Origin of the sequence: Roseovarius sp., assembly GCF_030373445.1 — a bacterium.
Classification (GTDB): Bacteria; Pseudomonadota; Alphaproteobacteria; order Rhodobacterales; family Rhodobacteraceae; genus Roseovarius.
Genome location: NZ_JAUCYU010000003.1, coordinates 57,672 through 172,061 on the forward strand (window position 1 = coordinate 57,672; position 114,390 = coordinate 172,061).

Sequence of the window (114,390 nt, forward strand, 5' to 3'; positions counted from 1 at the left end):
CGCCATCCGGACGCTCCTTGATCAGCACCTGCACGGGGCTGAAACCTCCGCCGTTGACACCCGGGCTCCCCTCAAGCGTCCGCGACGTCTCGATCGACAGCTCGCCGCCCTCGATGAACCGGAACCGGAACCGCGCCCCAAGGCCGCCCCGGTTCTCGCCGGGCCCGCCACTGTCGCTGCGCAGATCAAAGGCCTCGACCTCGATGGGATACAGCAGCTCGGCCGCTTCCGCCGGCATGTTGGTGCAATTGCCCAACGGGTCCAAAGTGACGTTGAGGCCATCATTGTAAGGCGTGCCGCCCCAGCCTCCGGCCGGGATGTCCGAGAACACGTCGATCCGGCCATCCTTGCCCCTGACCGCCGCCACGAACCAGTTGGCGTCCGCGCATGTGGGCGCAATGGCAAGGTCGGGAAGGGCCTTTGCTACGGCCTGCCAGATCGCGCTTTGCACCTTGCCCGACGTGATCGTGGTGCAGCCGACGACGGGCGCCGGCCATTTCGCGTTCAACCAGCAATCCTCGGGCAGGGAAAAGGAAATCGGCGCGAACATCCCTGCATTCGGCGGCGCGTCCGGTGCCAGGAAGAACTGCAACGCGGTATAGATTGCGGCTGCCGTGTTGGCGTAGGGAGAGTTGATCGCACCCGCGCATTGCGGATCCGAGCCATCGAAATCGACGTGGATGGCGTCACCATTCACGGTCAGCTTCAGCCGCACCCAGATCTTGTCATCGGAAATGCCGTCGCTGTCAGCGTAGTCCGCACCTTCATACGTCCCGTCGGGAATGGCCTCTATGGCGGCGCGAACGATGCGCTCGGTATAGCCAATCATCTGCGACATGCCGTTGAGCAGAACATCCTTGCCATACTTTCCGGCCGTGGTCTGCAGTTCTTCCTCGGCTGCCAGAAGGGCTCCCATATGTGCCTGAAGATCGCCCTTGATGTAGTGGGGCGTACGGGTATTCCGCAGCAGGATCTCCAGAAGGTCGGCATTGACTTCGTAATTCTCGTAAAGCTTCATCGGCGGAAGCCGCAGCCCTTCACCGGCCACGTGGGTTCCGAAGCCTTGACCGCCCGGACCACCCCCGCCGAGATCCATCCAGTGCCCCCGGCTTACGGCGAAACCGATCAGCTCTTCGTCGTAGAACACCGGCATGGTCAGCGTGACATCGTTCAGGTGGGTTCCGCCCTCATACGGGTCGTTCAGAACGACGACATCACCGGGCTTGAGCGTCTCTATTCCGAACTTCCTGTCGACGGCCTGAACGCTGAAATGCATGGCCGCAAGATGAACGGGGCAGTTCGCAGTCTGGCCGATCAACCGAAGTTCGGGATCGTAGATGGCGTTCGAGAAGTCCAGGTTCTCCGACAGGATCGGCGAAAACGAGGATTTTTGCAGAATGACGGTCATCCGCCGGCACACGTACTCGAACGTGTTACGCAGCACTTCGAAGGTCACCGGGTCGAGATCACCGAACTGTTGGTCCATGCTGCCGCTCATGCCTGCTCCTCCATGATGATGTTGCGAAAGTCGTCAGCCCGCGCCGTCCAACCGGGCGGCAGGATGATGCAGCTATGTGCATCCTCCACGACCGCAGGCCCGGCGATTGTCTGCCCGGGCAGAATGGTATTCGGCCCGTAGACAAGGGCCTTCGACCAATCGCCGGCGAAATAGACATCCCGCTCCGACGGGTCGCCCTGTCCTTCGGGCCAAGGTGCCGCGCTGTTTTCCGCTGCATCGACAATCGGAGCCTCGGCCGTCACGCCCAGCGCAACGATCTCGATCGGGAAATCCTCTGACCGAACGCCGAATTCCTGTTTGTGGGTCTGGTGGAACGCCTCGGCGATCGCACCAAGCTCCTTGGCGGTGACCGTCTGCTCCGCAACGCTTACATCCACTTCGAAGGTTTGCCCGGCGTAGCGCATGCGCATCACATGACTGATCGACACATCCCGGTTCGTCGCACCCTGGTCCAGCAACGCGGTCGATGCTCTTGCCTTCAGGTGTTCGAACTGCCTGGCAACCTGATCAAGGGCGGCCTCGTTCAGAACCGTGAAGTAGAACATCTCTTCATCGTGCTTGAGGTTCAGATACGTCGCGCCATGCGCCGAAGCGACGCCGGAATAATGCGGCACAACCACCTTTGGCGTCTGCAAGGCCGAGGCGACCGCACAGGCGTGCATCGGTCCGGCACCGCCGAAACTGGCCAGGGCATAGTCTCGTGGATCGCGCCCGCGAGAGGCCAGCACGATCTTGACCGCCTGTGCCATCGCCTCCGTCGCAATACGCACCATGCCTTCGGCACAGTCTTCGATCGAAATGCCCAGTTGTTCGGCGATCGTCCCAACGGCCTGCCTCGCGGCGTCCAGATCAAGCCGGAACTTCCCGCTGAGGTCGCTGCTGAGGCGCCCTAGCACAAGGTTCGCATCTGTTACTGTCGGGCAATTGCCTCCCCGGCCGTAACAGGCCGGCCCCGGCTCCGACCCGGCCGACATCGGCCCGACGCGCAGCGACCCGCCTTCATCGATCCAGCCGATCGACCCACCGCCAGCGCCGACCGAGCGGATATCAAGCATCGGAACCGCAACCGGAATGTCGAACTCGATCTCGTATTCCCTCGTGATCAGACCCTGCCCGTCTTCGACCACGGATGTATCGAAACTCGTACCGCCGACGTCGGTGTGGATAATCTTCGTCTGCCCGGTCATCCGGGAAATCCGGCTTGCATAACCGATACCGCCCGCGGGGCCGGATTCGACCAGTTCCTCGACCCGCGTCCGCGCCTGCTCGACGGACATCATCCCCCCATTGCTTTTCAGGATCATGAGTCGCCCGTTGAACCCTTTCTCGCGCAATGCGATCTCGAGGCGCTCGAAATACGTGGCCATCACCGGCAAAAGCACGGCACGCACCGCCGTCGTCGAAAACCTAGAATGCTCCCGAAAGACGGGCTTCACGTCCGATGACATGGTGATGGAGATGTCGGGCAACGCCTTGCGAAGCAGTTCCGCGACAGCTTGTTCATTCGCCGGGTTGGCATAGGAATTGATCAGGCAGACGGCGACACTCTGGATCTCGCGCTTCAGCAGCATGTCAATGATCGGCTCAAGCTCTACCGGATCAACTGGAATCTCGACAACGCCCTGCGCATTGACCCGCTCCTCCAGCACGAACCGGTTTCGACGCCGGATAAGAGGCTCCGGCTTGGTCTGGTACGGTCGGTACAAATGCTCCCTGTGCATGCGACCGATCTCAAGCACGTCGCGAAACCCTTCGGTCGTGATCATCGCCGCGGGCGGGAAGCTCCGCTCGATAAGGGCGTTGGTTCCGGTCGTGGTGCCGTGAACCAGAAGGTCGATATCCTCCGGCGAAAGCCCCGCTTCGGAAATCGCCGAGATGACACCGAGAACGCGATCCTTCGGCGTGGTGAGCACCTTGCCTGTACGGGCGGAGCCGCTGTCGGAGTCGACCGCGTAAAGATCCGTGAATGTACCGCCCACATCGATGCCAACTCTCCACACTTTCGGTCGCTCCTTTTGTGATGTTTGATCAAAGATAACAGATTACCTTCTCCTGTCAACCAGTGCGCCCGCCGGGCTTCTCATGCCTTCAATTCCTCACAAGGCCCTGAAAATAATTGGCAATCTCTCATCGCGTCTCTTCCGGCCCATTATGCTTCGGGAACATTTGCAACAGGCAATCAGATGAATTCACGATCCACTGATCATTGATTCTTGATCAATATTTGGCACCGTTATACATGTTCCTCACTAAACAGGAAAAGGCTCTCACATGAATGACCGCGAAACAGGCGCCACACTTCCCGACTTCCAACCGCGCCGGCGCATGTCCGATCTGGACCACGTTTATTCGCAGCTGAGCCGATCCATCATGATGGGGGAGTTCGTTCCCGGGCAGAAACTCAAGCTCAAGGAATTGGCGGACGTCTTTCACACCAGCCAGATGCCCGTCCGAGAGGCCCTGAGCCGCCTTGTCGTTTCCCAGGTGCTGGAGGCCGCACCGAGGAAATCTGTCACCGTCCCCCATGTAGACGCAAAGCGGCTGGAAGACCTCGTCAGCATCCGCATCGACCTTGAGTGCAAGGCACTGCGTCAGGTCGCTTCCGAACCGAACCAGGCACTCGCAAACAAGCTAGAGTCTATCAACGCAACCATGGACAAGGAAGCCGCCAGAAAACGGCCAAGCATCAAGAACTACCTGGCCGTAAATCACGAGTTTCACTTCACAATATACGAGCAAAGCGGCAACCCGGACCTGACCAGCATCATCGAGATTTTGTGGCTCAGGTATGGCCCCCTGCTCAATCTCCTCAGGAACAACGGTCTTAACTTCGCCAAGCACGACCATCATGAGAAGATCGTCCGGGCAGTACGTGTCGGCAATCCGGAACTTGGTGTCGAAGGTCTGACCGGAGACCTGATGGAGGCAGCCGTCGTGATCAAGAACGCACTGGAACCTTAATTCGCTTGGTCAAACAAGCCGAATGGTATGGTAACCGGTACCAATTGAATGACTTACGCTGTCTCCGCGAAGTGTGAACCGCGAGTTTCACGTAACGAAGTCGGTCTGGATCACCACGTCGGAGGACGTACCGCCCTACCCTTTCGTGATGCGTTGGGCTTTGGCACGGTACAAGGCCAGCTATTTCTGGACAAGGTGACCCTATAGTGGTTCCATAAATCGTATCTATGGGCCGCGAGGGGAGGAGTGTCGTGGACTCGAGACAACTCAGGTATTTCCGCCAGATCGTCGCGCACGGATCGATGAGTTCCGCCGCGCGCAGCCTCGGCGTGGCGCAACCTTCCTTGTCACAGCTTGTCAGGTCGCTCGAAACCACCCTCGGAACCGAGCTTCTGGTGCGCTCGGCGCGGGGAATCTCACCGACCGAGGCGGGCGAGCGTCTCGAATCCTATGCCGTCCGCATCGAGCGCCTGCTGGACGACGCCCGCACCGATGTGGCGAATATCGGATCTTCCCCGGCGGGCAGGGTCACGTTCGGCATGCCGCCCTCGATCTGCATGGCGCTTTCCATCCCGATGGCAGAAACGCTTCGGGTCGAACAACCGGAAATCCAGTTCTGCGTGACCGAAGCGATGAGCGGCCACCTGCGGGAATGGGTCATGAACGGCGAGATCGACATGGCGATCCTTTATGACAATACCGGGCTCGGCGACTGTACGTCAGCGTTCCTGCTGACCGAAGAGTTGTGGTTTTACTCAGCCGCCGATGACTGGCCCTTCGATACGCCGCCGGGGGAACCGGTCGATCTCAAGGACGCAGTTAACACAGACCTTGTCCTTCCCTCCAAAAGACACGGACTACGCAAGTTCATCGACCGGGCTGCCCAAGCCGAAAGCCGAAAGCCGCTGGTGACGCTGGAGATGGATTCCCTGCCACAAATCAAGTCGCTGGTCGCGCGTGGCAGCGGATACACGATCATTTCACCCGCTGCGGTGCTCGACCTCGTCGAAGATGGCAAGATCGTTGGCAGTCCCATCCGGGGACCAAGGTTGAGCCGCAAGATCTACCTCGTCCGATCCTCGGTAAACCGGATCACTGCCGCTTGCCGCGCGACTGAAGAATGCTGCCGCGAGGTCGTTGACGATCTTGTAACGCGGGGCATCTGGCAGGCGAACCTCGCCTGAAGATCAGCCCGACAGGCCGTTGCCAAGCGTGCGGGCGTCCATATCGTCGAGCGCTGCAAGCCGGTCCCAGATGGCGATACCGCGCGGGCCCAGGACGGCCTCGGCCTTGGTGCGCAGCTTACCGGCCAGAACGCTCTTCGGGATCAGCGCATCGAGATCGTGACGGATGGCGAGCTTGCGCCCATCCGCAAGGGTCAGTTCGCCTTCGGCCTGGGCGTCACTTAGCCCCTCGTCGCCTTCCACCGTCACCCTGTTGGCAAAGGCCGTAAGCTCGGGATCGGCGCAGATCTCGTCGGTGTAGGTCCGGCCGCTGCCGGTCGCATCGCCGCGTAGAGTCATCCCGGCGAGCCACTTGTACGAGAATTTCGCCTCGAGCCCGGTACGCGGTGCGGGGTTGTTGCAGACGCGGAGCCACCGCGGTGCCGTGCGCAGGTGAACGGCCGTGACATCAGCCAGTTCGAGCCCTTCACCCGAGCGCGCCTCCGACAGCGCCTCGATCATGGCATGCAGCCCATGGCAGCAGGCATGCAGCTTGTACTTGTTGTCGCGGAACATGAAGGTTTCCGGCGGCGGGTTGCTCCAGCCGGCCGCGGGGTTCGCCTCGGGCGTGTGGGTTTCCACGAAGCCCTGCACCGCCATCAGCCCATCATCGGCTGCGGTAAACCCGAGCCCGGCCAATTGAGCACATTCGACGCCATTGGCGGCGGCAATCCCGGCATTGTAGGGCTTACCCATGGTGCCGAATTGCGACTTTAGCCCCGAGGCCCGTGTTGCACAGAGGCTCAGCGCCGCACGCATCCGACCCTCGTCCAATCCATAGAGGCGGCCTGCTGCAGCGGTGGCACCAAAGGCGCCGGCAGTCGCGGTCTGGTGGAAGCCAAGATTGTAATGCGCGCTTCCCAGCACCACGCCAACGCGTATCGCCACTTCGGCCCCGACGAGGAATGCCTCGACCACCTCTGGCACGGTCGCCTCCTGCTCCTCGCCCGCGGCAAGCGCCGCGGGATATATGCCGACGGAAAGATGCCCGACATGGGCGAAATGGGTATCATCGTAGTCGAGCGCATGACTGGTCGCCCCGTTGACCAGCGCCGCCATGCGGGGTGGCACCCGGGTCCCCCCAAGGACCGAGGCCACGGGCATCCCGCCCTCGCGATCGGCGAACTGACGGAGTTTTTCGGCGAGCGGCTCGCCGATACCGGCGATACCGCAGGTGATCCAGTCGAGCAGCGAATAGCGCGCGAGCTGCAGTTCGTGGTCCTGCAATTGATCACGCGGCAGCAGGGAGAGGTCGATCAGGTATTGCGTGAATGCCATGGTTCGGCTCCGAAAAGGCGTTGGTTCTTTGAGTTTTGGTAAGTACTGGGGATGGCCTCGCAAACATCGTTACGACGCTTTCTTCACCACCCTCTCCAGCCCGGCGGCCAGCCAGTCCGGCGTGCGCCGTTTTTCCGGCTCGCCGAGCGTGATCGGCTTGATCCGTTCGGCCGATGTCCGGCCCAGTCCGACGCGATAGGCGAACCACCAGACCAGCAGCACGCCCAGAAGCCAGAACAGGATTTGCCAAACCCAGAGCGACGGGACACCCAGATCAGCCGAGCGGTCGGTGAAGATCGGCTCGCTGAAGAAACTGTTGCCCAAAATCGCGCCCGGCCCGTAGGCGAGAAAACCCCAGAGCAGCATCAGGGACCACAGAAGCCCCCGCCCGCCCGTCTGGCGGGGCGGCAGTGCAGCCTCGACCGCGTCATGCAGGCGGTCGCGCTGGAACCGGTCGGGGGACCGCAAGGTGGCGGCCGAGCTCAGCAGGACAAACGCCAGGTTGAAGGCCAGCCCCCAGGCCGCCGAGTGGATCGTCAGCGGCCAACGGCCCCACGGCAACTCGACGAAGAGCGACTCGAAGAGGATGAGCCCGAGCGGCTCAGTAAAGACGACGATGAGACAGCCGATGCTGAGGCCAGCCATAACCCCGCCTCGACTGATCACCCGCAGGAAAGTCAGACCCAGAACCGCCGGTAGCAGCTGTACCGAAAGCGGGAGAGCGACGCTCGCCCCCACGGCGCAGATGAGCGGCGCGAAACTCGCGGAAAGCGCCACGAAGAAGAAAGCCAAGCCCAGTGAAATACGGTGACCCAGCCGTGCCTGTCGCGCACCGAGTTTCGGGAACAGGTAGGTCAGGACAAGTTCGCGCGTGATCAGGATGGACCCACCCGTTACGAAAAAGCTGACCGCCAGCAGGCCCCCGATCATCATAAGCAGCAGTAGCCCTGCCCCGGCCAACGGCTCAACCTCGAAGAGGGAGCCGGCCAGGGCCAACGGCCCGTCGGACATCCTGGCCGCCAGCACCGGACCACCCAGTACGAACCCGCCAGCGACCAGCCCCGCCAGCAGCCAGACGGTAGAAACACCTAGACCCCGCCCCGCCGGTGCGGTCTGCCCGAGATAGAGCACCGCCGGGCTGAAGACGATGCCCAGCAGCGCGACAGCAGAGGAGGAGATGGCGGCAGCAGTGAAGATGCCGCCCGGCGGCATCGCCTTGCCGATGCCGGCCGAGTTCTGAAGAACGCCCGGGATGCGATCCCAAAGAATCCCGTCGGCCACGCCGATGGACTGGGCGGGGAAGCCCGGTCCGGTGGCAGTGATCTCGGTCAACACGGTCAGCCCCGGCATCAAGAGGGCCAGCAGCACGGAATACATTGCCAGCGTCATGATCGTCGCCCGCCAACCGCCGACGATGGCCGGAATGGCCAGCGCGATGGCAATCATCCACACGCCCGCCGCACGCGGTATAAGGCCTTCGGTCGCCGCCTCGAGAAGAACCGATACGGATGACAGGATATGCCCGGCAAAGGGCAGCGCGAAGAGTACCGTCAGCCCCATCACGACCACCCGAAGCGCGACGGAGTCGTAAAACCGTCCCAACGCCTCGCCGGGGGTGAAGAGCCCCGCAACTCGCGTCGCCATCCACAGCCGGTTCCAGACCAGCAAAGCCGCGATTGCAACCAACACCAGCCCGGCCGATACGTGAGAGGCCTGAAGGCCGAACCGCCCCACCAGGGTGAAATGCCGTTCTACGCCCAGCCCGGCGACCGCCAACCCCGGCAGCAGGAACATCACCGCCCAGCCCGGGAGGTTCGCCCCGCCATCGGCGAATTCCCCGGGCGGTCCGCCCACACGTGCCGTGCGGGCCGCGAAGTAAAGGCCATATAGCGCGACCAGAACCAGCAGGCTGAGAAGCAGAGGGGTCACCGGCGCCCACCCCTGTGCGGAAGACGCGAGGCGGGGCGCAGGTTGTTGTCGCGTATGACGTCGAACCTCTCGAAAGCGCCGCGCGGACCGAAGGCGATCACGAGGTAGGCGATCACCGCCACCACCAGCGAAACCAGCCCCAGCCCGACAGGAAGCACGACACGCTCGACCGTCTCGGACGGAGCCACCAGCACGGTGACCAGCAGCGCCACGATACCGACAGCAAAGGTCACGAGACCAAGTGCCGTCTCACCGGCTGTGAAGCGGGTCTTGAGCACCGCGTTGACGATGACATGCCCGGCATAGCCCAGGATAAGCACCCCGAAACCCGCGCCGATCCACCATGCGCCCCCGCCGGCGGTCACGCCTTTGTGCAGAAGCGCTGCCGCCAGGAAGGCCGCCGGAGACCAGATCGCCATCACCAGCCCGTGTCGGTCGAGGCGGTCGAAGAGGTTGTTCTCGATCATCGCGATCTCACCCTGTCCGGTCAGTCATCCTTGCCCCCGGACTTTCCGTCATCGCCTTTCACTTCGGGGAAGTTGCGGAACGACATGCCTCCGGCCGAGCCGAGGTTCTTCAGCGGCAGGCCGATCTCTTCCATCAGCCCGTCGACGAAAGCGACCTGGGTGCGGTATTTCATGGCAGAGTTCACCACCGAATCCGATACGCTGCCGCCCCCGCCGGTACCCTCGCCGCCGCCCGAGCCGCCGCCACCGCGCATCTCGGACGGGCTGTTGAGACCCGGCAGGCCATCGACCTGCAGGATCTTGATCGACTCGATGTTTTCCATCGGCTTGACCTGTTCGCGGATGATCTCGGGCAGGCGGTTGACCACGGATTCGAGGATGGCGCTGCGCCGCGCCTCGGCGTTGCGAATATTCTCGGCTTCGTTGAGCTTGCGATGACCCTCGGCATCGACACCGTACCGGAACTCGGCCGCGCGGGCCTCGGCCATGTCGCCCTCGGCGCGCTGTTCGCTGGCGCTCTTCTCGGCCTCGGCCTGTTTGACAAGCCGGATGGTCTCACGCTGCGCGCGGGCCTCGGCGTCGATGACCTCGATCGTCTTGGCACGGCTGGCCTTCTCCGAGGCACGGGCCGACTCGATCTGCTCTTCGGTCTGGGCGAGGATCTTCTGCGCCTCCGCCTCGCTGGTGCGGGCCACGGCTTCGTCGATGGCCTTGTTGACCACGGCGATCAGGCGCTCCTTCTCGGCGATGTCGATTTCCATCTGCCGCTCGATGTCGAACCGCTCGATATAGCGCCGCGCGGCCACGCGCAGTTCCTCGACTTCGCGGTCGGCGACGATGCGCGCATCCTCGATCTCGCGGAAGCTGGCGGTCTCGGCCAACTTGATCTTGTGCTCCCGCTGGATTTCGCGGGCACGGATCTGTTCCTCGGTCTCGACACGGTTGCTTTCCACGGCCAGCTTGCGGGCCAGCACGGCGCGCTCCTGTTCGGTTTCCGATTCCGCGACCGAGACGCTGATTTCCTTTTCACGGGCCACGCTGGCCAGTTCGATGAACTTCTCGGTGTTGATCCGCGCGTTCTCGATCTCCTGCTGCGACAGGTAATGCGCGTGCTGGATCTCGGCGTTGCTTTTCGCCTCGTAGGTCTCAAGCTCCAGCCGCGACTTGATCTGCGCCTCGCGCACCTCCTGCTCGCGCTCGATGCGCTCCGACTCGACCTGACGGCGCGTCTGGATCCGCTCGGTCTCAAGACGGGATTTCGCGGTGATGTCGGCCAGTTCGGTGTCGCGTAGTCTCTCGATCTCGTAGGACCGGATTTCGTTTTCGCTACGAATGCGTTCCTCGTCGATGGCCCGCGACTTGGCGATCTTGACGCGTTCGGATTCCTCCTCCGTCCTGGTGCGGGCCTGGGTGATGGCGATCTGTGAGGTAGAGCGTTCCGCCTCGATCGCCGCGGCCTGTTGCGACTTGCGGGTCTCGATGTCGCGGCTCTGATCGAGCCGGACATATTCGAGATCGCGGTCGATCTCGATCACCCGCTGTTCGGCTTCGAAGTCACGCGTCTTGATCTGGACCTTGGTTTCGTTCTCGATCTGGTTGCGCAGCTTGCGGCGTTCTTCGGTTTCGCGCACGATCAGGGTCAGGCCCTCGGAATCGAAGAAGTTCGATGGGTCGAAGACCGAGATATCCGCCTGGTTGAGCGAGGTGAGCGAGGCGGTTTCAAGCTCCAGCCCGTTCTTTTCGAGCACCCCTTCCAGAAGCTGCGTCACATGGCGGATGAACCCGGCACGATCCTGGTGGATTTCGTCCATCGTCATCGAGGCGGCCACCGTCGACATCGCATCGACCAGCCGCCCCTGGATCACCTCCTTCAGCGCCATCGCATCCTGCGTGCGTGCGCCGAGGGTCCGCGCGGCGGCCGAGACGCCCTCTTCCGTCGCCACCACCCGCACGAAGAACTCGGTCGTGATGTCGATGCGCATCTTGTTCTTGGTGATCAGCGATTGCTCGCCCTGCCGCCGTATCTCGATCGGAATGGCGTTCATGTTCACGACGGTGATGTCGTGAACGATCGGGATCACCAGCGCCCCGCCGCCCATCACGACCCGCTCGCCGCCCGAACCGGTTCGGACGAAGCTCTGGTCTTTCGAGGAATGGCGATAGAGCCAGTGCAGCAGGTAGACCCCCACTGCGATCAGGATCGTGATCAGGATGACGATTGCGATGATATCGGCACCGGTCATGACATGTTTCCTTCCTTAACGCCGGGGGCGGTCAGTAGCGGTCCTGGCCGGCGACGGCCACGACGATGAGAGACGGTATGATGAGGTTGACGATGTCGAATACGCTGTAGAGCACGATGACACCGCCCGATTGGCCGACGCCGATCACGACGTCGACGAAATGCAGGATCGGATAGGCGGCCCAGCCCACGGTCATCAGCAGGCGGATCCAGAAATAGCCGATGCGGACGGGGCGCGAGGATTTGCGCACCGCCTCGGACATCGCGCCGAAATACATCTCGCCCAGGATGTAGAGCCAGAAGGCGATGGACAGCAGCGCGCCAAGGGTCGGGTTGAAGAAGCTGGCATCCCCCAGCCACCGCCCGAATACCATCAGAAGGGCCGCACCGGTGATGCGCCAGAAGACACCGACCGGGACGGGCCCCTGGGTGCGGGCGAAGAAATAGACGGCCGCGACCTGCAGCGGATGCACCGTGTACCACGCCGAGAAGCGCACGCCGGCGCTGGCCTCTCCGCCCGAGAACCAGAAGCCCGCCGCGCCGGCATAATAAAGCGCCGTGGCAAGGCAGGCGGTGCCGACCAGCGCCTCGGGCACCCGCCAGCGTTCGTTCGACCAGCTGAGACCCACGTAACAGATCATCGCCGAGGCCAGGCTCATCAGGGCGAGCCCGGTCAGGGCGCTGGCGACCACGTCGGCGGAGGTATAGAGAGTAGTGAACATTGCGTTTCCTCAGACGGTGGCCCGGATATGCGGTGAGCGCCCGTAAAGAGCGACCATCGGCAGGATCAGCAGACCGAAGATGAACTGTTGCCATTCGTACTGGAGCCCGATGCCCTGCAGGAACGAGGTCAGCACCTGCAGCACGAGGACACCGATCACGGTAAAGCCATAGCCACCGTTGCCGCCCAGCAGAGACGTACCCCCGATGACGACAGCGGCCAGCGTGGTGAAAAGATAGGGGTCGCCCACCCCGATGAATGCCCCGCCGGACCAGCCCAGCAGAAGCGAGCCGGTCAGCGCCGCGAAGACGCCGGAAATGGTGTAACAGCCGACCCAGTACTTGAACTCGCTCACGCCGATCAGGCTGGCCGAGCGGCGATTGCCGCCAAGCGCGTAAAGGTTCCGGCCCCAGGCCGTGGTTCTCAGCCCGATGATCATGACGATGGCGATGATGATCCAGATAGCGATGGTCGGCGGGAAGTTCATACCGATGAACTTTCCGTTCATCGCCGCCAGGTTCGACAGCCATTTCGGCACCGTCCCGAACACGTTCCCGGCGAATTGCGAGCCGATCGAAGTCATGATCTGGGTGAAGCCTGCCAGCGCGAAGCCCGACCCAAGCGTCACGATCAGCGCCTGCCCCTGCAAGCGATAGCTCATGATGCCGTTAAACAGCCCGACGATGCCACCCAGCACGAGGATGAAGCCGAAGGCCACGAAGGACGGCACGCCAAGCGTGATCAGGAACAGAAGCGCGATGTTGGACGAGCCGATCACGAAGGGGATCGACAGGTCGAGCCCGCCCAGAAGCGCCACCATCGTCTGCCCGACGCTGGCGATGCCGAGGAAGGCCGCAAAGAGCAGGATCGCCTTGATGTTGGGCCCCGAGAGAAACCCCTCGATAGAGAAGGCCGAGATGACGATTAGCGCAAACAGCACGATCAGCCCGATGAAGGCGCTGCGGCCCGAGGCGAACTGGCCCGAGACCTTGAAGGCGAATAGCAGGATCAGCTCGAGGACGAGGAAGCCGATCAGGTTCTTGATCGACCGGAATTCCGGAATGGCCGCGGTCAGCAGCAGGTACAGCACCAGCAGCCCGGCCATCGCGATGATCAACACGCGGTTGTTGCGCCAGAGCTTCCTGGTCCGGCCGCTGCGTTCCTCCTGTTCGTCCTCGGTCTCCTCCGCCCGGGCCGCGGCGTTGGCCTCGAACGCGGCCACGATATAGTTGAGGAGCAGGAAGAGAACCGTCGCCGTCAGGATCGTGAAGAGGATCACCCTTTGGGCCGAGACCTCCTGCGCGAAGCCGACGCCGAGACCGATGGCCGCCACGACCAGCGAAAGCCCGATATTCAGCCATACCAGCGCGATCGACTTCGGCATCGGCAGCACGGAGACGCGGCCCCTTGTATCTGAACGCTCGGTCATTTCGGCACCCCGAAGAGGCTGCTGTCAGGCTGCACGATGATCGCCACGAATAGCGCGATCAGCATCGCGGCAACGAAGAGGTAGAGGAACGGGCCCATCTTGCGGGCTCCGGACTCGGCATCGACCAACCGCGCGGCAAGGACGATGGCAATGGCGCCCAGGCCGGCGATCAGGGCAAAGGCCTGAACCGGCGAGATCCGGAATCCGTCGGCGGCCACGCGTGCCGGCTCGATCAGGAAATACCGCTCGGAGGTCGCCGCCTCGACGGCGACCGGCGCGACCTCGGCATAAGTGTCGAAGGTGCCGACCTGCATCATGATGCTGAGGACGATGACGCCCAGAACGAGGAACGCGCTCCAGGGCGAGATGAAGCTGACGTAGCGCGCGATCACCGGAACGAGCAGCGTCAGCAATAGCGACAGCACGAGGATGATCCCGTAGACCATCTGCGTCATGAACGCCTGGATGGCGCCGAAATTGAAGGTTGCCAGCACGTACCCGATCAGCCACAGGCTGACCGCGCCCAGAAGCGCCCCGGTCACGCCGCCGCGTCCGCCGGACAGCGCCACGCCGCCCAGCACCAGCGCGGTGATTGCCGTCAGCGTCATGCTCTGCCCCTGCGTCGGGTCACCCGACGAGATCAACGCGGTGTAACAGATCGCACCCAGCCCGACATAAACCCCGGCAATGAGGTGGGCGCCGATACGCACGACGTCGGTGCGCACACCCGAGGTCCAGGCGGCGCGCTCGTCATAGCCCATCATCTTGAGGTTGGTGTAGAAGGTCGAGGCGGTGAACAGGTACCAGCTCAGCGTGGCCACCACGAGGATCACCAGGACCGGCGAGAAGATCGTCGTACCCGCGCCCCAGCTCATCATGAATTCCGGTGCCACGCCGCCCGGCCGTGGCAGGATCACGAGGTTGATGCCGGTGAGCGCGAGGAAACCCGAAAGCGCCACGATGATCGGCTGCACCCGCACCCAGATCACGATCAGCGCAAAGAGGAGCTGGTAGAGCATGCCCAGCCCGATCGCCACGATGAAGGTCGCGATCGGGCTGGACAGGATTTCGGCCGTGCTGAGCTTGACGATGACAACGTTGATAAAGGCCAGAAGCGGCCCGACAGCCAGGTCGACCGTGCCGCGCCCGGCCACCGCCAGCACCATCAGCGCATAGGTCGCAAGGATCACCGGCGCCGCCACGATCACCGCGCTGCCGATACCCGATTCCGTGATCAGGCTCGGCCCGCGGATGACCGCCGTTCCAAGCAGGGCGGCCATCAGCACGATGGGCACCAGCAGGTAGGCGTTTGCGGAAGAGGCGCGGGTTGCCATGTTTGCCGTCGTCTTTCGTCAGTTGCAGCCGGTCAGAGATCGATCACGCGGCGGTCGCTCTTGGTCTCCGACGAGCGGCTGCGCGAGCCCCCGTCAGAGCCGCGGGACGACCAGTCGCGCGCCGTCTTGCCCCGGCGTTCGGGATCGTTCTGGACGATCTTCTTCAGCACCGGCGTGATCACCTCCTTGAACTTCTCGGGGTCTTCCGAGGTCGGGAAGTGGCCGCCGCCGAAGATGACGCACTCGCTGTTCTTGACCTTCTCGGCGGTGCGCTGGGTCATCTCGGGGGTACAGGCGAAATCGTATTCCCCGGTCAGGAAGTAGATCGGCACCTTGCCCGAGATCTTGTGGACCTTGTCGCGATAGTCGCTGTCGACCGAGTAGTAGTAGAGGTCGCCCTTGAAGATGCCCGGGCCGCCCTGGGCATAGTACCACCAGGTTTCCCACCGGTATTCATCGGGGCTGTCGGGCGCCATTAGGCCGAAGACGGCGGTGGCACAGGCCTCGCCACCATGAATGGCAGGGTGATGCAGCGGGTCGATCCACCAGCCCGGCGAATGATCGCAGCCTTCCAGAGCGATCAGGGCCGAGTATTCATTCTCGTAGCGCAGCGCCAGTTCGAGGCAGATGTTGCCGCCCATCGACTGGCCCATCACGACCGGCTTGTGCAGCTCCAGCGCGCGGCAGAATTCGAGGATGAACTCGGAATAGAAGCTGGTGGTCAGCTTGTACTCGTCCTCCATCAGCTGGAAGCCTTCCGGGGGAAGCGACTTGCCGTGCCACGGCAGGTCGAACGCGATCATCCGGAAGTTCGAGTTCATGTCCGGGTCGCTGAGCTGATGGCGGTATTCGCGCCCGTCGGCGCCGGCGGTGTGCAGGCAGACCATGGGAATGCCCTCGCCCGCTTCTTCGTAATAGGTCCGGTACGTCTTGCCCTGGCAGGTGATGTAGACGTAGCGGCCGACGATCGGATCATGCTTGTTCATGGCTCGCTCTCCTTAAACTTCGCGCATCAGCGCCAGCATCCAGGTCAGCGCCCGCAGGTTCTGCCAAAAGGTCAGCTGGTTGCCTTCGATATGAAGCTGCTTGTGCAGCGGGTGCGCCATCGCCCAGATGTCATTGAACATCGGCGGCGGCATTTTCTGGCTGAACTTCGACCAGGCCGAGGATGGCGCCCGCAGCGCGAACTCGTAACCGAGGTCGGAGGGTTCGAGCCCCTCGGATATCTTCTCGATCTTGCCCTTGCGGACCTCGAGAAGGTAGTCGGTGTCGTCCACGCCCACCACGAAGCGGGCGTTGAAGAACCGTCCGATCCGCGGCAGGACACGGTCCTCGTTCACAAGGCGCGCCCAGCGCTCGACCCACTCCAGGTCGAAGGCGTTTCTGCTGCCGAATTTGCTCATTGTTCTCTCCTGTCTGTCAGGCCGCGGGCAGCGCCGCTTTGGCCGGGCCATAGGTTGCGGTGAAACTTGTCTGGTCGATCGTCACGGGCAGGATCGCCTGCGCGAAAGCCGGAAGGTCGGCATCGGGCGGCAGGTCGAGCGTCCGTGTTTTGAGCGCGTAAAGCGTGAAGATGTAGCGGTGCGCCCGGTCGGGCGGCCATGGCCCGCCATAGCCGCGCCCGAAGCCGGGGATGCCGAAGGTGACGAAATCGGGGTTCAGCTCCTGCGAGCCCGAGGGCATGGCCGACGTCATCGACGCGCCCTCCTTCAGGCTGCGCGCGTCGCCGGGGATGTTGTAGACCAGCCAGTGCGCGAAGCTGCGCGGAAACTCGAACTCCGGCGGCAGGTCGGGATCGGTGATCGACAGGGCAAAGCTTTGCGTGCCCTCCGGCACCCCTTCCCATTCCAGCGCGGGCGAGCGCTTGTTGATTTCGGAAAACCGGTCCGGAATGATGCTGCCCTGCGGGATATCGGGGGCCAGCAGCAGGAAGCCCGATTGGTTCATGGAAATCCTCCTGTTGATCTCGGGGCGCATGCGCACCGGGCGCGCGGCCGGGCGGCCGGCCTCGTGGCGCGGGCGCCATTCTATGACCTTGCGCGCCTCGTGGGTTTCCTCGCCCGGCATCGCCGCGTCGAGCTTGCGACCGAAAGTGGCGTTCAGGATGACATGGGGGTCGAAGGGCGGCTCGAAGGTCGAGGAGATCACCCCGCCCCGGAACACCAGCACGCGATTGCAGAGGTCGATGAACTCCTCGATCTCGGACGACAGGAACACCACCGCGTTGCCCCGCGCCGCAAAGGCCCGCAGGTTGCGATAGAGATCGAGCTTGGCGCCGACGTCGATGCCCCGCGCCGGATCGTTCAGCACCAGCACGCGCGGCCGCTCGGCAAAGGACCGCGCGATCAGGATCTTCTGCTGGTTGCCACCCGAAAGCGACGTGATCAGGTTGCCCGGGTCGCCCATCTTGGTGGCAAGGTTGCCGGTCTCGTGCTCGAAGATCGGGTCGAGCTTCTGCCGGTTGACGAAATTGAACGGCCCGCCCGCGGCATATTCCGGGTAGATCGACAGGCACATGTTCTCGTAGATCGACAGGTTCGGGAAGATTCCTTCCTTCTTCCGGTCGCCCGAGACATACGCGATTCCGTTGTGCCGGGCGCTGTGGAGATCGAAGATCGGTTCGGCCACGCCGTGATGCACGGTATGAATCGATCCGCTCAAAGCCGGTTCGATGCCGGCCAGCGCCTGGACGAAATCGGCCTGCCCCTGACCATCTAGCCCGGTCACGCCAACCACTTCGCCCGGGTAGAGGTTGAAATCGAAGGCGTCGGTATCGGGCCAGACGCGCATATCGTTGGCCCGAAGAACGGGGCGCTCGGCCTGCTTTTCGACCGGCTTGCTGGTGGAATGCGCGCTTTCACGTTCTGGGCCGGCGATCAGGTGCAGGATCTGTTCCTCGGTGATCTCTTCCTTGTTCAGCGTGCCCACCGACACGCCGTCGCGCAGCACGGTGGCGCGGTCGGCAATCTGGACGAGTTCGGCAATCCGGTGGGTCACGATGAAGATGGCGCAGCCCTGCGCCGTCAACTCGCGCATTTTCCGGAACAGTCGCTGGGTCGCCTCGAAATCGAGCGCGGCCGAGCTCTCGTCGAGGATCAGCACGCGCGGGTTCGTCAGCATGCCGCGGGCGATGGTAATCCACTGCTTGATCGACAGGGGAAGCTCGCCCACGATCGTTTCCGGATCCAGGTCGAAGCCCAGCAGCTCGCGCATGATTTTCTCGGCCCGGGCATAGCGTGCGTCGTAAGGCTCCGCTGTCGAGAACAGCCCGTCAGCACCGAGGAAGAGGTTGTCGATGACCGAGCATTCATCGGCCACCAGCACTTCCTGGTAGACGTTCGCAATGCCCAGCGCGCGGGATTCCGAGGGATTCGTGGCCGACTTGCCGAAGATCGACACCTGCCCCTGATCCGGCACCAGCACCCCGGAAATAACCTTGGCCAGCGTCGACTTGCCCGAGCCGTTACCGCCGATGATGGCGTGAACTTCCCCGGTAAATGCACGAAGACTGACCCGGTCAAGCGCCACGGTCGGACCGAAGGTCTTGCGCACGTCGATGATTTCAGCCGCTACAGTAGCCACGGCGACCTCCCCCTCGGGTCAGTATTCCACGAATTCCGGGATTTTCAGACAGTTTTGTTTTCGACCCGGCCGCCGCGCAAACGGCGGCCGGGTCTGCAACGGTTACTGCGCGGCCGGATGGGAGGCCGGATCGTAGGCTTCCGGATCGGCAGGGTGCAGGAAGAAGTTGTCGAGGAAGTCCTTGCCGGCCCATTCCTCGATGCCCGGGTGGTACCAGCCCGCCGACTGCTCGGAGCAATCCTCGGGAATGGCTTCCATCATCTCTTCCTTGGTCATCTTGACGGGCGTTGTCAGGATCGACTGGATCTTCGGCCCCTGCCCCTGAAGCGTGCGCATCATGATGTTCCAGATCATCTCGAAATCGTCACCCGGAGGCCAGGCATGGATCGCCGCAGAGACGTAATCGGGGTTGTTCCGCCAGTAGCACAGCGCCCCCATTTCCGAGCCTATCGTGATCGGAACCATCGGACGGCCCGATTGCTGCAGGGCCCGCAGCGCGCCGAGTTCGGAGGCCGACTGGATCAGGATGCCGTCCAGCTTGCCGGGGTTGGTGGCCAGCCAGCGCTGAACCTCGGCCTGCGCGACCTGGTCGGTCCACATGCCGGCGATCGGGCCCTTGACCTCGATATCAGGGTATTCCGCCATCGCCGCCTCGATACCCACGTTCTGGCTATCGGAGGCGGACGCGCCGGGGATACCTTCGACGTTCAGCACGCGGCCCTCGCCACCGATCTCCTCGGCCATCCACTCGCCCATCATCCGGCCGCCCACGACGAAGTTCGCCGACGAGTTCACCGAATAGGGGCTGGTCAGGTAGCCGATGCCCGAGAACACGGCCACGTCATTGTTGTAGGCATACTCGACCGACGCGTTTAGCGCGGTCGGGTTGGAACAGCAGACCACGATCGCGTCGACCCCCTGGTCGACAAGCTGCCGGATTTGCTGGATCTGGGTGGAATCGTTCAGGTTCGATTGGGTGATGATCACTTCGTCGATCATGCCGAGATCCTTCCACTTGGGAATGATCTCGTTCTGAAGCCGTTCCATCACCGCTGCACGCCACGTGTTGCCGGCATAGGACGACGCATAGCCGATCGTCCATGGCGGCGGGTTCTTGGCGACAAAATCGCGATAGGCGCTGTCGCCGATCGGCTGGTTCGGGTCCAGCAGGTCAGGATTGTAGAGCTTGTCCTGAATGTCCTGCGGCAACTCGTCGACACCGGCCGAAGCGACCGATGCGGCCGAGACGGCCGCACATAACGTGACGGCGCGCAGCACGGCTGCGGTATTCGAAATCATGGCTTACCTCCCTAGGTTTTATAGCCTTTGCGGCTTCTCCCTGCTGAAATTGAACCATCATAGTGCCGCCAATAGAAATAAGAAAATTCAATGGCTGGTATATCGCGGACCTATGATCTTCGTACGACCCAACCAAGGCGTGGCGACATGGCGCAAGACGCCAGCCGCCACAAGGCTACCCGGTCAGGGCTTCTCCAATTTCTTCAGGTTTTCCGGGGCAGCGCCGGCACGGGCCCATAGTGACGGGGTTCGCCGACGAACGCGAAACCAGGCGCGGGAAAACTGACCGGTCCGTTCGGGGTGTCAACGGTCACACGTTGAAGGTGCGGATGTGCGGCCAGCCCGGCCATGTCATTGACCGAAGCGAAGGCGATCTGGCTGCGGGACAGGATGGCGATGGCCTCTTCAGCACTGAACCGGGAGAAGGCCCGCGCCACGCGCGCGTCGGTTTCTTCGCGGTTCCGGACGCGCTCGACATTCGTGGCGAACCGCGGGTCGCTGCCCAGCTCCGGTGCGCCTAGGAAATCGCGGCACAGGATACGCCATTCCCGGTCGCTCTGAATGGAGATCAGGATCGGCGGGCCACTGCCCGGTTGAAAGGCGCCATAGGGCGAAATGGAAGGATGGGCGAGCCCTACACGCCGCGGGCTGTTGCCACCTTCGTGGTTGAGCAATGGCACAGCCAGCCAGTCCGCTATCACGCCGAACATCGACACGTTGATCTCGGCGCCCTCCCCGCTCTTCCCCCGACGGATCAGGGCCTCGAGAATGGCAGCATGGGCCGTGGCACCACTGGCAATATCGACGATGGAAATGCCCACCCGGGCTGGTTCCGTTGGCCCGCCGGTAATCGAGCAGAGCCCGGATTCCGCCTGGATCAAAAGGTCATAGGCCTTGCGGTCTGCCATCGGACCGTTGTCACCGTAGCCGCTGATGGAACAGATGATGAGCTGCGGATGCTCGGCACGTAGCCGCGCCGTCTCGAACCCCAACCGCTCGAGCGCCCCGGGCTTGAGGTTCTGGATGAGGATATCCGCCCGCGCCAGCAGCCTCTCCAGCTCCGCGCTCCCCTCCTCCGACGCAAGATCAAGCGTGCAGGACTCCTTGCCGCGGTTCAGCCAGACGAAATAGCTGGATTGCCCCTTCACGACATCATCGTAGCCCCGGGCGAAATCGCCCTCGGGCCGTTCGACCTTGACCACATGCGCGCCGGCATCGGCAAGCCGGGCCGAAGCGAAGGGCGCGGCGACCGCTTGTTCGATGGCGACAACCTCGATGCCCTCCAGGGGAAGCATCAGAAAGACCTCGGCATTCCGAGCACATGCTCGGCCACGTAAGACAGGATCAGGTTGGTCGAGATCGGCGCGACCTGGTAAAGCCGCGTTTCGCGAAACTTGCGCTCGACATCGTATTCATGTGCGAATCCGAAGCCGCCGTGGAACTGGATGCAGGCATTGGCCGCCTCCCAGCTGGCCTTTGCGGCGAGGTACTTGGACATGTTGGCCTCGGCGCCGCACGGTTCGCCTGCATCGTAAAGCGCACAGGCACGGTAGCGCATTAGGTTGGCCGCCTCGACCTCGATATATGCTTCGGCAATGGGGAACTGCACGCCCTGGTTCTGTCCGATGGGCCGGCCGAAGACCTGGCGTTCGCAGGCGTATTCGGTCACCTTGTCGGTGAACCAGTAACCGTCGCCGATACACTCCGCCGCGATCAGGGCGCGCTCGGCGTTGAGACCGGTGAGAATGTATTTGAACCCCTTCCCTTCCTCGCCGATCAGGTTCTCTTCCGGTATCTCGAGATCGTCGAAGAAAAGCTCGTTGGTCTCGTGGTTGACCATGTTGGCGATCGGCTTGACCTGCATGCCGCTCTTCATCGCCTGTTGGATATCGACAAGGAAGATCGACAGCCCCTCGGACTTCTTCTTCACCTCATCGAGCGGCGTGGTCCGGGCCAGCAGGATCATGTAATCCGAATGCTGCACGCGAGAGATCCATGCCTTCTGGCCGTTGACGACATAGCGGTCTCCCTTCTTGACCGCGGTCGTCTTGATCTTGGTCGTGTCGGTGCCCGTGGTCGGTTCTGTCACGCCCATCGACTGAAGCCGAAGCTTGCCCTCTGCGATCTGCGGCAGGAATTTCTTCCGCTGCTCTTCCGAGCCGTGCCGGACCAGCGTGTTCATGTTGTACATCTGCCCGTGGCAGGCGCCGGAATTGCCCCCTGCGCGATTGATCTCTTCCATGATTACGCTGGCTTCTGTGAGCCCCAGGCCCGCACCGCCGTATTCTTCCGGTATCAGGGCCGCCATCCATCCGTCTTGCGTCAGCGCCTCGACGAACTCTTCCGGATATCCGCGGTCGGCATCCACCTTCCGGTGATACTCCGGCGGGAACTGCGCGCACAGCCCGCGCACGCCGTCACGGATATCTTTGTACTTGTCGGCAAGGTCATGCATGGCAGCAACATCTATTGGAAGCGGAAACCCCGGTATCTAAGAGGATCGCTAGCCATTCCGGAAATATCTGTTTTCAATGATCTCCATAATCCAGATGTATGGGAGAAACATGCCAGAGGAGGGGTTGCCGGAGCGCGTTCTGCCGTGACGACCAAGACCGCTTGTACTCTCTGAAAACCCACACATATCTCATTGAGGCCGAGGCGTAACTTTCCAAAGGACGAACATGGGCTACGTGAAGACTGCGGTATTGATGGCGGCCATGACCGCGCTTTTCATGGGAATTGGCTACCTGCTCGGCGGCTGGGGCGGCGCGGTGATCGCTCTCGCCGCGGCGGCCGCCATGAACGCGTACACGTGGTGGAACTCGGATCGCATGGTCCTTCGCATGCACAATGCCCGGCCGGTGACCCGCGGTGACAGCACGGGACTTCATGACATGACCGCCGAGCTCGCGCGAAAGGCGGGCCTGCCGGAACCCAGGGTCTACTTGATCGATACGCCGCAGCCCAATGCCTTTGCCACGGGGCGCAACCCGGAAAATGCCGCGGTGGCTGTCACTTCGGGCCTGATACGCAGCCTGAGCCGCGAAGAACTTGCGGGCGTGATTGCGCACGAACTTGCACATATCCGCAACCATGACACCGCGATCATGACCGTCACTGCCACCTTCGCCGGTGCGATTTCGATGTTGGCCAACTTCGCACTCTTCTTCGGCGGCTCGCGGGAACGTCTTGGGCTGATCGGCACGCTTCTGATCATGATCCTCGCACCGCTGGCCGCCGCGCTGGTGCAGATGGCAATCAGCCGAACACGCGAATACGCCGCCGACAAGGCGGGCGCCGAGATTTGCGGCGAACCGCTATGGCTGGCTGCGGCGCTTGAGAAGATCGCTGCCGGAGCCGCCCGGATCGACAACGCCGCCGCCGAGCGTAACCCGGCAACGGCGCACATGTTCATCATCAACCCCCTTCACGCGCACAAGCGCGACAGGCTTTTCGCGACCCACCCTGCAACCGAGAACCGCGTGGCCGCCTTGCGCGCCATGGCAGGACAAGCCCGGGTTGCCCGGGAAACGACCGCGCCGCCGATCTCGAAAAGCCGTGTTCCCAATACCCGGCGCAGTGACCCACGCGGACCGTGGACCTGATCAAGACCTGCCCGGGCTGGCCGGGCCGATCGCGCTTATAACTGGCTTTTGTCCTGTGACGTCTCGGTTGTCGGGACGTGGGCCTCAAGGCTCACACGTCCCGGGTAATACCGATCTGGTCGCTCGGGATGTCGATGGACCCGAAGTGATGACACGCCACCCGCTGTCCGGACGGCGCGGGGCGCAAGCCCGGCGCGACGCTGCGGCAGGTGTCGTCGGCGAACGGGCAAGAGCCCTGGAACCGGCACCCGTCTGGCGGATCTGTCACGCTCGGGGGTTCCGTTCGGATTTCCAGGCCCCGCTTGGCGCGCTGAACGACCGGATCCGGCACCGGAAGGGCCGAGAGAAGCGTATGCGTGTAGGGATGCCGGGGCGAACCGAAGATCGCCTCGGTCGGGCCCTCTTCCATGATCTGGCCGCCGTAGAGCACCACGACCTTGTGCGACACGTACCTGACCACGCTCAGGTCATGCGTGATGAACAGGTAGGTCAGGTTATGTTCGCGCTGAAGGTCGAGGAGCAGGTTGAGGATCTGGCCCTGGATGCTCACGTCCAGCGCGGAGACCACTTCGTCGAGCACCATGAAACGCGGGTTGACCGCGAGCGCGCGGGCAATCGCGATCCGCTGACGCTGCCCGCCGGACAGGGCGACCGGGTAGCGATCGGCAATCTCGGGGCGCAGTCCCACCTGGTCGAGAAGGTCGCGCACCTTTTGCTTGCGTGCCGCGCCATCCGAGAGACCGTGGACATAGAGTGTTTCCGAAAGCGTCGAGCCCACGGTCAGGCGCGGGTTGAGGCTGGCGTAGGGATCCTGGAACACGAGTTGGCCCAGTTTCTGCAGATCCTTTTCCGGTGTCGCGAGCTCTTCGAGCGGCTTGCCGAAAAGCCGGATCGCCCCCGCGTTGGCGGGTGACAGCCCCAGCAGCGCCCGGCCGGTCGTCGTCTTGCCGCTGCCGCTTTCCCCGACGAGGCCGACAGTCTGGCCCTCGGGGATGTCGAAGCTCACGCCATCCACGGCGTGAACCGCGCCGACTGGGCGCCGCAGAAGGCCGCTGCGGACGGGAAACCGGACGTGAAGGTCGCGGATTTCGACGGCGTTGCCGGTTGCGGCCGGACTTTGCGTGATGGCTGGCTGGTTCATGACATTCCCCCGTTGCCTTGCAGGCGCGCCCGGGGGCCCTCGGCCTCGGCCGGCCTGAACGGGTCGACCGGGCAGCGGAACAGGTGCTGTCCGTCGTCTTCCGCCGCGATCATGGCCGGCAGGCTTTCGGTGCAGGAGGCGAGCGCGTGGGTGCAGCGGGGGTTGAAGGCGCAGCCGCGTACATCTTCACGAGGATCGACCGGAAGGCCGGGGATCGGCTTCAGCCGCTCGCCCCTGGGCTGGTCGGGTTTAGGGATCGAACTGAGCAGGGCGCGGGTATAGGGGTGCCGGGAGGCCGCGAATATCTGGTCGGTCGTGGCGGTTTCCACGATCCGCCCGGCATACATGACGGAGATCCGGTCGGCGATGCCGGCAACCACGCCGAGATCGTGGGTGATCAGCACCAGCGCCATGCCCAGTTCCTTTCGCAGGTCGTCGATCAGGTTGATGATCTGCGCTTGGATCGTCACGTCGAGCGCGGTTGTCGGCTCGTCGGCGATCAGCACCCTGGGGTTTCGGCTTATGGCCATGGCGATCAGCACGCGCTGGCGCATCCCGCCGGAAAGCTCGTGCGGGTAGGATTCCAGGCGATGCGCGGGCGCCGGTATGCCGACAAGTTCGAGCAGCTCGGTGCAGCGCTTGCGAGCCGCGGAGGCGGACAGGCCGTCATAGGCGATCAGCGGCTCGGCCATCTGGCGGCCGATCTTCATCGACGGGTTCAGCGAGGACAGCGCATCCTGCGAGATCAGGGCGATCCCCTGCCCCCGGACTTTCCGCATCCGCCGCTGCGAGAGGGATTGCAGCTCGGCCCCCTCGAAGCGGACCTGGCCGCCGCTGATGCGGCCACCTTCGGCCAGGAGCTGCAGCACGGCCAGTACGGTCTGGCTCTTGCCGCTGCCGGATTCCCCGACGATGCCCAGCACCTGCCCGGGCGCGACGTCGAACGAGACGTCCTTCACCACGTTCAGGGGCTGTCGTGCCGAGCCGTAGCTGACACTCAGCCCATCGACGGACAGGATCGGCTCGACCGGCTGTGCTGGATGGGTCATCTGCGTCTTCCCTGTCATCAGTTCAGGCGGATTTTCGGGTTGAAGTAGACATAGAGCACGTCGACGATCAGGTTGATCAGGACGAAGATCAGGGCGAGCATCAGGATACCTCCCTGGATGAGGGGGATGTCGCGGCTGGAGATGGCCTGGAACATGGCAAGCCCGACACCCGGCCACGAGAACACCGTTTCCGTCAGCACGGCCCCGCTGAAGAGGAAACCCATCTGGATGCCGATCACCGTGAGCACCGCGGGAATGGCGTTCGGCAGGGCGTGAAACAGGACGATACGGGCCTCGCTTACACCGCGGCTGCGAGCGGTGCGGACGTAGTCGTTGTTGATCACCTCGAGCACGGCCGACCGGGTCATCCGGGCGATGGCGGCGAGCGACCAGGCCGCCAGCGTGATCGTCGGCAGGGCCATGTGAGCCAGCAATGTCAGCAGGCCGGATTGCGGATCGGGCATGCCGCTGACCGGCAGCACGCGCAGATGCAGGCCGAATATCAGGATCAGCACCAGCCCGAGCCAGAAGGAGGGCATGCTGTTGAGGAAGAGAACGACGATGGTCAGCCCCCGGTCGCGGAAGGAGCCGGGCCGAAGTGCGGCCCATGTGCCAGCCGCAATGCCCGCGACGGAGGCCACGAAGATCGCCGCGCCCGCCAGTAGCGCGGTGTTGCCCATCAGGCGGAACAGCACCTCCGAGACTGGCGAGGAAAAGGAGATGGATTGCCCGAGATCGCCGGTGAGCAGGTTGCTCATGTAGATCAGGTATTGCGTCACCAGCGACTGGTCGAGACCGAGCGAGTCCCTCAGCCGTTCACGGGATTCTTCGGAGGCACCGGGCCCCAGCAGCACGTTGGTCGGATCACCGGGAATGAGCCAGGTCAGGAAGAATGTGGCAATGGTCACGCCGATGATCACGGGAATGATCTGCAGGAGACGCCGGATGATGAATGCGAACATGGTCCGGTCCTCTCAGTTGCCGCCGCGGCGGGCGCGCGGGTCAAGCAGGTCGCGGATGCCGTCGCCCAGCAGGTTGAAGCCGACGGCGAGGAAAACGATGGCGAGCCCGGGAATGGTGGCCACGTGGCCGGCCGTAGCGAGCGCGGTGCGCCCGCCGCTCAGCATCTGACCCCAGTCCGGCGTCGGCGGCTGGGTGCCCAGACCGAGGAAACTCAGGCTGGCCGCGAGGATGACGTTCCGCCCCGTCTGGAGCGTGCCGTAGATCAGCGCCGGGCCAAGCACGTTGGGCAGGACGTGGCGCAACAGGATGCGCGTGTGGCTGTAGCCCAGCACATGCGCCGCCTCGACGAACAGCTCTTCGCGCACGCCGAGGACGACGCCCCGGATGATGCGGCCGAATTCGGGGATGGTGACCACGACCATCGCGATGATCATCGAGTTCAGCCCCGGGCCGATCGCGGCGGATATGCCCAACGCCAGCAGGATGCCGGGAAAGGCGAACATGATGTCGAAATACCGCATCACGACCGTGTCACAGATGCTTCCGGCATAGCCCGCGATCAGGCCCAGCAGCCCGCCGATGCACAGGGCGATAATGGTCGGAAAGATCGCCACCACCAGCGCCATGCGCGCGCCGTAGATGAGACGGCTGAGGATATCCCGGCCAAGCTCGTCGGTTCCCAGCAGGTATCCGTCGGTCAGGGGCGGCGTGTAGCGGATGACGGGATTGGCGAAGTTGGGATCGTGCGGCGCGATGAAATCGGCGAGGATGGCCGCCAGCACCACAATCGACACCAGGGTGAAGCCGATTGTGAAGCTGGTATTGCCGAGGCTTCGCCGCAGGACCGGCAGCAGCCGGGCCCTGTCCTTTTCGGTGGTGGAGGCGAAGTCGGTCATCGTGGCATCCGTTCGTTGGCTGGTGTCAGGCGGCCGTCCAGAGTTTCCCGAGATCGGGAATCTGGTCCGGCAGGCCGAGAGTACGCAGCGCGTGCCAGAGTGTCGCCTGGTTACTGGTCACCACCGGCACCCCGGTATCCATTTCGAGATATGGGATGATCGGGAAGCTGCGGTAGGTGCCACAGGAGATCAGGATGGCATCCGCGCCCGGCGACTTGCGGAACACGTCCCGCCCGAGGCGATAGGCGCTGTCGGCGTCGTGAAGGCTGGCCTCGTAGGGGTCGGTGATCTGAAGACCGTCCATGCCGACCACCTCGAAGCCGTGGGCTTCCATGTACTCGGTCATCTTGACGTTCACCTCGTCCGAATAGATCGTCCCGACCGCGATCTTCTTGGCGTCGAGCGCGTGCAGGCCTTCCATCATGGCCTGCATCATGGTGATCGCGGGGATGCCGGTTTCGGCCTTGATCTCCTCGACCACCTGCTCGTCGTGGCCTTTCCCGCGCAGGAAGGTGCCGGGGGCGCCGCACTGCACGATCAGGTCGACCTTGGCGGTGGCGAGCTGCCGGGAGGCTTCGAGAACCTGCGACATCATCTCCTTCAGCCCTTCGTCATCGACCTTGCGGACAATCGTCCGGGCGTCTGCGAAGGCCACGCCCGTCGGCGCGACGGTACGCCATTCCTCGGCGCCTTCTATGGCCGTGGCCGGCCGCATCTGGCCAATCCTGGCTCGCCATCCTTGCATCATGTCTTGATCTCCTTCGAGTTATGGGACCGAGCCTGCCGGCTCAGTCCACCGAAATGTTGGCATAGTCGAGATAGACGGACCCGACGGGCTCGATACCCTTGACGGAGGTCCGGACAATCCGCGGCAGACGATCCTGGTAGAGGAAGATCCACGGCGCGTCTTCTGCCACGATCCGGGCGGCCTCGACATAGGCGGCGGCGCTTTCCTCGGCCTCGACGGCGCTGCGGCCTTCGGTGAAGAGGGCGTCGACCTCGTCATTCTGGTACCAGCCGCGGTTCACGCCGTTGGGCGGGCGCTGGTTGCCACCGAACATCCGCTCGAGCCAATAGGCGGCATCCGCCCCCGTCGTCCAGCCGTTATAGGCGCCGTGAATGTCATCGGCATGACCCGCGCGGGTGGTCGAAAGCAGGGTGGAAAACTCCATGTACTGCGTTTGCAGGTTGATATCGACGGCCGCAAGGTCCTGCTGCACCAGCGTCATGAGCTGGGTGGCAAGGCCGAAGCCCGGGCCGCTGTTGGGTGAAAGCATGTTGAGCGTGACCGGAAGCTCGACACCGGCCTCTTCCAGAAGGGCCCTGGCCTTTTCCGGGTCATGGCCGTAGCTGGGCACCGTGCCCACGGACTGGGTGCGCACCTCGTTCCCGTTTGGCACGGGCGAGCCGAGCGGCGCCGCCTGGCCGCCGAACAGCGCGGCGATCGCCTCGCGGTTCACGGCATAGTTCAGGGCCTGCCGGAACTTGGCGTCGTCGGTGTATTCGGCCCGCGTGTTGAGCCGGATGAAATAGGAATTTGCCGGATCGGGATACTGCACCTCGAGCGAGGGGTCGCCGCCAAGCTGCGTGACCTGCTCGGCGCTGGCGCTGGGGATCACGTCGACCTGCCCGGTCTGCATGGCGATGGCCATCGCGCTCGGGTCGATGATCGGGCGGAAGTTCAGCGTCTCGAGCTTCGGCTCGCCGCCCCAGTAGCCGGCATTCCTGTTCAGCGAGATGGATTGCCCCTGGTCGAAGGTATCGAGCGAGAAGGGCCCGGTGCCGGAGGGCGCGAAGCCTAGTTCATCGCCGGGATTGGCTTCCATCGCGCCGGGGCTGATGATGGACATCCGCCGGTCGCTGAGCAGGCGGGGCATGCCCGAGAAGGGACGCTTGAGCGTCATGACGAAGGTGCCGTCTTCGGCGGCTTCGGTGCTTTCGATCCAGTTGGTGATGAAGGCGAGGTTGCCGCTGGCGCGTTCATCGAAGAGCGGCGACTCGCTGTCCATGAGGCGATCGAAATTGGCCTGTACCGCGGCGGCATCGAAGGGCGTTCCGTCATGGAATGTCACGCCCTCGCGGATCTGGAAGGTATAGGTCAGCCCGTCTTCGGAAACGTCCCAGCCGGACGCCAGCGCCGGGATGATCTCGGGCGCGCTGCCCGTCGACTGCGACAGGTCTTCGCGCACCAGCGGCTCGTAGATCGCGTCGATAACGCGCAGTGCCACCGTCCCGCTGACCCGGTGCGGATCGAGCGGCGGGATGGACCCGCCCGACCCGATCGTGATTTCCTGGGCGTGCAGGTTCGTCGCCGGCAGAGTGACCGTGGCGGCCAGGCAGATCGCCACCGCCGCACGCCTGCAAGCTTGCATCAGTGCAGTTGAATTGGGCATGTTTCCCTCCTGTTGACAGAACGCGTTGAGATGCGTTCGATTTTTGGCTTTGCTGTTGCGGCCGGACGGGTGTTTCCGGCGGCATGTTCAGTATGAGCGGCGCGGTTCAATTCACAAATCCAATTATTTGGCATATTAATCGGTATCCCTGATCATTCTTTGCGCGCGGCCACCGAGCTTACTTCGCGGCGACCATCTCGGGGGGCGAGACCGGGTCGACGGGATGCCGGGCCAGCGGCAAGACGACAATGTCGTGCATCCACGGGTTGGCCGGAAGGCTGAGGATGATCTCGTGCAGTTCCGAGGCATCGGCGGCCTGCCAGATGCCCCAGTTTTCGAACCGGCCCGGGACACGCCACATGCGAACGAGATGCCCCTGCTTCGCGAGCTCCGCCGCATGGGCGCGTTCGTCGCGCGTCACCTTTTCCTTGAGGGCCGGATCCATGTCGTCCGACCAGCGAAGTTTGATGTTTACCAGGAATTCCATGGCGTCCTCCGTTTCTATGTTCGATTGTTGTCTTGGATGACCGCCCGCGCGGCATTGTATCCCGGAAGCCCGGAGACATACCCGCCGGGCCAAGTTCCGCCGCCGGACAGGTAGAGGCCGGAAAGCGGGGTGCGGTAGTCATGGACGTCACGGTGCGGCCGGCCGCCGAAAAGCGTGCCGGGCAGCATGTCGCCATGCGTGATGTTGGACTGGACGAGGCCAAGCTCGGCCTCGATCTGGACCGGGTCGAGCCAGGAGCGGTCGACGATCCGGTCGCGCAGGTTGGGCATGAAGCCCGCAAGCGTGTCGATGCAGCGATCGGCGAAGGTCTCTCCCAGGTCGGGCCAGCGGCCGTCCTTGGGCGAATAGGGGGCGTGCCATGCGTTGACGCTGAGCAGGTGCCGGCCCTTCGGCGCGAGCTCGGGGGACGTCTCCGACACGATGAGCCCCCAGAGGATCGGCGCCTCCGCCAGCCGGCCGGCCAGACCGTCGGAAATGGCGCGCTCGATGTAATCCAGCGAGGGGGCGATGCGGAACTGGACCTTCGCCGCCTCCTCCGGCGCAAGCCCGGGGGGCAGGCCCTTGTAATCGGGCAGCCCGTCGAGCGCGATGGCAAGCTTGAAGGCCGAGCCGCGCATCGGCAGGGCCGAGATGTCGCTTCGCAAGTCGGCGCCGACGGCATCATCGTCGAGAAGGTCGGCAAAGGTCGTCTTGGGGTTTATGGCCGAGACGATGTTCCGTGCCGTGATCGTCCGGCCGTCGGCGGTGACGACACCCGAGGCGGCCGCGTCGCGGTGCAGGATCTGCCGGACCGGGACGCCGGTTTCGATTTGTCCGCCCGCCGCCCGGATCGAGGCCGCCATCGCGTCGATGATCGCCCCCATCCCACCGACCGGAAGGCCGGTTGAGCCCCGCAAGGGGGCGGCGCGGGGATCGTCGGCCGCGAGGGAGGCGTAGGAGGCCAGCGAGATCGGGCGCATCATCAGGCCGATGGCCGAGCCGGGCGCGGATGGCGGATTGGCGGCGGCATTGATCGCCAGCATCCCCAGAAGCGCTTTCGCCTCGTCCGATTTCAACCGCTCATCGAGCAACTGGCGCAGGCTTCCGAAGAAGACCCGTTCGAACAGGGCTTCCATCCCGGGCGGAACACGGCGCGCGATCTCGGCGATCGGGGGCGAGGGTTCGAACACCGAGACCCCGAGGTGAGAGGCCAGCGTTTCCAGGTCGGACATGAGGCCGAAGTACCTGTCCGCCTCGCCCGGCACACGGGCCTCCAGCTGTTCGGCAACGCGGTCGCGGTCGCGCCAGCCGACGAAGGCTCCGGCCGGAAACGCCTGAAGCACGGTCGGATCGGTCTGCACGAATTCCAGGCCGAAGCCGGGCAGGTCGAGCTCTTCGATGAACTTCTTCTCGAAGCTGCCCGGGGAGTTGGTGAACGCGGCCTTGTAGCCGGGCATGAACTCGTAGGTGCCGCAGGGCCCGCCGAGCACGTCGCGGGCCTCCAGCAGGAGGGTGCGCAGCCCGGACCGCGCCAGGTAGGCCGCCGAGACGAGCCCGTTATGCCCGCCGCCGACGACGATCACGTCGTAATCCGTTTCATCCGATCCGTGCATGCGTCACCTGTTCCCTTCCTGCTCTGGCCATTGCGCCCCTACCCGTCTGGCTCAGGAAACGGCCGATGCCGGTTTGAACCCGTCCCGGAAGAACCTGAGCCAGTTGCCGCCAACGATCTTCTCGATCTCGGCCTGGGAAAAGCCCCGTTTCTGCATGCCCTCTATGATGTTCGGGAAATCCCGCGAATTCCTGAACCACGCGGGCCAGTCCGAGAAACCCTTGATCGGAATGGCGCTTTCGCGTGCCCAGCGCCCTGCCCGCCACCACTTGATCTGGCTTTCCGGCCAGCCGTCGTAGAAATCGGTTCCAAGGCCGACCGTGTCGGCGCCGACGAGATCGACGGTCCAGGCCATCATGTCGAGGAACGTGTCCAGCGTGCAGTTCGACCCGTCCTTCATGATCTTGGGATAGTTGCTGAGCCCGATGACGCCGCCCGTTTCGGCCAGCTTGCGGATCAGCTCGGTCGACTTGTTGCGGCGGTTCAGCTCGATATCCGTGCCGACGAATTCCTGCGGGTTGGCATGGGTCACGGCGATCGGGCGGGAGGAATACTCGATGGCGTCGAAACAGGTCTGCTCGGTGCAGTGGGAGACGTCGACAACCATGCCGAGCCGGTTCATCTCCTCGATGACATTGCGACCGAAGAATTTCGAGACGCCAAGCTCGTCGGGCTCCCAGCATCCGGAGGCGACCCGGTTCTGAACGTTGTAGGTGAGCTGGGCGATGCGGACGCCGAGCTGGTGAAAGATCTCGATCAGCTCGATATCGTCCTCGAAGGGCGAGGTATCCTGGAAGCCGTAGACCACGGCGGTACGCCCGGAGGCCGCGATCTCCTCGATCTCCTCGGCGGTGGTGGCCAGCGCGATCAGGTCGGCATGCTCCTCGAAATGCCGGTTCCACTGGCCGATGGCAGTCAGGGTTTCGCGGGCATTTTCCCAGATCGCGAGGGTGACGTGAACACAGCCCACGCCGCCGTCGCGCCACTCTTCAAAGCGGGCGCGTTCCGGGTTGTTGTACTGAAGGGCGTCGATGATCAGCATGGCTTCGGTTCCTTTTGCATGTATCGGGATATCTGTCTGGCCGCGTCAGGTGGCGAACGGGTCGGCGGCGGGGCCGTATTCGTGCACGATGGATTTGACCTGGGAGAATTCGTCGAGCGCCTCGACACCGTTTTCCCGCCCCAGCCCGGACTGCTTGTAGCCGCCGAACGGCACCCGGAGGTTGATGGCGCGGTAGGTGTTGACCCAGATGCTGCCGGCCTGAAGCTTGCGCGACACGCGGCGCACGCGGGACATGTCGCGCGTCCAGAAGCCGGCGGCGAGCCCGTATTCGAGGCCGTTGGCCAGCGCGACGGCCTCGTCTTCAGTGTCGAAGGGATGCACGGTGACCACCGGGCCGAAGATCTCCTCGCGGCAGATGCGCATGTCGGGGCTGACATCGGCGACGACCGTCGGCTCGACCCAGTAACCGCCGGCGTTTTCCGCGCCCATGTCGGGCACGCCGCCCCCGGCCAGGATATTGGCGCCTTCGCTGCGGGCCTCCTCGATGAAACCGATGATCTTCTCGTGCTGCCTGCGGCTGGCCACCGGCCCGAGATGGGCCTTCGGGTCGGAGGGTACGCCAAGCCGGATACGGGCGATCGAGGCGAGGTAACGCTTCAGGAACGCGTCGTAAACGGAGCGGTGAACCAGCAATCGCGATCCGGCGACGCAGGTCTGGCCCGTTCCGGAAAACGCGCCATGGGTGGCGGCGATGGCGGCATTGTCGATGTCGCCATCCTCGAAGATGATATGCGCCGACTTGCCGCCCGCTTCGCAGACGAAGCGCTTGAGCGCACCGGTCACCTTGGCGCCGAGCGTGCGGGCGACGGGCGTGCTGCCGGTGAAGGACACCATGTCGACGCCCGGATGGGTGGCGAGGCGCTCGCTGGTCTCCGCGTCGGCGATGACCGTGTTGACGAGACCTTTGGGAAAGCCCGCCTCGAGCGCAAGTTCAGCGAGGCGCAGGCTTGAGCCCGCGGCCTCCATCGGCGGCTTGAGAATGACAGCGTTGCCCATGGCGAGCGCCGGTGCGACCTTCCAAGAGCCCAGCGACAGGGCCCCGTTGAAAGGCGTGATGGCGACCACCACGCCCATCGGCTCGCGCGTGATGACGGCCTCGGCGGTGCGCGTCACGGGGCGGCGCTTGTCGTCGATGGTTTCGAGGGCACTGGCGAAGTAGTCGTACCAGTCGGCCGCCACGGTCATCTCGGCCGTGGTGGCGGCGTTCGACTTGCCATTGGCAAGGCTTTCGTAACGCGCGAGGTCGGCAGCGTTCTCGCGGATGAGCGCGCCAAGCCGGCGCAGCAGGGCCGCGCGCTCGTAGGGCGTCGTGCTGATCCAGTCTTCGCCGGCCCAGGCGGACCGGGCGGCGGCCACCGCCGCATCCACGACGGTATCATCGCAGTAGGACCGCCCCCAGGCATGACCCGTGGCCGGGTCGATGAGCGCCACCTCGGCTCCGCCGACAGGCCGGTAACCGCCGTCGATGTACGAGGTGAAGCTCTGTATCTCGGGGAAAGTCTCGGCGGCTCCCATGTCAACTCCTTGGTCTGTGGCCACGCGGGCCGGCATCCTGCGCGCCGCAAGGGCACGGCCCCATGACCGGCAATCGCACCGGTATGGTTGGACTGTGGCGGTTGCGTAGCGTGTTCGAAACGATCGACTGCTCGATGTCTGCCGTCATTCAACACAGGCGATAAAGATAATTCAAATTGAAAAAATTACCGGTTACATAGACAGTGACTATCAATCAGCAAGGAAGGCCCCCATGTCCTCTGCCACAGTCTCCAAAACCGACGCGTCGGGCCCGGCCTACACGGCGACAATCCGGCATTTGCGGGCGTTCCTCGCCGTGGCCCGGCATCAGAATTTCACCCGCGCAGCGACCGAGTTGCGGCTGTCGCAGCCCTCGCTGACGATGACGATCCGGCAGCTCGAGGATATCGTCGCGGCCTCGCTGTTCGACCGGACGACGCGGAAGGTGGTGCTGACGCCGGAAGGGACGGATCTTTTCCCGGTGGCCCAGCGGCTGGTGACGGATTTCGACTTTGCCATTCGCGATATCCGTCTGACCGCGGCGACCCGGAACAGCTGTGTCAGGCTGGCGGTGGTCAGTTCGGTGGCGTCCCAGATCATTCCGAATGTTCTGAAAACGCTGAAGGAAACCCACCCCGGGATCCGCGTGCAACTGCACGAGGGCAACTCCAACGAGGTCAGGCGGCTGGTGCGGCGTAACGAGGTGGACCTCGGGTTCGGCAGCAAGGACGGGGACGAGGCCGAACTGAATTTCGAACCCATGTTCCGCGACCGGCTCGGCCTCGTGATGCAACGGGACGACCCCTTGGCCAAGGTTGCCGTCAACGGATCGCTGACATGGAAAGACGTTGAGAACAGGGATTTCGTCGGCGTGACGGATGCAACGGCGACCGCGCCGATCCTGGCGATGATCCCGCAATTGCCGGAATGCGTGGAGTTGCCGCGGTACGAGGTGTCCTCCTATCACCTGATGTGGTCGCTGGTTGAGGGCGGATTGGCGGTGTCGACGGCACCCGCGCTTGCGGCACGGAATTCCGAGGCGAGGGGCGTTGTCTTCGCGGTTCTCGAGGAGCCGGTGGCCTGGCGGAAGGTCTGGAAGATCGCGCGGGTCGGCCGGACGATTCCGCCGGTCACGCGGTCGGTGGTTCGGGAGATCGAAAATCACCTGGTTGGCGTATCGGGAGAAAACAAAGATATCGAAACCGAGTTCGAGCTCTGAGGCCAGACCGGCGCGGCAACGGCAGTGCCGAGATCATGGCCGACGGGTCGTGTCGATCCCCGTCATCCGCGCGGCTTGTCCGCGTCGGTGAACACGAATTCCACGCTTGTCATCGGCCAGCACCCGCGTCCCAGCTCGATGGCCTCGCCACCCGGCGCGCGGTTGATCGCCGTCACGTATTGTACGGGCGTGTTGGCATTGATGCCGAGGATCTCCGCCTCGTCGGGCCGGGCGAGCCCGCCCTGCACCCGCGTTTCCGCACGGCGGAACCACGGGACGCCCGCGGCCTTGTAAACGGCGCTGACCGACTGCGTTTCCTCGAACACCCGCTCAAACTCGGGAAACCGTGCGGCGGGCAGTTCCTTGCGGGTGAAATAGATCGGCCCGCCATCGAGCAGCCGCACCCGGTGCAGGGCGATCACCTGCTCGCCTGGCCCGAGCCCGAAGAGCTGCGCCGCCTCGGGGCTGGGCGCGGTGCGGGCCAGGTGCAGGACACGCGATGTCACCTCCTCTGTCGCGCCCACGAGGGAGTCGGAAAACCGCATGTCGTTGCGAATGACGAAGGTGCGGGGCAATTGCCGCACGATGATCCCGACGCCCCGGCGCGCCTGAAGCCGTCCCTCGACCTGAAGCAGCGCCAGCGCCCGGCGCATCGTCACGCGGTTGACCCGGAACATCTCGGCCAGCTGCACTTCGCCCGGAAGGCGGCTGCCCGGGGCGACGAGCCGCTGGTCGATGGCATGGGCAAGGCGGTCGTAGATCTGCAACCAGATGGCGCGCGTGGCGCGGGGGACATAGTCTTCGGCGGCAAGGGTGCCGAGGCCGAATTCGTCGGCACGGTCGGGCGAGAGATCAGTCACGGGCAAGCACCTTTCGTCCGTTCACGAAGACCGCCCTCACCTTGCGCGTTTCACGGTCCACCACGAGCATATCGGCCCGCTGGCCCGGGACAAGCGTGCCGCGATCGTCCAGCCCGACGGCGGCGGCGGGGTTGGAGGAGACCAGCCTCCAGCCCTTTTCCAGCGGCAGGATGCCGGCGTCATGCAGGCGCAGGGCGGCGTGTAGCGGCGAGGGGTAGTAGTAATCCGAGGCCAGCACCGTGCACAGCCCGTCCCGGATGGCACCGGTCGCGCAAAGCGCCCCGTTGTGGCTTTCCCCCCTGAGCGCGTTCGGCCCCCCGAGGATGACGTGCTCGCCCGCCTCGCGGGCCGCCCGCGCGGCGGCTTCGCTGAGCGGGAACTCGGCCACCGTGACGCCGCGCGCGCGGCCGGCCGCGCGATCCTCCGGCGTGGCGTCGTCATGCGACAGGAGTGTTCGGCCCATGGCCAGCGCATCGCGGCAGATCCGGTCGGTTGCCGCCGGAACCTCGTCCCGCCGTTCCCAGGTCCGGTCGATCTCGGTCTTGGCCCCCTCCGGTGTCAGGCCCATCCGGGCGGCCATGCGCTTGAGCTTGTTGCTGTCCGTCCCGAGCTTGTGATTGGCCGTGGTGTGGTCGTTGATCGACAGGATGTCGCCCGGGCGGCGATCGAGCCAGCCCAGCACCTCGCCGACATGATCCAGCGCGAAGGTCTCCCAGCGGATGTTGAGGCGCGTGTCGCAGCTAAGCGCGGGGCCGGCCGCCTCGAGCGCGTCGCGCAGGCGGCGGGTGACGCCGATATCGCGCAGGCCCGGCTCCCACGAGACGGTGAGCCCGTGATAGGCCGTGGTGATGCCGTTGGCGATCATCTGGGCATCGGCCTCGGCAAAGGCCAGGCCATAGGGCATGTGCACGCCCGGCCGGGGTTGCGCGATGGCCTCGAACGCGTCGCCATGCAGGTCGACGATCCCCGGCAGCACCCAGGCGCCGGTGGCGTCGTGGCGCGCGGCGCCCGGGGGCCTTGCCCCGGCGATGCGCCCGTCTGCCACGTGCAGCTCCGTTGCCGCGAATCCCTCGGGGCCCAGTACCGTGCCGCCGCTGATCGTCCAGTCACACACCATCTTCACGTCACCATCCGCCTGTCATCAAAGCTTCAATCGAATCCCCTATGCCATTGCCGTGTGACGTTCCTGTGTACACAACCCTGGACAAATTAGGAGAGGACCATGATCCGTTCCCTGCTCGCCGCCGCCGCCGTGACCGTCGCGGCCTCCTTCCCCGCCACTGCCGAAAGCCTGAAATTCGCCGTGACCGACATCGAGGGTCTCGAAGCGCTTCAACAGGAATTCGGCGCCTTTGAAACCAAGCTTGAAGAGCTGACCGGCCACGATATCGAGCTTTTCCCCGTCAGCTCCCGCACCGCCGCGGTCGAGGCGCTGAACCAGGACAAGGTCGACCTGGTGCTGACCGGCCCGGCCGAATACGTGGTGATCAACGAGCTGACCAAGGCGAAGATCGTGACCGCCTGGCAGCGCCCCAACTACTTTGCGCAGATCGTGACGCTGTCCGACGGGCCGATCAAGTCGGTGCAGGACCTCAAGGGCAAGACCGTGACCTTCGGCTCGGTCGGCTCCACCTCGCAACACCTTGGACCGGCACAGGTTCTGGCCGATTTCGGGCTTGCCTACAACACCGACTACCAGCCCCAGATCATCGCCCGCAACGTGGCGGTCGAGGCGCTTATCCGCGGTGACGTGCAGGCGGTGGGCATGAACGAGGGGCACCTGTCGCGGATCCGCGAGGCGTTTCCCGACACGTCCTTCACCGTGGTGGCCCGCGGCCGCGACCTGCCCAACGACATCCTCGTTGCCCGTTCCGACCTCGACGACGCCACCATTGCCGACGTCAAGGCAGCCTTCGTCGATCACGGCGCCGACCTGATGAGCGCGATCCTGACCGGCGAGGACAACCAGAAATACAAGGGCGGTTTCTTCCTCACCAAGGTCGAGGACAAGGATTACGACTACGTCCGCTCGATGTACGAGACCATCGGCGTCGACACCAACGCCTTCGTGGGCAACTGAGCCCGGCTGCATACCACGTGCCCGGGGGCCCGCGGGCCCCCGGCCCTGCCATCGCCGAAAGGGTGACATGCTCGACCACCTGACAGATATCCGGCCTGCCGAAGCGACCGCCCGGGACGTGCCCGAGCCGCTGATCGAGGCGCGCGGACTTTGCAAGGCGTATTCCCGGCGCGCCGTGGTGCTGGACGGGGTCGACCTGCGCATCGAGGCGGGCGAGAGGGTGGCGCTGATCGGGTCGAACGGCAGCGGGAAGTCGACGCTGCTGAAATGCCTGATCGGGCTGCATCCGATCACCGGCGGCGAACTGACCTGTTTTGGCGAGCCGGTGGGCCCGCAGGCGAGCCGGGCGCAACGTCTCCGGACGCGGCGGCAGACCGGTTTCGTGTTCCAGAAACATTGCCTCGTGCGCCGGCGCTCGGTGTTGTCGAACGTCATTCACGGGCTTTTCGGCGAGGCGGGCAGCTGGCGCGCCTTCTGCCACAGCCTGGCGCCGGAAGACTGGCGCGGCCGGGCGATGGAGGCGCTTGACGCGGTCAACCTTGCCGACAAGGCGATGCTGCGCGCGGATACCCTGTCGGGCGGACAGCAGCAGCGGGTCGCCGTGGCCCGGGCGCTGGTGCGCAGGCCCCGGCTTCTCATCGCCGACGAGCCGGCCGCCAGCCTTGACCCGGTGTCCGGCCGCAACGTCATGGAGCTGTTCTCGACCCTGTGCCGGGAGCATGACATCACGCTGCTCTACACCTCGCATGACATGGCCCATGCGACGGCCTATGCGGACCGGGTCGTCGCCCTCAAGGGCGGCCGGGTGCATTTCGACCGACCGGTCGCGAAGGTCAGCCGGGCCAATCTTCACGACGTGTTCGATGGCTGAGCGCGGTTTCCCCCAACCCGGCCGGTTCGAAGGGTTCTCCGCCCTCAACTTCGCGCTTCTGGTGGCGCTCGGGGCCGTGATCCTCGCCTCGATGGGCAAGGTCGCCCCGTCGCCGCAGCAACTTGCCGAGGGCGTGCCGGGCATGGCCAGCCTCGTGGGCCGGATGCTGCCGCCCAATACCGAGCCGGCCTTCCTTGCCCGGATCGGGATGCGCATTCTCGAGACCTTCCAGATCGCGCTGGTGGGCGCGGCAATCGGGATCGTGCTGAGCCTGCCCATCGCCTGGTGCGCCGCGCGCGGCGTCTCGCCTTTCGGGCGGGGCAGTTTCCTGGTGAAGGCCTTCGTGTCGTTCCTGCGCACCGTGCCCGACCTAGTCTGGGCCCTGTTGTTCGTGGCCTCCATCGGGTTGGGCGCCGTGGCCGGGACCATGACCATCGTGGTCGATACCATCGGCTTTTGCGGGCGTTTCTTCGCGGAAGCGATGGAAGACGCCGAGAAGGAACCGCAGGAGGCTCTGTCGGCCATCGGCGCGGGCAAGGGCTCGATCCTGGTGGGCGCCATCCTGCCCGATATCATGCCGTCGCTGATCAACTCGTCGCTCTTTGCGGTGGAGAAGGCGGTGCGGTCCTCGGTGGTGCTGGGCCTGGTCGGCGCGGGCGGGATCGGGCAGGAGTTGAAGGTGGCCTTCGACCTCTTCCAGTACCGCAACGCGTCGATGATCATCCTCGCGATCTTCCTGATCGTGCTGGTGATGGAGATCTGCACCGACAAGCTGCGCGCCCGCATCCAGTAGGCGCCGGGCCGGAGCGCCGGAAGAAGTTACCAAAAGGTTAACGACGGGGTGATTTCGCGCCGGCCGCCGGATCGGGCCCCGGCCGGACATTCACGGCCATCCAACCCGCAAGCCGTCACCGTTTCCTTAAGCCGCCGGGCCCGGGGTGCGAAACGGAAACTTTTCGCCCCGCATCGGGTTGACTAGGAACGGGGCCGGCCGTTCCGGCGCGGCCCGCCCTGCCTGCTGCGAAAGGAAAAGGTGATGGCGTCGCGTGCAATCTGGAAAGGGCAGTTGAGGCTGTCGCTGGTCTCGATCCCGGTGGAAATCCATTCGGCCCGCAACTCCGGCAGCCAGGTGTCGTTCCGCCAGATCCACAAGCCCAGCGGCAAGCCGGTGCGCTATCAGAAGGTGGTGCAGGGGGTCGGACCGGTGGAATCCGACGACATCATGAAGGGCTACGAGACGGATGACGGCGAATACATCCTGCTGGAACCCGACGAGATCGACGCCATCAAGCTGGAAACCAAGAAGACGCTGGAGCTGAGCCAGTTCGTCGAGGTGACGGAGATCGCGCCGATCTGGTTCGACCGGCCCTATTACGTGGTGCCCTCGGACGAGCTGGCCGAGGATGCCTATCGCGTGGTGCGCGACGCGCTGCGCAAGACGAAGAAGGCCGGGCTGGGGCAGCTGACGATGCGGGGCAAGGAATATCTCTGCGCGATCCGGCCCTGTGGCGACGGGCTGCTGATGGAGACGCTGCATTACCAGAACGAGATCCGCGAGGCCGAGCCGATGTTTTCCGGCATCGAGGACGAGGCGCCGGACAAGGAGCTGCTGGAGGTGGCGACGCAGCTGATCGACAAGAAGACCGCGCCGTTCGACGCCGCCGCCTTCGAGGATCACTATGCCGCCGCGCTGCGCGACCTGATCGACCGCAAGATGAAGTCGAAGAAGACCCCGCGCGCCAAGACCTCGCAGGATGACGAGCGGCCCGAGGGCGAGAACGTGGTCGACCTGATGGATGCCTTGAAGAAGAGCCTCAAGCAAAGCAAGGGCGGCAGCAAGAGCAGTAGCAGCAAGGGCAAGAAGAAGGCCTCATGAGGAGCCTCGAGGCCTATTCCGGCAAGCGCGATTTCGAGGTCACGCCCGAGCCGCGCGCCGAGCTGGTCGAGGCGGGGGGCGACCGGCTGTCCTTCGTGGTGCAGAAGCACGACGCCCGGCGGCTGCATTTCGATTTCCGGCTGGAATGGGACGGCGTGCTGCTGTCATGGGCGGTGACGCGGGGCCCGTCGAGCGACCCGGGCGAGAAGCGGCTGGCGGTCAGGACCGAGGATCACCCGGTCTCCTATGGCGCCTTCGAGGGAACGATTCCGGAGAAGGAATATGGAGGCGGCACCGTGATGCTGTGGGACAGCGGCTGGTGGGAGCCGCTGCACGATCCCGCGGAAGGGCTGGAAAAGGGCAAGCTGCATTTCCGCGTGCATGGCAGCCGGATGAAGGGCGGCTGGGCGCTGGTGCGGATGCGGGCGAAGACGGGCGAGACACGCGAGAACTGGCTGCTGATCAAGGAGCGGGACGATTTCGCCGGGCGGAGCGCCGATGCGCTGGTGAACAGGTACAGGACCAGCGTCACCACCGGCCGGGCGATGCGCGATATCGCCCGGGGGCGCGAGGGGGTGACGCCCGCGAAACACTCAAAGCCCCTGCCCCGGTTTCAGAAGGTCCAGCTTGCCACGCTGCGCGATGCCCCTCCCGAGGGCGAGGATTGGCAGCACGAGGCGAAGTTCGACGGCTATCGCTGCCTCGTTGCCGTGGGCAAGGGGGGCGTGCGGCTGTTCACCCGGAACGGCAAGGACTGGTCGGACCGGTTCGGCGCGCTGTGCGAGCCGGCGGCGGGGTTGAAGTGCCAGTCGGCATTGATCGACGGCGAGGTGATCGCCGGGGGCGGCGGCGGCGATTTCTCGGCGCTGCAGCGGGCGTTGACGGAAGGCGGGGCGCTGACCTGCTACGTCTTCGACTGTCTTGCGCTGGATGGCGAGAGCCTGACCGGCAAACCCCTGCGGGAGCGGCGCAAGGCGCTGGAAGGGCTGTTCAAGGGGCAGCCGCCGAGGGGGGCGCTGCGGCTAAGCCCGGTGATCGAGGGCGACGGCCATGCCGCGCTGGCGGCGATGTGCGATGCGGGGGGCGAAGGGATCATCTCGAAGCGGCTGGATGCGCCCTATCGCGCCGGGCGCGGGCGGGCCTGGATCAAGTCAAAATGCCTGCGGCGGGCCGAGTTCGTGGTGGGCGGCTGGTCGCCTTCGGACAAGCGCGGCCGGGCGTTTTCCTCTCTGCTGCTGGGCAGTTACGAGGGGGGCCGGCTGATCTATCGCGGCCGGGTGGGGACCGGGTTCGACGAGCAGGCTTTGGAAGAGATCGGCAAGCGGTTGAAGGCGATGACGCGCAAGACGGCGCCGTTCGACGGTGAGCTGCCCGCCGAGACGAAGGGGGCGCACTGGTGCCGGCCGGAGCTGGTGGCCGAGGTGGACTATGCCGGGTTTACCGGCGAGGGGCGCGTTCGGCACGGGGTGTTCAAGGGCCTGCGCGAGGACAAGGCGGCGGGCGAGGTGAGCGCCGCGGCGGAGGTGGACGTCGACGCCGACACGGGGGACGATATCCGGATCGCGGGCGTGCGGATTTCCAGCCCCGGGCGCGTGGTCTATCCCGGGGGCGGGCTGACCAAGGGCGAGGTGGCGCGGCATTACGAGCGGGTGGCCGGGCGGATGCTGGCCCATGCCGGCGACCGGCCGTTGTCGTTGTTGCGCTGTCCCGGCGGGCTGGGGGGCGAGTGCTTCTTCCAGAAGCACGCCGGGAAGGGGTTTCCCACGGGTGTGAAAAGCCTGCCGATCGAGGAAAAGGACGGCGGGACAGAGGATTACATGTATGTCACCGGCGCCGGGGGGCTGCTGGGCGCCGCGCAGATGGGAACGCTGGAGTTTCACATATGGGGCGCCGCGCGGGACCGGATCGAGCGGCCCGACCGGATGGTCTTCGACCTCGACCCGGACGAGGGGCTGGGCTTTGCCGAGGTGGTGAAGGCGGCGCGCGAGGTGCGCGAGGGGCTCGCGGCCTGCGGGCTCGACAGCGTGCCGATGGTGACGGGCGGCAAGGGGGTGCACGTGATCGTGCCGCTGCGGCGGGTGGCGGGGTGGGAGACGGTCAAATACTTCTCTCAGGCCTTTGCACGCATCCTGGCCGGGCGGGCACCGGGGCGCTACACGGCGACCATGTCGAAGAAGAAGCGCAAGGGGCGGATCTTCGTCGACTGGCTGCGCAACGAGCGGGGGGCGACGGCGATCGCGCCCTATTCCCTGCGGGCGCGGGAGGGGGCGGCTGTGGCGGTGCCGGTGACGTGGAAGGAGCTCGACCGGCTGAAGGCGCCGGACGGGTTTCACGTGGACGACATGGAGGCGCGGATGGCCCGGCCCTGCCCGCTGGAGGCGGCGAAACCGGGCGGCATTACGGCCAAGGTGGTCGAGGCGCTGGAGGCGTGGTCGACAGGCTGAACGGGGCGTTACCGCGATTCGTTGGTTAACGGCCTTGTTTTGCTGGGAAGCCGACGTCGGTATCACGTCGGTATTCTGTCGGTATCGCGTCGGTGCCGGGGTCGGCATTGCCATTGGTTAATGTGGCGCCCCGGGCCTGCGCCCCCAGATATGGGGGCGCGCGCAACGGCAAGGGGGGCGGGCTTCCGCGCGGAACGGGCTGGCTCTTCCCAGCGCGTGGGACGATCCGGGCGGCTAGAGGCGCTCCAGCCCGCCGAGCACCCTGTCGGGGGTGGCGGGCATGTCGCGGAGGCGGACGCCGCAGGCGTGGTGGAGGGCGTTGAGGATCGCCGCGCCGGCGCCGCAGATGCCGAGCTCGCCCAGCCCCTTGGATTGCATCGGCCCGGCCCACGGATCGCGCTCTTCCACGAAATGCACCTCGAGCGGGGGCACGTCGGCATTGGTGGCGACGTGGTACTCGGCCAGGTCGCGGTTGACGATGTGGCCGTCGCGGCGGTCATGGACCAGCCCTTCGGTCAGGGCCATGCCGATGCCCCATGTCATGCCGCCGTGGCACTGGCTGCGGGCGGTTTTCTGGTTGAGGATGCGGCCGGCGGCGAAGCTGCCCAGCATCCGGCGCACGCGGATCTCGCCGGTGATGTCGTTGACCGCGACCTCGGCGAAATGGGCGCCGAAGGTGGATTGGCGGACATCCTCGAACGCCTTGCCGGCGTCGATATGGCCGTGACCGGTGAGCGTGTCGCCGCCCAGCAGGTCGGAGAGCGCGCGGGTGGTGTTGCCGCAGGTCGCCTGCCCGTCCTTCAGGGTCAGGTCGCGCTCGTCGCACTCCATCATCGAGGCCAGCTGCTGGCGGAGGTCGAGCGCGGCGAGCCAGGTGGCGTTGCCGGTCGAGGCCGCGCCCCAGGAGCCGCCGGAGCCCGAGCCCGGCGGATACTCGGTATCGCCCAGCTTCACGGTGACCCGGTCGGCGGGCAGGCCCAGCGCCTCGCCCGCGATCTGGGTGAGGATGGCGTAGGTGCCGGTGCCGATATCGGTCATGTCGGTTTCCACGAGCGCGCCCCCGGCGGTCAGGGTGATGCGGGCCTCGGCCTCGGACAGGATGTTGACGCGGAAGGCGGCGGCCATGCCGGTGCCGATCCACCATTCGCCGTCGCGCTGTTGGCGCGGGGCGGGGTTGCGGCCCTGCCAGCCGAAACATTTCGCGCCGTCCTGCAGGGTTTCGGCCAACATGTGGGAGGAAAACGGGATACCGCTTTGCGGATCCTTCTCGGGGATGTTGCGCAGGCGCAGCTCGATCGGGTCGAGGCCCAGTTGGACCGCCAGTTCGTCCATGGCGCATTCGAAGGCGGTGACGCCCACCGCCTCGCCGGGGGCGCGGACGGAACCGGCGGCGGGCCGGTGAAGGCGCGCGACGCGTTCGCCGATCAGCCGGTTGGCGGCGGCATAGGCGAAGGCGCTGGCCTGGGTGACCGGCTCGGCGAAGGATTCGTCGGGGAGATTGGAGACGAGGGCCTCGTGGCCGAGCCCGGTGAGGCGCCCGTCGGACGAGGCGGCCAGGCGGATGCGCTGGCGGGTTTCGGAGCGGCGGGTGATGGTCTCGAAGACCTGCCGGCGGTGCTGGACCACGCGGACGGGGCGGTCGAGTTCCTTTGCCGCGATGGCGGCGGCGACGGTCTCGGCGGAAATGCCGAGCTTGGAGCCGAAGCCGCCGCCGACGTAAGGCGAGAGCAGCCGCACCCTGGCCGGGTCGATGCCGAGGCAGTCGGCCAGTTCATTGCGGTTGTATTTCAGCATCTGGAGCGAGGCGCGGACGGTGAGGTTCTCGCCGTCCCAGGCCGCCACGGCGGCGTGGGGCTCCATCGGGGCGCTGGAGTGACCGGCGGTGGTGTACTCGGCGTCGATGCTGTGGGGGGCGTCGGCCATGGCGGCGTCGAGGTCGCCCTGCCCGTCCGGTTCGCCCTCCGGCTCGACGGCCTGAGGGTCGACCGGGCCGGGCGGGCCGTCCGCGGTGATCTTCAGCGCGTTGGCGGCATGGCGGGCCTGCTCGAAGCTTTCGGCGACGACGAGGGCGATGGGCTGGCCGGTATAGGCGGCGCTGTCGACGCCCTGCACGGGGGCCTCGTTGGCGGTGCCCTGGGCGGAATTGCGGACCATGCGGGGGTCGCGGATCACGGCGAGCACGCCTTGCATGGCGCGGATATCGTCGGCATTGGTGGCGGTCAGCGCCCCCTGCCCCGGCGCGCGCACCAGCACGCCGAAGGCGCAGCCCCCGGGGATGTCGTCGGCCGCGTAGGTGGCCGCGCCGGTGACCTTCAGGTGACCTTCGGGCCGGTCGGCCGGGGTGCCGAGCAGGCCCTGGGCGAGGCTGTCGGCGCGGTCTTCGGACTTGTCGTCGAGCTTGATCCGGATGGTCATGCCGTGGCCTCCTCGAGCACGGCGGGGAGCAGGCGCCGTACCAGTGGTATCTTGAAATCGTCGCCGCCGTGGGTCTCGGCGCCCTGCAGCAGGATGTCGGCCACCTTGTCGAAGAGCGCGGCCGAGGGTGTGGTGCCGGTGAGGGTGGCGTCGACCTCGATATCGCGCCAGGGCTGGGGCGCGAGCCCGCCGAAGCCGATGGCGGCATGGGCGATCCTGCCCCCTTCCATGCGGATCACGGCGGCGATGGAGACCAGCGCGAAGGCATAGGAGGCGCGGTCGCGCACCTTGCGGTAAACCTGCCGGTCGCCTTTCGGGGCGGGCAGGAAGACGGAGGTGACCAGGTCGCCCGGTTCGAGCATGGTCTCGATATGCGGCGTGTCGCCCGGCAGGCAGTAGAAATTGTCCATGTCGTAGGCGCGGCGGTTGCCTTCGGGAGATTGTACCTCAACCTGGGCATCGAGGGCGCGCAGGGCCACGGCCATGTCGCTTGGATGCAGGGCGATGCAGTGTTCGGAGGTGCCGAGGATGGCGTGGTTGCGGGTTTCACCGCCCAGCGCGGCGCAGCCCTCGCCGGGCGTGCGTTTGTTGCAGGGGGTGTCGGTGTCGTAGAAATAGGGGCAGCGGGTGCGTTGCAGCAGGTTGCCGCCGGTGGTGGCCTTGTTGCGCAGCTGGCCGGAGGCGCCGGCGAGGAGCGCGCGGGAAAGGACCGGCCAGTCGCGGCGGATGCGGGTGTCGGCGGCGAGGTCGGAATTGGGGACGGTGGCGCCGATGCGCAGGCCGCCGGCTTCCTCCTCGATGCGGTCGAGGCCGAGGCGGGTGACATCGACCAGTTTGCCCGGGGCCATCACCTCGAGCTTCATCAGGTCCAGCAGGTTGGTGCCGCCCGCGATGAAGGCGGCGCCCCGGCCGGCGCCCGCGTGGCAGGCGGCGGCGGTGTTCTCGGCGCGCAGGTAGTCGAAAGGTTTCATGCTTGGTGGCCTTTCGCGTCGCGGATGGCGGCGTTGATGCCGGGGTAGCAAGAGCAGCGGCAGAGGTTGCCGCTCATCCGCTCGGCGAGCTCGGCCTCGGTCAGCTCGCACGGGCCGTCGAGCGAGGGGCTGACATGGCTGGGCCAGCCGGCGGCGAGCTCGTCGAGCATGGCGGTGGCCGAGCAGATCTGGCCGGGGGTGCAGTAGCCGCACTGGAAGCCGTCATGCTCTATGAAGGCCTGTTGCAGCGGCGAGAGGGCGCCGTCGGAAAGGCCCTCGACGGTGGTGATGGCGTCGCCCTCGTGCATCACGGCAAGGCTCAGGCAGGAATTGATGCGGCGGCCGTTGACCAGCACGGTGCAGGCGCCGCACTGGCCCTGGTCGCAGCCCTTGCGCGAGCCGGTGAGGCCAAGGTGATCGCGCAGCGCGTCGAGCAGGGTGACGCGCGGGTCGAGGTCGAGCGTATGGTCGGCGCCGTTGATGGTGAGGGTGATCTGCATGGCGTCTCCGGATGGCGGTGGCGGTCGGGCGCGGTGTGTGGAAGGAACCGATACCCGGCGGGGTTTGTTCCTGCGGGCGCCGGTTTCCGTTGCGGCGGTCAGGTGCCGGACGGACCGCCATGGCTGCCCGGGCGGGGGTCGTCGTCGCGGTGCCATGGCTTCGAGCGGTCGGTCTGGCGGCAGATGTCGCGGAGGGCGGTTTGCAGGCCCTCGGCGAGGGTCGGGTGGTAGAACGGCAGGTCGAGCACGTCGGAGGCGGTGAGGCCCTGCTGGATGACCCAGGCGAGGAGGTGGGCGAGGTGTTCGCCGCCCGGCGCGCAGAGCGAGGCGCCGGTGAGGCGGCCGTCGGTGGCGCTTGCGTGGAGGCGGACGAGGCCGTGGGCCTGCCCCATGACCTTGGCACGGCCCTGGTCGCCATAGTCGGCGGTGCCGGTGACGTGCCCTGCCTCGTCGGGGCCCGGGATGGTGCCGATGGTGGCGGCCTCGGGGCGGGTGAAGGAGATGGCGAGGGGGGTCTTGCGGGGGGAGGCCGACACCTTTGGCCAGGTGGCGGCGTTGCAGCCGGCGATGGTGCCTTCGTCGGAGGCCTCGTGCAGGAGGGGGCGGTCGTGGTTTGCGTCGCCGGCGATGAAGACCGGCGCGTCGCCGCATTGCAGGGTGTCGGGGTCGAAGATCGGCGTGCCGTGGTCGTCGAGGTCGAGATCGGCGTTTTCGAGTTCCAGCGCGTCGAGCGACGGGGGCCGGCCCGCGGCGACGAGCACGCGCTCGAAGCGGGCGGTGTTGCCGTGCCAGGACAGGTCCACCCCGTCGGGATGGGCCGCCGGCTCGGGTTTGCAGTCCAGGTGGATGGGGAAGCTGTCGGAGAGCACGGCGTAGAGCGCGGCGCTTGTCTCGGGGGGCAGGCCCGCGAGGCTGTCGCCCGCGTCGAACACCTCGACCTGCACGCCCAGCCGGTGCATCGCCTGTGCCAGTTCCAGCCCCAGCGGCCCGGCGCCGATCACCGCCATGCTGGCGGGCAGGTCGTCGAGTTCGAAGATCGTGCGATTGGTGAGCACCCGGTCGGCCACGGCCCTGTAGGGGCCGGGCAGGTCGGGCGCGGCGCCGGTGGCGATTACGACGGCGCGGGCCTCGACCGTGTCGCCGGTGTCGAGGGCAAGCTCGCCCGGCGCCTCGAACCGGGCGCGGGCCTTGAGGCAGGTGCCGTCGGGCAGATCGGCGATGGACCGGCGGACGCCGGCGGCGAAGTCGTCACGCATCCGGCGGACGCGGCCGAGCACGTCGGCGCCCCGGACCTCGACCCGGGCATGGATGCCGAAGCGGTCGGCATCGGACGCGCCATGGGCCGCGTCGGCCGCGGCGATCAGCAGTTTGGAGGGCATGCAGCCCACCGTGGCGCAGGTGGTGCCGGCGAAGTCCGGGTCGATCAGCCGGGTTTCGGCCCCCTGCCGCCTTGCGTGGCGCTCGGCCGCGAGCCCGGCGGTGCCGGCACCGATCACGGCGACATCTGCAACATGGCGGGTCATCCGGGTCTCCTGCGTCCTGTCAGGGTCAACCCGGCGGAAAGGGCACCGGTTCCACGGCCGCCCGCCCCGGCGCGGCGTCAATGGGTCAAGGTCGGGAGGGGGATCAGGCGATTGCGCCCGACCCGGCGGCGATCAGCCCGGCGTGCCGTGGCCGAACCCCGCGTCCCCGACCGCGTCCCCCCTCTCGGCGAGCGCTGCAAGCTTCGGATAGGTCCGGTGGAACATCTCGAGGAACGCGTCGGCCGGGAAATCGGCGTAGAGGCCCCGGTCGTTCACGTATTCCATGTGGCGCCGGTTGCCGGCGTCGAATTCGTGGAAGAGCGCGTCGGAGGTGCCGTCGAAGACGAGGGGTTTCACGCCGAACCGGTCGCAGAGGTCCATGTTGAAGGCCGGGGTGATCTTGTAGCTCTTCCCGTCGAGCCAGACCTGCACGTAGCCGTGGAAGATGAAGAGGTCGGTCTCCATCAGCTCGGCCAGCTTGGGCGTGTTGAGGTGGTTCTTCACGTCGGCGAAGCCCAGCGCCGCCGGGATGCCCGCGGCGCGCAGGCAGGCGGCGAGCAGGATCGCCTTGGGCACGCAGAAGGCGGCATCCTGCGCGGCGATGGCGCTGGCGCGGTAGGCGTTGGGGGTGAGGTCGTAGGTGTAGGGATCGTAGCGCAGCCCGTCGCGCACGGCGTCGAAGAGGCGGATGGCCTTTTCGGTCTGCGTGGCGTCGGGCGGGAGGGCTTCGAGAGCGGCCTCGGTGAAGGCGCGGACGGCCGGGCTGTCGCTGTCGACGTAATGGCCGGGGCGGGTGTAGATCTCGGGCGGTTGGGCGCTGTCGGTGTCGGGGGTCATCTCGTCTCCCATCGGTTGGGGCGGGGCCGTCATGTCACTTGCCGACGAATTTCGATACGGCGGCGATCATTTCCGGCCGACCGGCCAGTTCGGCCTGGTAGTCGCGTTCGAGGTCGAGCTGGGCGTCGAGCGCGTCGTCGGTGGCGGCGTTGACGAGCTGCTTGGTGCGCTGCGCGGCCAATGGCGGCAGGGCGGCGATGCGGTCGGCGGTGGCGCGGGCCTCGTCGGCCAGCCGCTCGGGCGGGTGGACGGCCCAGACGAGCCCCCAGTCGCGGGCCTGTGCCGCGCCGATCCTTTCACCCAGCAGCATCATCGACAGGGCGCGGGTGCGGCCCGCGCAGCGCGGGATGAAGAGCGTGTTGCCGCCGTCGGGCACCAGCGCGATGCCGGCGAAGGGTTCGTAGAAGAAGGCGGTTTCGGCGGCCAGCACGATATCGGCGGAAAAGGCGAGGCCCACGCTGACCCCGGCGCAGGCGCCGTTGACCGCCGAGATCACGATCAGGCGGGAGCGGCGGACCGCGCGGATGAGGGGGTTGAAGTAGTCCTCGAGCACCGAGCGGAGGTCGCAGCCCTCGCTGAGGTCGACGGTGGAGAGGTCGTAGCCCGCCCCGAAGGCACGGCCCGCCCCGGTGACGATCACGGCGCGGACGGCTTCGTTGCCTTCCAGCTCGGCCAGCGCCGCGCGCATCTCGTCGGCGCTTTCGTTCCTCATGGCGTTGAGCTTGTCGGGCCGGTTGACCGTGAGGGTGGCGACGGGGCCGTCGATGGCGACGGTGATATCCTGGTAGGTCATGTCGGTTCCTTTTCCCGCGCGGCGCGCCGTGACAGCCGCCAGTCGAGTTGTGGCAGACGGTCGGCGCCGAAGAAAGGCTCGCCGTCGAGGATGAAGAAGGGCGAGCCCCAGATGCCGGCGGCGATGGCCGCGTCGTTGGCCTGGCGGAGTTTGTCCTTGGACGTGTCCGCCGTCGCCAGGTGGTCGGCCTCGGACCGGGAGAGGCCGATATGCGCGGCGAGGTCGGCCAGCGTTGCGGGGTCGGTCAGGTCGGCGCCCTGGCCGAAATGCGCGGAAAGCGCGTGGCGGGCGAAATCGGTGGCCTGTGCCGGGTCTTTTGCGGCGATGCCGTAGTAGAGCCGCGCCGCCGCGTGGGTGGACTTGGCGAAGGAGGGGGGCATGACGAAGGGCAGGCCGTGAAAGGCCGCGGAGCGTTCGAAATCGAGCGGCATGTAATCGGCCTTGGGCCCGTCCTGCAGCGGGGCCACCATGCCGAAATGGTTGCGGCAGGCCCAGAGCAGGACCGGGTGCCAGACCAGCCGCGCGCCGTGGGCCGCCGCGATGTCCTCGGCCAGGGGGGCTGCGCAATAGGCGTAGGGCGAGGCGAAGTCGAAGTAGAAGTCGATTGATCCGGTCACAGGCGCAGCACCCCGTAGCCGGGGGTGCCAAGCGGCGCGTTGAGCGCGCTGGTGATCGCCATGCCCAGCGCGTTGCGGGTGTCGACCGGGTCGATGATGCCGTCATCCCAGAGATGCGATGTGGCGTAATAGGCCGAGAGCTGTTCCATGTAGGCCTTGCCGGTGGTCTCGCGCAGCGCCTCGAGCACGGTGTCGTCGACCTCCTCGCCGTTGCGCTTCATCTGGGCGGCCTTCACGTCGGCCAGGGTGTTGGCGGCCTGTTCGCCGCCCATGACGCCGATCTGGCTGTTGGGCCAGGCGAACATGAAACGCCCGTCGAAGGCGCGGCCGCACATGCCGTAATTGCCCGCCCCGAAGGAGCCGTTGCACATGACGGTGAATTTCGGGACGTGGCTGCAGGTCATGGCCATGATCATCTTGGCGCCGTCCTTGGTGATGCCCTCGCGCTCGTACTCGCGCCCGATCATGTAGCCGGTGATGTTCTGCAGGAAGACCAGCGGCGTGTTGTTCTGGTTGCAGAGTTCGATGAAATGCGCGCCCTTGAGGGCGCTGTCGTTGAAGAGCACGCCGTTGTTGCCCAGCACGCCGACCTTCCAGCCCCAGATATTGGCGAAGCCGCAGACCAGCGTGGTGCCGTAATCGGGCTGGTATTCGTGGAAGCGGCTGCCGTCGACGATGCGCGCGATCACCTCGCGCATGTCGAAGCCTTTCTTGATGTCGTCGGGGAGGATGCCGTACAGGTCCTTCGGGTCGTAATGGGGCGGGACCGGGTCGTCGCGCTGGCACTCCCACTTCTTCGGCTTTTCCCATTGCTGGACGATCTCGCGGCCGATGGCGATGGCCTCTTCCTCGGTCTCGGCCGGGTAGTCGCAGGTGCCGCTGACGGAGGTGTGCATCTCGGCGCCGCCCAGTTCCTCGGCGGTGACCTCCTCGCCGGTGGCGGCCTTGACGAGGGGCGGGCCGCCGAGGAAGACCGCGCCGGTGCCGCGCACGATGACATTGTAATCCGACAGCCCCGGCACGTAGGCGCCGCCGGCGGTGCACTGCCCGAAGACGAGCGCGAGCTGCTTGATGCCGGCCTTGGACAGGAGGCACTGGTTGCGGAAGATGCGGCCGGCCATGTAGCGGTCGGCGAAGACCTGGTTCTGCATGGGCAGGAAGCCGCCCGCGCTGTCGCAGAGGTGGATCACGGGGAGGTGGTTTTCCAGCGCGATATCGAGGCAGCGGACGATCTTCTTGACCGAGAGCGGGTACCACGCGCCGCCCTTCACCGAGCTGTCGTCGGCGTGGATGATCACCTCGCGGCCCGAGACGATGCCGAGGCCGGTGATGATGCTGGCGCCGGGGCTTTCGCCGTCATACTCGGTATTGGCGGCGAGCGAGGACAGTTCGAGAAAGGGCGTGCCCGGATCGAGCAGCAGTTCCAGCCGCTCGCGCGGGCGCATCTTGCCGTGCTTTTCCAGCCGGCGGATGTCGCGCTCGGGGCGGTCGTCGCGGGCGGCGCGCTGCATTTCGCGGAACTCGGCGACGCGGGCGCGGTTGCGGGCGGCGCGGGTCTTGAACTCGGCGCTGGCCGGGTTGATCGCGGAGGTGATCCTACGCATCGCCGTCTTCCTCCTCTTGCAGCCGGGCCACGATGGCGCCCTTCTCGAAGACGTCGCCTTCGGATTTCAGGATCTCGGCCAGCACGCCGTCGCGCTCGGCCGTCAGGTTGGTCTGAAGTTTCATGCTTTCGATGGTCAGGATCGTGTCGCCGGCGGTGACGGGGTCGCCGGGCTGTTTCTCGACGCTGACGACGACGCCGGGCATGGGGGCGCGGATGTCGCCGCTGCCCTGCACCTTTTCGCGGGCGGCATCGCGCGGGTCGACGAATTCGACGATCCAGGTGCGGCCGCCGAGATGCAGGAAGGCGCGGTTGCCGCTGCGGGCCTGGTGATAGGTGATGTCCTCGCCGTCGATCCGGGCGTGGCGCAGGGCACCGGTGGTGCCGGTTTCGCGCAAGGCATGGCCGCGGCCGTCGATGCGGAGCTCGAGATCGGGCCGGAGGGCGGCGATGTCCATCTCGTGCGGCGTGCCGTTGAGGCGGAGTTTCAGTTTCATCAGTTCCTCCAGCCGCCGATCGAGGCGTAGGGTTCGGGCGCGTCGAAGGCGAGGGTGCGGAATTCGCGGAAGGTGAGCGCCGCGGCCATCAGCACGCGGGCGGCCTCGTGCGGGGAGAGGTCGGGCTCGGCCAGTGCGGCCTCGTGCTCGGCCACGAAGCCGGTGTGCAGCGGGTCGTCGCGGAAGGCCGGGTGCGCGAGGATGCGGGCGAGGTAGTTGATGTTGGTCTCGACCCCCAGCAGCACGGTGCGTTCGAGCGCCTGTTGCGCCGCCGCGATGGCGGCGGGCCGGTCGGGGCCGGCGACGACGAGCTTGGCCAGCATGGAGTCGAAATCGAGGGTGACGTCGGTGCCCTCGCGCAGGCCGTTCTCGAAGCGGATGTTGTCGCCCGTAGGCGGGTCGAGATGGAGGATGCGGCCGGTGGCGGGCATGAAATCCTGTTCCGGCACCTCGGCGCAGACGCGGCATTCAAGCGCGTGGCCGGTAAGGGTGATGTCAGGCTGGTCGAGGGAAAGCCCGCGCCCGGCGGCGATGTCGAGCTGCAGTGCCACGAGGTCGAGCCCGGTGACCATTTCGGTAACGGGGTGTTCCACCTGCAGGCGGGTGTTCATTTCCAGGAAGTAGAAGGTGCCGTCGGGGGCGAGGATGAATTCGACCGTGCCGGCGTTGCGGTAGGCCACGGCCTCGGACAGGCGGACGGCCGCTGCGCAGATCTCGTCGCGCAGGGCGGGGTCGAGATGGCCGGCGGGGGCCTCCTCGATGATCTTCTGGAAGCGGCGCTGGACCGAGCATTCGCGCTCGAAGAGGTGCAGCACCTTGCCCTGCCCGTCGCCCAGAACCTGCACCTCGATATGGCGCGGGCGTTCGACGTAGCGCTCGGCATAGATGGTCGGATCGCCGAAATAGCGCTCGGCCTCGGAGCGGGCGGTGCGGGCGCGGGTGAGCAGGTCTTGCTTGCCCTCGACGATGCTCATGCCCTTGCCGCCGCCGCCGGCGGAGGCCTTGATCAGCAGCGGGAAGCCGATGCTCGCGGCCTTCTCGACGAAGGCGTCGATATCCTCGCCGCCGGTGACCGAGGGGGCGACCGGCACGCCGTTTTCTTCGGCGAACCGCCGCGAGCGGATCTTGTCGCCCATCAGGTCGATCGTGTCGGGGGCGGGGCCGATGAAGACGAGGCCCGCGGCCTCGACCGCGCGGGCGAAGCCGCTGTTCTCGGACAGGAAGCCGTAGCCCGGGTGGATCGCCTCGGCGCCGGTTTCCCGCGCCGTCTCGATGATCTGTTCGGCATCGAGATAGGCGGCGACGGGCGTGTCGCCGGTGATCTCGGCGCTCGCGTCGGCCAGCCGGACGAAGCGGGCATTGCGTTCGGACAGGTGGTGCACCGCGACCGTCTCCACCCCGAGCCTGCGGCAGGTGTCGATCACCCGGCAGGCGATCTCGCCGCGGTTGGCGATCAGGATGCGTTTGAAGGGCGGGGTGTCGTGACCCATGGGAATGATACTCCGGAAAACTCGGGAATGCGGCGGGCCGGTGGGCCGGCCCGCCGCCTTGGTGTCAGTACTCGGTGAACTCGGTGACGGGCGTGAGCGAGCCCGCCTCGGGATCGACCTGCAGGACGCGCACGGCGGTGGCCGAGATGTGCCTGTCGGGCGCGAAGTCGAGCGGCAGGGTGATGCCGTGGGTGTCGAACGCCTCGCCCGATTCCATCTGTTCGACGGCGCAGGCGCGGGTCGGTTCGTCACCGCAGCGGCGGATCGCCTCAATCATGATCGACGTCGCGATATAGCCGGTGATGGCGTAGCGGTTGAGCGCGCCCTGTTCCTCCTCGTTCAGGTGCGCCTTGGCCATGTCCTCGAAATGCTGGCTCCCTTCCGAGCCGCGCGGGGAGATGTAGTCGCCGCTGTAGTAGTCGTATCCGAAGGGCGCCGAGAGCTGCATGATCGGCGGCAGGGTCGAGGTGGGCACGGTGGCGATCCTGAGGTCGAGCTTGAACTTGCTGGCCTCTTTCAGCATCGCCGGGATCTCGGTGGTGACGCCGCCCGCGACCAGCACGTTCACCCCGTCGGAGCGGGTGCGCAGGATCTCGGCGCCGAAATCCTTCTGCCCGCGCTTGTAGCGGATCGGTTCGGCGGTGTCGGCGCCGAACTCGTCCACCGCGCGGTGGAACGCCTCCTCGACCTGGTTGCCGAAATCGTCATCCTGCCGGATCACGCCGTATTTGGGGCTTTCGGGGCTGTCGTTGTCGTGGATGTACTTGAGCTGGGCATAGAGCAGGTCCTGGTAGGACGCGCCCAGCATGAAGACCGAGGGCTTGATCGGGTCCACCGCCGCCTGCAGCGGCGAGAAGGACACGATGGCGGGAATGCCTTCCTCCTCGAGGATCGGCAGGATCGCCGCCGTTCCGGCCCCTGCCCCGGTGCCGATGAGGCCGAACAGCCCCTCGTCCATCAGCTTGCGCAGGCCCTGCACCGTGCGGGCCGGCACGTAGCCGTCATCCTCGGTGCGGATGGTGACCTGGCGGCCGTTGACGCCGCCGTTGGCGTTGGCCTCGCGCGCGGCGATGACCGATCCGAAATGCGCGGCGCGGCCGACCAGCGCGGCCGAGCTTGTCATGGGCAGCACGTTGCCGATCACGATCTCGTCGTCGGTGACGCCCTCCTCCTGCGCCGTGACGAACGTGGCCGTTGCCAGCAACGCCGCGAGCCCGAGGGCTCCTGTCTTCAGTCGTCTCATGGTTGGTCCTCCTCTGTTCGTTGTCAGCCCGTGGCCATTGGCTTTGTCGTCATTTGGATAGGGGCCACTGGGTCCAGTACCGCTGCACGTCGCGCCAGAGCCCGACGAGGCCCTGTGGCTTGATGCGCAGCATGATGATGATGGTGAGGCCGGTGAGCAGGCCGCGGATCTCGTAGATGTAGGTCGAGAGCATGTTGTTGACGCCGGTCGGCAGCAGGTCGAGTGCCTCGCGCGTGGCCTCGGGCAGCAGGACGATGAAGACCGCCCCCATGATCGCGCCCGCGACCGAACCGAGCCCGCCGACGATCACCATCGCCAGCGCCTCGATCGACAGCAGCACGTTGAAGATGTCGACGTTGATGAAACGGAACTGGAAGGCCATGAGCCCGCCGGCGATGCCCACGAAAAAGGACGAGACCATGAAGGCCACCAGCTTGTAGCGCACGAGGCTGATGCCCATGACGCGGGCGGCGATGTCGTGGTCGCGGATGGCGGTGAAGGCGCGGCCGACGCGGGTGCGCAGGATGTTGAGGGCCATCAGCGTCACGAGGATCGCGGTGACCAGGACCAGCGTGTAGAGGCCAGTGGTGGTGGCGAGGTCGAGCCCGAGGAAGTTCAGGTCCTCGACGCGCACGCCGTAGGGGCCGTGGGTGATGCCCTCGGCGTAGAGCAGGAAATGGGTGACGATGAAGGAAAACGCCATCGTGGTGATCGCGAGGTAGAGCCCCTTGAGCCGCAGCGAGGGAACGCCGACCAGCAGGCTGAGCAGCGCCGGCACCACGCCGGCCATCAGCAGGGCCAGCTCCGGCGGCCAGTTGTAATCGGCGATGAGCAGCCCGGTGGTGTAGCAGCCCGAGGCGAGGAACCCCGCCTGCCCCAGCGATATCAGCCCGGTCGACCCGGTCAGGATGTTGAGCCCGATCGCCCCGATCGCCGCGATGCCCACGGTGGTGGCGAGCGACAGAAGGTAGCTGCTGGCCACCATCGGCAGCAGCGCCAGCGCCAGCACCAGCAGCAGGGCCCAGGACCACGTCACCGGGTTGTGGCTGAGCGAGACGTGTTTCTCGTAGGTTTCGACGAAGTGACGGGTCCGCATCAGACGCGCTCCAGTTCTTTTTCACCGAAGAGACCGTAGGGCCGGATCATCAGCACGATGATGATCACGATGAAGCCCGAGATCTCTTTCAGGCCGTGGCCGATATAGCCTTCGGACAGGGCGGCGATGACGCCGATGATCAGGCCGCCCGCGCCCGAGCCCAGCGGCGAGTCGAGCCCGCCGAGGATGGCGGCCGGGAAGGATTGCAGCCCCTGGAACCACATGTCTGGGGCGCGGGCGAACATCACCGCGAAGGCGACGCCGGCGAGGCCCGAGACCACCGCCGCGATGGCCCAGGCGAGCGACGAAATGCGGCGCACGTCGACGCCCATCAGCAGGGCCGATGTCTCGTCCATCGCGGTGGCGCGCATGGCGATGCCGATGCGGGTGAACCGGAAGAAGAGATAGACCGCCGCGCTGACCGCGCAGAAGAGCAGGAGCGCGAAGAGCTGTTCGGAAAAGAGCACGACCGGCCCGATCTCGATCAGCCCGCCCTCGACCGAGGCGTCGAAGGGCGCCGCGTCCGGCCCCCAGATCATGATGATCAGGCTGCGCAGGGTGATGGCGAGACCGATGGTGACCATCACGATCGAGAACACCGGCTGGCCCGACATGGGCCGGATGAAGACGAATTCGATCACCACGCCGATCAGCGCCGCGGCAAGGATGGTGACCGGCACCAGCAGCCAGAACGGCAGCGCGAGGGAGGTGGCGAGGCTCCAGCTGGTATAGGCCACCAGCATCATCACCTCGCCCTGGGCGAAGTTGAGCACGCCCGTGGTCTTGAAGATGATCGCGAAGGCGATGGCGATGATGCCGTAGATCGACCCGATAACGAGGCCGGAGGCGACTAGGTTGAGAAACAGGTCCATTCTGATCTCCTCAGGCGGCGTACATGGCGTCGATCTGGTCTTTGAACTTGCTTTCCACGACCGCGCGGCGGACCTTCATGGTCGCCGTGACCTCGCCGTCGTCGTGGTCGAGCTCCTTGGTCAGGAGGTCGAAGCGGCGGACGTTTTCCACCCGGCTGAATTCGCGGTTCACCTTCTCGACTTCCCTTTCGATCAGGTCGCGCACTTCGGGCAGGCTGGAGAGGCTTTTGAAGGTGGTGTAGGCCAGACCCTTTTCCTGGGCCCATTTGCCGACGGTTTCGTAATCGACCTGGATCAGCGCGGTCAGGTAGTTGCGGCGCTCGCCGATCAGCACCGCCTCGCGGATATAGATCGAGTCCTTCATCCGGTTCTCGATGAGGGATGGCGTGATGTTCTTGCCGCCCGAGGTGATGATCAGGTCTTTCTTGCGGTCGGTGATGCGGATCGAGCCGTCGGGGCCGATCTCGCCCACGTCGCCGGTATGCATCCAGCCGTCGACCACCGCAGCGGCCGTCGCCTCCTCGTTGCGCAGGTAGCCGGGGAAGACCGCGGGCGAGCGGATGAGGATCTCGCCATCCCCGGCGATCTTCTGGTCGTAGGTGTCGAGCGGCGGGCCGGACTCGCCCAGGGCGGTGTGGCCGGGGTACTGGCTGTGCGAGATGCCCGACAGCTCGGTCATGCCGTAGACCTGGTAGACCCTGAGGCCGATGGCCCAGAAATATTCCAGCACGTCGGGAGAGATCGACGCCCCGCCGCAGAGCATGGTGCGCGCCCGGTCGAGCCCCATGCTTTTCTGCAGCGGGCGGAAGCAGATGAGCCAGAGCAGCGCATAGACCAGCCTGTCGCGCAGCGAGGCGAAGCGGCCGCCATTATCGAGCCGCCGCCGGGCGATGGGCCGGCCAAGTTCGAGCGCGCGGGCGACCACCTTCTGTTGCAGCGGCGTGGCGTCCTTCAGCCGCACGATCACCGCGTATTGCAGCTTTTCCCAGATGCGCGGCACCCCGAGGAAGCCGGAGGGGGCGATCTCGCGCAGGTTCTGGCCGACCGCGTCGATGGATTCGGCGAAGTTCACGGTCGAACCGTTGACCAGCTGCATGACGGTGGAGCAGAGCCGCTCTGCCACGTGGCAGAGCGGCAGGTAGCAGAGCACCTCCCAGTTGGTCTCGTCGACCTTGTGCCGTTCGGACAGGCGCAGCGCGCCCCAGATCAGCCCGTGATGCGACAGCATCGCGCCCTTGGGTTTTCCGGTCGTGCCGGAAGTGTAGACGATGATCGCCGGGTCGTCGGGGGTGAGCGCGTCGATCGAGCGTTCGAACCGGTCGCCGTAGGCCTCTCGTTGTGCGCGGCCAAGCTCCGACACTTCCTCGAAGCTCATCAGCATGTCGCGCGGGTAGTGCTTCAGCCCCTTCATGTCGACGCAGATGATCTTTTCGAGATGGGGCAGCTCGCCCTCGTGCCGGATCGCGTCGAAGACCTTGTCGGTCTGCTCCTGATCGCCGCAGACGACGATGCGCGAGCGGGAATGTTCGAGGATGTAGCGCAGTTCCGGCCAGGGGTTGGTGGGGTAGATGCCGATGCAGGCCCCGCCGAGCGCCTGGATCGCCATGTCGCTGAACATCCACTCGGGCGTATTCTCGCTGGCGACGGCAAGGAAATCGCCCGGTTCCACCCCAAGCGCGAGCAGCCCGTAGGCGAAATCCCTGGTGCGCTCGTAATAGTCACGGTAGGTGAAGCGCTGCCAGACACCGAGGTCCTTTTCGCGGAAGGCCAGCCGGTCGGGCTGGGTCTGCGCCCAGTGGCGCAGGAGGCCCGGAAGGGTGGTGGTTTCGGCCAGCTTCGTGTCGCGCAGCATGGTCAGTTCTTCCCCAGGTAGGCCTGGATCACCGCCTCGTTGGCGGAGATCTCGGCGGGCGTGCCTTCCCCGATCAGCGCGCCGTGGTTGAGGACGGCGACCCGGTCGGAGATGTCCATGACGATGCCCATGTCGTGCTCGACCATCACCACGGTCACGCCCAGCTCTTCGCGGATGTCGAGGATGAAGCGGGCGATGTCCTCGGTTTCCTCGCTGTTCATGCCCGAGACCATCTCGTCGAGCAGCAGGAGCCTGGGCCCGGTGGCCAGCGCCCGGCCGAGTTCCACGCGCTTCTGCAGGCCGTAGGACAGGAGGCCCACGGGCGTGTCGCGCAGGTGCTCGATCTCGAGGAAGTCAATGATCTTCTCGACCTGCTTGCGGGCGCGGATCTCCTCGTTGCGGGCGGGGCCCCAGAAGAGGGCGGCGGTGAACGGGTTGGCCTTCAGCGTGTGGTGGAGGCCCACGAGCAGGTTCTGCACCACGGTGGCGTGGCCGAAGATCGCGAGGTTCTGGAAGGTGCGGCCGATGCCAAAATCGACAAGCTGGTGAGTCGAGGCGCGGTGCAGGGCGTGGCCGTCGAAGACGATCTCGCCGTCGGAAGGGGCGAAGAGCGCGCTGACCAGGTTGAAGAGCGTGGTCTTGCCCGCGCCGTTCGGGCCGATCACGCTGTAGATCGCGCCCTCGGGCACGTCGAAGGTCACGTCGCTCACCGCGGTGAGCCCGCCGAAGCGCTTGGTGACGCCGGACAGCGAAAGAATGCTCGTCATGACAGCCACCTCTTGCGACGCTTGTAGTGTTTCACCTCGCGGTAGTTCTTGCGCGAGCCGCTTTCGCCGAAGCCGAGGTAGAATTCCTTCACGTCGTCATTGCCGGCGATATCCCGCGCCGGGCCGTCGAGCACGACGCGGCCGTTTTCCATGATGTAGCCGTAATCGGCCACGTCGAGGGCGAGGGAGGCGTTCTGCTCGACCAGCAGGATGGACATCCTGCCCTCCTTGTTGAGGGCGACGATGGTTTCGAAGATCTGGTCGATGATCTGTGGCGCGAGCCCGAGGGAGGGCTCGTCGAGCATCAGGAGCCTGGGCTCGGCCATCAGCGCCCGGCCGATCGCTGCCATCTGCTGCTCGCCGCCGGAGAGGTAGCCCGCCACCGCGTTGCGGCGTTCCTTGAGGCGGGGAAACAGGGTATAGACCCGCTCGAGATCGGCCTTCATCTGGGCCTGGGTCTTGAGGAAGGCGCCCATCGAGAGGTTCTCTTCCACCGACATCAGCGGGAAGAGCCGCCGCCCCTCGGGCACGTGGACGATGCCGCGGCGCACGATCTCGTCGGCGGCGATGCGCTTGAGGTCGGCGTCCTCGAAGGCGAGGGTGCCGTTGATGACCTCGCCTTCCTCGGGGTAGAGCACGTTGGAGATGGCCTTGAGCAGGGTCGATTTCCCGGCGCCGTTGGAGCCGAGCAGCGCCACGATCGAGCCCGGCTCGACATTGAGCGACACGTCCCGCACCGCCTCGATCGAGCGGTCGTACATGATCTGGACGTTGGTCAGCCGGAGCATCGGTCAGCCGCCTTTCGCCTTGCCGTCGAGACGGTCGGCCACGCGTTCCAGCCGGGCCATCAGCCTGTCCATGTCCTGGCCCGCGTCGGGGGTGCAGATGCCCTGGCAGACAAGGTCGCAAAGCTGGCTGGACATCTCGTCGATATCGATGTCGCTGCGGCCCATCAGGAACGGGGTCACGCGGTGCTCGATGCCGCCGAAGATCACGTCGCGCACCAGGGCGGAGGAGGTGTCGGGGCGCAACTCGCCGCTGGCGATGCCGGTCTTGACCACGTCGACCAGCACCAGCGTGTAGCGCCGGTTCAGCTCGTAGAGCTCGGTGTCGTAATAGTCCGGCATGCTGCGGACTTCGGAATAGAACAGGCGGCACAGGTCGGGACATTCCCGGATCGACTTGAGGTGCTGCCAGATGATGACCTTGATGCGGTTGCGCGCGCCTTCGACGCCTTCGAGCTTCTCGTAGAAGTCGTCGAGCATGCCCATGTACCAGTCCTTGAGCAGCGTGTGCAGCAGGTCGCGCTTGTTGCTGTAGAACTTGTAGATCGCGGCCTCGGAGATGCCGGCATCGGCGGCGATCTCGCTGATCCGGGCGGCGGTGTAGCCGTGCTTGTGGAAGAGCTTCCGGGCGGCGGATTCGATCTGGTGCATCCGTTCGGCGCGCGGCAGGCGGACAACCGCCCGTTTTTCGGGTGACGGGCTCATGCGGGTTCCTCGGTCTTGGCCGCGTGGGCGGCGAGTGTCGGGTGTGCGCGGACAAGGTCGACCGGCACCGAAACGGGCATCATCAGCAGCGCCTGGGCATAGCCCTTGCCCTGCGGATCGTTGCGCAGCGACGCGATGCCACCGCCACCGAGGGCGCGCTCCATGACGAAGTTGAACCCGTGAAGGCCGGGCCAGTCGTGGCGGGTAACGGGGCCGCGGGCGACGTGCGCGAACTGCGCCTTGACCCGGTCGGCCGTGACCTCGCGGCGCAGGACCGGCAGGAAGGCCGGGTCGCGCGCCAGGAGGCCGATATTGGCGATGTCGCCCTTGTCGCCGCTGCGGCCGTAGGCCAGCGCGACCAGGGGCAGCGTCACGGCCGGCCCGGCCGGCGCGGCGTCGGCCCGCTCCGGCGCGCGCGACACCGGCGGCGCCGCATCTCCCCCCGGCACGATCACGGGCCGGCGCGTGCCATCGCAGTCGATCTCGATATCGACGGCCCCCTTGTCGAGCAGGGCCGAGAACAGCCGGATCACCGGCTGCGGCGCCGGCCGTCCGCCCGCGAAGCCGGTGAGCCCCTGCGCCATCGCGGTGGCGGCAGGGTAGATCTCGCGCCCGAACAAGCCCAGCGGCGCCTTTTCCGCATGGCGGGCCGAGAGGCGCAGAACCACCTCGGTGGCGTCGCTGTCGCGCGGATCGATCCCGAAGGCCGCGCCGGTGCCCAGCACCTCGACAAGCGTCTCCCCGAACGGGGCGAACCCCGCCTCGGCCGCCAGCCGAGATACGCGGGACAGGATGGCCTCTCCCGTCGCCTGCGCCCGCGCGCCGGCCTGGAACCCGCTGACCGTCATCGTGGCCGTGGCGCGGTAACCGTCGGCATAGGTGGCGCAGACCTTGTAACTTCCGGTCGGGGCCCGCCCCCGCGCGCCGGACACCCGCACCCGGTCCGGCCCGGCCTGTTCCACCTTCACCTGCGTGAAGTCGCAGATGACGTCCGGCAGCACATAGGCCGCCGGGTCGCCGACTTCGTAGGTGATCTGCTCGGCCACGCCCTGCCTTGTGACCCGCCCGCCGGTGCCGTCGGGCTTGGTCAGCTCGAAACTGCCGTCGCCCGAGCAGATCGCGATCGGGAAGCCCATGTCGTCCCAGCCATCGACCTCGCGCCAGTCCGTCACGATACCGCCGGTCGCCTGGGTGCCGCATTCGAGGACGTGACCGGCGAGACTGCCGGCGGCGAGCAGGTCGTGATCCTCCGCGCGCCAGCCGAACTCGTGGATCAGCGGCCCCAGCGCCAGCGCCGAATCCGTCACCCGCCCGGTGATGACGATGTCGGCGCCATCCGCCAGCGCCTCGGCGATGGGCAACGCTCCGAGATAGGCGTTGATGCTCGATAGCCGGTCGGGCAACGGCGCCCCGCTGGCCATCTCCCGCAGGCCGGCCTCCCGCAGGCTGTCTGCCATGTCCGACAGGTCATCCCCGTGGACCAGCGCGATCTTCATGTTCACACCCGCCGCGCCGAAGGCGGCCTCGAGCGCATCGCGGCAGGCGGCGGGGTTCAGCCCGCCGGCATTGGTGACGATCTTGACCCCCGAGCTTGCGATCTCCCCTGCAAGCGGCCCGGCAACATGGGTGACGAAATCCGTCGCGTAGCCCGCCGCCGGGTCCTTCGCCTTCATCCGGGCGAGGATCGACATGGTGATTTCCGCCAGGTAGTCGAGGATCAGGTAGTCCAGCGCGCCACGCCGGATGAGCTGCTTCGGGCCCTCGGGCGTATCGCCCCAGAAGCCCGCGCCACAGCCGATGCGCACGGTGTCGGGCATCGCGGTCATCGGCCCGTCCACTCCGGCGCGCGTTTCTGGGCGAAGGCGGTCATGCCTTCGCGGGCGTCTTCCGTGCGGCACATGTTCGCCAGCATGAATTGCGCGTATTCCAGCGCGTGATCGAAGCTCATCTCGCGGATATGCGCCAGGGATTGCTTGCCGAGCCGGATGCCGGTGGGTGTCTTGGAGGTGATCCGCTCGACCAGCCAATCGGTCTTGGCGTCGAGCTCGTCGGCCGGAACGGTATAGTTCACGAGGTTGAGCGGCACGGCATCCCGGGCGGTGACGGGCTCGCCCGTAAGGCACATCTCCATCAGGGCGCGTTCGGGTACGACGCGCAGCAGGTGGGGCAGGATCATCATCGGGAAAAGCCCGACGCGGGTTTCCGTCGGCCCGAGAAGGGCCTCCTCTTTCGCGACCGCGAGATCGCAGGCGCACAGCAGCCCGAAGCCGCCCGCAAGGGCATGGCCGTTGACCCGCGCGACGAGCGGCAGGCGGCAGGCGCGCATGCGGCGGAACAGCCCGGCAACGTAGTGGCGCGGGTCGGCCGCCTCGATCGTGAAGGGCGTGCCGTCGGCGTCGAGCTGCAGGTCGCCGCCGGCGCAGAACGCCTTGTCCTCGGCCCCGGTCAGGACGATGGCGCGCACCGACGGGTCGGCCTCGCCCTTGTCCAGCGCCGCGCTGATCCCGGCGGCGACGGAGGCATTGAGGGCATTGCGCCGCTCGGGGCGGTTGATGGTGATCGTCATCACCGCGCCGGATGTCTGATGCCACAGGTCGTCTGCCACGCGCTCCTCCCTCTTCGCTGGCTGGATATCGCTCTCCCAAGCGAATCCGTGCCCTTAGTGAGTATGATTTACTTAATCCTGTCAACAGGGATTGTGAGGGCGATTTGTCGAGCCGGTATCGCGCCGCAACTGCAAAGATGCGCTTCTGCAATGCAGCAAAAACAGGGAAAACAGGCGTTTTTCGGAATGAATCCGCTCTTCGCAATAAATTGTAGACACGGTAAGTGATGTTCACTAACTTTGCCGAGACGCCATTGATCCGCGGGGAAGCCCCCCGGGGTCAACGGACAGGGAGGAGACAGACATGACCAATTCCGCAGTGCCGGAACGGCTTCCGAATTACGACCCGAACATCCGGTTCGACCTCGACGAGACCCAGCGGGAAATCCTCGACCAGGCCGACCGATTCGCCCGGAACGAGCTTTACCCGCTCGCGCCGCGCATGGATGAAGAGGAATGGTGGCCGGAGGAGGCCTTTCCGAAAATGGGAGAGGCCGGGTATTTCGGCATCACCGTGCCGGAGGAATACGGCGGGGTCGGGATGGACCTGTTCACCTCGGGCCTTCTGCTGCAGGCGTTCGGGCGCTGGAACCACGCGCTTGCCCTGAGCTGGGTGGCGCATGAGAACCTGTGCCTCAACAACATCTTCCGCAACGCGAACGAGGCGCAGCGGAAGAAGTACCTGCCCGACCTGTGTTCGGGGAAGAAGACCGGCGCGCTGGGGCTGACCGAGCCGGGCGCCGGCTCGGACGCGCTGGGCTCGATGCGGACGACCGCGCGGAAGGAGGGCGACGAGTACGTGCTGAACGGCTCGAAGATCTACATCACCAACGGGCCGGTGGCCGACATCCTTCTGATCTATGCCAAGACCGACAAGGAGAAGGGCGCGCACGGGATTTCGGCGTTCATCGTCGAGAAGGATTTCCCCGGCTTCAAGGTGGCGCAGAAGCTGATCAAGATGGGGTACCGCGGCAGCCAGACGGCCGAACTGGTATTCGAGGAGTGCCGCGTGCCGGCGGAAAACCGGGTCGGCGAGGAGAACCGGGGCGTGCAGATCGTCATGTCGGGGCTGGACCTCGAGCGGGCGATGATCTCGCCGCTGTGCCTCGGCGTGGCCGAGCGGGCGCTGGAACTGTCGATCGAGTATGCCCAGACCCGCCAGCAGTTCGGTAAGCCCATCGGCAAGTTCCAGATGGTGCAGTCGATGCTGGCCGAGATGTATGTCGACGTGGAAACCCTACGGACCTTCACCTATCGCGGCCTTGCCGCGGCGGAGGAGCTGGAGGTGGGCTCGGGCCCGCGCGGAGATATCCACATGCTGACCGCCGCCTCGGTCATGTATGCGGGCCAGGCGGTGAACCGGGTGCTGGACAACGCGATGCAGATACACGGCGGATCGGGCTATATCTGGGAATCGGAGGTCAACCGCCTCTACCGCTCGATCAAGCTGCTCGAGATCGGGGCGGGAACCACGGAGGTGCGCAAGATGATCATTGCCGGCGAACTGCTCAAAGACATGAAGTGACATGGACCACGTGAGCGATGAGACCGCCGGCGACCCGATCGGCATGAGCGATACGGAGCTGTCCCAAGCCCCCACCGTCTTTCGCGACGATGCCTTCGCGGGCCAGGTCGTGCTGATCTCCGGGGCGGCCGGCGGGCTGGGCCGGGCGACGGCATGGCTGCTTGGCCGGCTCGGCGCGCGGCTGGTGCTCGTGGGGCGCGATCAGGACAGGCTCGACGCCCTGGCCAGGCTTCTGTCGCCCCAGGGCATCGAAGCGCTGCCCCGGGCCGTCGACATTCGTGACACCGCGGCGGTGCAACAGCTCTTTACCGAGATCGGCGAGCGCTACGGGCGGCTCGACGCGCTGATCAACTCGGCGGGCGGCCAGTTCCCGCAGGAGGCCATCGATTTCTCCGAGAAGGGCTGGAACGCGGTCATCAACACCAACCTCAACGGCACCTGGTTCATGATGCAGGCCGCCGCCCGCTTCTGGCGCGACCGCGGCCAGCCGGGCACCATCGTCAATATCGTGGTCGTCACCCGCCACGGGCTCTACGGCGTCGCCCACACGGTGGCGGCCCGGGCCGGCGTGGTGGCGCTGTCGCAGAACCTGGCGGTGGAGTGGGCACCGCTGGGCATCCGCATCAACTGCATCGCCCCCGGCGCGATCGAAACGGAAGGCTGGAAAGTCTACTCGGCCGAGGCCCGCGCGCTCTACCATCGCTCGAACCCGATGATGCGCAACGGCAGCCCGTGGGAGGTGGCGGAAGCCTGCGCCTACCTTGCCAGCCCCGCGAGCGCCTATGTCACGGGCGAGGTGATGCACGTCGCCGGCGGCGGCCAGCACTGGGGCGAGACCTGGACGATCGGCAAGCCCGATTACTTCAAGGAATAGGAGGCCGCAGATGCCGCTCCCCGAACGGCTTGCTGGCCGGCTTTCCCTTCCGGCCATCGCCGCCCCGATGTTTCTCGTCTCCGGCCCAGACCTGGTGGTGGAAACCTGCCGGTCGGGCGTCATCGGGTCCTTCCCCGCGCTCAACCAGCGCAGTTCGGAAGGCTACGCCGACTGGCTGCAGGAGATCCCCGGGCGCCTCGCCGCCTTCGACGGGCAGGCCGGCCCCGTCGCCCCCTACGCCGTGAACCTTGTCGTGCACCGCTCCAACCCGCGGCTGCAAGCCGATCTGAAGATCACCGTCGACAACAGGGTGCCGCTCGTCATCACCTCGCTCGGGGCGATCGAGGAGGTCGTTCAGGCCGTCCACGGTTATGGCGGCCTGGTGTTCCACGACGTGATCAACCTGCGCCACGCCCGCAAGGCGGCCGAGGCCGGGGTGGACGGGATCATCGCCGTGTGCTCGGGCGCGGGCGGCCATGCCAGCACGCTCAGCGCCTTCGCGCTGGTGCCGGAGATCCGCCGGATCTTCGACGGCACGATCATCCTTGGCGGGGCGATTTCCACCGGCGCGCAAATCGCGGCGGCGCAGTTGCTGGGGGCGGACATGGCGTATATCGGCACGCGGTTCCTGGCGACGCGCGAGAGCCTGGCCTTCGACGCGCAGAAGGAGATGGTGCGCACCGCGACGGCCGAGGACATCGTCTACACCCCCGCCATCAGCGGCGTGAACGGCAACTTCCTCGCGCCCAGCCTCCAGCAGGCGGGGCTCGACCCCAACGCCCTGCCGGAGAAGCTCGATTTCGGAACGACGGATGCCAGGGCCTGGAAAGACGTCTGGGCCGCCGGCCAGGGCGTGGGCAGCATCGACGACGTGCCGCCTGCCGCCGGGCTGGTCGACCGCCTGCGGGCCGAGTACCTCGCCGCGATCGACGGCATCCGGTAGACGATCATCGCCAGACGCAGGCCGCGCGCCCTTCGGGCCCGTCAGCTGGGCGGGCCGCTGTTGCCCCAGAACACCAGCCGGCGCTGCAGGAACCCCATCAGGCCGTGCATCGAGATGCCGATGATGGCCAGGCAGACCAGCACCGCGAAGATGCTCGACGTGTCCATGTTGACGTTGGCCTGAAGGATCACGTTGCCGAGCCCCGCTTTCGAGCCGACGAACTCGCCCACGATGGCGCCGAGGATGCTGAACACGATTGCCACGTTCAGGCCGGCGAAGATGATGGGCAGCGCGGACGGCAACCGGGCCATGCGGAACATCTGCCACTTGCTGGCATTGAGCGAGCGCATCAGCTCGATCTTCTCGCGGTCGATCGAGCGCAGCCCGGCGATCACGTTCACCAGCACGGGGAAGAAGGCCACGGTCGCGGCGATGACGACCTTCGAGGTCATGCCGAAGCCGAACCAGATGATCAGAAGCGGCGCGACGGCGATCTTCGGCGTCGTCTGGATCGTGATGAGGTACGGGTAGAGCGTCTTCTCGACAAGCCGGGACTGGGCGATCAGCGTGCCGAGCACCAGCCCGAGGCTGGAGGCGATGAAGAACCCCGACAGCGCCTCCGACAGGGTGACGCCGGCGTGGTAGAGGTAATTGCCCTTGAACACGCCGTGGTAGAAGGCCGAGGCGACTTCATACGGTTTCGGCACGATGTAGCTTGGCACCTCCATCCACGTCACCAGCCCGTGCCAGACCGACAGGATAACGACCAGAAGCAGCGGCCCCAGCACGTATTCGGGCCGGTGGCGGACGGTTTCGCCTAGCGTCTTGCGGCGCGGCGCCGGGGCGCCTTCGGTGGTGACGGCCATCAGTCAAGCCCCCTTGCGTTGAAATGGTTGCGGATCCTGCGGGCATAGGTCCCGAAATGGTCGGTGTTGACGATATCGATGCCCCGGTTGGCGGGCAGGTCGACATCCACCACCTCGGCAATCTTCCCCGGGCGGGCCGTCATCACGACGACCCGTTCGCCAAGAAAGACCGCTTCGGGAATGGAATGGGTCACGAAGAGGATCGTGGTGCCCGCCTCGCGCCAGATGCGCATGATCTCCAGGTTCATCGTGTCCCGCGTCATGGCGTCGAGCGCGCCGAACGGTTCGTCCATCAGCACCACGGAAGGCCGGTGCACGAGCGCCCGCGCGATGGCGACGCGCTGCTGCATCCCGCCCGACAGCTCGTTCGGGTACTTCTTGGCGAAGTCGGAAAGCCCGACGATTTCGAGCAGTTCCTCGGCCCGGTTGCGCGCATCGCGGCGGTCGAGCTTCAGGACGTCAGCCGGCAGCAGCACGTTGTCCATGACGCTGCGCCACGGGAACAGCACGGGCGACTGGAACACGATGCCCATGTCGCGCTGCGGCCCGGTGATGGGGCTTCCGTTCAGCAGCAATTCGCCTTCGCTCGGATCGGCCAGCCCGGCCACGAGCCGCAGCAGGGTCGACTTGCCACAGCCCGACGGCCCGACGATCGTCAGGAACTCGCCCTTGGCGATATCGAGGGACACGGAGCTGAGCGCCTGCACCGGATTGCCGTCGCGCGCGGCGAACACCTTCTGCAAGTTTCGTATCTCGATGACCGACGGTCGGGCGACCGGTTCGTCAACGCGCGCATGTGCTACTTTTTTCATAACGGTTTCTGGTCCTGTTCTTGCGCCTTGGCATGTTCGAAACCGCCGCCGGCCTTGACGATGTCAAGCAGGTGCGGCGGCAATGCCTCGGCCTGGAATGTCGTGCCGGTCTCGAGCGCCGTGACCTCACCGGTCGTGAAGTCAACCTCGATGCGGTCGCGATGTTCGAGGGCGTCGTAGATCTCGCCCGTGATCGTCAGGATCGGGACGCCCATGAAGATGGTCAGGCGATAGGGCCCCCGCGAGATGGAACGGCAAAGCAGCCCCAGCCCCATCGCCTTCATCGCGATGAACGGGTGGCTGTGGTTGCTGCCCTGCGCGAAATTCCGGCCCGCGAGGAGTATGTCGCCCGGTTTTGCCTCCGCGGCGATGCGGGGGTCGATCTCCTCGAGCAGGTGTTTGCGCAGGGTCTCGGCCTCGAAGTCGAAGACATGGGCCGGCCCGATCAGCTGATCGCTGGAGACGGCATCGGGCAGTTTCCAGCAGGTTCCGGTATACGGCCTCATGACGGCCGCCCCTTGGCGATGTCACCTGCCCCGCAGATATGGCCGGCGATGGCCGAGGCCGTCACGGTCAGCGCGCTGCCGAGGAATATCTCGGCCTCTGCACTGCCCATGCGCCCGGGGTCGTTGCGCGTGCTCGTGGAAATGCGCCGCTCGCCGGCACAAAGCTGCGCCAGCCCGCCGAAGCAGGGCCCGCAGGTGGGGGCGAGCACGGTGGCCCCGGCCGCGGTAAAGCGCGTGAGAATGCCTTCCTCCATCGCCCGCTGGTAGGTCTTGCGCGTCGACGGGATGACCAGCATGTTCACGCCCTCCCTGACCTTGTGGCCGGACAGAAGCGCATCGGCGGCGCGCAGGTCCTCCAGCGTGCCCGAGGCACAGGACCCCAGGTAGGCATGCTGGATCGTGGTGTCCCGCATCTCCGAGACGCGGCGCACATGGGTGGGGGACGGCGGGACGGACACCAGCGGCTCGAGCGTCCCGAGGTCGATCTCGACCTCCTGGCAAAAGCGCGCACCGGCATCGCTGACCACGTCCCCGGTCGTTTCGACGCCGATCCCTTCCAGGGCGGCGACGGTGACGGCGTCGGCGGGAACGACCGCCGACTTGGCCCCGATGTCGATGCACAGGCCGCAAAGCGTCATCCGGTCCCAGAACGGCACATGGGCCAGGCCCTCCCCCGCGAACTCCAGGAGCCGGTAGCTGGCGGCGGTCTCGTCAAGCTCGCGCATGGTCGCCAGGGCGATGTCGCGCGCGCCGACGCCGGGCTGCGGCTTGCCGGTCAGCGTGACGCGTATGGTCTCCGGCACCATGACCCAGATCTGGCCGGTCGCCATCAGCAGGGCGGTCTCGAAGCCGAAGGGCACGCCGACGGCCCCCGCCCCGCCGATCACGGCGGTATGGCTGTCGGCGGCGGCCACGAAATCGCCCGGCCGGACAAGGCCGCGCTCGATGAGCAGCGGGTGCGTGATGCCTTCGCTGTCGAACAGGTGGCCGACGGAAAACTCATGCGCCAGCTGGCGGGTAAGCCGGTTGCGCTCGGCGCCGGCCTGCGAATGGGCCGGAACCTCGTGGTCAATGGCCACGACCACCTTGTCGGGGTTCGAAAACCGCTCGAACCCGACGCCCCGCAGGCGTTTCACGTAAGCCGGGAAGGCCACCTCGGGCACGGTCACGAGATCGGGGCGCACCCAGACGACCTCGCCCGCCGTGACGGTGTCGCGCCCGGCGCATCGGGCGAAGATCTTCTCGACAAGCGTCATTGCCATGTCACGCCTCGCTTTCCGCAAGCGCATCGTCTTCGGACCAAACGTTGCGCGGCAGGGGCAGCCCCTCGAGGTCTTCCGGCCTCAACGGGCCGTTGGCCGAGACGCCGTTGTCCGAGAGAACCGACTCGAGCTGACGGGTGTGCTGGGCGATATGCCAGGTCGTACGCTCGAGGAACTCGTGCCGGGTCTGGGGGCCGTAATACGTCTCGACCGTCTTCGAGAAATCGCCGGGCACGGCGCTTGCGCGCCAGCGGTCGACCTGTTCGATCACCTCGGCGCCGTAGGCCTGGATATCGTCGCCGGGCCCGACGTCATGCGTGCCCCGCATCATGCGCTCGTAGCTGTAATCGTAACCGTCGCGGTCAACCTCGAGGAAAGCCTCGCCGATACGGAAGATGTGGTGCGCCAGGTTGTGCGGCGCGAAGAAATTGCGATACCGGTCATGCAGCAAATGCGGCGGCACCTGCGGCAGGTACCGCGCGGATGCGCGCAGCATCGTGTCCAGCCGGGCCGCCAGGACGTCGGGCGCAAGCATGTCCGGGCCGGCCTCGTCGAGGCCGAGAAACGCGGTGATATCGGCGTTCGACTGTGCGTACACGAAGGCCCCGCCGCGCTCGATCACCGGAACGCTTCGCGCCCCGAACCCGGCCAGCCGGTCCATCGCGCCGGGATCGGCGGCCACGTTGACGGAGGTGAAGGGAATGCCGCGCTCCTTCAGGAACTCCTTCACGCGCAGGCACGAACTGCACCCCGGCGCCCAGTAGACACTGATGCCCGTGTCGGTCATGACCCGCTGCCCTTTCTCGAGAACCGCTGCTCCAGCGCCGACGCATCAGCGTTGCCCACAAGCTCGCCGATCTCCGAGAACGGCGCCATGTCCTTGATAAGGTGTTCGGTGGTGCCGGTCTCCTGCAGGCTCATCAAGGCATGCCGCTGGGCCGCCACGCTCACCTGGATCAGCGTGAGCGGGTAGAACGCCATCGAGAAGCCCGCCCGTTCAAGCGCCTCACGCCCGAACATCGGCCGGATCGTCTCGGCGGCAAGGTAGATGACAGGGATATCGACGGCACCGGTGATCGCCGCGAACTCTTCCGGGGTACAGAGCGAGGGCACCATCACCGCGTCGGCCCCGGCCGCCGCCATGGCCTTGCAGCGGCGGGCCGCCTCTTCGACGCCGTGGATCGTAAGGGCGTCCGTCCTGGCGATGATCAGGAAATCGGGGTCGGTGCGCGCGTCGAGCGCAACCCGGATACGCAGCGCCATCTCCTCGTCGTCCACCAGTTGCTTGCCGGGCATCGCGCCGCATTTCTTCGGCATGACCTGGTCTTCGAGGTGCAGGCCGGCGACGCCGGCCAGTTCGAGCGCGCGCACGCATTCGGCGATGTTGTTCGGCCCGCCATAGCCGGTATCGGCATCGGTGATGACCGGCACGTCGACCGATTGCGCGATCTCGGCCGCGCGCTCGACGACATCGCGCATCGTGAGAATGCCGATATCGGGTTTTCCCCGGCTCGAGGCGAAGCTGAAGCCGGAGATGTAGACTGCCGGAAAGTCGGCCGCCTCGATGAGCCTGGCGCCCAGCGCGTCATGGCACCCCGGAACCAGTGTCAGTTCCGGCGAACTGAGGTATTTGCGCAGATCGCTTGTCTTGCCCATTGAAACGGCCTCCCTCCGTTTTCCGCTTACTCCGACTTGGCCCGGTCTTCGATCGCCTTGCGATCGAATTCGTTCGTGGCCTCGACGAACTCGTTCGTGTACAGGCTCTCCGGATCCACCTCGTCGTCAAGGATATCGTTGTCCAGCATGAACTTTACCGTGTCTGCGGCAGAGCCTTCCGGCATCAGCCCGAAGACACCGTCCGGACCGGGATCGACGAACTCCATCCGCGTCTTCACGATGTTGAGCGCCTGCGCCATCGCCTCTTCGTCCGACAGGTTCGAGGGCTTGGATTCGGGATAGATCTCCCAGTGCGCCCGGATCGCCGCTTCCGGGTTGGCCAGCGTGAAGGCCGTCCCCTCGGCGATGCAGCGAAGGAACGCACCGACCGCTTCCTTGTGGTCCTCGGCATAGCTCTTCGTGGTGAAGACCGAGCTTCCCCAGTTGAGCTTTTCCGCCTCGGGCGTCGTGAACCGGCGGAACTTGAGCCCCATGTTCTCGGCCGTTGCAAGCTGCGAGTCCCAGGTCCCCCATGCGTCGACCCGGTTCGACTCCAGCGCCGCGACGGCCTGGGCCCCTGCCCCGGTTTCAAGCCAGGTGACGTCTGCCTCGGGGTCGAGCCCCGCCTCGGCGATCATGCCGCGGAACACGCGGTATTGCTGGGCGCCGTAGGAATAGACACCGACATTCTTGCCCTTGAAATCCTCGAGGCTCTGGATCTCGCTGTCCTCGGGCACCGTGAGGAAGACGAAGTTCTTGCGGATATTGAGATAGACCGCCTGCACGTCGGCGCCCTTCGAGGCCGCCACGATCGAGGCGGCCGGCCCGGCCAGGACGAAATCGACACCGCCGGTGACAAGCGCCTGCACCGCGGCGCTCGAGCTGCTCGGCTGGATTTCCACGTCGAGACCGGCGTCTTCCCAGCAGTTGAGATGCTGCGGCACCGAGGTGTTGTTGGCCTGCGACGCGTCGATCACCGTCGTGCCGAGGGCAAAGGTGATCTTTTCCTGCGCCGGGGCCGTGGTGGCAGCGGCCGAGGCCAGCAGCGCCGCGATGGCCGTAAGGGTCCTTTTGGTCTTTGTCATTGGTTTTCCTCCCATGTTCTCGGGCCGATTGCATGCAGAATCATGCACCGCACCCCTCCTCACAACTATTATCATACTGCGTAGTATCATAATGTCAAACTTTCGAAGCCGGACACGTCATTTCTCACCGTCTTTCTCCTAGTTCACGAGATAGCCGGATTGCTCGCCCAGCAGGGTCGTGCGGTACATCCGCCGCGGCTCGGACAGGTCGTAATCGTCAAGGGCAAGATGCATGGTGCAGCGGTTGTCCCACGCGATCATGTCCTGCGGCGACCAGCGGTGCCGATAGGTGAACTCGGGCCTGACCGAATGCTGGAACAGGAACTCGAGGATCGGCTGCGATTCCTCCGGTGTCATGCCGACGATGCCGGTGGTGGTCATCTCGGAGACGAAAAGCGCCTTGCGCCCGGTCTCGGGATGCACCCGCACGACAGGCTGGGCGACCGGCGGGTTGGCCTTGCGCACGTCGGACAGGTCGCGGCCCTGCGAATGCCGGGCCACCGTCATGTCCTGGATACCCCAGAGATCCTCGATCAGGTCCTTGTAGGTTTCCGACAGCGCATCGTAGGCGCGGTACATGTTGGTGAACATGGTGTCGCCCCCGACCTCGGGCACGACCTCGCACCGCAGGAGCGAGCCGCGCGCCGGGTGAAGCGTCGTCGACAGGTCCGAATGCCACTGGCGTCCGACGGGCTGCTTGCGGCCGTCGACTTCCTTGTTGATGACGGGCAGGATCTCGTGAAACTCCTCGTCGCGGAATTTCGGGATGGTCCGGTGATCGTCCAGCGGCCCGAAGCGGCGGCTGAAGTCGATATGCTGCTGGTGCGTGAGGTTCGTGTCGCGGAACAGAAGGATCAGGTGATCCCGCCAGGCCTGCTCGATCTCGGCGAAGGTCGGGTCGTCGATCGGCTGGCTGATATCGACCCCTCTGATCTCTGCGCCGAGACCCGCGGAAAGTTTCACGATTTCCATGATGCATCCTCCTGTTTGCATGTTTACCCGTCCGAATGGCACGGGAGCGTCAAGTATCAGTAACCCTCGAAGTCCGGCGCCCGGCGCTCGAAGAAGGCGCGCCGCCCCTCTTCGTAATCGGCGCTCGAAAACAGCAGGCATTGGCTGGTCAGCTCGGCCGACAGCACATCGTCGAGCGAGCCGCCGCGCGCCAGCAGGGATTTCGTCAGCGCCACCGACACGGGCGGCGCCGCAGCAAAGTCGCCGGCGATCGAGATGGCCTCGTCGAGCAGCTTGCCGTCCTCGCTCACGAACAGGTCGACCATGCCGCGACGGGCGGCGTCACTGCCCTCGATGACGGGCGCGCACATCAACTGCCGGCGCAGCTCCCCCTGCCCCAACCGGCGCGACAGCGTCCAGGCAAGCCCCAGGTCCGCCATCAGCCCGACTTTCGAGAACGCCGTGCAGAACCGCGTCTGCGCGCACCCCACCACGTAATCACAGGCCATCGCCAGCGACAGGCCGGCCCCGAACGCGTTGCCGTTGACCGCCGCGATCACCGGCTTGGACCCGCTCGCCAGCATCCGGACAAGCCCGTAGGACACCCCGAGCCGCGCGCGGGTGCCAAGCGGGTCCTTCGTGGGCAGCCCTTCGAGATCCCCGCCCGCGCAGAAATTCTTTCCTGTCCCGGTCAGGATCACGGCGCGGACGGCGCGGTCGTCATAAGCCGCCTGAACGGCCGCGACGAGCGCATCGCGCAACTCGATCACGAGCGCGTTGCGCTTGTCGGGCAGGTCCATCTTCAGGATCCGGACCGGGCCGTGATCCTCGGTCAGAACGGGCGATCTGTCACTCATGAAGCACCTTCTGTCTGGTGGGGCGCATATCGACGGGCGCGGCCAGGAAGGCCCCCCCGTCGATCCGCAGCGTCTGGCCGGTGATCATCTCGGCCGCGTCCGACAGCAGGAACGCCGTCAGCTCGGCCACTTCCCCGGCCCCGACCAGGCGTGGAATGGGCGTCTGGCGGGCAAGCTCGGCCCGTTGCTCCGCGGTCGAGGCGGCAAGGAAGGTGTCGGTCGCCACGGTGCCCACGGCGAGGGAATTGATGCGGATGGCATCCGGCCCCCATTCCAGCGCAAGCGCCTTCGACAGGCCGGCCGCCCCCGAGCGCGCGGCGACGGCGTGGGCCAGGCCCAGCGCGCCGCGCTCCGCGCCGACGATCGAGAGGTTCACGACCGATCCCCCCTTCCGGGCAAGGAACGGCCGCATCGCCCGGGTCAGGGCAAACAGCGCCGTCAGGTTGAGATCGACCACGGCCGCGAACCCGCCGGCGGAAATGTCGGCCGCCTCGGCATAGAACTGGCCCCCGGCATTGTTGACCAGCCCGTCGAGCCCGCCTTCGGCGAAATCCCCGAGGCGGCCGGCGGCGGCCTCGTAATCGCGGATGTCGCAGGGCAGCGGCACGAACCGGCCCGCGGGGGCCATCGCCCCGGTGTCCCGCAACAGCGCCTCGCGCCGCCCCATGCCGCCCACGGTTGCGCCGAGCCCGGCCAGCCGAAGCGCGATCGCCCGGCCCAGCCCGGTGCCGGCCCCGGTCACGGCAATGCGTCGCCCCGAAAGGCAATCGGCTGCCAGGGTTTCGAACCGACGCGCCATGCTCAATGTCGTATCAGGCGTTGGGCCTTGTGGGTGGCCCGGGGCAACGCGCCGTCCGGCACGATCTCGACATGGGCGCGGATGTTGAGCACGCGCTTGATCTCTGCCGCGACGGTATCGGCGGACGTCCCGCCGGGCGCCTCGACCTTGAGCCGGATGCCCTTGAGCATCCCGGTCTCCGTCTCGCGCACCGTATCGTCTATGACGATCTGGTATTCGTCCGCCAGCCCGCCGATCGAACGCACGACATCCTCGATGGCAGAGGGAAAGACATTGATGCCCCGCACGATCAGCATGTCGTCGGCCCGGCCGCGCACGCCGCCGACCAGCCGCGCATGGGTGCGGCCACAGCTGCAAGGCGTGCTGTCGCGCACGACGATATCGTTCGTCTTCCAGCGCAGAAGCGGCCCGGCCTGCTTGTCCAGGTGCGTGACCACGAGCATCCCGGGCGTGCCGTCGGGCACGGGCATGTGGGTTTCGGGATCGAGGATCTCGGCATAGACGAAATCCTCGGCAATATGCCCGCCCTGCCGGTGCGCACATTCCCCGGCGATGGGCTGGAACTCGAGACAGCCATAGGCGTCGAAACATCCGGCGTTCCAGAGCGTCTCGATCCGCTTGCGCGTGGCCGGTACGCCGGCGCCCGGTTCCCCGCCGACCATGATCTTGTCGACACGCGTTTCGGCCGGGTCGATGCCCCGGCGAAGCATCTCCTCGCCGAGGTGGATGATGAAGGACGGCGTGCCGCACAGTGCCGTCGTGCCGAACTCGCGCATGGTCCGGATCTGGCGCTCGGTGTCCTGGCTGCCCGCCGGGATGCAGGTTGCCCCCGCCCGCTGGTAGCCCATGGTCGCGCCAAGGCCGCCGACGAACCAGGCATAGGTGAAGAGGCACTGGAAAACGTCGCCGGGCCCGACCCCCTGGGCACGCGCGTTGCGCGCGTAGAGGTCGGCCCAACGGTCGAGGTCGAACTGCGTCCAGAACTGCGGCATGGGCGCGGCCGTGGTTCCCGAGGAAAAGTGGATGCGGCGCAGGTCTTCCCGCGGCGCAGCCACGAAGCGGCCCATCGGCGGGGCCTCGGCCACGGAGGCCACGAAATCGGCCTTGCCGGTCATCGGCAGGCGCCGCAGGTCATCGAAACTTCCCAGATCGCCCGGCGCGAACCCCGCCTCGCCAAGCACGTCCGCGTAATGCAGGCTGTGCCGCGCCAGGTAATCCAGCTGCCGCGACAGCGCGCAGAGCTGGTCCGCCTCGATCCGGTCGCGGCTTCGCACCTCCACCTCGTCCCAGACAGACGCGTGCGGCGCCTCGGCCATCTTCAGGTTCATGTCTTCCCCCCCAGGCCCTGCATGGCGAATTGCGTGATCGTCGCAATGAGGGCCGCGTTTTCCTTGGCGCTTTTCGAATGCTCGGGCCGGAACCAGACCGTCGTCCAGTTCAGGGCACCGAGAAACGCCTTGACCACCAGCTTGACGTTCTGCTGCGGGATCGTGCCCGCCTCCATCGCGCGGCTGATTTCCTGGGCAAAGAGCCCCTCGTACTCGTCCCGCAGCTTGAGCAGGTGGCGGATACGGTCGCGCTGTTCCTCGGTGGTCTGCCCTTCCATGTGCATCTCGACGCTCTGGACCGCGACACGCTGGTAGGGAAAATTCTCGACGATGACGCTCAGATGCGCCTCGCTCATGGCCCGCAGGCGGGCCAGCGGCTCCTCGTGGGCCTGTTGGCCGCTCTTGATCGCCGCCATGTCCATTTCCATGGCGGACAGGTGAACGTCGAAGAAAAGGTCGATCTTGCTGCGATAGTAGTAATAGATCTGCCCCTTGGTCGCCCCGAGAACATCGGCCACGTCGTCGATGCTCGTCGGCGCGAAGCCCTTCTGCATGAATGCCTGCGCAGCCGCGTCGAGGATGATCCGCCGGCGGCGTTCGGCCTTGGCCGAATGCTTGCTCCCCTCGGCGGTGGCTAGATTGCCTTTTTGCATGTCTCTTGTGCCCTCTCCAGATACTCGCTCTTGATCGCGCGGCCGAGAACGACGCGCTGGATCTCCGACGTGCCTTCGTAGATCTCGGTCGCCTTCTGGTCGCGATAGATACGTTCGACTATAGAGGGTTTCACATAACCTTGTCCGCCCAGCATCTGCACGCCGAGATCCGCCGCCTCGTGCGCGGATTCGGAACAGAAGAGCTTTGCCTGCGCGCCGATGGTCACCACGTTCTGCCCGCGATCATAGGCCCGGGCCGCCTCGACCGCCAGCATCCGACCGGCGCTGATGCGCGTGGCGAGGTTGGCCAGCCGGAAGCTGAGCGCCTGGTGGTCGATAAGCCGCTTGCCGAACGTCTCCCGCGTGACCGAATGATCGGCGGCCGCGTCGAAGGCCGCGCAGGCCAGCCCGGAAGACTGGAACGCCACCGAGATGCGGCCCACGTTCAGCGTCTTCAGCGCCAGCTTGAGCGCCTCGCCCGGCGGGGCGAGCATCTGGTCGCCCGAGACCCGGCAATCGAGCTGCACGACCGCGTTCACGGTGCCGCGCATGCCCATCTTGTCCTCGCGCTGGTCGTCCTTGAGGCCGGGCGTATCCTTGTCGACGACGAAGGCGGCGATGCCACGGCTGCCCGAACCCGGCTTGGTTTGCGCGAAGACGACATAGGCGTCGCAGTTGCTGCCATTGCCGATCCAGCATTTCTCGCCCTGGATGAGCCAGTCATCGCCATCGGGGGTCGCCCGCGTCTCGAGCCGCGCCGGGTCCGATCCCGCGTTCCGCTCGCTCAGCGCGAAGGAGATCGTCTTGCCGCGCCCATCGGCCGAGAAGGTGAGGTACTTCCGCTTGATCTCGTCGCTTCCGGCCAGCAGCACCGGCAGGGCGCCAAGCTGCAGGGTGGCGACGATGCCGCTGGTCGAAGCGCAGCCATAGGCGATGGCCTCGACCACCGCGCCGAAGGCCTCGAGCGAGGCCCCCCCGCCGCCATGCGAGCGCGGCAGGAACATCGAGGCAATGCCAGAGCTTCGCAGAAGCGCTTCGTTCTCAACGGGATAACGCTGGTTCTGGTCGATCTCGGCCGCGCGCGCCGCGAATTCGCGCGTGGTCAGATCGGTCGCGATGGCCCGCCAGCGCCGGGCGTCTTCGCTGTAAGACGGTTCCCAAATTACAGTCATCTTTTCTCCGGATTTGGGGGCGCCGGATAGCAGGCGCCAGTTCGCTCTTGAAAAAATATACTTAGTAGTATTATTTTGTCAACGTCAGATTGCCGGGCCACCCCCGGCACTTCAATCGCATCGAGAGGAGGCCAGAGAGTGGCGGAAATGCTGAAGGACAGGGTTGTCGCGGTCACGGGCGCCGCGCGGGGAATCGGCAGGGAGGTCGCCCTGCTCTGCGCACGCGAGGGCGCGGCCGTCGTCGTCAACGACTTCGGGGGGTCCGCCAGCGGCGAGGGCGGCGACAGCGCGCCCGCCGACGAGGTCGTGCGCGAAATCGAGCAGGCGGGCGGCTCGGCGGTGGCGAACATGGCGTCTATCTCCGAGCCGGAGGGCGCCGAATCGATCATCCAGGACGCCGTGACCAAGTTCGGTCGGATCGACGCCGTGGTGAACAATGCCGGCTTCCTGCGGGATGCCATCTTCCACAAGATGTCGATCTCGGACTGGCAGGCCGTCGTGAATGTCCACCTGAACGGGTATTTCTACGTCGCCAAGGCCGCCGCCCGGTATTTCCGCGAACAGGAATCGGGCTCCTACGTCAATTTCACCTCGACCTCCGGCCTGATCGGCAACGTCGGTCAGGCGAATTACTCTGCCGCCAAGATGGGCGTCGTCGGGCTGTCGAACTCGATCGCGCTCGACATGCAGCGTTACGGCGTGCGGTCGAACTGCATCGCCCCCTTCGCATGGAGCCGGATGACCGCCGGCATTCCCGCCACCACCGAGGCCGAAAAACAGCGTGTCGAACGGTTCAAGTCGATGAGCGCCGACAAGGTCGCCTCTCTCGCGGCCTTCCTCTGCGCCGATGTCAGCCGGGACGTGACCGGCCAGATCTTCTCGGTCCGGAAGAACGAGATCTTCCTTTTCAACCGCCCCCTGCCCATCCGGTCCGCCCACCGCGGCGAGGGCTGGACGGTCGAAAGCATCGCCTCCGACCTGATCCCGGCCTTCCGGGCAAGCTTTCACCCGCTTCAGAAATCCGCCGAGGTGTTCCCTTGGGATCCGATCTGAGGGTCGCGCATGCCACTTGATCCCGACACCCTGCAGCGGCACATGCCGCTCGAGACGCGCCATGACCTGACATGGCAGCAGACGGTGCTCTATGCCCTCGGCGCGGGCGTGGGCCTCGAAGATGCCACCGGGCCGGAAGCCATGCGGCTTGCCTACGAGACGGACCTGGCCGCGCTGCCCAGCATGGCCAGCATCCTTGCCTATCCCGGCTTCTGGCAGAAGCAAGAGCGGTTCGGCCTGACCTGGCAGAAGATCCTGCACGGCGAACAATCGGTGCGGATACACCGGACCCTGCCGGTCGAGGGCCGGCTGCGCGGCGTGACGACGATCGACGGCATTTTCGACAAGGGCGCCGAGAAGGGCGCGCTGGTCTACTCGCGGCGGGAGATCTTCGAGGAAAGCTCGAACGCGCTCGTTGCCACGATCGTCCAAGGCTCGTTCCTGCGCGGCGACGGCGGCTTCGGCGGAAGTTCCGCCGGCGCGCCGGTGCCGCACCCGGTGCCCGAACGTGCGCCCGACAAGACACTCGACCTCGCCACCCAGCCGGGCCAGGCCCTGCTCTACCGCTTGTCGGGGGATTTCAACCCGCTGCATGTCGATCCCGAGGTCGCCCGGCAGGGCGGCTTCGACCGGCCCATCCTGCACGGGCTGTGCACCTACGCGGTGGCGACCCGGGCCCTCGTCACCCTGCTGTGCGGCGGCAACCCCGACAGGCTTCGGCGCATCGATTGCCGGTTCTCGCGGCCGGTCTACCCGGGCGAGACGATCTCCGTCCGGTGCTGGCACGAGGCACCGGGGCGGGCGGCCTTCCAGGCCAGCGTTCGCGAACGCGACCTCATTGTACTGACCAACGGCTATGCCGAGTTCGAGGAGACGACATGACCTCCATCCTGGCCTCCGGGGCCTACATTCCCCGCCTGCGCCTCCAGCGCAGCGCCATCGCAGCCGCGCATGGCTGGTTCGCCCCCGGCCTGCGCGGCCTCGGAAAGGGCGAACGCGCGTTCGGCAGCTGGGACGAAGACGCCGTGACCATGGCCGTCGAAGCCGCCCGCAACTGCCTTGAAGATTGCGACCGCGACCGCATCGACAGCGTCGTGCTGGCCTCGGCCACCCTGCCCTTCGCCGAGCGCCAGAACGCCGCGATCCTCAAGGAGGCCCTTACCCTTCGCGACGATGTCTTCGCGGTGGATTGCGGCGGCGGCCAGCGTGCGGGCCTTTCCGCGCTGGTCCAGGCCCTGCGGGGCGGCACCGCCGGGCAGACTCTTTGCATTGCCTCGGAGCGGCCCCTCGCCCTGCCCGCCTCGGAAGACGAGATGCACCAGGGCGACGCGGCGGCGGCGTTCCTGCTGGGCGACGGTCCGGGCGTGGCCGAGGTGCTGGCCACCCACGCGGTGACCTTCGATTTCGTCGACCGCTTCCGCGAAAGCGACCGCGACCACGGCTATGCATGGGAAAGCCGCTGGGTCCGGGAAGAGGCGTTCGGCCGGATCGTGCCGGATGCCGTCGGCGCCGCGCTGGCGAAGGCGGGGCTCCCGGCCGGGGAGGTGACGCATTTCATCATGCCGTCGCCGCTGCGCGGGGCCCAGGCGCTGGTCTGCCGGAAAACCGGCATCCCGGCCGAGGCGGCATGCGACACCTTCGCGGCAACGGTCGGCGATGCCGGCGGCGCGCACGCGCTCCTGATGCTGTCGCACGCGCTCGAAACGGCGGCCGAGGGCGACATCATACTGGCCGCCGGCTTCGGCTCCGGCTGCGATGTCCTGATCCTGCGGCGCACCGGCGGCACGTCGCGGCCCCGCCTGGCGGTCTCCGACTGGCTGGAGCGGCGCGCGGTCAGCGACAACTACATGAAGTTCCTGGTCTTCAACGACCGCATCGCCATCGAGAAGGGCATGCGCGCCGAGTTCGACCAGAAACAACCGATGACCGCGCTCTGGCGCAACCGCAAGGCGGTGCTCGGCCTGGTCGGCGGGCGCTGCACCCGGACCGGCGCGGTGCAGTTCCCGAAAAGCGACATCAGCGTCAACCCCAATGCGCATGCCGTCGGCACGCAGGAGGATTACAAGCTGGCCGAGCGGCGGGCGACCATCGTCACCTTCACCGCCGACCGCCTGACCTACACGCTGGATCCGCCCGGCTGTTACGGCATGGTCGAGTTCGACGGCGGCGGCAGGATGTATGCCGAGTTCTGTGACGTGGAGGCCGACACGCTCGAGGTCGGCCAGCCGATGCGCATGATGTTCCGGGTCAAGTCCTTCGACGAGATGCGGGGGTTTCGGCGGTATTTCTGGAAAGCGGCGCCCGCCGGTTGAGCGGGGAAAGGACGGACAATGGCACGTGGAATCAAGGACAAGGTCGCGATCCTCGGAATGGGATGCGCGCGATTTGGCGAACGCTGGGAAGCGGATGCCGACACCCTGATGGTGGAAGCCTACGAGGAAGCCCTCGAGGATGCCGGCATCGAGACCGGGCAGCTTGACGCCGCCTGGCTTTCGGTCGGGTTCGATGCGCTCAATATCGGGCCGTCGGGCATTCCCGCCTCGATGGCGCTTCGGCTCGACAACGTGGCGGTGACCAAGGTCGAGAACTACTGTGCCTCGGGCACGGAAGCGCTGCGCGGGGCGGTCTATGCCGTGGCAAGCGGCGCGGCCGACATCGCGCTCGCCATCGGCGTGGAAAAGCTGAAGGACACCGGCTATGGCGGCCTTCCCGTGCGCACCCGCGGCACGACCTTCGACATGATCGGCGTCGTCGGCAGCGCCCCGGGCAATTTCGCCCAGCTGGCCGAAGCCTATCGCAACCGGCACGGCATCTCGCGCGACGAGCTCAAGCGCGCCATGGCGCACGTGTCGGTCAAGAGCCATGACAACGGCGCCATGAACCCCAAGGCCCACCTGCGCAAGCGGATCGACATCGACACCGTGCTGCAGGCGCCGATGGTCGCGGCACCGCTGGGGCTCTACGATTGCTGCGGCGTCAGCGACGGGGCCGCCTGCGCGATCGTCACGACGCCGGAAATCGCGCGACGCCTCGGCAAGACCGACCTCGTCACCGTGAAGGCGCTGCAACTGGCCGTGTCCAACGGGTGGGAGCTTCAGGGCCAAGGCTGGGACGGCAGCTATTTCCACACCACCCGCCTGGCCGCGGACCGCGCCTACAAGGAGGCCGGGGTCAGCAAGCCGGAGGCGCAGATCGACCTGATGGAAGTGCATGACTGCTTCTCCATCACCGAGCTGGTGACGATGGAGGATCTCCGGGTGTCCGAGCCGGGCCGCGCGGTGGCCGACGTGCTTGACGGGAAGTTCGACGCCGACGGCGCGATCCCCTGCCAGATCGACGGCGGGCTGAAATGCTTCGGCCACCCGGTCGGCGCCTCCGGGCTTCGGATGATCTACGAGAACTACCTTCAGCTTCTCGGCCGCGCCGGCGAGCGACAGCGCCAGGACAACCCGAAACTGGCGCTCTCCCACAACCTCGGCGGGATGCCGAACCAGAACGTGGCGGCGATCGCCCTTGTCGGCCTGGAAGGGGTTTGAGGCGTGGAGTCCGATACGCTTGAACAGGTCCGCCGCACCGTCGAACGCTTCACCCGCGAACGGCTGGTCCCGATCGAGGAAGAGGTCGCGGACAAGGACGAGGTCCCCGCGGAGATCCTGCAGGAAATGCGCGACATGGGCCTTTTCGGCCTCACCGTGCCGGAGGAATACGGCGGGCTCGGCCTGAGCTCGGCCGAGGAAATCGAGCTCATGCTCGAACTGACATGGGCCGCCGCGGCCTTCCGCTCGCAGATCGGCATCAACCTCGGGCTCGGCTCGCAGGCCATCCTCAAGGACGGCACCGAGGATCAGAAGCGACGCTGGCTTCCCGGCATCGCCTCGGGCGAGGTCGTGACAAGCTTCTGCTTGACCGAACCCGGCTCGGGCTCCGACGCGGCCTCGCTCCGGACCAGGGCGGAACGCGACGGCGACGCGTACGTCCTGAACGGCACCAAGCGCTACATCACCAATGCGCCAAGTGCGGGGCTGTTCCTTGTCATGGCGCGCACGAGCGAGAAGGACCTGCCCCGCAACGCCCACGTGACCGCGTTCCTCGTTCCGGCCGACACGCCCGGCCTGCGCATCGGCGCGAAGGACCGCAAGATGGGCCAGGCCGGGGCGTGGTCGGCGGATGTCTACCTCGACGACGTGCGCGTGCCGGCCGATGCGATCATCGGCGGCACCGAGGGGCGCGGCTTCGCCACCGCCATGAAGTCGCTTGACCGGGGCCGGATCAACGTGGCCGCGGTCTGTGTCGGGCAGGCCCGTCGCATTCAGCACGAGGCCGTCCGCTACGCCGCCGAGCGCGTGCAGTTCGGCCGTCCGATCGGCGAGTTCCAACTGGTCCAGGCGATGCTTGCCGACAGCCAGGCCGAGCTTCAGGCGGGCCTGGCCATGCTGCGCGACGTCGCCCGGCGGTTCGATACCGGGCAGCGCATCTCGACCGAGGCCTCCTGCGCCAAGCTGTTCTGTTCGGAAATGGTCTGCCGGGTCGCGGACCGGGCGGTGCAGATCCACGGCGGCGCCGGCTACATGCGCGACAGCGCGGTCGAGCGGCTGTACCGCGATGTCAGGCTCTTCCGCATCTACGAAGGCACGACGCAGATCCAGCAGCTGATCATCGGCGGCAACCTGGTCAAGGCGGCACAAGCGGATGGCGGGGCCGGCTAGGCCACGCCACCCCGTCCCCTCAGGCCAGGCAGGCCGACAGCCTGTCCGACACCCAGTTCCGGTCGATGTTGCGCCCGATGATCACGATGGAGCTTTGCCGCGGCGCGTCGCCCCAGTCGCCCACCACGTCCCCGTCGATGAGCGCCTGCACCCCGTGAAAGGCAAAGCGGCGATCCTCGCCCGCGAAATCTATGATCCCCTTGATGCGCAGGATGTCTTCGCCCCGCAGGGCGATGAACTGCTGCACGAAACGGGAAAAGGCCGTGAAATCCAAGGGCTGATCGAGCAGGAAGCTCTCCGACCCGATCGACGTGTCATGCGACACGCCCTGCGCGAACTGCAGGTCGGCGGGAATGCTGCCCAGCTCGTAGGCGTTCAGCCCGACGAGGTCGGCAAAGGCCGGCGCGGCCGGGTTCGACCGGCGGATGTCGGCGCCGGGATTGTAGCGGCGGATCAGCGTCTCGACCCGGCTTGCCATCGCCGGGGCGACCAGGTCGGTCTTCGTCAGGATGACCCGGTCGGCCAGGGCGATCTGCCGGGCCGCGATCTCGTCCCGGCCAAGCTGCCTGTCCAGGTTGACCGCATCCACCATCGTGACGATCCCGTCGAGCCGGAAATGGTCGGACGGCCCGTCGGACAGCAGGAAGCTCTGCGCCACCGGCGCGGGATCGGCCAGGCCGGAGGTCTCGATCACCACGTGATCGAAACTGTCCCGCCGTTCCGCCAGCCCGGTCAGCGCCTCGATCAGGTCGCCCCGCACCGTGCAGCACAGGCACCCGTTCGACAGCTCGATCACCGACTCGTCGGACCGCTCGACAAGCGCCCCGTCGATGCCCAGCGCCCCGAACTCGTTCACCACCACGGCGAACCGCGTGCTCTGCCGCGACCGGATCAGGGCATTCAGAAGCGTGGTCTTGCCGGCGCCCAGGTAGCCGGTCAGGACGCTCACCGGGTGTTTCATGTCTCGGCCCCCTCGCGCACCGGCTCGGCCTGCGCCGGCTCTTCCGCCGGGGGCTGCCCGTATTGCACACTGCGGTAATACAGCTCGGTGCATAGCAGCGTGTCGATGCTTCGGATACCCTCGACCTCCTTCATGCGCTCGCCCAGCAGCTGCCGAAGCTCTGCCTTGCTCCGGCAGATGACCTCGACCAGCAGGTCTGCGGCGCCCGTGCACGCGGCGACATAGGCGATATGCTCCAGCGCCGCGATACTCTGCGTCGCCCGGCGCAGCGAGTGGCCGTTCTCCAGCTTGAGGCGCAGCCAGCAATGGGTGGTATAGCCCAGCGACACCGGGTTCGTCAGCGCGTGCACCTTCATCTCGCCGCTGGACAGCAACGCGTTGAAGCGCTTGCGGATGTAGCTTTCGGACACCTGCATGTCCTCGGCCAGCTTGTGAAACGTGGCCCGGCCGTTCCGGCTGAGCAGCGTGATCAGGCGCCGGTCGGTCTCGTCGAGAACGTCGGCCTCCGCCTCGAACATCTCGAACCGGGGCTCGAACGCCTCCTGCACGTCGTCCCAAACCGGCTGCTGGTAGGCGAGGCCGATATAGGGGTGCACCTCCACCGCCGCCACGTCCGCGTGCCCGCTGACCTGCCGCTCGATGAAACGGCGCATCTCGATATCGTCGGTCCCGAGCACCTCGATCAGCACGTCCCACTGGCCCAGCGTGATTGCCACGTAGTCGATCACCGGATGCGCCAGCATCTCGCGGACGAAGCCCTCGGCACTGCAACCGCCGCGCAGGCGGATCAGGATGATCGCCATGGACCGGAAGCCCAGCTTCGCCGGGTTGCAGACCGGCGCGACCTGGATCACCCCCCGGCTGACAAGCTGTTCGACCTTCCGCGCCACCAGCCGCTCGGGCTGGCCGGTCTTCCGGGCGAGCTGCACGAAGGATTCCCGCCCGTTCGCCTGCAGCATACGGATCAGCGCCATGTCGAGCTCGTCGAACCCGTCGCCGCCATCGGCATCGGCCGGCAGGATATACAGCACCCAGTCCCTCGCTTTCTACGGCAAAGCCGCGGTCACATCGCTATGCGCGGCCACGTTTATCCGGTTTTGCAGGGCGACGGAACGCCCCAACGACCAGATCAGCAACGATCTCAGATCGGCCAGCGGCGCCGGCCAGCGCGTGCCGATCCGCCCGTAGAAGCGCGAGAACCGCTGCGTCGCCTCGACAACCGGCCGGTGCCGGCGCACCCATTCAGACAGGCCTGCCTCCAGCGTCTTGCCCTCGTGCACGCAGCGCGCCAGCATGAAGCCCGACTGCACCGACACCCCGGCCCCCTGCCCCAGGTTCGGCGACATCGCATGCGCCGCGTCCCCCAGCAGGGCCAGTTTGCCCACGTGCCAGTTCTCGCAGTTGATATCCCGGAACTCCGACGCGGTGCCATTGTCCTCGAGCCGCGCCAGGTAGGTCTCGAGATGCGGAAACTGCTCCACCCAGCTGACCACGTCCGGCGGACAGGCCGACCCGCGCGTGTCGCGCGTCGGACAGCACAGGTACAGGTAGATATGTTCGGGGCTCACCGGGATGACGCCCACGCGCCGCCCTTCCCGGGTCCAGTATTCCAGGCACTTGTTGCGGATTTCCACGTCGTCGCTGCGCCGCTTGATCAGGTAGCGCCCGCCCCCGTCGGCCAGCGGCGTCACCACGTTCCGCCCCGGCATCGACGCCCGCACCGCCGAGCCCACGCCATCCGCCCCGATCACCAGGTCGGCGGGCCGCGACGTGCCGTCGGCCATCAACAGCGCCCCGTCCGTCGTGGCACCGGCCACCGGGCTGTCGGTCAGGATCTCGACCCCCGCCAGCCGCGCCTGCCGCGCCAGCGCCGCGTGAAGCGTGCCGCGTTCCACCGTGAACAGGCGCGAGTCGCCGCCCATCATCCACCCCGATTGCAGCAACCGCGCCCGGTGATCGCGGATTTCCCAGTGCTTGTTGGGCTCGCCATTGTGCACCGCGTCCTCGTAGGCGCCCAGGTTCTCCAGCACCCGCAGGGCGTTCTCCCAGACGAAGATCCCCGCACCGATTTCCCGCAGCGCACTGTCTTTTTCATGGATCGTCACGGAATGGCCGCGTTGGGCAAAGGCTGTGGCGGCGGTCAGCCCGGCAAGGCCCGCACCCGAGATTTCGATATGCATTGATTGGTCTCCGAAAGATGTAGTCGTTGGCGCGGCGTCACCCGCGCGGATTGAGAAGCCTCGAGCGGAAATTGTCCGCGATGACGGCGAAGATCAGGATCAGGCCGATCACGACCAGCTGAAGGTAGCTGTCCACCTGCGCGAGGTTCATGCCGTTCTGCACCAGCGAGATGAACAGCGCCCCGAGGATCACGCCGGTCACGCTTCCCGCCCCGCCGCTCAGGCTCGCCCCGCCGATCACGCAGGCGGCGATGGTCTCCAGCGGCATGGTCGCCCCCACGTTCGCCTCGCCGCTCATCATCCGCGCGGTCAGCATGACCCCCGTCACCCCCGCCAGCGTGCCGCCGATGGCATAGGCCAGGAAGGTCAGCCGCCCGGTGTCGATCCCCGAAAGCCGCGCCGCCTTCACGTTGCCCCCGATCGCGTAGAGATGCCGGCCGAACCCCGTCCGGCCCAGGAGGAAGGCCAGCCCCGCCGCAAGCGTCAGCGCCACCCAGATCGGCAGCGGTATGCCGAACAGCACCCCGTAGCCCAGCACGTTGCCCAGCGACGCGGGCAGCCCCGTCACCGGCGTCCCGCTGGTCGCGAACAGCGCCAGCCCGAACCCGATCGAGGTCATCGACAGCGTCATCATGAACGGCTGAACCTGGAACACCGCCACGCCGATGCCGTTGATCATGCCCAGCACGGTGCCGGCCAACAGCCCGGCGAGGATGCCCAGCACCAGCGCCAGCGCCACAGCGTCAGGGGCGACCGACAGGATACCGGTCATCGTGATCGCCCCCGAAACCGACGCCACCGCGATGATCGTGCCGACCGACAGGTCGATCCCGGCCACCAGCAGCACCATGAACTGCGCCAGCGACGCGATCACCAAGTAGCTGGATTGCCGCGCCACGTTCAGAAGGTTGCGCGTGCTCAGGAAATGGTCCGACAGGAAGCCGAAGATCAAAAGGCAGACCACCATCAGGAACGGCAGCACCCCGACCTTCAGGAATATCTTCTTGAGCCACGCCATCGGTCCGGCCTTTCCAGTCGCCAGGACGGCGTTTCGGGTTTCCGTTCTCATCACGCGAACATCCTTTCGAGAATCTTGTTTTCATTGATCTCCTCCCCCGCCAGCGGCCCGGCGACACGGCCCTCGCACATGACGTGCACGCGCGAACACAGGTTGAGGATTTCCGTCAGGTCGGACGAGATCATCAGCACCGCGACACCCCGCGCCGCCAGGTCGGCGACAAGGCGGTAGATCGCGGCGCGCGCGTTCACGTCGACGCCCACCGTGGGCTCGTCGAGGATCAGCAGCTTCAGGTCTCCGGCGATCGCCTTGGCAAACAGCACCTTCTGCTGGTTGCCGCCGGAAAACAGGATCATGTTCCGCTCGATGTCGAGCGGCCGAAGGTCCACCCGCTCGGCCACCTCCTGCGCCTTCCGCGCCTCCTCCCGGCGCGAGACCACGCCGTAACTTCCCGCCCCCGCCCCGTTGCCGGACCGGATCGAGATGTTGAACCGCGCGCCCTGCGTCAGGATCAGGCCCTCGGCCTTCCGGTCCGACGGCAGGTAGTAAACCCCCTCGCGCATCCGCTTGCGGATGGACAGCCCGGCCACGTCCCGGCCGTTCAGCGATATCCGGCCATGGCGCACCCGTTCGAGCCCGGCAATGCACCGGCCCACATCGCTCTTGCCGCAGCCCACCAGGCCGGCCAGCCCCACGATTTCACCGGCCCCGACCCGGAAGGTGATGTCGGAAAACCCGCGCCCGCCCAGCCCGTCGACCGACAGGACGGGGGCCTCCGCCGGGTCGGACGGCGGCGGAATATCGGGAAACAGCGCCTGCACGTCCCGCCCGGCCATCATCCGGATCAGCTCGTCCTCGCTGGTCTCCGCATGGTCGAGCGTTCCGACGATCTTGCCGTCGCGCATCACGGTCACCCGGTCCGCCAGCCGGTGCAGCTCGGCCATCCGGTGCGTGATGTAGACGATCGCGATGCCGCGCGCGCGCAGCCTGTCGATCAGGTGGAACAGCTTCTCGCTTTCCGACGTGCTGAGCGACGCGGTCGGCTCGTCGAAGATCACCACCTTCTGATCGTCGCGGTATCCCTTGGCGATCTCGACCATCTGCTGCTGTGCGCGAGACAGGGTCGCGACGCGTGCCTCCGGATCGAGCCGGAAATCCAGGTCCTCGAGGATGCGCGCCGCCGCCTGCCGCATCCCGGCGCGGTCCAGCCCGAACCGGCCGCGGCGTTCCCGCCCGAGGAAGATGTTCTCGGTCACGGTCAGTTCACTGACCAGCGAGAACTCCTGGTAGACCGCGCTGATCCCCGCGCGCGACGCCTCGGCCACGCTGGCAAACCGGCACTCCTCGCCGTTCAGGATGACCCGGCCCGATGTCGCTTGCGCGGCACCGGACAGGATCGAGATAAGGGTCGACTTGCCGGCGCCGTTCTCGCCCAGCAGGACGTGCACCTCGCCCGCCCGGAACGTGACCGAGGCCGCATCGAGAGCCAGCACGCCGGGGAACCGCTTCGTCACGCGCTCCAGGCGCAGGATATCGCTCGGCTCGGTCACTGCTCCGGGCTCCGCCAGGGTCACTGCGACACTTTGAAGACGGGCGAGAATTCCGCCGGCGCCACCGTGGTCTGGGGGTCGAACTCTCCCAGCGCGTCCGACGTGACTACCATCGGAACCGGCCCCAGGTGATGCATCTCCGTGTCACCCTCGAGCGCGCCCACCGCCAGGTCGACGGCGATACGCGCCTGAAGCACGGTCGAATCCGTCGGCGCCGCGGCGATCACGCCGTCTTCCATCAGGTCGAGGATACCGGGCGTGATATAGTAGGACAGGATGTCGATCTGGCCATCGAGCCCCCGCGCCTTGAGCACCTGCGCGGCCGATTCCGCCGTCGGCGCAGTGCCGACGATGTAGTCGAGATCGGCAAAGCTCTGCAGGGAATCCTCCACCAGCTTGAGCTGCACCTCCTTGCCGGTGTCGCCGTAGCGGGTATCGAACAGCGTCGCATCGCTCCCCTCGAGCGCCTTGACGAACCCGGTGTTCCCCGCCTCGACCCAGCTTGCGCCGGCCGGCCCGGGGAACCACGCAACCTGCACCTCGCCGCTCCCTTCCGGGTGCTTCTCGGCCAGGTACTTGCCGATATACTCGCCCATGGTCTCGAACGACACCAGCGACCGGCCCATCACCTTGTCCGACGACACGCCGTTCATGAAGTCGATCACGACGATCCCCTGCCGGTCGAGCTCGGCGATCAGGCTGTCCAGGCCGCTGCCCGAGATGGCACCGATCAGAACCGCGTCGGCACCGGTGACGGCACAATCCTCGATCTGCGAAATCTGCTTGGCGAGGTTGGTGTACCCGCCGGCCTCGTTGACGATCAGGTTCACGCCAAGGCGCTCGGCCTCCTGCGTCAGGCCATAGTTCACCGCCAGCCAGTAGGGGTCTTTCAGGTGCGGCAGCGACGCGCAGATGTCCCACGCCTCCGACGCGGCCTCCGGCGGCGTGTAGGTCGAGGCTTCGACACCGTCCTCCCCGGTGACGAGCACATCCACCGGAAACCACTCTGCCGCAGCCGCCGGCAAGGCCGCCGCGGCAAGCATTCCTGCGACCAGGCCGCTGTTGAGAACCTTCATTTTCATCTCCATGTTGGCAATCCGACGAATAGTGCGGATTCATTTCATTTTACCCGCATTTAGTGCGGATTCTCTATTTGATGAATTTATTTTGAACTTTTTTCTTTAGTCAACGACTTTTTCAGTGAGAATTATTACCGACCACCCGCGACGCCCGCATCGCCTTGAAGTCGCACGCAAAAGAGGCAGGCAAACCGGGGGCGGCACATGGAAATGCAGCAGGCACGGACCACGAGACGCCGCCTCGTCGATCCCTGCCGACCCGGCGTTCCGAAACGGCAGCGTGGCGCTCTCGATTCGCCCCGCCGCGCACACCGGCCGGGGCCCTTCGGGCCGCCATGCCCTTCCGGACGGGACCGACGCGATACCGACGTCATACCGACGTGATACCGACGTCGTGATCGGGCTCTCCCGGCAGCGCCCCGCGGGAACGAAACACCCCATCGCGCGTTATCCGCGCATGGAACCTGCACAGACCTGGCTTTCCGGTCCCGACCGGCTTTTCCACGATGCGCTGTCCTGCGCAGCCCTCTTCGCGTGCCCCCGTTCGATGACCCGGCCCCCCTCCGACACGCCCCGAAGGCGGCTCGACGGTCCTGCCACGATCCGCGCGGACGCGACGGGCAGGGGAAGCAATGCCAACGGCCCTGCAGGCTCCGGTCCAGAGACTTCGATGAACACAGCATAGGAGGTTTGGCCCGTGTCTCGCCTAGCCAGTGAGAATGGCCGCGATGTCCAGGACACCGCGGCCGACCCGAAAGAAACGACCCCCCCTGCCCCCGTGCGCATCCCCGACAACTACCGGCGCGGGATGGTCGGGCAGCTCGATGCCGCGCTGTGGGAGCAGTTGCAGCACTGCTGCTCCGGCATCCGGACGATGGGCGCCCGCGAGACCCTGTCCGAGACCGGCGAGCAGCTCGACAGGAGTGCCCTGCTGCTGGAGGGGATCATGGCCCGCTACGTGCGCGGCCCGGCCAACGGATCGTCCTCGCGCGCGATGGTCTCGATCCAGGTGCCGGGCGATTTCATCGACCTGCACGGCCTGCCCATGAAGGCCCTCGACCACGATGTCGGCAGCCTGACCGACGTGCGCATCGCGATGTTCCCGCACGAGTGCCTCGACCGCATCATCGCCGGCTCGCCCAAGGACGCGCGGGCGCTGTGGCGGCTGACCATGATCGACGCCTCCGTGCATCGCCACTGGCTGTTCCGCACGAGCCGGTTGCGGGCGTTGGCCTCGGTTGCCGATTTCATCTGCGAGATGGACCTGCGCCTGCACCACGCCGACCAGTTGGTGGGCGAGCGGCTGCCGCTGCCGCTGCTGCAGTCCGACCTGGCCGAGATCACCGGCCTTTCGACGGTGCATGTCAGCCGGGTGATCCGCGACCTGCGGGAAAGCGGGCTGTGCACCGTGCGCGACGGGCATGCCGAGATCCATGACCGTGACCGCCTGCGGCAACTGGCCGGGTACGATCCGTCCTACCTCTACCTTCCTGCGGACTGATCGAGACGCTCGAAACTCGCCGCGATCCAATGGTCATCGCGGTCGCGGCGAACCACGTGGCGGGGCCAGGCCGCTGACAGTTCTGCCAGCAGGCTGGCCTCCACCTCCCCCGCGGTAAGGGGGGTCTCCGTCTCGCCGAGATAGCCGGCAACGAGACAGGCGCCACCCGGTGCAAGGCTCCGCGCGGCAAGCGAAATGGTCTGCGCCAGCGCGTCGTCGGAGAGGTAGTAAAGCACCTCGGAAAAGACGATCAGGTTCCACGGGCCGCCGGGCCAGTCCTCCGGCACGGAAGCCTGCCGGAAGCGGGCATTCGGAACCCCCCGCGCCTGCGCCCGTTCGACCGCCGTCGGTGCGAAATCGAGCCCCAGCAGGCTGTCGCAGCGGGCCGCGATCAGGGCGCTCATCACCCCGATCGAACAGCCGATCTCCAGCGCGCGCCCGTAATGCGCGCGCGGCAGCAAGGCAAGGCAGCGGCGGTACTTCTCGGCCTCGTAGGCGCTGGTCTCGTAATCCCACGGGTCGGGCCGGGCCCGGTAAAGCTGTTCGAAGGAGGCGGCGTCGCGGGTCATGCGGGGATGAAGATCTCGTCGGTCGATACGAAATGCTCGGCAAGCTCGCGCGGCATGCGGAAACCGTCGGGCGTGTCGCGGATCAGGCCGGTCATCTGCGAGGCATGGGCCGCGACCGCCCGCGCCTTGAGCTCCCGGTACGGCGCCGTTCGGAACTGCAGCATGCCCTCGCAGCCCGCCCCGATCACCGGCTCCTGCACCCGTCCCCAGACCGGGCACCCGAACACCCGCGGCCGCGCCGCGCCGGCCGCGCACCACAGCGCCAGCCGCCAGACCCGCTGGTGATCGGGATGCGGGTCGCCGGGCCAGGTGGTCCAGATCGCGCTGACCCCCGACAGGACCGGGCCCAGCCGTTCCGCCACCTCGGCGAAATCGTCATGGGTTTCCGGCGCCCACAGGTCGGGATAGCCCAGCCAGATCGGCGTGGTGCGCCCCCCGGTCAGTATGGTGACGGCGGTAGTCACCTCGGCACGCCTCAGCGCGCTCAGGACGTCCGGCGGGTGACTGCGCGAACCCGGATGCGAGCGCGAGCCATCCGTGACCACCGCCACGTGAACCACGTGCCCGGCCTGCACCGCCGCGGCAATCGCCCCGCCCATGCCCAGCGACTCGTCGTCGGGATGCGGGGCAAGGACCAGCACGTCGCCGGGGCCGGTCAGCTCCGCCAGTTCGGCATATGGCGCGACCCGCGCCGATGCCACGATGGGGGTAAAATGGCTCATCTTCCGCTCCAGGACTCGCCGATGGGGTCATCGGCCTTGCAAAGGGTGTCGCCGACCATCCGCAGCTTGCCGTCGAGATCGGCCTGCCGGAGGAAGAACCCGAGGTCGCGGCGGATCATCTCGGCCCGGTGTCCCCGGGCGAAGGAGCGGGTGCCGAGCGCCCGGTCGGCCAGCGCGATCCCCTCGAGGCAGGCTGTCTCTACCTCCTCCCGCGCGGCGAGGGACAGCGCCACCGCCATCCCGCCCGCGCCGGGCGCCTCGACTTGCCGGGCAGCGTCTTCCACGAGAAGCCGCGCCCGGTGCGCCAGCGCGGCGATCCGCGCCAGCCGGTGAAGCTGCGCCTCGCTTGCGTCGCCGGACGCACAGACCGCCTGTCGCACCTCCTCGGCCAGCGCCTCCAGCCCGCCCGTCTGAACCGCCGCATAGCGCCAGACACCGCCCTGGAAATAGGGCTCTCGCAGGTAATCACCCGCCGCGCCAAGTGCCTCGACGGTCATCCCGTCGAAATCGTATCGCCCCGACTTGGTCGCCCGCATCCCGCTCGTGTCCCACGCCCCGGCATCGGCCCGCGCGGCCTCGGTGACATCCGCCACGGCCAGCCTGACGCCCTCGGCCTGCCCCGCCGTGACCACCGCGCGCCCCACGGTGCCAAGGCCGGAGGCGAACCGCTTGCCCCCGCTCAGCCGAAGCCGCCCGCCTGTCTCCTCCTCGACCATCACCGGCGGGTCATCGTCGGCGCCCCAGACGCCGAGAACCATGCCCTGCCGCGCCTCGAGGGAACAGCGGTAGACCTGCGCCTGCGTGCCATAGAGCAGGATAAGCTTCATCGCGTTCATATGCCCCTCGGCCAGCCGCCCGACCGACAGGCTGGCCCGCCCGATGCGGCGCAGGATCGTGGCGTGGTGCAGCGGGTCACCGCCCCGGCTCAGCACCCCCAGCAGCCCGCATTGCGCCAGCCGGTACATGTCGCCCGCCAGGCTCCGCCTGTCCTGGTCCGCCGGCACGGCCAGCGCCGCGATGCTCGTCAGGGCGTCCTCTTCGCTCGGGGCGTCCGCCCGGGTCACCTTGTGCACGGTCATGCCGTTTCCCTTTCTACCGGTCCCGACAGGCGGGACAGTTCCCGCGCCAGCAGCGGCGTCTCGCGCGCCACATCCGACAGCCGCATCCGGACCCGTTCGAGCCCGGCAAGCCGGGCCTCGATCCCGGCGAGGAGACCGGCGGCCTTCCTGCCCCGGGACAGCACCTCGCGCCGCGCCCGGTGCAGGCTGGCCCGCAGCACGGTCTCGGCGGCAGGCTCCAGCGCCTCGTCGACCAGCGGGTCGGCCCCGGTGATCCGCCCGGCCAGCGCCTCGGCCATGCCGCCCGGCGCCCGCCCCTGCAGCCGGCAGGAGGTGCTGACCCGCGCCCGCGCGCTGTGCCGCACTCGCCAGCCGCTTGCCTCGGCGGCGGCCGCGAATACCCGGTCCTCCGACCCGGCCAGCGCCGGGAACCCACCCACGTCGCGGTAAAGCGGCATGTGGAAGGCAAGGCTCGCGCCCGCCGCGTTCATGTGGCTGGGATCGGGGTCATGCGGCACCGGGTCGATCAGCCGCCGGACCGCGAGTGTCAGCGCCACGTATTCGCCCTCCACCGCCCCCAGCCGCGCGATGGCGGGCGGCAGCCGGGCGAACTCCCCCGGGTCGGCGATGACGGTGCCACAGACAAGGTCGGCCCCGCGAAGCTCGTCGAGATTGGCATCGACCCAGTCGGGGAAGACGGTGCTGTCGGCATCGGTCGTCATCACCGCCGCGCCCGGCACCAGCCGCCCGGCACAGGCGCGGACGGCAAGATGCCGCACCTCGCCCACCCCGCCCGCCGGGGTGACGGGCAGATCGAGCAGCAGGCCGGGCGCGCCGGTGCGCTCGAACCACTCCCTGGCATCGGCCAGCGTCCGGTCCTGCGACCCGTTGACCGCAACGACGATCCCGCCACGCCCGCGAAGGGCGTGACGGGCGGCGTCGAGGCAGGCCAGGATGCGCTCGGCCTCGTTCCGGGCGGGGATTGTGACGGCCACGGGCCATGGCCCCGGCGGCCCGAACTCTTGCCGACGATGAAGCGGCGGGCTCATGCCTCGCGCTCCCAATAGCGCAGGTCGGCGCAGGCCTCGATGAAGGCCGTCGCCCCCTCGCCCTGGTCCAGCACGATGACCCCGTCATCCGGCTCGGCGGGCACGGCCTCGGGCCAGAACCCGTCGCGCGCCTCGGGGGAAAGGGCGATGAATTTCTTGTGGGCGTGCGCATCGGCCAGAAAGGCCCGCGCCCCGTGCATCCGGCCAAGCTTGGCGGCCCCCTCTTCCGAGGCGATCACCGCGACCGCGTCGTACAGCACCGAGGGCGCGCCATCGAGCTTCTCGTCGGCCTCGATGGTCTTGCCCCGCGCGGTGCTCACGCCGCCCACCTTCTCGGCCACGATCTCGACCTGCGCGCCGGCCGCCTCGGCCGCCTCCGTCAGCGCGTTGACCAGCCCGCCATCGACCCCGTCGGTCAATAGCAGCCCCAGCTTACGCCCGGCGAAGGTGCCCGGCGGGTTGGCGAGGATGCTCAGCGCCGGCGACGGCTCGGTCTCGATCACCGGGCGCGCGGGCTCGGCAGGGTCGGGCATCTCGGCCAGCCCCAGCCCCTCGGCCACCATCTCGGCCAGCCCCTCGTCGACATTCAGAAGGTGCCCCACCATCCGCTGCCGGATCGCCAGGGCGTCGACCTTGCTCAGCTCGAAGATGAAAGCGTCGGCGATGTGGTCCTTCTCCACGTCCGTCTGGCTGAGGTAGAACTGCCGCGCCTGGCTGTAGTGGTCGGCAAAGGTCTCGGAGCGGACGCGCCGCTTCGTTCCACCTTCCTCGGCCTCGTAGGACCGGAAGCCGCGCTCGGGGTTCTCGCGCGGGCCCTCGCCATGGCTGTTGGGCTCGTAATTCACCCGGCCCACGGGGTTGTGCATCGCCATGTGCCCGTCCTGCTGGAGATGGGCAAAGGGGCATCTCGGCGCATTGATGGGGATGTGGTTGAAGTTCGGGCTGCCCAGCCGCTTGAGCTGGGTGTCCAGGTAGCTGAAGTTCCGCCCCTGCAACAGCGGGTCGTTGGAATGGTCGATGCCGGGCACGATATTGCCGGTCTGGAAGGCGACCTGCTCGGTCTCGGCGAAGAAATTGTCGACCATCCGGTTCAGCGTCAGCGTGCCGACCCTGCGCACCGGAACCAGCTCCTCGGGGATGATCTTGGTGGCGTCGAGCACGTCGAAATCGAAGCTGTCGGCGAAGGCGTCGTCGAACACCTGCAGCCCGAGATCCCATTGCGGGTAATCCCCCGACTGGATGGCGTTCCAGAGGTCGCGGCGGTGGAAATCCGGGTCGGCGCCGTTGATCTTGACGGCCTCGTCCCACAGGACCGACTGCATCCCCTGCCGGGGCTTCCAGTGGAACTTGACGAAGCTCGACCGGCCCTCGGCATTCACCAGCCGGAAGGTGTGCACGCCGAAGCCTTCCATGAACCGGAACGACCGCGGGATCGTCCGGTCGGACATGATCCAGAGCGCCATGTGCATGGCCTCGGGCATCAGCGAGATGAAGTCCCAGAAATTGTCATGCGCCGTCTGTGCCTGCGGGAAGCCGCGGTCGGGCTCCTGCTTGGCGGCATGGATGAGGTCGGGAAACTTGATCGCGTCCTGGATGAAGAAGACCGGGATGTTGTTGCCGACCAGGTCCCAGTTGCCATCCTTGGTATAGAACTTGACGGCGAAACCGCGCACGTCGCGGGCGAGGTCGGGCGAGCCCTTGTTGCCCGCCACTGTCGAAAACCGGACGAAGACATCGGTTTTTTCCCCAACTTCCGTCAGGATCCTTGCACGGGTCAGGTCTGACAGGTCCTCGGTCAGTTCGAACGTGCCGTGCGCGCCGTAGCCGCGGGCGTGCACCACCCGTTCTGGAATCCGCTCGTGGTCGAAGTGGAACAGCTTCTCGCGAAAGACCTGGTCCTCGACCAGGGTCGGGCCGCGGTCGCCGATCTTCAGCGTGTTCTGATCGTCCGAGATCGGCATGCCCACCTGCGTGGTCATGGTGTCGTAACCCTCGCCGGTCGTCTGGTGGGTCTCACCGCCGTTTCCGGCCTCGGTCCTGGCGGTGTCCTTGATCTTGTCAGTCATGGCGTACCTTCCTCTGGTTGTCTGTGCGTGTCAGGAATTCGGGATCGGGACGCGTTGCGGGCTGAAGCCGCGCGGCCCATTGCCCGGCGATGCGGGACATTCGGAAACCGGGTTGCGCCCGGGCCAGCAGCCCCTGGCCGATCGCGGCCCGCCATTCCCCGATACGTGCGGCGATGGCCGCGGGGTCGGTGGTGTCGATGCACTGGCCGGGGTCCGAGGCGACCTCGTCATTGGCCCCCAGCCCCCGGTGCAGCAGCGCCGGGCAGCCCACGGCATTGGCCTCGGCGATCACCAGGCCGAAGGTCTCGGCGAACTGGTCCTGCGGGTAGAACAGGCAGAGCGCCCGGCGCATCCACCCGATCAGCCGCGGCTGGTCCAGCCGCCCCAGCGGGATCACCCCGTCGGGCACCGGCCCGGTGGGCCAGGCCAGGTAGCCGGGGTCGGCCACGGCGAGGCGGAGCGTGGGAAATTGCGCCCGGAGCACCTCGAACCGCCGGAACACCTGCCCCAGCCCCTTGTGGGGCGAGGAGGCGAACAGCAACAGGTCCGGGTTCCGCGGCGTCTCGTCCGGCGCCAGGTCGTCGGCAATGGGGTTGTGAATGTACCCGATCCGTGGCGCATCGGGGCCCAGGAAGGCCCGCAACCACGCCGCATGCGCTTCCGACACGCAGATCACCTCGACCCCGGCCGCCTTCAGCCGCGGCGCAAGGCCCCGGTTGTGCCGCCCCGGGAAGACATGCTGCCAGACGATGACGCGCGCCCCCGGGTTGAGCCGCGCCAGCTTCGGCGCGACCTTCCACGAGTTCACCACCACGATCATGCCGGGCGCCTCGGGCAAGGGCCGGTCCAGGTCCAGCGGGGCATACCGCACCCGCCCGGACAAGCCGTCGCCCTGCCGCGCCGCCTGCCGAACGGTCACGCGCAGCCGCGCCGCAAGGCTCTCGGCGATCTTTACCAGCGTGGCCTCGGTTCCGCCGAGCCCTGCCAGCTCGCCCGGCGCGCCGCCATAGGCCCTTGGCGCCAGCGGATCGACGAAGGTGATCCCGCTGCTCATGCCACCCGCTCCGGTCGCATCGCAAGCTGCGCCAGCGCGGCGCGATCCACCAGCGCGGGGTTGGTGCAGGACCGGATGCGCACCATCGACAGGTCCATCGGCACCGCCTCGACCTCGCGCGTGGCGAACCAGCGCGCCACCGCGTCCCACACCCGCTTGCGGTCGGCGATGCGGCGCGGGCTGTCGTAATCCGTCTCGCCCTGCATGGTCAGCCCGTCCGGCGACTCGATCTTGGTGAGCAGGATCTCCGGGATCACCCAGAGGACCTCGCCCGCCATGATCAGCCGGTTGCGGAACTCGCGGTCCTCCTCGATACAATCGGAAAACCCGCCCAGCCGATCGAAGACCGACCGGTGAAACAGGCCCGAATTGACATGCGTCCAGTCCCCCGGCACCCCGGCGGCCATCTGCAGGTTGGGAAAGAAATCGTCGACAAGGCTGAGCGTGCGGCGGATCTCCACCCGCTCGCCGTCGGGCAGGATCAGTTCGTGATGCGTCAGCACCGCGCCCACCTGGATCGGCGTCTCCGGCTCGCGGCCCGACAGGCGCCAGTTCAGGCAGGGATGCGCGCCGATGGTCTCGTTGCCGATCACCCGCGCCTGCCGCATGACCTTGTCGCGATGCGGCACGTCGTCGGAATCGTGGAAGGTGATGGCCTCCGCGTCCGACAGGGCAATGCCCACGTTCTTGGCCTGCGCCGTGCCGACGTTGGCGGCCAGCCTGACGCCGCTGAACCGCGGATGAGCGGCGTAGCGGGCGATGACATCGCCGGTCTCGTCGGTCGAGCCGTCATCGACCACCAGCACGGTCGTCTCCGGGTGCGACTGCCCCAGCGCGGCCTCGATCGCCTGCGGCAGCACCCGTGCGCGGTTGTAGGTCGGAATGACGATGGTCACGCTGGGGGTCATCTGGAATCTCCTATGCAATGCCAAGTAAGCGGCGGTATTCGGACAGGCGCAGGCCCGTGCCCAGCGCCAGCGGATAAGGCATGATCAGCAGGACCAGCCCGACCACCCCACCCGGGGAAAGCTGCGGCGCGACCAGCAGGCCAACCGCCCCGAACGCCGCCAAAAGGGGAAGAACCGGGCCGACCTCGTCACAGGCCTCAGACGCGTCCTTCGCCGTCCGGCGGAACCCGCCGGACCGGTTGAGCAACGCATCCACCGTGCCGATGGCCGAGGGCAGGATCATCGTGACACGCGAGGCCAGCGCCCCCAGCACCGTCGCCACATCCGACTGCCCGCGCACCGCGGCCACCAGCACCAGCGGCAGGCAGACCGACAGGTAGACCATGGCCAGCCCCAGCCCCGACAGCGTGGTCAGCCAGAGCGCGGCCCCGGGCGCGCCGCCCGCAAGCATCGCCAGGACCCCGCCGATCAGCCCCGCCGCCAGCGGCAGCGCCAGGTTGTTCCACGCGGTCAGCTGCGAGAAGACCTGCACCGCCGTGCGCAGCGACAGCCCGCTGAATCCGCAGCGGATCGTGTCGAGGTTCCCCGCCGCCCAGCGGTAGCGCTGCTGCGACAGCCCGGCCAGGTCGAGCGGCAGGATGCCCCGGCCCACCGGCCGGTCGACGAACCGCCCGCGGAACCCCAGCCGCCGAAGCCGCAGGCCAAGCTCCGCATCCTCGGTGATGGTCCGGCCGCTCCAGCCGCCGGCCTGCTCCAGCGCGCGCCGCCCGATGACGCTCAGCGTCCCGGTCAGAAGCATCGCGCCGGCCACCTCGGCCTTGCGGGCGTGGCGCAGGAAGTAATCCGCAAGCTCCAGCGACAACCCGGCCACCGGCCCGGCATCGTTGCGATAGGCCTGCGGGAACTGCAGGAAGTCCTCCCCGCCCGAGCGCAACTCGCGCGCCGCGATGGCCAGGAAATCGGGCTCGACCACGTAATCGGCATCCACCACGATCACGTGGCTCGCCGCGCGGTGGGTGCGGCCGAGCGCGATGTTGAGCGCGCCTGCCTTGGCGCCCTCGACGCCTTCTTCGTGGTAGAACCGGAAGGCCGGGCCGAGCTTGGCACACAACGCCTCGACCGGCCGCCAGAGGGCCGGGTCGACGGTGTTGTTGTCGAGCACGATGACCTCGTAGTCCGGCGCGCCCACCTGGGCCGCCAGCGCCTGCAAGGTCCGGCCGACCACCGCCGGCGGCTCCTCGTGAATGGCGAGGTGCACGGAGAACCTGATCGGCGCCTGCCCCGCATGGCCCGGGATGACCGGGCCACCGTCGCGCCGGCTGAAGGCGGCGGCAAGGTTCAACGTGCCGAGAATACCCTGTGCCACCAGAGCCACGGCCACCGGGACAAGGGCCACGGAAGGCATGACAATGCCGAGCAGGATCAGCGAGAGGAATACACCTCTCCCGTCGAATTTGTGCATGTCCGGGTCTCCGATAATGCCGGCGGTCCTCTGACTGCCGTGCAAAAGGAGAACCGCCTCCGGGTCGGAAACGTTCCGGCAACATTTGTTATGCCGGTCCTGCACTTGCCCCCGCGGGAAGTCACGCCAAGGCTCCGGGCGGAATCGTGCGTTTTCAGGGTGTTGGGCATAAGCGTTTCAGCCGGGAACGGGCAATCCCCCTGCCGGTCCCTGCCCCGGTTGCAGCGTCGGAACCCCGGCACGCGGCCGGAAACCGGGAACCGGCATCAATCCGCCGCGCCGGGAACCGCGCGCGACCTGCCGGTCTCGTGCGCCAGGCGATTAGGCCGTGCGACCGTCACGGTCGTTCAGGCAATCCTCGGTCAGCGCCGCGAGGTCGAGAAGGAACCCCTCCTGGTACCATTCGGTGAAGATCTGCAACCCGATGGACAGCCCCTCCGAGGTGGTCCCGCAGGGTAGCGAGATCGCCGGATGGCCGGTCAGGTTCAGCGGATAGGTGAAGGGATACCACGCGCCGCGCACCGTGCCGCTGTTGCCGGCGACATCGACATCGCCGGCGGTGTCGATATCGATCTTCAGCGGCGGCGCGGTCAGCGTCGGCGACACGATCGCGTCGGCGCGCGCCAGCACCTGCTGGATATCGCGGAACATGCGGGTACGGTCGGCCGCCGCGCGGGCGGCGTCGATGGCGGTCAGGCGGCTGCCCTCCGCGATGCGGATGCGCAATGTCTCGTCGACGGCATTGCCGAACTTGTCCATGTGCGGACCCACGCGCGCGGCAAGGCCGCTGCGCAGCACGGTCAGGAAGGTCTCCTCGAACGCCTTGAAATCAAGGTCGATCTCCTCGACCACGGCGCCGCGCGCCTCCATCTCGCGCAGGGCGGCCTCGGTCGCGGCGGCCACCTCCGGGTCGACACTGGCCCCGGCGCGCGGCAGCCATGCAAGGCGCAGCCCCTCGAAGCTTTCGGCGCGGCGTTGGGCGGGCATCCCGGCCTGTCCATAGGGATCGCGCCGGTCGAAGCCTTTCATGGCGTCGAAGAACAGCCGCGTGTCGGCCACGTCGCGGGCCATCGGCCCGACATAGGAATTGGCGCCGAACATGTCGGGAAGCTGAAGGTGCGGGATGGTGCCCAGTGTCGCCTTCAGCCCGACGATCCCGCAACAGGCGGCGGGAATGCGGATCGACCCGCCCCCGTCCGACCCGATCGAAAGCGGCCCCATCCCGGCGGCCACGGCCACCGCCGAGCCCGAGCTTGACGCGCCGGGCGTGCGGTCGGGATGCGTGGGGTGCAGGGTGCGGCCGGACACGGGCGATGTCGCCTCGGGCTTGTGGCCGAACTCGGGCGTGGTGGTCTTGCCGATCAGGATGCCGCCTGCCGCCTTCGACCGCGCGACCGACACGCCGTCTTCGCCCGGCACGTTATGCTCGAAGATCATCGAACCTTGCGTGGTGCGCACCCCCGCGGTGTTGATCAGGTCCTTGACCGAGAAGGGCACGCCGTGAAGCGGGCCCAGCTTGGCCCCCTCCATCACCTGCGCCTCGGCGCGCCGGGCCTGGGCCCGGGCCTCCTCGGCGGTGACGGTCACGAAGGCGTTCAGCTCCGCCCTTGCCTCGATCCGGGAAAGCGCGGCCTCCACCGCCTCCACGGGCGAGATCGCCTTTTCGCGGATCGCGGCGGCAAGGGCGGTGGCCGTCATGTCGGCGATGTCGGTCATTGCGGAAGCCTCCGTTATTACAGCAGGTTGCGGCCGCCATTGATGGCGACGGTCTGCCCGGTGATGAAGCGCGCCTCGTCCGAGGCGAGGTAGGCCACCAGTCCCGCCACATCCTCGGGCGCGGCGATGAAGCCCACGGGCGTGGCCGCCACCAGCGCGTCGAGCGTCTCGCGCGGAATCCGCTCATGCGCCTCGGTCGCGATGGCGCCGGGGCAGACCGCGTTGACGGTGACACCATGCGGCGCCAGCTCCATCGCCAGCGCACGGGTGAAGCCGATCACCCCCATCTTGGCCGCGGCATAGTCGGCAAGGCGCAGGTCGCCCGAGAGCGCCGCGTCGCTCGACATGTTGACGATCCGCCCCTGCCCGCGCGCCTTCATCCCCGGCGCGACCAGGCGAGAGGCGCGCAAGGTGCTCATCAGGCTGATCTCGGTTACGAAGCGCCAGACCTCTTCCTCGGACTCGCAAAACAGCGAGGCCCGCTCGCGCCCGCTCTGGCCGAGGTTGTTGAAGAGGATATCGACGGGCCCGAATGTCGCCTCCGCCGCCTCTACGGCGGCTTCCAGCGCCGCGCGGTCGGTGCAGTCCAGCGCCTGCGAGAGCCAGCGGTCCTCGGCCCCCTCGGGCGCCTCGGCGGCGTCCAGGTCGAGCACCGACACCCGCGCCCCCTCCTCGGCAAAACGCCGCGCCGTGGCCCCGCCGATCCCCCCGGCCCCGCCGGTGATCAGCACGTGCCGCCCCTCGAACCGCCGCATCAGTGAAAACTCCGCCCGCCATCCACGGCCAGCGCCACGCCGGTGACGTAGCTGGCCGCCGGGCTGGCGAGAAAGACGATGGCCTCGGCCAGCTCGTCCGGCGCCCCGACCCGGCCCAGCGCATAGCGCGAGCGGATCAGCTCAAGCCGCGCGTCGGGGTCGTCGTGCCCCTCGTAGCTCTGCCGGAAGAGGCCGGTTTCCACCGCGCCGGGGCAGACCGCGTTGACGCGGATGCCGTGCTCGGCCCAGTCCATGGCGAGCGATTTCGACAGCATCACAACCCCGGCCTTCGACGCGCAATAGGCCGCCCGGTCGGGGATCGGCCGCAGCCCGGCGCCGGAAGAGACGTTGACGATCGCGCCGCGCTCCGAGTGGCAAAGATAGGGAAACGCCGCCCGCGCGGTGCGCATGGGGCCGGTCAGGTTGACGCCGATCACCTGCTCCCACTGCGCATCCGTCACCTCGGCCGAGGGCGCTTCGAGGTCGATGCCAGCGGAGTTGATCAGCACGTCGAGCCCGCCCATGCCCTTGCACAGCCCCCGTACCGCCTCGGCCACCGCCAAGTCATCCAGCACGTCGGCCCCCGCGTATGCCATGCCGTCCGGCCCGCTGGCGGCCCGGTCGAGCACCGCCACCTCGGCGCCGCGCGCCTGCATCATCACCGCCGTCGCCCGCCCGATCCCGGCGGCGCCGCCGACAACCAGAACCCTCAGACCGTCCAGCTCGCTCATGCCGCCGCCTTCAGCAGCCCGCGCATGTCATCGCTGATCCGGTCGCAGCGGTCGATCCAGACGCCGGAATGGCCTTGCACGTGCTCGATGAACTTCGCCAGCAGGATGGCGCCCGAGGGCTGGCCGATGAACTCGGGGTGACAGGCCAGCACCATCATCCGGTCCTCCGCGTAAAGCGTGTCGAACTCCCAGCTCCATGTATCGAGCACCTGCGGCGGCGAGGTGATCGTGCGGCCCGGCAGGATCTTCGCGAACTGGAAATAGGGGCTGTCGGTGTTGATATAGCGGAACGGCAGCTCGACACAGTCGGTCGTCTCGTCACGGATCGACAGCAGGTACGGCGCGTCGTCATCGAAGAAGTTCGAGGAATAGGAGAACCCGTACTCCTTGATCAGGTCCATCGTCACCGGCGTCACCTCGGCCGCGGGAGAGCGCCAGCCGCGCGGCGCCGCGCCCGTCGCCGCGATGATCGCCTGCTGGCCGCGCTCCATCTCCTCGCGCTCTTCCTCGGGGGTCAGCGTGACGATCCAGCGGTGGGTGTGGCTGTGATGGGCAATCTCGTGCCCGTCCTTCAGGAGCGCCTCGACCACCTCGGGATGCGCCTCGACGACCTGGCCGGGGATGAAGAAGGTCGATTGCACCCCGTAGCGGCGCAGCACGTCCATCACCCGCCAGACGCCGCGCTTCCAGCCATAGGCGCCCTGCGACATCAGGATCGGGCGTTTGTGCGCCTCGGGGTCGCGGGCGGTCCACATCGTCTCGCAATCGAGATCGAAGGTCAGCATCATGGGGAAGCCCCGGGTGGTAAAGCTCATGTCGGTGCCCTCAGAAAAAGCGTGAGAAGGAGACCCAGCGCTGCGCGAGGATCAGCACGATCGCGGTGCCCGCGATCATCAGGCTGGAGGCCGCCGCGATCGACGGGTCGACCCCGTGTTCGACCGAGGCGAAGATCTTGACCGGCAGGGTCGTCTGGCGCGGGGTCAGCAGGAAGATCGTCACCGGCACGTTGTCGAGCGAGGTGACGAAGGAGAAGATGCCCCCCGCCACGAGGCCGGGCTTCAGAAGCGGCAGGGTCACCAGCCGGAACGCGGTGAACCCGTCGGCACCGAGCACGCGGGCGGCTTCCTCGACCTGCGGGTTGAGCCCGGTCAGCGAGGACAGCGCCGAGCGCACCACGTAGGGCAGCGTGATCAGCACGTGGGCCAGCACGAGGATGATGAAATGTCCCCTCAGCCCCAGCAGCGACACGTATTGAAGCAGCGCCACGCCGATCACCACGGCCGGGAAGACCAGCGGCGCCATGACCAGCGACAGGATCGCGTCGCCGCCGCGCACCATCCGGTGATGCAGCGCATAGCTGGCGGCCGTGCCAAGGATCAGCGACAGGCCCGTCGCGCAGCTGGCCAGGATCAGGCTGGTGGTGATAGCCCGGATATAGCCGTCATCCGACAGCACCTCGGCGAACCAGTCGAGGGTCCAGCCCTGCGGCGGGATCGTGAGGTATTCCGTGGCCGAGAAGGAGGCGATGAGCACGACCAGCGTGGGCGCGTTCATGAACAGCAGGATCGCCATCGCCGACAGCGTCAGCAGCCACGAGGGATTGCGCGCCATCATGCTGCGAACCCCTTGGTGAAATGCGCCGCGATCCGGTTGGCGCCCCAGATCAGCGTCAGCGCGATCACCGTCAGCACGAAGGCCAGCGCGGCGCCGGCGGGCCAGTCGAGATTGGTCATGAACTCGTCGTAGATCTGCGTCGCCATCACCTTGTAGGTCGGCCCGCCCAGCATCCGGGGCGTGACCAGCGCGCTGATCGACAGCACGAAGACGAGGATCGAGCCGGTGATGATGCCGGGCGTCGCCAGCGGCATGGTGATGGTCAGAAAGACGCGCGGGCGCGAGCTCTTGAGCGTATAGGCCGCGGCCTCGACGTCCGGCGGGATGTTCTGCAGCGCGGGGATCAGCAGCAGCACCATGAAGGGCAGGAAGATCTGCGTCAGCCCGATGATGACTCCGGTGAGGTTGTACATCAGATCCAGCGGCGTGGCGATCAGCCCGGCCGCCATCAGCGCCTCGTTGATCAGCCCGCGCGGCGCCAGCAGCACCATCCACCCGAAGGAGCGCACCACGATGTTGCAGAGCAGCGGAAAGATCACCAGCAGGATCGCGATGGTCTGAACGGCGGGCCGGGCCCGCTGGATGTAGATCGCCAGCGGAAAGCCCAGCACGAGGCAGGCGGCGGTCACGATCAGCCCAAGCATCAGCGTGCGGCCGATGATCAGCAGGTAATAGGGGTCGCCGATAACGAAGATGTAGTTGGCCAGCGTCCAGTCGTCGCCGAAGCCCTGCATGCCCGAATAGCTCCGCAGGCTCAGCAGGGCCATGATCGCCGTCGGCGCAAGGAAGCCCGCGATCAGCAGGGCAAGCACCGGCGTCAGAAGGCCGTATCCGGCGGGGCGGGCGCGCATCGTCACGCGGCCACCCGCGGGGCGAGGTAGACATGCTCGGGCGCCACCGAGACGCCGACGCGCGTGCCCTCGGGAAGGTTGGCCTTCGGTCCCTGCGATCGCACCCGCGCCAGCAGTTCGAGGCCGGTATCGAGGGTCACGAGGTACTGCACCGACGCCCCCTCGAAGATGCGCAGCGAGACGCGGCCCGACAGGGGCGCGTCGGCGGCGTCGGGGTCGAGCACGATGTCCTCCTGCCGCAGGGTGACGCTGACCGGCGCGCCCTCGGCGCCTTCGGCCGTGCCGGGCGACAGCAGGACGTTGGCAGCGATCTCGACCTGCCCGCCCCGCATGGTGCCATCCAGCTTGTTGGGGCTGCCGATGAAGCCGGCCACGAAGGCGTTGGCGGGGTTGAAATAGACCTCTTCCGGGGTGCCGAGCTGCTGGATGTCGCCGCCGGCCAGAAGGCAGATCCGGTCGGAAAGCGACATCGCCTCGTGCTGGTCATGGGTCACGAAAAGCGAGGTCAGCTCCAGCTCGGCCTGCAGGCGCTTCAGCTCGATCTGCATCTCCTCGCGCAGTTGCGCGTCGAGGTTCGAGAGCGGTTCGTCGAAAAGCAGGATGGACGGGCGCGGCGCGATGGAGCGGGCCAGCGCCACGCGCTGCTGCTGGCCGCCCGAAAGCTGGCGCGGGAAGCGGTCGGCATGGGCGTCAAGCCGAACGCGGGCCAGCGCCTCCTTGACGCGGGTGTCGAGATCGCCGCCGCGCACGCCCTGTCGGCGCAGGCCGAACGCCACGTTCTCGAACACGGTCAGGTGCGGGAAAAGCGCATAGGACTGGAAGACCAGCCCGATATTGCGCCGGTTGGCTGGCCGGCGCGTCACGTCCTCGCCGCCGATCAGGATGGACCCCGAACTCGGCTCGAGCAGGCCCGCGATCATGCGCAGGATCGTCGTCTTGCCGCAGCCCGACGGCCCGAGCAGCGAGACGAACTCCCCCTCGGCCACGTCAAGGGAAACGGTGTTCACCACGGCGGTGTCGTCGTAGCGTTTGGTCAGGTCCCGGATGGCGAGAGAAGACAAGGCGCACTCCGTCTGTGGAGGTCGGCCGGACCCCGCGCGGCGCGGGGTCCGGAACACGGGTCTGGGTTCAGCGGGTGACTTCGCGCTGCCAGCGGCGGCGCCAGTCGGCCACGTTCTCGGCGATGACGGCCGGATCGGGGAAGTAGAGCGTCTCGAACATCTCCGGCGGAACCGCCTCGGCCGCGGCGCCGTCCAGCGTGACGGTGGTGTTCACCGGCCCCGCGTACATCTTGTTGGCAAAGCAGGTCTGCGCCTCGGCCGACAGGGCGTTGTCGATATAGGTATAGGCGGCCTCGGAATTGGCGGCGCCCTCGGGAATGATCATCGTGACCTTGATGCCGATGGCGCCCTCTTCCGGATAGCTGATGGCCACCGGCACGCCCGCATCGGCCGCCGCAGCCGCCCGGTCGGGATACCAGGGCGCGATCGTGATCTCGCCCCGCTCGAACATCGAGATGATCTGGTCCGCCTGCGTGTAATAGGCCGCCACGTTCTCGGTGATCCCCTTGATCGCCTCGTAGCCCGGGTCGAGGTTGTCGATATCCCCGCCGTTCAGCCGCGCCGCGGCGATCAGGAAATGCACACCCGCGGTGCCCGAGATATCCGGCAGCGCCACTTTCCCGGCATTGGCCGCGTCGAACACGGCGCTCCAGCTTGTCGGCTTCTCGTCGAACGCCTCGGGGTTGTAGGCCAGCGCGGTCGCGCCCCACTGGTACTGCACGTAATGGCCGTCGGCCCCCACGGCACCATCCACGAGATCGCCGGAATTCGACAGTTTCTCCATGTCGAGCTGTTGCAGCAGGCCCTCGGCGGCAAGCTGTTCGGCAAAGGAGTTGTCGATATAGACCACGTCGAAATCGCTGTCGCCGCCAGTCGCGCGGACCTGGGCCGCGAATTGAGAAGAGTTGGAATTCTGGGTGATGACACTGGCACCCGTCTGTTCCTCGAAAGGCGCGACGTGGCATTCCGCGGCGGCCTCGGCGAAACTGCCGCCGAACATCCCGACGACGACTTCCTGGGCGCCCGCGACCTGCGCGGCAAGCGCGGCGCCGGTCAGGGCGGTGGTGAACATGAGCTTGGACATCGTATTCCCCGTTGGTTGATTTATGACATCAGTGTGACCGGTTCGACTGGACCTGTCCAGTTTTTTCTTTCATTAAAGATACCTGAAAGATTTCCGGGTGAAATGAGGGAGTTAACCGAAGAAACCCTAGCCCCGCGTGCCCATCGAGTTCACCAGCACCATCCGCCGCAGCAGGTCGACAAGGGTTTTCTGCTCCTCCTCCGACAGCATCCGCACCATGTTGCGCTCGGTCGCCGCCTGCACCGGCATCGCCTCCTCGCTCAGCGCGAACCCCTCGGGCGTCAGCTCGACCAGCACGCCCCGCCCGTCCTTGGGGTCGATCGAGCGCCGGATATAGCCCTGCTCCTCGATCTTGCGCATCAGGTTCGACAACCCGCCCGAACTGATCAGCATGGTCGACTGCAGCGCCTTCGGCGTCATCCGGTACGGCTCGCCCGAGGCGCGCAGCGTGGCGATGACGGCATAGGTGGAATACTTGACCCCGAATTTCTGCGTGGTCTCGTTCATCCGGTCGAGGATAATCTCGTTCAGCCGCAGGATGCGGCCGGTGATGGCCTTGCCGGAGGTGTCGATCTCCGGGCGTTCCTCGTTCCACAGGCCGATACCGGCATCCGCGATATCCTGTTCGTCATCCACCAGATAGCTCATGCCGGTCGCTCACCATTAAGAGAAATTTTCCTTTCAGGTAAGTTAAACCGGATTGACTCCGAGCGAAAGGTCAAGCCGGACCCGGCCCCGCGCCAGGGCAACCGGGCACCGGTCCGTCCACTGCCCGCGTCCGGGCCATGGCACGCCCCTCAGGCCGTGCCGCCCTGCTCCGCCTGGTGGGCGCGGACCATGTCCATCATGCTGTTGAAGCGGAAATCGTAGCTCGGCATCTCGCCCGGGTTCATCGTCGCGCCGAAGCCTTCCTTGTCATGCCGCCGGTAGATCCAGCAATTGGCAAGCCCGTACTTGTTGGCCGACTGGTGATCGTGGAACATGCTTTCGGCGGTGTGCAGGATGTCGCCCTTGCCGATCCCCTGCCGGGCCAGTGTCTCCAGCATGTAGTCGAAATTCCGGTCGGACGGCTTGTAGCTGCCCACGTCCTCGGCGGTATAGACACCGTCGAAATGCACGCCCAGCCGGGCGTTCGAGCCGGAAAAGCTGAGGTTGTCGGTGTTGGTCAGCACCACCAGCTTGTAATGCTGCTTGAGATAGGCCAGCGCCTCGCGGCTGTCGTCGAAGGCGGGCCAGTGCCGGACGGAGGTGCCGTAGGCGGCGCATTCCTCCCACGTGACCTCGACCCCCCATTCCTCGGCCAGCCGCCGATAGACCACGGCCAGCAGGTCGTAATATTTCTTCGACGGCGTCCAGCGCTGGGTCGTCGACTCGTAATAGGCATGCGCCTCGAGGATGTCGTCGCGCGTCAGGTTGCGGCTGACCTTGTCGGTGAGCGGCTTCAACCCCTCGACCATCCCGCTTTCCCAGTCGATCAGCGTGCCGTAGACGTCAAATGTCAACGCCTTGAAATCGCTCAGTTTCATCCGTTTCCCTTCCTGTTCGAGCAGTGGGGCCTCGACCCCACGGCCCAGATGTCCCGCCATGTCCGCCCGAAGGTGCACGCGATCCGCGGCCTATGCAACGTGGCAAAGCCGGAACGCATCGTAAATCGCGGCATGGACGTTCCGGCTGGTCAGCGCGTCACCGATCCGGTGCAGTTCATACCCCTTGCGGGCCCGCGGCTGCGGCCGGCTGGCCAGCAGGGCGTCGAAATCCGTCACCCCCTCGTTGCCCGCCTGCCCGCGCAGCGCTTCGAACATGTCGTTGTCGGGAATCGTGCCCATGTCGACGATCACCTGGTCGACCACGTGATGCAGCTCCTGCCGGGTCAGCTCGTTCAGCAGCGTTACCGCAAGCCGGTTGTCCTTGCGTTCGACGGAAATCAGCCGCTGGTCGATCTTCGGCTCGATCCCCATCTTGGCGAACTCGGTCTTCCAGCGCGTCGTTTCGGCATAGGTCAGGTCCTGCCCCAACCCGCCATCGATCGTCGTGAAGGTCACCTCGGCGCCGGCCTCTTTCGCGATGCGCGCGGCCATCGGCGCCGGGTGGCGGCCGGTGCCGTCCCAGACGAGCACGCTCTCGGCGGGCTGGGTCTGCCGGCCGATGATGTCCCACGCACTGACCACCAGGTCGGCGCCGATGCCGAAATCGGTCTGCGGCAGCGCGCCGGTGGCAAGGATGACAAGGTCGGGGTCGAGCGCCGCCACGGAAGCCTCGTCCATGAAATCGTTGTACCGGATCTCGACGCCGTGCCGCTCCAGCTCGGCCAGCCGCCAGTCGATGATGCCGGTCAGGTCGCGGCGCCAGCCTTCCGAGGCAAGGATCACCTGCCCCCCGGCGCGCGGCGCGGCCTCGTGCACCGTCACCTCGTGGCCGCGCAGCGCCAGCACGCGCGCCGCTTCCAGCCCGCCCGGCCCGGCGCCAACCACCACCGCCCGGCGCTTGTCGGCCGCAGGTTCCACCTTGTGCGACAGGAAGGTCTCGCGGCCCGTCACGGCGTTGTGCAGGCATTTCGGCCGGTATTGCGACTGGCAATGCTGGGCACCGACGCAGGGGCGCACGCGCTCTTCCTCCCCGGCGGCGAGTTTCGCCACCAGGTGCGGATCGGCGATCTGGGCGCGGGTCATGCCCGCCATGTCGATATGCCCCTCGCTGACCGCGTGCCGGGCCGAGGCAAGGTCGGAAATCCGCGCGGCATGGAAGACTGGCAGGTTGACCTCGCGCTTGAACCGGCCGACGGCCTCGACCCATGGCGCGATGGGCGTGCCCATGCCCGGCATGTTCTCGTTCGTCAGGGCGCGCAGCGTGTCCATCGAGCCATAGATGGCGTTGAAGAAATCGATCGTGCCGGTTTCCTGAAGCCGCCGCGCGGCCTCGAGGCTTTCCTCGGGCGTCAGCTCGCCATCGATCCCCTCGTCGACGACCCAGCGGATGCCGATGATGAAATCGCTGCTCGTCGCCTCGCGCATCGCCTCGTGCACCATCAGCGCGAACCGCATGCGGTTCTCCAGCGACCCGCCGAACCCGTCGGTGCGCAGGTTGGTCTTGGGCGACAGGAACTGCCCGATCATGTGGCCGCCCG

102 protein-coding genes (2 of these 102 running past the window's edge) are annotated in these 114,390 nt (G+C 66.7%); 18 read left to right on the plus strand and 84 right to left on the minus strand.

Features of this window, described 5'->3' with window-relative positions; all coding sequences use genetic code 11:
- Nucleotides 1-1,498: the 5' portion of a hydantoinase B/oxoprolinase family protein gene (locus QUV18_RS06675; protein ID WP_300892730.1), read on the minus strand. 272 nt of this gene lie to the left of the window's left edge; 1,498 of the gene's 1,770 nt are visible here — the first part of the coding sequence; the start codon lies at nt 1,496-1,498; its stop codon lies off the left edge, out of view.
- Nucleotides 1,495-3,519, minus strand: a complete 2,025-nt coding sequence (locus tag QUV18_RS06680; protein ID WP_300892731.1) for a hydantoinase/oxoprolinase family protein — start codon at nt 3,517-3,519, stop codon at nt 1,495-1,497. The genes QUV18_RS06675 and QUV18_RS06680 overlap by 4 nt, the downstream gene beginning before the upstream one ends.
- Before the next feature lie 271 nt (nt 3,520-3,790).
- Here QUV18_RS06680 and QUV18_RS06685 point away from each other — a divergent pair, with 271 nt between their 5' ends.
- Complete coding sequence (locus QUV18_RS06685) at nt 3,791-4,480, plus strand: GntR family transcriptional regulator (RefSeq protein WP_300892732.1); 690 nt, start codon at nt 3,791-3,793, stop codon at nt 4,478-4,480.
- A gap of 227 nt (nt 4,481-4,707) precedes the next feature.
- On the plus strand, nt 4,708-5,664 hold the full coding sequence (locus QUV18_RS06690; protein WP_300892733.1) for a LysR family transcriptional regulator: 957 nt from the start codon (nt 4,708-4,710) through the stop codon (nt 5,662-5,664).
- A gap of 3 nt (nt 5,665-5,667) precedes the next feature.
- On the opposite strand, the gene QUV18_RS06695 is transcribed toward QUV18_RS06690, so the two are convergent.
- From QUV18_RS06695 to QUV18_RS06755, 13 genes are all read right to left on the minus strand, one after another.
- A complete protein-coding gene (locus QUV18_RS06695; RefSeq protein ID WP_300892734.1) occupies nt 5,668-6,981 on the minus strand; it encodes an MmgE/PrpD family protein in 1,314 nt (437 codons plus the stop codon).
- Between the two features lie 69 nt (nt 6,982-7,050).
- Nucleotides 7,051-8,910: a hypothetical protein gene (locus QUV18_RS06700; protein ID WP_300892735.1), complete on the minus strand. Its 1,860-nt coding sequence runs from the start codon at nt 8,908-8,910 to the stop codon at nt 7,051-7,053.
- Nucleotides 8,907-9,377 (minus strand): hypothetical protein, encoded by a 471-nt coding sequence (locus QUV18_RS06705; RefSeq protein ID WP_300892736.1) that lies wholly within the window; start codon nt 9,375-9,377, stop codon nt 8,907-8,909. Before QUV18_RS06705 ends, QUV18_RS06700 begins: the two co-directional genes overlap by 4 nt.
- Nucleotides 9,378-9,397: 20 nt before the next feature.
- Nucleotides 9,398-11,620, minus strand: a complete 2,223-nt coding sequence (locus QUV18_RS06710) for a flotillin family protein (protein ID WP_300892737.1) — start codon at nt 11,618-11,620, stop codon at nt 9,398-9,400.
- 31 nt (nt 11,621-11,651) lie between these two features.
- The gene (locus QUV18_RS06715) at nt 11,652-12,341 is read right to left on the minus strand and encodes a bacteriorhodopsin (protein WP_064258708.1); all 690 of its coding nucleotides are present in this window, start codon (nt 12,339-12,341) and stop codon (nt 11,652-11,654) included.
- A 9-nt stretch (nt 12,342-12,350) separates the two neighbouring features.
- The gene (locus QUV18_RS06720) at nt 12,351-13,769 is read right to left on the minus strand and encodes an ABC transporter permease (protein ID WP_300892740.1); all 1,419 of its coding nucleotides are present in this window, start codon (nt 13,767-13,769) and stop codon (nt 12,351-12,353) included.
- The gene (locus tag QUV18_RS06725) at nt 13,766-15,103 is read right to left on the minus strand and encodes an ABC transporter permease (protein ID WP_300892741.1); all 1,338 of its coding nucleotides are present in this window, start codon (nt 15,101-15,103) and stop codon (nt 13,766-13,768) included. Before QUV18_RS06725 ends, QUV18_RS06720 begins: the two co-directional genes overlap by 4 nt.
- A 32-nt stretch (nt 15,104-15,135) precedes the next feature.
- Nucleotides 15,136-16,089 carry an alpha/beta hydrolase gene (locus QUV18_RS06730; RefSeq protein ID WP_300892743.1) on the minus strand — a complete coding sequence of 318 codons (954 nt, stop codon included), beginning with the start codon at nt 16,087-16,089 and terminating at the stop codon, nt 15,136-15,138.
- A 12-nt stretch (nt 16,090-16,101) separates the two neighbouring features.
- Nucleotides 16,102-16,506 (minus strand): hypothetical protein, encoded by a 405-nt coding sequence (locus QUV18_RS06735; protein WP_300892745.1) that lies wholly within the window; start codon nt 16,504-16,506, stop codon nt 16,102-16,104.
- A 16-nt stretch (nt 16,507-16,522) separates the two neighbouring features.
- The gene (locus QUV18_RS06740; protein ID WP_300892746.1) at nt 16,523-18,685 is read right to left on the minus strand and encodes a YbhB/YbcL family Raf kinase inhibitor-like protein; all 2,163 of its coding nucleotides are present in this window, start codon (nt 18,683-18,685) and stop codon (nt 16,523-16,525) included.
- Nucleotides 18,686-18,787: 102 nt separating this feature from the next.
- Nucleotides 18,788-19,984, minus strand: a complete 1,197-nt coding sequence (locus QUV18_RS06745; RefSeq protein WP_300892748.1) for an ABC transporter substrate-binding protein — start codon at nt 19,982-19,984, stop codon at nt 18,788-18,790.
- Nucleotides 19,985-20,187: 203 nt separating this feature from the next.
- Nucleotides 20,188-21,279, minus strand: a complete 1,092-nt coding sequence (locus tag QUV18_RS06750) for a CaiB/BaiF CoA-transferase family protein (protein WP_300892749.1) — start codon at nt 21,277-21,279, stop codon at nt 20,188-20,190.
- The gene (locus tag QUV18_RS06755; RefSeq protein ID WP_300892751.1) at nt 21,279-22,439 is read right to left on the minus strand and encodes an acyl-CoA dehydrogenase family protein; all 1,161 of its coding nucleotides are present in this window, start codon (nt 22,437-22,439) and stop codon (nt 21,279-21,281) included. Before QUV18_RS06755 ends, QUV18_RS06750 begins: the two co-directional genes overlap by 1 nt.
- A 226-nt stretch (nt 22,440-22,665) precedes the next feature.
- Between QUV18_RS06755 and htpX the strand changes: the two genes are divergently transcribed.
- Nucleotides 22,666-23,589 (plus strand): zinc metalloprotease HtpX, encoded by a 924-nt coding sequence (gene htpX, locus QUV18_RS06760; RefSeq protein WP_300892752.1) that lies wholly within the window; start codon nt 22,666-22,668, stop codon nt 23,587-23,589.
- Between the two features lie 91 nt (nt 23,590-23,680).
- Here htpX and QUV18_RS06765 read toward each other — a convergent pair whose 3' ends face one another.
- The 10 genes from QUV18_RS06765 to QUV18_RS06810 all read right to left on the minus strand — a co-directional run bounded on the left by QUV18_RS06765 (nt 23,681) and on the right by QUV18_RS06810 (nt 34,708).
- Entirely contained in the window at nt 23,681-24,730 is a 1,050-nt protein-coding gene (locus QUV18_RS06765) for an ABC transporter ATP-binding protein (protein ID WP_300892753.1), read from the minus strand.
- The gene (locus QUV18_RS06770; RefSeq protein ID WP_300892755.1) at nt 24,727-25,779 is read right to left on the minus strand and encodes an ABC transporter ATP-binding protein; all 1,053 of its coding nucleotides are present in this window, start codon (nt 25,777-25,779) and stop codon (nt 24,727-24,729) included. Before QUV18_RS06770 ends, QUV18_RS06765 begins: the two co-directional genes overlap by 4 nt.
- Before the next feature lie 17 nt (nt 25,780-25,796).
- Nucleotides 25,797-26,741 carry an ABC transporter permease gene (locus QUV18_RS06775; RefSeq protein ID WP_300892756.1) on the minus strand — a complete coding sequence of 315 codons (945 nt, stop codon included), beginning with the start codon at nt 26,739-26,741 and terminating at the stop codon, nt 25,797-25,799.
- A 12-nt stretch (nt 26,742-26,753) separates the two neighbouring features.
- Nucleotides 26,754-27,638, minus strand: coding sequence for an ABC transporter permease (locus tag QUV18_RS06780; protein WP_300892757.1), 885 nt, complete (start codon nt 27,636-27,638; stop codon nt 26,754-26,756).
- A 25-nt stretch (nt 27,639-27,663) separates the two neighbouring features.
- On the minus strand, nt 27,664-28,353 hold the full coding sequence (locus QUV18_RS06785; RefSeq protein ID WP_300892759.1) for an aspartate/glutamate racemase family protein: 690 nt from the start codon (nt 28,351-28,353) through the stop codon (nt 27,664-27,666).
- 73 nt (nt 28,354-28,426) lie between these two features.
- Nucleotides 28,427-30,031: an ABC transporter substrate-binding protein gene (locus QUV18_RS06790; protein ID WP_300892761.1), complete on the minus strand. Its 1,605-nt coding sequence runs from the start codon at nt 30,029-30,031 to the stop codon at nt 28,427-28,429.
- Nucleotides 30,032-30,209: 178 nt separating this feature from the next.
- Nucleotides 30,210-30,518 (minus strand): muconolactone Delta-isomerase, encoded by a 309-nt coding sequence (locus tag QUV18_RS06795; protein WP_300892762.1) that lies wholly within the window; start codon nt 30,516-30,518, stop codon nt 30,210-30,212.
- Nucleotides 30,519-30,532: 14 nt separating this feature from the next.
- Complete coding sequence (locus QUV18_RS06800) at nt 30,533-32,131, minus strand: NAD(P)/FAD-dependent oxidoreductase (RefSeq protein WP_300892763.1); 1,599 nt, start codon at nt 32,129-32,131, stop codon at nt 30,533-30,535.
- Nucleotides 32,132-32,182: 51 nt separating this feature from the next.
- Nucleotides 32,183-33,172: a membrane dipeptidase gene (locus QUV18_RS06805; protein ID WP_300892764.1), complete on the minus strand. Its 990-nt coding sequence runs from the start codon at nt 33,170-33,172 to the stop codon at nt 32,183-32,185.
- 45 nt (nt 33,173-33,217) lie between these two features.
- On the minus strand, nt 33,218-34,708 hold the full coding sequence (locus QUV18_RS06810) for an aldehyde dehydrogenase family protein (protein WP_300892765.1): 1,491 nt from the start codon (nt 34,706-34,708) through the stop codon (nt 33,218-33,220).
- A 232-nt stretch (nt 34,709-34,940) separates the two neighbouring features.
- Between QUV18_RS06810 and QUV18_RS06815 the strand changes: the two genes are divergently transcribed.
- Nucleotides 34,941-35,927: a LysR family transcriptional regulator gene (locus tag QUV18_RS06815; RefSeq protein WP_300892767.1), complete on the plus strand. Its 987-nt coding sequence runs from the start codon at nt 34,941-34,943 to the stop codon at nt 35,925-35,927.
- A gap of 62 nt (nt 35,928-35,989) precedes the next feature.
- On the opposite strand, the gene QUV18_RS06820 is transcribed toward QUV18_RS06815, so the two are convergent.
- Both QUV18_RS06820 and QUV18_RS06825 read right to left on the minus strand, forming a co-directional pair.
- The gene (locus tag QUV18_RS06820; RefSeq protein ID WP_300892768.1) at nt 35,990-36,787 is read right to left on the minus strand and encodes a GntR family transcriptional regulator; all 798 of its coding nucleotides are present in this window, start codon (nt 36,785-36,787) and stop codon (nt 35,990-35,992) included.
- Nucleotides 36,780-37,904 carry an alpha-D-ribose 1-methylphosphonate 5-triphosphate diphosphatase gene (locus QUV18_RS06825; protein ID WP_300893239.1) on the minus strand — a complete coding sequence of 375 codons (1,125 nt, stop codon included), beginning with the start codon at nt 37,902-37,904 and terminating at the stop codon, nt 36,780-36,782. The genes QUV18_RS06820 and QUV18_RS06825 overlap by 8 nt, the downstream gene beginning before the upstream one ends.
- A 105-nt stretch (nt 37,905-38,009) precedes the next feature.
- Between QUV18_RS06825 and QUV18_RS06830 the strand changes: the two genes are divergently transcribed.
- From QUV18_RS06830 to ligD, 5 genes are all read left to right on the plus strand, one after another.
- Nucleotides 38,010-38,867 (plus strand): PhnD/SsuA/transferrin family substrate-binding protein, encoded by an 858-nt coding sequence (locus QUV18_RS06830; protein WP_300892769.1) that lies wholly within the window; start codon nt 38,010-38,012, stop codon nt 38,865-38,867.
- 67 nt (nt 38,868-38,934) lie between these two features.
- Nucleotides 38,935-39,738 carry an ATP-binding cassette domain-containing protein gene (locus QUV18_RS06835; protein WP_300892771.1) on the plus strand — a complete coding sequence of 268 codons (804 nt, stop codon included), beginning with the start codon at nt 38,935-38,937 and terminating at the stop codon, nt 39,736-39,738.
- Nucleotides 39,731-40,531, plus strand: coding sequence for a phosphonate ABC transporter, permease protein PhnE (gene phnE / locus QUV18_RS06840; RefSeq protein WP_300892773.1), 801 nt, complete (start codon nt 39,731-39,733; stop codon nt 40,529-40,531). The genes QUV18_RS06835 and phnE overlap by 8 nt, the downstream gene beginning before the upstream one ends.
- A 243-nt stretch (nt 40,532-40,774) precedes the next feature.
- Nucleotides 40,775-41,614 (plus strand): Ku protein, encoded by an 840-nt coding sequence (locus QUV18_RS06845; protein WP_300892775.1) that lies wholly within the window; start codon nt 40,775-40,777, stop codon nt 41,612-41,614.
- Entirely contained in the window at nt 41,611-44,058 is a 2,448-nt protein-coding gene (gene ligD / locus QUV18_RS06850) for a DNA ligase D (protein ID WP_300892776.1), read from the plus strand. The genes QUV18_RS06845 and ligD overlap by 4 nt, the downstream gene beginning before the upstream one ends.
- Before the next feature lie 234 nt (nt 44,059-44,292).
- On the opposite strand, the gene QUV18_RS06855 is transcribed toward ligD, so the two are convergent.
- The 19 genes from QUV18_RS06855 to QUV18_RS06945 form a co-directional block, all read right to left on the minus strand.
- The gene (locus QUV18_RS06855) at nt 44,293-46,473 is read right to left on the minus strand and encodes a xanthine dehydrogenase family protein molybdopterin-binding subunit (protein WP_300892778.1); all 2,181 of its coding nucleotides are present in this window, start codon (nt 46,471-46,473) and stop codon (nt 44,293-44,295) included.
- The gene (locus QUV18_RS06860; protein ID WP_300892780.1) at nt 46,470-47,444 is read right to left on the minus strand and encodes a xanthine dehydrogenase family protein subunit M; all 975 of its coding nucleotides are present in this window, start codon (nt 47,442-47,444) and stop codon (nt 46,470-46,472) included. The genes QUV18_RS06855 and QUV18_RS06860 overlap by 4 nt, the downstream gene beginning before the upstream one ends.
- Entirely contained in the window at nt 47,441-47,944 is a 504-nt protein-coding gene (locus QUV18_RS06865; RefSeq protein WP_300892781.1) for a 2Fe-2S iron-sulfur cluster-binding protein, read from the minus strand. Before QUV18_RS06865 ends, QUV18_RS06860 begins: the two co-directional genes overlap by 4 nt.
- Nucleotides 47,945-48,042: 98 nt before the next feature.
- Nucleotides 48,043-49,467: a dihydrolipoyl dehydrogenase gene (locus tag QUV18_RS06870; RefSeq protein WP_300892782.1), complete on the minus strand. Its 1,425-nt coding sequence runs from the start codon at nt 49,465-49,467 to the stop codon at nt 48,043-48,045.
- A 132-nt stretch (nt 49,468-49,599) separates the two neighbouring features.
- The gene (locus tag QUV18_RS06875) at nt 49,600-50,304 is read right to left on the minus strand and encodes a transglutaminase family protein (RefSeq protein WP_300892784.1); all 705 of its coding nucleotides are present in this window, start codon (nt 50,302-50,304) and stop codon (nt 49,600-49,602) included.
- A 34-nt stretch (nt 50,305-50,338) separates the two neighbouring features.
- Entirely contained in the window at nt 50,339-51,097 is a 759-nt protein-coding gene (locus tag QUV18_RS06880; RefSeq protein ID WP_300892786.1) for an enoyl-CoA hydratase-related protein, read from the minus strand.
- Nucleotides 51,094-51,714 carry a 2-hydroxychromene-2-carboxylate isomerase gene (locus QUV18_RS06885; RefSeq protein WP_300892787.1) on the minus strand — a complete coding sequence of 207 codons (621 nt, stop codon included), beginning with the start codon at nt 51,712-51,714 and terminating at the stop codon, nt 51,094-51,096. Before QUV18_RS06885 ends, QUV18_RS06880 begins: the two co-directional genes overlap by 4 nt.
- Nucleotides 51,711-53,318, minus strand: a complete 1,608-nt coding sequence (locus tag QUV18_RS06890; RefSeq protein WP_300892789.1) for a carboxyl transferase domain-containing protein — start codon at nt 53,316-53,318, stop codon at nt 51,711-51,713. Before QUV18_RS06890 ends, QUV18_RS06885 begins: the two co-directional genes overlap by 4 nt.
- Nucleotides 53,311-53,814, minus strand: coding sequence for a biotin/lipoyl-containing protein (locus tag QUV18_RS06895; protein WP_300892790.1), 504 nt, complete (start codon nt 53,812-53,814; stop codon nt 53,311-53,313). Before QUV18_RS06895 ends, QUV18_RS06890 begins: the two co-directional genes overlap by 8 nt.
- Nucleotides 53,814-55,304, minus strand: a complete 1,491-nt coding sequence (locus tag QUV18_RS06900) for a biotin carboxylase N-terminal domain-containing protein (protein WP_300892791.1) — start codon at nt 55,302-55,304, stop codon at nt 53,814-53,816. Before QUV18_RS06900 ends, QUV18_RS06895 begins: the two co-directional genes overlap by 1 nt.
- 64 nt (nt 55,305-55,368) lie before the next feature.
- Nucleotides 55,369-56,547 (minus strand): ABC transporter substrate-binding protein, encoded by a 1,179-nt coding sequence (locus QUV18_RS06905; RefSeq protein WP_300892792.1) that lies wholly within the window; start codon nt 56,545-56,547, stop codon nt 55,369-55,371.
- Nucleotides 56,548-56,596: 49 nt separating this feature from the next.
- Nucleotides 56,597-57,643 carry a branched-chain amino acid ABC transporter permease gene (locus QUV18_RS06910; RefSeq protein WP_300892793.1) on the minus strand — a complete coding sequence of 349 codons (1,047 nt, stop codon included), beginning with the start codon at nt 57,641-57,643 and terminating at the stop codon, nt 56,597-56,599.
- Entirely contained in the window at nt 57,643-58,515 is an 873-nt protein-coding gene (locus QUV18_RS06915; protein ID WP_300892794.1) for a branched-chain amino acid ABC transporter permease, read from the minus strand. The genes QUV18_RS06910 and QUV18_RS06915 overlap by 1 nt, the downstream gene beginning before the upstream one ends.
- Nucleotides 58,516-58,525: 10 nt before the next feature.
- Nucleotides 58,526-60,367 (minus strand): AMP-binding protein, encoded by a 1,842-nt coding sequence (locus tag QUV18_RS06920; RefSeq protein WP_300892795.1) that lies wholly within the window; start codon nt 60,365-60,367, stop codon nt 58,526-58,528.
- A 2-nt stretch (nt 60,368-60,369) separates the two neighbouring features.
- Complete coding sequence (locus QUV18_RS06925; protein WP_300892796.1) at nt 60,370-61,134, minus strand: ABC transporter ATP-binding protein; 765 nt, start codon at nt 61,132-61,134, stop codon at nt 60,370-60,372.
- Nucleotides 61,131-61,922 (minus strand): ABC transporter ATP-binding protein, encoded by a 792-nt coding sequence (locus QUV18_RS06930; RefSeq protein ID WP_300892798.1) that lies wholly within the window; start codon nt 61,920-61,922, stop codon nt 61,131-61,133. The genes QUV18_RS06925 and QUV18_RS06930 overlap by 4 nt, the downstream gene beginning before the upstream one ends.
- 3 nt (nt 61,923-61,925) lie before the next feature.
- Complete coding sequence (locus QUV18_RS06935) at nt 61,926-62,624, minus strand: TetR/AcrR family transcriptional regulator (protein WP_300892799.1); 699 nt, start codon at nt 62,622-62,624, stop codon at nt 61,926-61,928.
- Nucleotides 62,621-64,450, minus strand: a complete 1,830-nt coding sequence (locus QUV18_RS06940; RefSeq protein ID WP_300892801.1) for an acyclic terpene utilization AtuA family protein — start codon at nt 64,448-64,450, stop codon at nt 62,621-62,623. Before QUV18_RS06940 ends, QUV18_RS06935 begins: the two co-directional genes overlap by 4 nt.
- The gene (locus QUV18_RS06945) at nt 64,447-65,229 is read right to left on the minus strand and encodes an enoyl-CoA hydratase-related protein (RefSeq protein WP_300892802.1); all 783 of its coding nucleotides are present in this window, start codon (nt 65,227-65,229) and stop codon (nt 64,447-64,449) included. Before QUV18_RS06945 ends, QUV18_RS06940 begins: the two co-directional genes overlap by 4 nt.
- Before the next feature lie 304 nt (nt 65,230-65,533).
- Here QUV18_RS06945 and QUV18_RS06950 point away from each other — a divergent pair, with 304 nt between their 5' ends.
- From QUV18_RS06950 to QUV18_RS06960, 3 genes are read left to right on the plus strand one after another with little or no spacing between them, the layout of a single operon-like run.
- Nucleotides 65,534-66,754: an acyl-CoA dehydrogenase family protein gene (locus QUV18_RS06950; protein ID WP_300892804.1), complete on the plus strand. Its 1,221-nt coding sequence runs from the start codon at nt 65,534-65,536 to the stop codon at nt 66,752-66,754.
- A 1-nt stretch (nt 66,755) separates the two neighbouring features.
- Nucleotides 66,756-67,628, plus strand: coding sequence for an SDR family oxidoreductase (locus tag QUV18_RS06955; protein WP_300892805.1), 873 nt, complete (start codon nt 66,756-66,758; stop codon nt 67,626-67,628).
- Nucleotides 67,629-67,638: 10 nt separating this feature from the next.
- On the plus strand, nt 67,639-68,571 hold the full coding sequence (locus QUV18_RS06960) for a nitronate monooxygenase family protein (protein ID WP_300892806.1): 933 nt from the start codon (nt 67,639-67,641) through the stop codon (nt 68,569-68,571).
- 41 nt (nt 68,572-68,612) lie between these two features.
- Here the strand turns inward: QUV18_RS06960 and QUV18_RS06965 are convergent, their stop codons facing one another.
- The 13 genes from QUV18_RS06965 to QUV18_RS07025 all read right to left on the minus strand — a co-directional run bounded on the left by QUV18_RS06965 (nt 68,613) and on the right by QUV18_RS07025 (nt 80,518).
- Nucleotides 68,613-69,437 (minus strand): ABC transporter permease, encoded by an 825-nt coding sequence (locus QUV18_RS06965; RefSeq protein WP_300892807.1) that lies wholly within the window; start codon nt 69,435-69,437, stop codon nt 68,613-68,615.
- A complete protein-coding gene (locus QUV18_RS06970) occupies nt 69,437-70,249 on the minus strand; it encodes an ABC transporter ATP-binding protein (RefSeq protein ID WP_300892808.1) in 813 nt (270 codons plus the stop codon). The genes QUV18_RS06965 and QUV18_RS06970 overlap by 1 nt, the downstream gene beginning before the upstream one ends.
- On the minus strand, nt 70,246-70,755 hold the full coding sequence (locus tag QUV18_RS06975; protein WP_300892809.1) for a hypothetical protein: 510 nt from the start codon (nt 70,753-70,755) through the stop codon (nt 70,246-70,248). Before QUV18_RS06975 ends, QUV18_RS06970 begins: the two co-directional genes overlap by 4 nt.
- Nucleotides 70,752-72,017 (minus strand): aconitase/3-isopropylmalate dehydratase large subunit family protein, encoded by a 1,266-nt coding sequence (locus QUV18_RS06980; RefSeq protein WP_300892810.1) that lies wholly within the window; start codon nt 72,015-72,017, stop codon nt 70,752-70,754. Before QUV18_RS06980 ends, QUV18_RS06975 begins: the two co-directional genes overlap by 4 nt.
- 1 nt (nt 72,018) lies before the next feature.
- Nucleotides 72,019-72,804, minus strand: coding sequence for a glutaredoxin domain-containing protein (locus QUV18_RS06985; RefSeq protein ID WP_300892812.1), 786 nt, complete (start codon nt 72,802-72,804; stop codon nt 72,019-72,021).
- Entirely contained in the window at nt 72,801-73,673 is an 873-nt protein-coding gene (locus QUV18_RS06990; protein ID WP_300892813.1) for an isocitrate lyase/PEP mutase family protein, read from the minus strand. Before QUV18_RS06990 ends, QUV18_RS06985 begins: the two co-directional genes overlap by 4 nt.
- Before the next feature lie 26 nt (nt 73,674-73,699).
- On the minus strand, nt 73,700-74,758 hold the full coding sequence (locus QUV18_RS06995) for an ABC transporter substrate-binding protein (RefSeq protein ID WP_300892814.1): 1,059 nt from the start codon (nt 74,756-74,758) through the stop codon (nt 73,700-73,702).
- Between the two features lie 138 nt (nt 74,759-74,896).
- Nucleotides 74,897-75,730, minus strand: coding sequence for a TauD/TfdA family dioxygenase (locus QUV18_RS07000; protein WP_300892816.1), 834 nt, complete (start codon nt 75,728-75,730; stop codon nt 74,897-74,899).
- Between the two features lie 56 nt (nt 75,731-75,786).
- Nucleotides 75,787-76,566, minus strand: coding sequence for an enoyl-CoA hydratase/isomerase family protein (locus QUV18_RS07005; protein WP_300892817.1), 780 nt, complete (start codon nt 76,564-76,566; stop codon nt 75,787-75,789).
- The gene (locus QUV18_RS07010; protein WP_300892819.1) at nt 76,559-77,365 is read right to left on the minus strand and encodes an SDR family oxidoreductase; all 807 of its coding nucleotides are present in this window, start codon (nt 77,363-77,365) and stop codon (nt 76,559-76,561) included. The genes QUV18_RS07005 and QUV18_RS07010 overlap by 8 nt, the downstream gene beginning before the upstream one ends.
- 2 nt (nt 77,366-77,367) lie before the next feature.
- Nucleotides 77,368-78,693, minus strand: a complete 1,326-nt coding sequence (locus QUV18_RS07015; RefSeq protein ID WP_300892821.1) for an AMP-binding protein — start codon at nt 78,691-78,693, stop codon at nt 77,368-77,370.
- Entirely contained in the window at nt 78,690-79,346 is a 657-nt protein-coding gene (locus QUV18_RS07020; protein WP_300892822.1) for a TetR/AcrR family transcriptional regulator, read from the minus strand. The genes QUV18_RS07015 and QUV18_RS07020 overlap by 4 nt, the downstream gene beginning before the upstream one ends.
- Entirely contained in the window at nt 79,328-80,518 is a 1,191-nt protein-coding gene (locus QUV18_RS07025; RefSeq protein ID WP_300892824.1) for an acyl-CoA dehydrogenase family protein, read from the minus strand. Before QUV18_RS07025 ends, QUV18_RS07020 begins: the two co-directional genes overlap by 19 nt.
- A gap of 147 nt (nt 80,519-80,665) precedes the next feature.
- On the opposite strand from QUV18_RS07025, the gene QUV18_RS07030 reads away from it, so the two are divergent.
- From QUV18_RS07030 to QUV18_RS07050, 5 genes are read left to right on the plus strand one after another with little or no spacing between them, the layout of a single operon-like run.
- A complete protein-coding gene (locus tag QUV18_RS07030) occupies nt 80,666-81,571 on the plus strand; it encodes an SDR family oxidoreductase (RefSeq protein ID WP_300893241.1) in 906 nt (301 codons plus the stop codon).
- 9 nt (nt 81,572-81,580) lie between these two features.
- The gene (locus QUV18_RS07035; RefSeq protein WP_300892825.1) at nt 81,581-82,453 is read left to right on the plus strand and encodes a MaoC family dehydratase; all 873 of its coding nucleotides are present in this window, start codon (nt 81,581-81,583) and stop codon (nt 82,451-82,453) included.
- Nucleotides 82,450-83,883: an OB-fold domain-containing protein gene (locus QUV18_RS07040; protein ID WP_300892826.1), complete on the plus strand. Its 1,434-nt coding sequence runs from the start codon at nt 82,450-82,452 to the stop codon at nt 83,881-83,883. The genes QUV18_RS07035 and QUV18_RS07040 overlap by 4 nt, the downstream gene beginning before the upstream one ends.
- Nucleotides 83,884-83,901: 18 nt before the next feature.
- Complete coding sequence (locus QUV18_RS07045; protein ID WP_300892828.1) at nt 83,902-85,107, plus strand: acetyl-CoA acetyltransferase; 1,206 nt, start codon at nt 83,902-83,904, stop codon at nt 85,105-85,107.
- Nucleotides 85,108-85,110: 3 nt separating this feature from the next.
- Nucleotides 85,111-86,277: an acyl-CoA dehydrogenase family protein gene (locus QUV18_RS07050; protein ID WP_300892829.1), complete on the plus strand. Its 1,167-nt coding sequence runs from the start codon at nt 85,111-85,113 to the stop codon at nt 86,275-86,277.
- A gap of 19 nt (nt 86,278-86,296) precedes the next feature.
- Here the strand turns inward: QUV18_RS07050 and QUV18_RS07055 are convergent, their stop codons facing one another.
- Genes QUV18_RS07055 through torT form a run of 6 tightly spaced genes read right to left on the minus strand, consistent with a single transcriptional unit; the run spans nt 86,297 to nt 93,074 of the window.
- The gene (locus QUV18_RS07055) at nt 86,297-87,238 is read right to left on the minus strand and encodes a GTP-binding protein (RefSeq protein WP_300892830.1); all 942 of its coding nucleotides are present in this window, start codon (nt 87,236-87,238) and stop codon (nt 86,297-86,299) included.
- Nucleotides 87,235-88,269: an AsnC family transcriptional regulator gene (locus tag QUV18_RS07060; protein WP_300892832.1), complete on the minus strand. Its 1,035-nt coding sequence runs from the start codon at nt 88,267-88,269 to the stop codon at nt 87,235-87,237. The genes QUV18_RS07055 and QUV18_RS07060 overlap by 4 nt, the downstream gene beginning before the upstream one ends.
- 15 nt (nt 88,270-88,284) lie before the next feature.
- Nucleotides 88,285-89,418, minus strand: coding sequence for an NAD(P)/FAD-dependent oxidoreductase (locus QUV18_RS07065; protein ID WP_300892833.1), 1,134 nt, complete (start codon nt 89,416-89,418; stop codon nt 88,285-88,287).
- Nucleotides 89,419-89,455: 37 nt separating this feature from the next.
- Complete coding sequence (locus QUV18_RS07070; RefSeq protein WP_300892834.1) at nt 89,456-90,487, minus strand: ABC transporter permease; 1,032 nt, start codon at nt 90,485-90,487, stop codon at nt 89,456-89,458.
- Complete coding sequence (locus tag QUV18_RS07075) at nt 90,487-91,986, minus strand: sugar ABC transporter ATP-binding protein (protein WP_300892836.1); 1,500 nt, start codon at nt 91,984-91,986, stop codon at nt 90,487-90,489. The genes QUV18_RS07070 and QUV18_RS07075 overlap by 1 nt, the downstream gene beginning before the upstream one ends.
- A 20-nt stretch (nt 91,987-92,006) precedes the next feature.
- Nucleotides 92,007-93,074, minus strand: a complete 1,068-nt coding sequence (gene torT, locus QUV18_RS07080) for a TMAO reductase system periplasmic protein TorT (protein ID WP_300892837.1) — start codon at nt 93,072-93,074, stop codon at nt 92,007-92,009.
- Between the two features lie 688 nt (nt 93,075-93,762).
- Here torT and QUV18_RS07085 point away from each other — a divergent pair.
- Nucleotides 93,763-94,566 (plus strand): Crp/Fnr family transcriptional regulator, encoded by an 804-nt coding sequence (locus tag QUV18_RS07085; protein WP_300892838.1) that lies wholly within the window; start codon nt 93,763-93,765, stop codon nt 94,564-94,566.
- Here the strand turns inward: QUV18_RS07085 and QUV18_RS07090 are convergent.
- The 19 genes from QUV18_RS07090 to QUV18_RS07180 all read right to left on the minus strand — a co-directional run.
- The gene (locus tag QUV18_RS07090; RefSeq protein ID WP_300892839.1) at nt 94,548-95,135 is read right to left on the minus strand and encodes a class I SAM-dependent methyltransferase; all 588 of its coding nucleotides are present in this window, start codon (nt 95,133-95,135) and stop codon (nt 94,548-94,550) included. The two genes, QUV18_RS07085 and QUV18_RS07090, sit on opposite strands and share 19 nt — an antisense overlap.
- Nucleotides 95,132-95,857: a PIG-L deacetylase family protein gene (locus QUV18_RS07095; RefSeq protein ID WP_300892841.1), complete on the minus strand. Its 726-nt coding sequence runs from the start codon at nt 95,855-95,857 to the stop codon at nt 95,132-95,134. The genes QUV18_RS07090 and QUV18_RS07095 overlap by 4 nt, the downstream gene beginning before the upstream one ends.
- Complete coding sequence (locus QUV18_RS07100) at nt 95,854-96,936, minus strand: acyl-CoA dehydrogenase family protein (RefSeq protein WP_300892842.1); 1,083 nt, start codon at nt 96,934-96,936, stop codon at nt 95,854-95,856. Before QUV18_RS07100 ends, QUV18_RS07095 begins: the two co-directional genes overlap by 4 nt.
- Nucleotides 96,933-97,910 (minus strand): glycosyltransferase family A protein, encoded by a 978-nt coding sequence (locus QUV18_RS07105; protein ID WP_300892844.1) that lies wholly within the window; start codon nt 97,908-97,910, stop codon nt 96,933-96,935. The genes QUV18_RS07100 and QUV18_RS07105 overlap by 4 nt, the downstream gene beginning before the upstream one ends.
- A gap of 50 nt (nt 97,911-97,960) precedes the next feature.
- Complete coding sequence (locus QUV18_RS07110; protein WP_300892845.1) at nt 97,961-100,030, minus strand: catalase; 2,070 nt, start codon at nt 100,028-100,030, stop codon at nt 97,961-97,963.
- Complete coding sequence (locus tag QUV18_RS07115) at nt 100,023-101,084, minus strand: glycosyltransferase family 4 protein (protein WP_300892846.1); 1,062 nt, start codon at nt 101,082-101,084, stop codon at nt 100,023-100,025. Before QUV18_RS07115 ends, QUV18_RS07110 begins: the two co-directional genes overlap by 8 nt.
- Nucleotides 101,081-101,992: a glycosyltransferase family 2 protein gene (locus tag QUV18_RS07120; protein WP_300892847.1), complete on the minus strand. Its 912-nt coding sequence runs from the start codon at nt 101,990-101,992 to the stop codon at nt 101,081-101,083. Before QUV18_RS07120 ends, QUV18_RS07115 begins: the two co-directional genes overlap by 4 nt.
- Nucleotides 101,993-102,002: 10 nt before the next feature.
- Nucleotides 102,003-103,454: a glycosyltransferase family 2 protein gene (locus QUV18_RS07125; RefSeq protein ID WP_300892848.1), complete on the minus strand. Its 1,452-nt coding sequence runs from the start codon at nt 103,452-103,454 to the stop codon at nt 102,003-102,005.
- Between the two features lie 321 nt (nt 103,455-103,775).
- Nucleotides 103,776-105,170, minus strand: coding sequence for an amidase (locus QUV18_RS07130; RefSeq protein ID WP_300892849.1), 1,395 nt, complete (start codon nt 105,168-105,170; stop codon nt 103,776-103,778).
- 17 nt (nt 105,171-105,187) lie between these two features.
- Entirely contained in the window at nt 105,188-105,925 is a 738-nt protein-coding gene (locus QUV18_RS07135; RefSeq protein WP_300892850.1) for an SDR family NAD(P)-dependent oxidoreductase, read from the minus strand.
- Nucleotides 105,925-106,656, minus strand: coding sequence for an SDR family oxidoreductase (locus QUV18_RS07140; RefSeq protein WP_300892851.1), 732 nt, complete (start codon nt 106,654-106,656; stop codon nt 105,925-105,927). The genes QUV18_RS07135 and QUV18_RS07140 overlap by 1 nt, the downstream gene beginning before the upstream one ends.
- Nucleotides 106,653-107,471, minus strand: coding sequence for a polysaccharide deacetylase (locus tag QUV18_RS07145; protein ID WP_300892852.1), 819 nt, complete (start codon nt 107,469-107,471; stop codon nt 106,653-106,655). The genes QUV18_RS07140 and QUV18_RS07145 overlap by 4 nt, the downstream gene beginning before the upstream one ends.
- A 10-nt stretch (nt 107,472-107,481) precedes the next feature.
- Entirely contained in the window at nt 107,482-108,267 is a 786-nt protein-coding gene (locus QUV18_RS07150) for an ABC transporter permease (RefSeq protein WP_300892853.1), read from the minus strand.
- Nucleotides 108,267-109,121 carry an ABC transporter permease gene (locus tag QUV18_RS07155; RefSeq protein ID WP_300893242.1) on the minus strand — a complete coding sequence of 285 codons (855 nt, stop codon included), beginning with the start codon at nt 109,119-109,121 and terminating at the stop codon, nt 108,267-108,269. The genes QUV18_RS07150 and QUV18_RS07155 overlap by 1 nt, the downstream gene beginning before the upstream one ends.
- Before the next feature lie 2 nt (nt 109,122-109,123).
- Nucleotides 109,124-110,182, minus strand: a complete 1,059-nt coding sequence (locus QUV18_RS07160; RefSeq protein WP_300892854.1) for an ABC transporter ATP-binding protein — start codon at nt 110,180-110,182, stop codon at nt 109,124-109,126.
- A 67-nt stretch (nt 110,183-110,249) separates the two neighbouring features.
- On the minus strand, nt 110,250-111,266 hold the full coding sequence (locus QUV18_RS07165) for an ABC transporter substrate-binding protein (RefSeq protein ID WP_300892855.1): 1,017 nt from the start codon (nt 111,264-111,266) through the stop codon (nt 110,250-110,252).
- A 126-nt stretch (nt 111,267-111,392) separates the two neighbouring features.
- Nucleotides 111,393-111,914, minus strand: a complete 522-nt coding sequence (locus tag QUV18_RS07170) for a MarR family transcriptional regulator (RefSeq protein ID WP_300892856.1) — start codon at nt 111,912-111,914, stop codon at nt 111,393-111,395.
- Nucleotides 111,915-112,063: 149 nt separating this feature from the next.
- Nucleotides 112,064-112,792, minus strand: a complete 729-nt coding sequence (locus QUV18_RS07175) for a haloacid dehalogenase type II (RefSeq protein WP_300892857.1) — start codon at nt 112,790-112,792, stop codon at nt 112,064-112,066.
- Between the two features lie 90 nt (nt 112,793-112,882).
- Nucleotides 112,883-114,390, minus strand: partial view of an FAD-dependent oxidoreductase gene (locus tag QUV18_RS07180; protein WP_300892859.1) — the 3' portion only. It continues 535 nt past the right edge of the window; 1,508 of the gene's 2,043 nt are visible here — the last part of the coding sequence; the start codon falls outside the window, past its right edge; it ends in the stop codon at nt 112,883-112,885.

Bases quoted from the DNA above. Each gene is read 5' to 3' on its own strand.
- QUV18_RS06685 (WP_300892732.1), top strand. From the start codon at position 3,791: ATGAATGACCGCGAAACAGGCGCCACACTTCCCGACTTCCAACCGCGC.
- QUV18_RS06690 (WP_300892733.1), top strand. From the start codon at position 4,708: ATGGGCCGCGAGGGGAGGAGTGTCGTGGACTCGAGACAACTCAGGTAT.
- QUV18_RS06695 (WP_300892734.1), bottom strand. From the start codon at position 6,981: ATGGCATTCACGCAATACCTGATCGACCTCTCCCTGCTGCCGCGTGAT.
- QUV18_RS06705 (WP_300892736.1), bottom strand. From the start codon at position 9,377: ATGATCGAGAACAACCTCTTCGACCGCCTCGACCGACACGGGCTGGTG.
- QUV18_RS06710 (WP_300892737.1), bottom strand. From the start codon at position 11,620: ATGACCGGTGCCGATATCATCGCAATCGTCATCCTGATCACGATCCTG.
- QUV18_RS06715 (WP_064258708.1), bottom strand. From the start codon at position 12,341: ATGTTCACTACTCTCTATACCTCCGCCGACGTGGTCGCCAGCGCCCTG.
- QUV18_RS06720 (WP_300892740.1), bottom strand. From the start codon at position 13,769: ATGACCGAGCGTTCAGATACAAGGGGCCGCGTCTCCGTGCTGCCGATG.
- QUV18_RS06725 (WP_300892741.1), bottom strand. From the start codon at position 15,103: ATGGCAACCCGCGCCTCTTCCGCAAACGCCTACCTGCTGGTGCCCATC.
- QUV18_RS06730 (WP_300892743.1), bottom strand. From the start codon at position 16,089: ATGAACAAGCATGATCCGATCGTCGGCCGCTACGTCTACATCACCTGC.
- QUV18_RS06735 (WP_300892745.1), bottom strand. From the start codon at position 16,506: ATGAGCAAATTCGGCAGCAGAAACGCCTTCGACCTGGAGTGGGTCGAG.
- QUV18_RS06745 (WP_300892748.1), bottom strand. From the start codon at position 19,984: ATGATTTCGAATACCGCAGCCGTGCTGCGCGCCGTCACGTTATGTGCG.
- QUV18_RS06750 (WP_300892749.1), bottom strand. From the start codon at position 21,279: ATGCTTCCCCTGGAGGGCATCGAGGTTGTCGCCATCGAACAAGCGGTC.
- QUV18_RS06755 (WP_300892751.1), bottom strand. From the start codon at position 22,439: ATGCATGACCTTGCCGACAAGTACAAAGATATCCGTGACGGCGTGCGC.
- htpX (WP_300892752.1), top strand. From the start codon at position 22,666: ATGGGCTACGTGAAGACTGCGGTATTGATGGCGGCCATGACCGCGCTT.
- QUV18_RS06765 (WP_300892753.1), bottom strand. From the start codon at position 24,730: ATGAACCAGCCAGCCATCACGCAAAGTCCGGCCGCAACCGGCAACGCC.
- QUV18_RS06770 (WP_300892755.1), bottom strand. From the start codon at position 25,779: ATGACCCATCCAGCACAGCCGGTCGAGCCGATCCTGTCCGTCGATGGG.
- QUV18_RS06775 (WP_300892756.1), bottom strand. From the start codon at position 26,741: ATGTTCGCATTCATCATCCGGCGTCTCCTGCAGATCATTCCCGTGATC.
- QUV18_RS06780 (WP_300892757.1), bottom strand. From the start codon at position 27,638: ATGACCGACTTCGCCTCCACCACCGAAAAGGACAGGGCCCGGCTGCTG.
- QUV18_RS06785 (WP_300892759.1), bottom strand. From the start codon at position 28,353: ATGCGGCCGGCCACGGCCATAGAAGGCGCCGAGGAATGGCGTACCGTC.
- QUV18_RS06790 (WP_300892761.1), bottom strand. From the start codon at position 30,031: ATGCCCAATTCAACTGCACTGATGCAAGCTTGCAGGCGTGCGGCGGTG.
- QUV18_RS06795 (WP_300892762.1), bottom strand. From the start codon at position 30,518: ATGGAATTCCTGGTAAACATCAAACTTCGCTGGTCGGACGACATGGAT.
- QUV18_RS06800 (WP_300892763.1), bottom strand. From the start codon at position 32,131: ATGCACGGATCGGATGAAACGGATTACGACGTGATCGTCGTCGGCGGC.
- QUV18_RS06805 (WP_300892764.1), bottom strand. From the start codon at position 33,172: ATGCTGATCATCGACGCCCTTCAGTACAACAACCCGGAACGCGCCCGC.
- QUV18_RS06810 (WP_300892765.1), bottom strand. From the start codon at position 34,708: ATGGGAGCCGCCGAGACTTTCCCCGAGATACAGAGCTTCACCTCGTAC.
- QUV18_RS06815 (WP_300892767.1), top strand. From the start codon at position 34,941: ATGTCCTCTGCCACAGTCTCCAAAACCGACGCGTCGGGCCCGGCCTAC.
- QUV18_RS06825 (WP_300893239.1), bottom strand. From the start codon at position 37,904: ATGGTGTGTGACTGGACGATCAGCGGCGGCACGGTACTGGGCCCCGAG.
- QUV18_RS06830 (WP_300892769.1), top strand. From the start codon at position 38,010: ATGATCCGTTCCCTGCTCGCCGCCGCCGCCGTGACCGTCGCGGCCTCC.
- QUV18_RS06835 (WP_300892771.1), top strand. From the start codon at position 38,935: ATGCTCGACCACCTGACAGATATCCGGCCTGCCGAAGCGACCGCCCGG.
- phnE (WP_300892773.1), top strand. From the start codon at position 39,731: ATGGCTGAGCGCGGTTTCCCCCAACCCGGCCGGTTCGAAGGGTTCTCC.
- QUV18_RS06845 (WP_300892775.1), top strand. From the start codon at position 40,775: ATGGCGTCGCGTGCAATCTGGAAAGGGCAGTTGAGGCTGTCGCTGGTC.
- ligD (WP_300892776.1), top strand. From the start codon at position 41,611: ATGAGGAGCCTCGAGGCCTATTCCGGCAAGCGCGATTTCGAGGTCACG.
- QUV18_RS06855 (WP_300892778.1), bottom strand. From the start codon at position 46,473: ATGACCATCCGGATCAAGCTCGACGACAAGTCCGAAGACCGCGCCGAC.
- QUV18_RS06860 (WP_300892780.1), bottom strand. From the start codon at position 47,444: ATGAAACCTTTCGACTACCTGCGCGCCGAGAACACCGCCGCCGCCTGC.
- QUV18_RS06865 (WP_300892781.1), bottom strand. From the start codon at position 47,944: ATGCAGATCACCCTCACCATCAACGGCGCCGACCATACGCTCGACCTC.
- QUV18_RS06870 (WP_300892782.1), bottom strand. From the start codon at position 49,467: ATGACCCGCCATGTTGCAGATGTCGCCGTGATCGGTGCCGGCACCGCC.
- QUV18_RS06875 (WP_300892784.1), bottom strand. From the start codon at position 50,304: ATGACCCCCGACACCGACAGCGCCCAACCGCCCGAGATCTACACCCGC.
- QUV18_RS06880 (WP_300892786.1), bottom strand. From the start codon at position 51,097: ATGACCTACCAGGATATCACCGTCGCCATCGACGGCCCCGTCGCCACC.
- QUV18_RS06890 (WP_300892789.1), bottom strand. From the start codon at position 53,318: ATGCGTAGGATCACCTCCGCGATCAACCCGGCCAGCGCCGAGTTCAAG.
- QUV18_RS06895 (WP_300892790.1), bottom strand. From the start codon at position 53,814: ATGAAACTGAAACTCCGCCTCAACGGCACGCCGCACGAGATGGACATC.
- QUV18_RS06900 (WP_300892791.1), bottom strand. From the start codon at position 55,304: ATGGGTCACGACACCCCGCCCTTCAAACGCATCCTGATCGCCAACCGC.
- QUV18_RS06905 (WP_300892792.1), bottom strand. From the start codon at position 56,547: ATGAGACGACTGAAGACAGGAGCCCTCGGGCTCGCGGCGTTGCTGGCA.
- QUV18_RS06910 (WP_300892793.1), bottom strand. From the start codon at position 57,643: ATGCGGACCCGTCACTTCGTCGAAACCTACGAGAAACACGTCTCGCTC.
- QUV18_RS06915 (WP_300892794.1), bottom strand. From the start codon at position 58,515: ATGGACCTGTTTCTCAACCTAGTCGCCTCCGGCCTCGTTATCGGGTCG.
- QUV18_RS06920 (WP_300892795.1), bottom strand. From the start codon at position 60,367: ATGCTGCGCGACACGAAGCTGGCCGAAACCACCACCCTTCCGGGCCTC.
- QUV18_RS06925 (WP_300892796.1), bottom strand. From the start codon at position 61,134: ATGACGAGCATTCTTTCGCTGTCCGGCGTCACCAAGCGCTTCGGCGGG.
- QUV18_RS06930 (WP_300892798.1), bottom strand. From the start codon at position 61,922: ATGCTCCGGCTGACCAACGTCCAGATCATGTACGACCGCTCGATCGAG.
- QUV18_RS06935 (WP_300892799.1), bottom strand. From the start codon at position 62,624: ATGAGCCCGTCACCCGAAAAACGGGCGGTTGTCCGCCTGCCGCGCGCC.
- QUV18_RS06940 (WP_300892801.1), bottom strand. From the start codon at position 64,450: ATGACCGCGATGCCCGACACCGTGCGCATCGGCTGTGGCGCGGGCTTC.
- QUV18_RS06950 (WP_300892804.1), top strand. From the start codon at position 65,534: ATGACCAATTCCGCAGTGCCGGAACGGCTTCCGAATTACGACCCGAAC.
- QUV18_RS06955 (WP_300892805.1), top strand. From the start codon at position 66,756: ATGGACCACGTGAGCGATGAGACCGCCGGCGACCCGATCGGCATGAGC.
- QUV18_RS06960 (WP_300892806.1), top strand. From the start codon at position 67,639: ATGCCGCTCCCCGAACGGCTTGCTGGCCGGCTTTCCCTTCCGGCCATC.
- QUV18_RS06965 (WP_300892807.1), bottom strand. From the start codon at position 69,437: ATGGCCGTCACCACCGAAGGCGCCCCGGCGCCGCGCCGCAAGACGCTA.
- QUV18_RS06970 (WP_300892808.1), bottom strand. From the start codon at position 70,249: ATGAAAAAAGTAGCACATGCGCGCGTTGACGAACCGGTCGCCCGACCG.
- QUV18_RS06975 (WP_300892809.1), bottom strand. From the start codon at position 70,755: ATGAGGCCGTATACCGGAACCTGCTGGAAACTGCCCGATGCCGTCTCC.
- QUV18_RS06980 (WP_300892810.1), bottom strand. From the start codon at position 72,017: ATGGCAATGACGCTTGTCGAGAAGATCTTCGCCCGATGCGCCGGGCGC.
- QUV18_RS06985 (WP_300892812.1), bottom strand. From the start codon at position 72,804: ATGACCGACACGGGCATCAGTGTCTACTGGGCGCCGGGGTGCAGTTCG.
- QUV18_RS06990 (WP_300892813.1), bottom strand. From the start codon at position 73,673: ATGGGCAAGACAAGCGATCTGCGCAAATACCTCAGTTCGCCGGAACTG.
- QUV18_RS06995 (WP_300892814.1), bottom strand. From the start codon at position 74,758: ATGACAAAGACCAAAAGGACCCTTACGGCCATCGCGGCGCTGCTGGCC.
- QUV18_RS07000 (WP_300892816.1), bottom strand. From the start codon at position 75,730: ATGGAAATCGTGAAACTTTCCGCGGGTCTCGGCGCAGAGATCAGAGGG.
- QUV18_RS07005 (WP_300892817.1), bottom strand. From the start codon at position 76,566: ATGAGTGACAGATCGCCCGTTCTGACCGAGGATCACGGCCCGGTCCGG.
- QUV18_RS07010 (WP_300892819.1), bottom strand. From the start codon at position 77,365: ATGGCGCGTCGGTTCGAAACCCTGGCAGCCGATTGCCTTTCGGGGCGA.
- QUV18_RS07015 (WP_300892821.1), bottom strand. From the start codon at position 78,693: ATGAACCTGAAGATGGCCGAGGCGCCGCACGCGTCTGTCTGGGACGAG.
- QUV18_RS07020 (WP_300892822.1), bottom strand. From the start codon at position 79,346: ATGCAAAAAGGCAATCTAGCCACCGCCGAGGGGAGCAAGCATTCGGCC.
- QUV18_RS07025 (WP_300892824.1), bottom strand. From the start codon at position 80,518: ATGACTGTAATTTGGGAACCGTCTTACAGCGAAGACGCCCGGCGCTGG.
- QUV18_RS07030 (WP_300893241.1), top strand. From the start codon at position 80,666: ATGCTGAAGGACAGGGTTGTCGCGGTCACGGGCGCCGCGCGGGGAATC.
- QUV18_RS07035 (WP_300892825.1), top strand. From the start codon at position 81,581: ATGCCACTTGATCCCGACACCCTGCAGCGGCACATGCCGCTCGAGACG.
- QUV18_RS07040 (WP_300892826.1), top strand. From the start codon at position 82,450: ATGACCTCCATCCTGGCCTCCGGGGCCTACATTCCCCGCCTGCGCCTC.
- QUV18_RS07045 (WP_300892828.1), top strand. From the start codon at position 83,902: ATGGCACGTGGAATCAAGGACAAGGTCGCGATCCTCGGAATGGGATGC.
- QUV18_RS07055 (WP_300892830.1), bottom strand. From the start codon at position 87,238: ATGAAACACCCGGTGAGCGTCCTGACCGGCTACCTGGGCGCCGGCAAG.
- QUV18_RS07065 (WP_300892833.1), bottom strand. From the start codon at position 89,418: ATGCATATCGAAATCTCGGGTGCGGGCCTTGCCGGGCTGACCGCCGCC.
- QUV18_RS07070 (WP_300892834.1), bottom strand. From the start codon at position 90,487: ATGAGAACGGAAACCCGAAACGCCGTCCTGGCGACTGGAAAGGCCGGA.
- torT (WP_300892837.1), bottom strand. From the start codon at position 93,074: ATGGAGATGAAAATGAAGGTTCTCAACAGCGGCCTGGTCGCAGGAATG.
- QUV18_RS07090 (WP_300892839.1), bottom strand. From the start codon at position 95,135: ATGACCCGCGACGCCGCCTCCTTCGAACAGCTTTACCGGGCCCGGCCC.
- QUV18_RS07095 (WP_300892841.1), bottom strand. From the start codon at position 95,857: ATGAGCCATTTTACCCCCATCGTGGCATCGGCGCGGGTCGCGCCATAT.
- QUV18_RS07100 (WP_300892842.1), bottom strand. From the start codon at position 96,936: ATGACCGTGCACAAGGTGACCCGGGCGGACGCCCCGAGCGAAGAGGAC.
- QUV18_RS07110 (WP_300892845.1), bottom strand. From the start codon at position 100,030: ATGACTGACAAGATCAAGGACACCGCCAGGACCGAGGCCGGAAACGGC.
- QUV18_RS07115 (WP_300892846.1), bottom strand. From the start codon at position 101,084: ATGAGCAGCGGGATCACCTTCGTCGATCCGCTGGCGCCAAGGGCCTAT.
- QUV18_RS07120 (WP_300892847.1), bottom strand. From the start codon at position 101,992: ATGACCCCCAGCGTGACCATCGTCATTCCGACCTACAACCGCGCACGG.
- QUV18_RS07125 (WP_300892848.1), bottom strand. From the start codon at position 103,454: ATGCACAAATTCGACGGGAGAGGTGTATTCCTCTCGCTGATCCTGCTC.
- QUV18_RS07130 (WP_300892849.1), bottom strand. From the start codon at position 105,170: ATGACCGACATCGCCGACATGACGGCCACCGCCCTTGCCGCCGCGATC.
- QUV18_RS07135 (WP_300892850.1), bottom strand. From the start codon at position 105,925: ATGCGGCGGTTCGAGGGGCGGCACGTGCTGATCACCGGCGGGGCCGGG.
- QUV18_RS07140 (WP_300892851.1), bottom strand. From the start codon at position 106,656: ATGAGCGAGCTGGACGGTCTGAGGGTTCTGGTTGTCGGCGGCGCCGCC.
- QUV18_RS07145 (WP_300892852.1), bottom strand. From the start codon at position 107,471: ATGAGCTTTACCACCCGGGGCTTCCCCATGATGCTGACCTTCGATCTC.
- QUV18_RS07150 (WP_300892853.1), bottom strand. From the start codon at position 108,267: ATGGCGCGCAATCCCTCGTGGCTGCTGACGCTGTCGGCGATGGCGATC.
- QUV18_RS07155 (WP_300893242.1), bottom strand. From the start codon at position 109,121: ATGCGCGCCCGCCCCGCCGGATACGGCCTTCTGACGCCGGTGCTTGCC.
- QUV18_RS07165 (WP_300892855.1), bottom strand. From the start codon at position 111,266: ATGTCCAAGCTCATGTTCACCACCGCCCTGACCGGCGCCGCGCTTGCC.
- QUV18_RS07170 (WP_300892856.1), bottom strand. From the start codon at position 111,914: ATGAGCTATCTGGTGGATGACGAACAGGATATCGCGGATGCCGGTATC.
- QUV18_RS07175 (WP_300892857.1), bottom strand. From the start codon at position 112,792: ATGAAACTGAGCGATTTCAAGGCGTTGACATTTGACGTCTACGGCACG.